Below are 111,081 nucleotides of genomic sequence, written 5' to 3'. Positions count from 1 at the left end.
CCCCATTCGTGTCGCATGAATGCGTTCATGTTCGGTGGAATTGTCCTTCGGCAGTCGATCGGCCTGGCGCGTGTTTGGCCAGGAAGTGCGGAGTGTCGCTTGGCAATTCGATTGTCCAGACTTCTTTTCCTGCCACCTTCCGATCGCAACTGCGCTTCGCCGATCAAGCGAAATCCCCTGCTCGTTTCCACGGGTCGGCATTAGCTTCATCCGCAGTGTTGCCGACCGTCTTGTGTCGGGTTCCGTCCAGGTCGACGGACAGGTTCGCTATGCGAGTGCCGGTCGGGAGCGGCGTGTTGCCGTTCGCGCTCGCCGCGAACACGAAGGCTCGATTGGATTGGAATATGCTGTTGCCAGAGACTGCAAAGGCGGTGGTGAAGACAGAGCCATTGAGGAAAACCCTGACTTCGCGCTCAGCCTGGTCCACATCAAATTCTACCGTGTGCCACGTGTTTGGAGTGAAGAGACCCGCTGGCACAACTTCGAAGTTCGTGAGCATCTTGGCTCCCGTCCCATCCTCAATCGTGGCTTTGAGCGAGCCATCGGGCTGCAAGGTGAGGTCGCATCCGGTGCTGACCTGAGCAAAGAGCTTGACCCCTTGTGCGAAATCAAAAGGAACATTGAACTGACCGCGAGCTGTGATCCTCGATGTGCCAGCCGGCACGTTCGCTGGATCCTGAAAGTATCCGACAGGATCTCCTTGAGTCAGAAACTCGGTCGGGACCGAGGCAGACGTGATGCTTACACCCTGTGTGAAGCCATTGATGGCGATCGAGGCTGTGGCCGTCTCTCCTTCCAGTGCAGCGCTTCGACGGCGCACCTGAATGAACTGATCCGGCTCGATTGTGCCATTACTGTCGGTCCAAGCCTGAACCTCGGTTGTGCCGTCGCTTGAAACGGAACGCCATTCTGTTCCGCTGGCTGGAACCACGCTTTGCGATGCGAGGCGATTTAATATCTTGCGCAAGGGAAGTACGATGAGGCTATCGGCCGGCTGGTTTTCGAGAGCATTCCAGTGCGCTCCGCTCGGCAAGCTTTCCCACCTGATTACGGCAGCATGGTCGCTCGTGGTCCAGTCGACCGCTCCACCAGTGGCGATTGCTCCAAGCCCTTCTCCCTCTGCGGCGGAGACCATAGCAGCCTCGATCTCTGCTCGTTCATAGGCCAAGGGCAAGTTATCAAGGTTCGGGAACACGGCGTCGCGCAACTGAGCGTCGGATAGCGTGAAGTTGCTCTGGCTTTGCCAGTCAGCATCGGTGACCCGCAGCTCACTCGCGATGCATTTGGCGACATAGACTGTACCGTCGCCATCATGATCGATGGAGATGAAGGGAAGATCGGAGCTGGGGTTAGATGCGTCGATTGCCGTTACGCCGTAAACGAAAGCATCGCGGACCTTGAAGTTGGTTCCCTCCTCGCCGAGCGAGAGGGCACGACCGGAACCGCCGATTTGCATCGTCGAGATGAAGAATAGGTTCGTGAAGCTCGGGTCGAAATCGTTGTCAGACACGAAGATGCCCTGGCTCCGGATGCCTTGGCGGCGCGGCGTAAGGCGGATGCGATTTCCAGCGTAGAAGACGGGCCCCACGGTGCCAGATGCGCTGTTTTCGAACATCTGGAACTGGTCGCCATGCGGGTCACGGGCATCGCCGTCCAATTCTTCTGCAATGCCAGTCCGGGCGAAGGGCAGGCTTTCGATGTTTCGCAAAATGTGGATCGGGACACCTGGCTCCGGAGCGAGCGCGATGATGTCCTGATAAATGCGATCGAAATCACAATCCATCATGATGCAGCCCGCCGTTGGTCTAAGGCCCTTTGCTGCATTGCTCAAGTCCCTGAACAGGCAATTGCGAAACTCGATTTCTTCCAAGACTGCACCGCCCGTCTGGCGCAGTGCATTGGCCAGATATTCCGACAGTCCAATCTCGGTTCGGGCATTTACCTCGCTCGCGCCTGATGGGGCGATGATCGCAAAATGGGTGTCCAGGTCGGGGTCAAGTGAATTGATGCGTATGCGCGCGCCGGGAGCACACTCAATGTCGGCGGTGCTTGCGGTCACGTTGGATGGGCCGACAGCGACATGGACCATTTCGGTGCCTCGATTGAAGAATTCGATCCACCCTGTTGGAGCGCTTGGATCTTTCCATATGAGAGGGTGGGCCGTGTTCTCGGTCGCGGCAGTTGCGACGTTGTCGATCCGCTCATATTCGGGGAGCTCAGCGACGGTATCAAAATCGTTCTGACCTGGACCGTAGCCGTGGCGGAAAGTGGTGCCGTTGAGAAATCGAAGCTTCCCAAACGTGCCGGTCCCCAGCATGAGGCAAGCGCTATGGTCGCTCGGCCATCCCGTCATCTGAAAGTTCAGCGAGGAAAAATCGATCCCGCGTACGGTCCCGTTCAATAGGATTGAGGGAACGCTGGCGGACCCATCGGCGCCTCGTATCACTAGCGGGGCACCAGCAGCCTCGATGTCGAGATCAGATATGATGCGCTGGGTGAAATTGCTTCCGCTCACCTCCACTGTTTTTCCCGCGAGGGTCAGCGCGTCATTTGCGAAAACGGCGTCCCACTCCGCATCTGAAGCCACCACGAAGTCGGCGTTTGTCGGCGGTGGAGGAGGTGGCGGAGGCGGGGGTGTCGGATTTGAGCCGCCACTAAGCTGGACTTGGCCAGCCGCAATCATTCGCGCGAGCATTAGGCGCAGGCCACGATCGACGTGGCAGTCGTACCGGCGGCCCGAACATGGCTGGCTCTTACGTAAATGTATCCCCCCGCCGGAACGTTCTCGAACACCACATCGGTCGCCGCATCCATTGCCCGGAGGGTGACGTTTCCTGCGCTACCTACATAAAGATACTTCGGTACGCTGGCGAGCGGTGTCGTATCGTTTGGAATAACGGGGAAAGCATTCTCGCTTGGGGTGAGGGCGGTTTGGGCGGCGGACTCAAATTCGTCAGACATTGCGAACCTTTCCATTGATCAGAAGTCTGATAGATAACCAAATCGGTTATCTGTAGGAAAGTTGTTTCTTGACTTGCAGTTACGCTCACAGGGATCGCATGTCCCGTGAAGAACGCTCGCACATCTTGGAGTGGAATGACTTCGCTAACGGTGCTAGCCAGTCGCACGAATGGCTTTCGGCGATCTCTTCGTCGTCTAGCTTGTTGTTGGGGTTTGAGGGAAACCGGGGCGGGCTCATCCGCAAAGACGTATGAACAACACTCAAAGAATTCGCCAGCCTTTGCCGGTTCGCCGGCCAACAGCTTTTTCGCAGAAGCCGGATCGCAGCAGCGTCGTCAGGGTCGGGCTGGCAACGGTGCTCCTCTATCTCATTCTCGTACCTCAGCAATTCAACATCACACTAGGCAGCTTTTACCTTTCGCCATACCGGATATTCCTGCTCGGTGCGACGATCTACCTTCTGACCAGTGCCCTCAGTAAGAGCCTGCGCTTTGTTTGGCCGGACCTGTTTTTGATCCTTTCCATCATCTGGATCACTCTTGCCTCCTACATGACCAGTGGCCAGCTCACGACCGCGATGGTTCAGGGCGGCTCCCACCTTGTTGACATCGGTCTGGCTTATTTTCTTGCGAGGGCGACAATTCAAACCCCGACCGATCTCCGACGGTTCCTGATCCTTGCAGCACCAGGTGTCGCGTTTACGGGCGTTATGGTTTTTGCAGAGGCTGTTAGTCACCAATATATCGTACAGTCTCTTGCCTCTGCGGTAACGGGTAATCCGGGCCCGGCGCGCGCCGACGTGCGGCTAGGCTTCATGCGAGGTATGGCGTCATTCCCTCATCCGATCCTTGCAGGCATTTTTCTCGCCAGCTTTGTACCGATTTACATGCTCTCCGGCCTTCGCGGCCTGCCAAGATTCATCGGCTGGGCTGGATCGATGTTCGCAGCATTCACGATGAGTTCTGCTGCCCTTCTGGGCCTCGTTGTCGGGCTCGCAATGTACGCATATGATTGGCTGACGGAACGGTTTTACAATCTCACTTGGCGATTGTTTTTGTCCTTCGCCGGACTTGCTTACGTGGTCATCGAGTTCTCGAGCAATACGGGCTTCTACGGCCTGCTTGTTCGCTATGCATCGTTGAATTCGGTGTCAGCGTACAACCGTGTTCTCATCTGGAAATACGGATCTCAGAACGTTGCCGAGAATCCGTGGTTTGGAATCGGTTACGCGGATTGGGATCGACCCGACTGGATGCACTCTGATTCGTTCGACTGGTTCTGGCTCATTGTGGCGCTGCGCTTCGGCATTCCTGCAACCGTGTTTATTCTTGCGGCAGCAATCATGGCGATCGGGATGATTGCTTGGAAATCACGGCAGATGGCCCCAGCAGACTCCCGCTTGCTGCGTGGCGTCGCAATCTCTCTCGGCGTGTTTTCGCTCGGATTGAATTCGGTTTCGCTCTGGCTGACCACTCTTGCATGGTTTTTTATGCTGGTCGGGATCGCGGTCTCGTTGGGGACCTACGCTCCGCAACAGGCTCGGCCAGCCGGACGCCGTGTCATGGTCTGGAAGCCGCATCCGGCAGGAGGCGCGCCGACTGGACAAGGGCCCCCTGTGCGAGCCTAGTGTGTGACCGTCGGGAGTGTGGCGGTCAGTTCACATTCTCTCGAGTTTGAGCGAGAAGACCTTTGATGGGGTGATAGCCATGCCGCCAAAGCGAGGGCCGCAGCGCAATAGAGCGGTGACTTGTCCCGACGAGGCGATAGTGAGATTTCCAACTGCCAATGAGCAGACCGACAAGGTAACGTTGCCAGGCACCTGCCCAAAGCAAAAGAAACGCGAGCAACTGGTGCATCTTGCTCCAGTGCAACCGCGCAAACTGCATGGTACCTGCAGCACGGTAGAGCAGGCGAGTTTCAGACAGAGGCTCGCCATGGCCGAGGTCGTGATAGCCGCGAGCCTTGCCTATCCGCCAGAAGCTGTAGCCCTTCTGCCCGAGACGATAGAACAGGTCGACTTCCTCGCTGTAGAGGAAGTAGCTTGCATCAAGCCCGCCGACTTCGTCCCAAGCACTGCGCGAGAACATCACGAAGCTGCCGCTGAGAACGTCGACGCGGGCATCTCGCGTAAAATCTTGGTGGATCGCAACTGCAGCGCTTGACCGCCCGACGACGCGGCTTGCCATTTCACCAAGCGACGGCAAGCAAACGGTGTTGCTGAGATCAGGCTGACCGTCTCGGTTCAGGGTAACTCCTCCCCAAGCCGCCGCCTCATGATGCTCCTTTGCGCCATGCATTAGCGCATCAAGCGCCTCGGCCTCGAGTTCGGCATCGGGATTGAGGAGCAGCAAATATTCCCCGTCAGCATGCGCAGCGAGCAAGTTGTTTCCTGCGGCGAACCCCACATTGCCTTGGCTGGGAACGATCTGCACCCAGGGAAAATCGTCGGCCACGCGTGCTTCTGTCGATCCGTCACCATTGTCCACGAACAGGACTTCAAAGCTGTGATTACGGCAAGCCGGTGCAATTGACCGGAGGCAGGCGTCGATCACGTCTGCAGAATTGTACGCAACCACCAGAACGCTGATTGTTGGCTTCTCGCCTACTGATGTTGAAGCAAAAGTACTCGCCATGAGCTGGGCCCTCAGGCTTGCCTGGACGTAAGATCGCGGGTCCACATGGCTCCGCGGCCGCGCCACGCGTTGAGCCGTGCTTCCAATCGCGCGAGCACTTTCATCGCATAAAATACGATGAGGTTGATTGGTGACGCACCTGAACGAAGCGCCACGCTCAGCCCCTGCTGACCTGCGAGATTGGTCATATGTGGGCTTGGATACTTTTGGCGAACCTCACGATTGCCCAATTGCCGACGCGCCTCGACTTTGATCTGCTGCGTCGCCGTCCGGGGAGGGCGGACGATAGAGTACACAGGGGTGCCGTCAGAAGTTTCGGAAACCATGCGCTTGGCATCATCGGCAAAGCGTGTGTGGATCCAGATGTCGTCGCCGATGATCGAGGGAAACTCGCCGATCTGATCAATGGCTTCTCTGGAGAGACCATAGCAGCCGGCCCCGCCCTTACCTGCTTTAGCGTAAGGTTGCTCGGCCCATGCGCGATAATACGCTCGCACAAACCAATTACACCGGTCGAGGTTTAACCTGATCGCAGGCGCTGCGGTCATCACGCCGGGCTTATCTAGGGCTTCGGCCAAAGCCGCCAAAGACACAAACCTGCACTCGACATCCGCATCGAGAATGATCGCTGGCGCATGCTTGGCGATACGAAGGGCGGCGTTTATCGCGCCTGTCTTTGAGCCTTCCGAAAGGTCTAAAATTTGCGCTTCCGGAGCACTCTCGCGCGCGATTGCCACCGTGTCATCGGTGCAGCCATTTGCGGCGACGATGATCTCCATCTTGTCGCGGCGTGCCATGCCGTCAATCGCCGTGGCAAGACAGCGCGCGATCACGGTCTCTTCGTTATGTGCTGGAATGATCAGCGTGAAGGGCCTGACTTGGGTCACGGCGTCAATCTTCCAAGACCTCTGGCGCTAGAACATCGCCGGGATGAGAACCGTCGGGCTCGCCGAACCGAAACCACAACCAGCCGCGTTCTATTTGTCCGATCCGTACTCGTAATAGTTGTACTGATATCCGTAACCTTGTCCCGCCTCGAGGGCGCGGTACTTGGTAAGGATCAGGCCGAGCACATTCGCACCAGCCGAGCGCAGACGTTTCACAGCATTGCGAGCTTGTGCAAACGGTACCTTGTTTGCTTCAAGCACGAAGATAGTGCCGTCGACGTTGCGCGACAGTGTCGGTGCGTCCGCCAGCCCCAGAACCGGGCAGGAATCGAACAGGACGAGCGAATATTCGTGGCGCACCTTCTCGATGAACTTGATCATTTCATCCGAAGAAAGGATCTCGGCCGGATTGGGCGGAATCGCGCCGATCGGGAGAACTTCGAGATTGTCGTGAACACCTTTCACGACAGTTTCCTCAAGCGTGGCATGACCCATCAGCACTTCGACAAGACCGACCTTGGGCCGCTCAAGTTCAAGCAGGGTCGCCACCGAAGGACGACGAAGGTCGGCGTCGATCAGCAGTGTTCGGCGGCCTGAGCGTGCGAACAACTCGGCGAGCACAACCGCAGTGGTCGACTTGCCCTCGGACTCGTGCGTCGAGGTTAGCTGCAAAACGTTCCGACTGCGCGGCAGCGAGAACTCGATCGCCGCTTTGATCGAGGCATATGCCTCCATCAGCGAGGTAAAGTTGTTCGAGCTCTCTGAATCGATGTCGCGCTCGTCGACGTGGGGCGTGTGTCCGATCAGAGGCAGATCGATCTTCTGCTCGACCTCATCGAGCGAGCGGACCCGGTCATCGAACATCTCGCGAAGCACTGCTAGGCCGGCAGCAAGCCCGATACCCAGAACGAGAGAGAGGCCAAGGTTCTGGATCAGGCTTGGCGCATAAGGGCGGCCCGGAACCAGAGCACTTTCAATCTTGGTCATGGTGCCGCTGTTGACCGTTGCTGCGCTGCTGATCTGGTTGAAGCGGGCAAGCAGCGACTGAAGCTGTTCACGCAGCGCATTCGCTTCACGTTCGAGCGCGCCCAATTGGACCATCTCGTCTTGCTCTGCCATCGAGTTGCTCGAGAGCGATCCGAGCTCAGCCTGGAGCGCCTGCTCCTGGTTGCGAGCCACGATATAGGCATTGCGAACAGTCGATTTGATATCGGCGCTGCTGCGCTCGATCTGCGCATCGAGTATTTCGATCTGCGCGATCAGGTTCTGAATCTGTGGGAATTCGTCGCTGTAGCGCTGACGCAATTCGGCCAACTCAGCAAGCTTGCCGGTTCGGTTCGTGATCAGCCCCTGAAGGACAGGGTTGTTCTGTACCTCGGGAAGCTGCGCTGCTGGCAGGTTCTCCATCGAGCGCCATTTTTGCTCGGCAGCGATACGTGCCGCGCGTGCATCGGCGAAGCGCTGATTGATGCTCGCAAGGTTTGCGTTGGTCAGCGTCGAGTTGGATTGAGTAAGCCCATCGGCCGAAGTGACCGGCTGGACTACGATTCCGGTGTTGCGCGCGTACGTGTTGGCATTGCGCTCGGCTTCCTCCAGCCGGCCGCGCACGATTTCGATCTGGTCGCGCAGATACTCAATCGCGTATTCATTGCCTTCGATGGTCTCGCGGGTCTCGGAAGAAATGAACGCGTCTGCGTAGGCGTTAGCCATCTCGGCAGCGAGAGCGGGGTTGTCGGAGCGGAAACCGATCGGGATAACCCAACTGGTAGCCGGAATTTCGGACGTTACGCCCCTTACCAAGATCGACGTCGCCATCGCTTCCTTGGCTTCGAGCCATTGCTCATCGGTCATGTCCGGTGAGCGGCGCTGGTCGATATCCTGGCCTAGCAGGTCGTACCTCTCGCCGAGATTTCGTTCCTGAACGACCACTTCGGCAATGCTGCGGCTCTTGATGAGCTCGACCTGGGTCGCGAGGAACTCGCCAACCTGGTTGCTTGCAATGCCTTGCTCGACGTCCTGGCCTTCGAGAATGAATGCTCCGTAAGGCTCAACACTGACCTTGGCAGTCGCCTGATACATCGGTGTCGACAGCAGCGTCATGATCAACCCAACGGTTAGGGCCGTCAGGATCACGCCCGCAAGGAGCCACCGCTGCCGGAACAGGATGCCGCGTACGGTCGCCAGGCTAATAAGCTGCTGGCGCGGCTCAGCCGGGACCATCTGATGTTCAGGCAGATAGGTCTCAAGCCAAGTGCCACGGCCATCCGGTTCGGACGGGTCGATAATAGAGCGGTCGTTCATTTCTTACATCAATTACCGGACTGCAGCGACACCGAAGACGCCAAATGCCGGCAGTGCCTGCAACAGGTTTTGATAGAAAACAGACAGGCCATTGGTGCCCATCACCACGCGGTCACCCGGCTGAAGCACCGGGTCAAGCATCGTGCCTTGGCTCACCTGCTCGTAGTCGAATTTGGCAATCATTATGCCTTCCGGGCTCTCACGGAAAACCGCGACTTGTTCCCTCTTTGCGACGTTGGTCGGACCCTTGGCCATCGCAATCGCAGCGGAAAGACGCGCGCCGGGCTGGAAGGCGAATACGCCGGGCTCTTCGACAGCGCCTTCGACAGTGACAAGGTGCGATGCGTATTCAGCGATGTTGACGCTGACCATCGGTGAGCGAAGTCCCGCCGCGAGAAGCCGGCGCGAAACATCTTCTTCGAATTGCTTGGCAGTCATGCCGGCTGCCGGGATAGTGCCGAGCATCGGCAGCGATACCGCACCATCAACGCCAAGGCGCACATTCTCAATCGACAGATCTGGTTCACGGAAGACGTTCACCGAAATCTTGTCAGAGGGGCGCAGCATGTAAGTGGTCGCCCGAGTGTATGAGTAACCAGCCTGGCCAAGGTCGGCGCGGGCCTGCGTCGAAGCCGGGCCAATGATTGGCTCAGGCGTCGATGCACAACCGGCAAGAGCAACCGAAGCCAAAAGGGTGGCGGCTCCGAGGCGTTTGCTGAATGATTTTTGCAAAGTCACAAATTCCCCCTAACTAAGGTCTTCCCCTTAGACCGCGCCCTTGGGATGTGCAACCGCTTTGCCGCGAGGAGAAGGTGGTGATCCGCAAGCCTAATGTCCCGAAACGAGACTGCCAGAAGCCCCCCAGACACCCGGTCAAGTATTGGAAAATTAAGCGTCAAGTCAGGACGACCTTTGGCAGCTCGAGGCCATGGCGCGCTTGCGCATCGAAACGTAGCCATTATCGCGTGGAGTAATTCAAAGAGCTTCGCGAGATCGGAACATGAATGTCACGCTACGTATGACTACGAAGGCATGGAACCAGGCTGCGAGCTATGCCTGAAACGCCTTCGATCCTGAGCATGCTTGCCGCCTGCCTGTATGCAGTTGTCATCACAGCTTCTCTTCTTGCCTTCATCGAAGCGCGCAAGGCACGCCAGAGACCGCTTCACGGCCAAATCTGGATTGCTATCGCAGTGATCTTTACATTGCTCATCGCCTCGCGCCTGCTTCTGATCGAAGACGCCGTAAGAGCCGATTTGCGTGAAGCTTTGCGAGCCAGCCAAATCTTTGCTGCGAGGCGCGAGATGCAAGGTCCGTTTGTCGCGGGAGCGCTTTTGCTTTGCTTGGCGGTGGGCTTCGGCGGCGCCTATTTCACAATGCGCAAGATTATTGGACGTCGCGATCGCGCGGTAGCTATCGCAGCTGCGAGTTGTGCAGTCATGTTGGTCATCGTCGCAATGCGCATTATCTCGCTGCATGCGATGGATTCTCTGCTCTATGGCCCGCTCAAGCTGAATTGGGTGGGGGACTTGGGGGCCAGCGCAGCGATCATTGGCGCTGCGAGCTTCTATGTTTTGCTCTTACGCGGCCGGATTGCGCCAAAGGCGCGCTAGCCAAGTGCGTGGCTGTGCGCGATGATGTCGGCAATCCTCTTGCTGGCAAGGCCGTCACCGTAAGGATTGTGCGCTTGGGCCATTGCTTTGTACCGCTCTTCGTCGTCGAGCAGGGCTGAAGCTTCCGCTACGATGCGCTGCGAGTTGGCGCCAACGAGTTTTGCGGTTCCTGCGGCAACGCCCTCGGGGCGCTCAGTCGTGTCACGCATCACGAGGACCGGCTTGCCGAGACTGGGAGCTTCCTCCTGAATTCCCCCGGAATCGGTCAGGACAATCTCGCTCAATTCCATCATCGCGACAAAGTTTGGGTAATCGAGCGGGTCAATCAAAGCGATATTTGGTTTGTCGCCAAGGCTCGTTTTCATGACGTCGGCCACTTGGGGGTTCGGGTGGACTGGATAGATGATCGCGACGTCGCCGCGTGACGACAGCTGCGTCAACGCTTCTGCTATCTGCTTCATTCCGTCGCCAAAATTCTCGCGTCGGTGAGCGGTGACGCAGACGATCCGGCGGCCCTCGAACCGGCCGGCGAGGTGCCCGACTATCGGGGCGAGGGCAGGGTTGGCTTTCACTTTCGCCCTGGTTTCCAGCAGCGCGTCGATCACTGTGTTGCCGGTCACGTGAATTGCGCTCTCGTCCACGTTCTCTGCGCGTAGCGCGTCAGCCGCAGAAGTGGTGGGAGCGAAATGCAGATCAGCCACTGCGCCTGTTACCTTGCGGTTCACTTCCTCGGGCCAGGGCGAATAAATGTCGCCGCTGCGAAGCCCTGCCTCGACATGACCGACCGGTATTCGGCGAAAGTAGCAGGCAAGCGTCGCCATCATCGTGGTCAGGGTGTCGCCATGCACGAGCACCCGGTCGGGCTGCGCAGAATCGAGCGCTTCCCCGAAACGCGTGATGATCCGCGAGGATAGGGCATCCAGGCTCTGGCCGGGCTGCATCAGATCGAGGTCGATATCTGGCGTTATGCCAGCAAGGTCGAGAACCTGATCGAGCATTTCGCGATGCTGAGCGGTGACAGCGACCTGCACATCGAAATCGCCAGACGCGCGAAGAGCCGCCACAACGGGAAACATCTTGATGGCTTCAGGACGTGTCCCAAAGGTCACAAGAATGCGCGGTTTCCCGCCTGAGTGGTTCATTTTTTGAGCATTCCGCGCGTGTCGAACACCAACTTGCCCGCAAGGTCGGCGGGGAGCAAGTGTTTGAAAGCAGTGTGATCGACAAGCACGACGATGACTTCTGCGGTCGCCAGCGCCTCGTCAAGTTTCACCAACTGCGCTCCTGTACCGGCGAAGCCCTTGGGCAATTCGTCCGCGAAAGGCTCGACTACCATAATGCGCTGACCCCTGGTTTTGGCGAGGCTGAGAGCGATTTCGAGAGCAGGGCTCTCACGGAAATCGTCGATATCGGGCTTGAAAGCCAGACCAAGCAGGGCGACCTTTCCGCCGGGGACGGCATCGAGCAAGGCGCGAACGCGGCGCTCGGTGTAGGTCGCCTTGAAATCGTTTACCTCGCGTGCAGTGCGGATAAGCCGCGCTGCCTTCGGAGAACTCGAGACAAGAAACCAGGGGTCCACGGCAATGCAATGTCCGCCGACGCCCGGACCGGGTTGCAGGATGTTGACCCGCGGGTGGCGGTTTGCAAGCGAGATTACGTCCCAGACATCCACGCCCAGATCATCGGCGATGACGCTGAGCTCGTTTGCAAAGGCAATGTTGACATCGCGGTAGCTGTTCTCGGTAAGTTTGACCGTCTCGGCAACGCGGACATTGGTAGTAAGACAATCACCTTCGACGAAACTTGAATAGAGTGCAGCAGCACGCTCAGCGCAGTAAGGGGTGATGCCGCCGATCACGCGGTCATTCTGCACGAGCTCACGCACGATTTTTCCCGGAAGAACGCGTTCGGGGCAATATGCGAGTGCAATATCGCCGCCCTGCTGAGATCCGTAGACCGGGACCTGTAGATCTGGACGCATCTCCGCGATGATCTGTCCTACCCTTTCGGTGGTTCCAACCGGCGAGGTGCTCTCGACGATGACGCACGCGCCCGGCAGGATCTTGGGTGCGATCGCACGGGCTGCAGCCTCGACATAGCTGATGTCGGGCGTTTTCTCGTCCGTAAGCGGGGTGGGTACTGCGATCATATAAAAATGCGCGGTCGGCACCTGGGTCGAAGCTGTGAGACGCTCGGATTCCGTGGCCTCGCGCACCAACCGGTCTAGGTCGCGCTCCTCGATATGAACGCGGCCCGCGTTGACAGTTTCGACAACCTTTTCAGAGACATCGACGCCGCAGACGTTCCAGCCATGGCTTGCCAGAACCGCCGCGGTAGGCAGGCCGATATAGCCCAGTCCGACAACAACGACCTGGTGGTCGGGAGCAGGCTGGATTGCCGCATCGGGGCCGATGGCACTGGCCGTGTCGAAAGGGGCGTTCATGAGTGTCGTTTTCCTCGCGGCGAATTCGCGCGAGAACCATGGACGCAAATGGGTAAATATCGCGTTAGGCTTGACCGTCTGAGCGCAGGGGCGCGCGGAAGTTGTGGCTTAGATGTTGCCGGTTTCTATAAAACTCACGATGGCTGACTGAAGCTGCGCCTTCGTCGGAGACAGGGCCGCACGAGTGCTTGCCAATTCGAGGCCTTCTGCAATCCGACCCGCGAGCTCCTGCTGCTCGAACGCGATGAGTACTCCGGGGCGGCCCTCCAGATTGCGCACGGTTGCGACCTGGTGATCGTTGCGATGCTCGCCGAAGTCATATCGCCGCGGGAACAGGACGATCGGGGTCGAGAGCCTCTGCGCGGTCAGAACAGTGCCGATTCCAGCGTGGCTGACGATAACGCGGCTCTGCTTGACCAGCTCCTCAAACTCAGACGGCGCGATTTTCTCGCGCGCTTCCATATTGGCGGGCTGATAAGAGCTGCGCCCGGTCTGCGCGATGACCGGCATGTCGAGGCTCGGCGCAAGTTCGTCCATGGCTTCGATCAGCCGGTCGAAGCCAAGCTGCATGCCGACTGTCACCAAAATCACAGCACGGCTCCGCGATACTTGACGCTGTCGCCGTCAGCGAGGTGCTTCCACTGGGTGATGCATTCGTGCGCAGTGCGCTTTGAGAGCTTGCCGCACATGGAAAGCTGCTCGGCGTTGGCGACGCTGTCGATCCAGAGGGTGCGAGCGCCCGTCAGCCGGCCTGCCAGAAGGCAGAAATAGCCCGGCGCTGCGCCTGTCGAGAGGATCACGTCGGGGCGGTGCTTGAGAACGACCCATAACGCCTTAAAGGCACACAGAACCGACTGAACCGGCTTGTTTTGGTTGCAGTCGGGCAGGGTCTCAACGGCCTCGATACCATGCTGTTTTGCGACCGCCGGATCGGTTGTCGCAAAGCGCAGGTCGTATGCCTCAAGGCAATCGCGCAGAAGCATCAATTGCTCCCAGTGGCCTCCACCCGAAGCTGCCGCCAACACCTTCACCCCGGACTTTGTCACTGTGTCTGAGTGTCCCTTGCGACCACTGATCCCTGCCGCGCTCCTATGGCGCGGTCTTGCTCTTGGCAAGGTGACGCGGCAAGGAAGCCGCCGAGAGATTTTGGGAGACTTTTAGAATGAGCAACGCCGCCGGACCGCTGGTTGGACTGAAAGTGATCGAGTTTGCCGGGATCGGGCCAGGGCCGCATGTCGCCATGCTGCTGGCTGACCTCGGAGCCGAAGTGGTGCGGATCGATCGGCCCGGCGCGATGAGCCTCAACCCGATTGTCGAGCGTGCGCGCAACCGCGTGACCGTCGATCTCAAGACCGATGAGGGCAAGGCGTTTTGCCGCGACGCGGCGAGCAAGGCCGATGTGCTGATCGAGGGCCTGCGACCTGGCGTGATGGAGCGGCTGGGGCTTGGGCCTGACGAGCTGCTCGCCGACAATCCGCGACTTGTCTATGCGCGCATGACCGGCTGGGGGCAGGACGGACCGCTTGCGAGCGCTGCCGGACACGACATCAACTACATCGCGATCACCGGTGCGCTCGATGCGATTGGCGAGAACGGCAAGCCGCCTGTTCCGCCGCAGAACCTCGTCGGCGATTTCGGCGGCGGCTCGATGTATTGCGCCTTCGGGATCATGGCTGCGCTTTACGAGCGAGAGCGGTCGGGCAAGGGCCAAGTTGTCGATGCCGCTATCGTCGATGGCGTCACCAGCCTCATGAGTTTCTTCTTCGGGCAGGCAAAGGGCGCGGTGCGCACGACCGAGCGTGGCAAGGGCTTGTTGAGCGGTGCGGCGCATTTCTACCAGTGCTATGAATGCGCTGATGGGAAGGAAATCTCGCTCGGTTCGATCGAGCCGCAGTTCTACGCCGAGATGCTGACCCGTGCCGGCGCTCCGCAGGAACTGGCGCAGGGCCAGATGGACCCGTCCAACTGGGACGAGTATGCAGACAAGCTTGCCGCCCTGTTCAAGACCAAGACGCAGGCCGAATGGAACGAGCTGCTCGAGGGCACCGATGCCTGTTACGGGCCGGTTGTCGGCCTCGATGAGGTACGCGAGCATCCGCATATGAAGGCACGTGAGGCTTACGTCGAGCATGACGGAGACTGGCATCCAGCCCCCGCACCGCGTTTTGATCGAACTCCGGGCGCAGTTCGGTCGAGCGCTGATGACGGTGCTGAGGTCGTTGCTCGCTGGACGAAGGGATAAACCTCAAGATGGCAGGCAAATTCTTCGACGAATGGCAGGTCGGCGATGAGCTCGAACATGACATTCGTCGCACCGTGACCGAGGCCGACAATCTGCTCTTCTCGACCATGACTCACAATCCGCAGCCGCTGCACCTCGATGTCGAGGCCGCCAAGGCGAGCGGCTTTGGTCAGATCCTAGTCAATTCGACCTTCACCTTTTCGCTGCTTGTCGGGCTTTCGGTAGGCGATACGACGCTTGGCACGCTGGTTGCCAATCTCGGCTTCGACAAGGTGGTGACGCCGAACCCCGTCTTCATCGGCGACACGCTTCGTGCGCGAAGTTCGGTCAAAGAGCTGCGCGAGAGTAAATCGCGTCCGAACGCCGGAATCGTGACCTTCACGCACGAGCTTTTGAATCAGCGCGACGAGATTGTTTGCCGCTGCGAACGCTCTGCTTTGTTGCAGAAGAAGCAATAAATTTGGAAACCTCTTGCATGGCCTGTGTGTTGAGAAAGCATCATGGCCACGCAGGACTCCAAGAACCCGAACTCGATCGCCGACGTCGTCGATGGTCTGGATGAACTCGCCAACAGCGAGGACGAGGTCAAGATCGCCGATGTGCTCGACAAGTTCGGTGCGCGCAGTTTTGCGCCTGTGATGCTGGTGCTTGCGCTGCTCGAAATCAGCCCGGTCGGCGTCATTCCCGGCGTGCCGAGCTTCCTGGCGATTTGTGTCGCACTGATCGCTGTGCAAATGCTCGTCGGCCGAAACCACATCTGGGTCCCGAGCTGGATTGCTGAACGCTCGGTTTCATCGGCCAAGATGGACAAGGCGACGACCAAGCTCGAAGGCCCGGCCGAAAAGCTCGATGGCGTTGCAAAAGAGCGGCTTGAGATCCTTGCGCAAGGGCCTGCGCTGAAGGTTGCCGCAGCCATCATTATCCTACTGTGTCTAATGGTCCCGCCACTGGAAGTTCTCCCTTGGGCAAGCGCCGGGCCGATGTTGGCGATCAGCATTATCTGTCTGGCAATTATGGTGAGGGATGGCCTCGCTATGCTTGTTGCCTGGATTCTCGCCTTCGGTGCTGTTGGCGGATTGGCTGCATGGTACCTTGGCTCTGATGCGGCGGGCAGCGGTTTCTTGCCGTTCTGAGCAAGGCGTCGCAAACTTGACGGGCGGCTTGCCCCGTGTGCACATTACCGATCGGTAGACGCATGCGGGGAGGGAGCCATGCGAAGCAACGTAATCCGGCTTTGGGCAACAAGCGCTGTCGTAATGGCGCTGGTTGGCTGCAGCAGCGAACCGGAGCTTGATCCGGCACAGACCGGCACGGGCGAAGACACGATTGAGCTCGCCGAATTTCCTGATCGTCCATATTGGGGCGATACACACCTCCATACGGACAATTCGGTCGATGCATTCGGCTTCGGTGTGCGCCTCGGCCCTGAAGCGGCACTTCGCTTCGCAAGGGGCGAGACTGTCACCGCCACGACCGGTTCGGAAGCCCGTCTGGCACGTCCGCTCGATTTCCTCGTCATTTCGGATCACTCCGACGCGCTCGGGGCGACGCGCCGACTTTATGACGCGCCGCGCTGGTATGTGAACTGGGTGATCCGCGACGAGACCGTACTTCGCTGGTACGACATGATGCACGAAAGCCCCGAGCAATCGCAGCTTGCCGTGGCTGAACTCATAACCGCCGCCGCAAACAACGAAATCCCTGAGGCGTTCGCTGACCCCGAAAGGGCGCGCGAAGGTGCAGAGGATATCTGGAACACACAGCTTGGCCTGCTCGACCGCTATAACGAGCCGGGCGTGTTCACAGCTCTTGCAGGGTTCGAGTGGACGCTCATGCCCGACGGCAACAACCTGCACCGCGTCGTGATGTTTCGCGACGGCAGCGACAGGACGAGCCAGACGCTTCCGTTCCCCGGGCTCAACACGACGGCGGAGGAATTGTGGGACTACATGGCAGCCTATGAGGAGCGGACAGGTGGGCGCGTGCTCGCGATCCCGCACAATTCGAACCTTTCGAACGGCATGATGTTCGAGGCGACGACAACTGATGGTTCTCCAATGACTGCCGAATACGCAGCAATGCGTGCGCGGATGGAGCCGGTGATCGAAGTTACGCAGATCAAGGGTGACAGCGAAACGCACCCGTTCCTTTCGCCCAATGACGAGATGGCTGGCTTCGGGGTGAAGGGCTGGGAACTTGGCAATCTGCCGCTTACCCAGCGTTCCACGCCTGACATGTATGAAGGGTCCTATGCCCGCTCGGCGCTGCTGCGCGGGCTCTCGCTCGAAGCGCAACTTGGCGTGAACCCCTATGCTTTTGGGATGATCGGAGCGACCGACAGTCACACCGCCTTCGCCACGGGTGATGAGGATAATTTCTACGGCAAGCACACGGGCAACGAGCCCGCGAATGAGAGCCGCGCCCTCGAACCACAGAACCTCGGCACGCGCGAGGGCCGTTATGGCTGGCATTATCTTGCAGGCGGATACGCCGCCGCATGGGCGCGCGGGAACACGCGTGCGGAGATTTTCGACGCCTTTGCCCGGCGCGAAGTCTACGCGACTACCGGGCCGCGCATGACCGTGCGCGTCTTCGGTGGATTTGATTTCACTGAGGAGGACTGGGACGGCGACTGGGTGCGCGCGGGGTACACCCGAGGCGTTCCGATGGGCGGCGATCTGGAGGATCGAGGCACGGCGCCAAGTTTCCTTATCAGCGCGATGAAGGATCCCGACGGCGCGAACCTCGACCGGGTGCAAGTCGTGAAAGGCTGGCTCGATGCGTCAGGCACTTCTCAGGAGCAGGTGTACAACGTCGTGTGGAGCGACATGGAAACGCGCCGCCGAACCGGCGATAGTCTGGACCCAGTGGGTGATACGGTCGATCGCGAGACAGCGACCTACTCCAACGATATCGGCGCAAGCGAGCTGCGCGCCACCTGGACCGATCCCGACTACAGCGCGGGGCACAGAGCGTTCTACTACGTACGCGTGATCGAAATCCCTACGCCGCGCTGGACCTTGTTCGATGCGGTGCGCTTCGGGATTACGCTTCCGCCGGATGCGATGGAGGATGCGGTCGCGCAGGAGCGCGCCTACACCTCGCCGATCTGGCTGCGACCTGCTGCGTCGGAGGCGCAATGACGCTTCCCGGCTGGGCGCGCGAGCCGCTGGTCCATTTCATCGCGCTCGGCGCTATCGTCTATGTTGCGCTCACCTGGGGCGGCACGCCGGTCGATCCTGCATCGCGCGTGATCACCGTCGGGCCGGAGCAACAGGCGCAATTGTCGCTCGGGTTCGAAAGGATGATGGGCCGTGCGCCCACCGACGCCGAGCTTGACGCGGCGATTGATCGCTATGTGCGCGACGAAGTCCTTTATCGCGAAGCCTTGAGGCTCGGGCTGGACCAAGGCGATGCCGTGGTGCGGCAGCGGATGGTTTCGAAGATGGACATGTCGGCGAGCCTTGCTGCCGAGCTTGCTGATCCCGATGACACGGTGCTGAGGGCGTACTTTGAAGCGAATGCCGCCAATTACGCGGGCGAACCCAGCCTCACATTCGAACAGGCGCTCTTCGCCGACGAGGATGAGGCTCGATTGGCGCGTGAGACGGGCGCCGTACAAGGCACCGCCACTAGTCTGCCGAAAGCCATCAACGCCATGGGCGCTTCGGAAGTGCAGGCCCGCTTCGGCGAACAGTTTGCCCGCAATCTTGCCGAGCTTGAGCCGCGCGATGAGTGGCAAGGCCCGGTCCCATCCGGCTTCGGGTGGCATCTGGTTCGTTTGACACAGCGGACTGCCAAGGACCCTTCGTTTGACGCGGTGCGCGAGGAGGTCGAAAACGACTGGCGAAGCGCCGAAACCGCCGCTCGCAAGGACCGCGCATTCGAGGTCCTGCGCAGCGCCTACCGGATAGAGATCGACAGGTGATCCGCCTCGCGCTGCTGCTCCTGTTTGCGCTCATCGCCGCGCCGGCGTCCGCTGACGAATTGCGCCCGGCGGTGATCGAGATGACCGAGCGCGCACCGGGCGAATGGGCGCTTGAATGGAAGCTGCCTGTCTCGGCGACGCGAGCCATGAATGCAGCTCCCGTAGGCGAGCCAGTGATCCCCGAAAGCTGCGAGATGATCGGTGAACCTGTTCAGCGCGCCGCCGTGCTGGCGCTCTTGGGCCGCGCGGATTTGCGCTGCGAGGGATCTCTTGCGGACGAAAAGTTCGGCCTCACCGAACTGCTGGGCAACGCAGATGCCATTGCGCGGGTTGAGCCGCTCTATCGCCCCGTCCAGACCTTTCGCCTCACGTCGGACAATCCCACCGCGACAATCATGGCCAAGTCGGACCGCTGGCAGGTCCTTCGCGACTATTTCATCATCGGTGCCGAGCATATCCTTTTCGGCTGGGACCACCTATTGTTCGTAGTCGCGCTTGTCCTGCTGGTCCGCGCTCCGTGGCCGGTGGTCAAAGCTGCAACCGCATTCACGGTCGCGCATTCGATCACGCTGGTCGCTACCACGCTTGGCTATACCGGCCTTCCAAGTCGCCCGGTCGAGGCGCTTATCGCGCTTTCCATCGTGTTTCTGGCGGTCGAGGTCGCTCTCGTGCTTCGAGAGCCTGATCGCATGACCATCACCCGGCGCTATCCGTGGGCGGTGGCTTTTGCTTTCGGCCTCTTCCACGGGTTCGGCTTTGCAGGAGCCTTGGCTGACATCGGCCTTCCGCAGGGGGAAATTGCGACCGCCCTCTTGGCCTTCAATATCGGCGTGGAAGCGGGCCAACTGCTGGTGATCGCGCTCCTGATTGCCTTCTTGGCAGCGCTATCTCGCGGCGCACCGCGGATCGAAACGCCCGCCATCCGGATTGCGACCTACGTGATCGGGATCACAGGGAGCTTTTGGCTGATCGAGCGGGTGGTGGGTTAGCTGGCTGCCTCAGGCTCAATCACGCGGTCACCGCCGAGCGCCTGCCACAACAGGATGCGAGCGCGTTCCGCGCGGCCCAAAGCCGCAGCTGCTCGCTCACCGCTTGCATCGGCGGCGCGACGTGCTTCGAGGACTTCGAGGAAACTCGCCAGCCCTGCACGGTAGCGATCGTTCGCGAGGCTTGCCGCACGTTGCAATTCGTCGCGCTCCTGCACCGCAAGCGTCGCTTCCGCATCGCTTGCCGCGATCAGGCCATAAGCCGCCTCGGCATCGCCCAGAGCCTGAAACACCGCGCCGCGATAGGCCTGGAATGCAGCGCGCTTGTTGGCCGCTGCACCGTCGATCTCAGCTTCGATCCGTCCGAAGTCGAGGAGGGGCGCGGCTACGCCTGCGGTGAGTGTGCCCACGATCGAGTCCTCGCTGAAGAAGTCGCCAGCGTTGAAGGCGAGGAGTCCGATTACGGCTGAGAGAGAAAGACGAGGGAAACGCGCTCTCGCAGCCGCGGCAAGGTCAGCATCGCTCGCCGCAAGCTCTGCGGCGGCAGCGACAACATCTGGGCGGTTCGCAAGAAGTTCGGAAGGAAGGGCAGCAGGGGGCGCTTGCGCAGACAGGTCCGGGCCTCCAAGCGCCAGAGCGCTGCTTACGTCAGCAGCGGAGGATCCGGTCAGCGTGATAAGGCGTCCGACAATCCGCACGCGTTCGCTTTGCAGCGCCGCAAGTCGCGATCGCGAGGCGCTTGCCGCCGCTTCGGCACGCACACGGTCAAAGCCGGGCGCGATACCCGCTTCTTCGCGGGTGCGAGCAAGCGAGGCGAGCTGCGTCGCGGCGGCCACGTCGCTCTCGATCGACTGACGACGCGCCTCGAGCACACGCCAGTCGGTCACGCTGCCTGCGATCTCTGCGAGTAAAGCAATACGGACGGCCGCGGCAGAGGCGCTCGCTGCATCAATCCGCGCAATAGCTGCACGTTCTTGTGCGCGAAGTCGACCAAACAGGTCGGCGTCCCAGGTCGCGGTCAGGTTGGCGGCGTAGGAGACCTGTTCGGTGTCGATTTGCTGCGCGAACGGATTGTCCGAGCCGAACTGGTTGGGGTTGATCCGGTTGCCCGTGACATTGCCGTCCACACCGACATTCGGCAGACGTTCTGCCCCTGCGCGGCGCGCACCTGCACGCGCGGCATCGACCCGCGCCAGCGCTTCGGCAAGGCTGGGGCCTCTCTCGATAGCCGCCTGCGAGAGCGCTGCAAAAGCAGGGTCTTCGTTCGGAAGGAGCGATGCGAGACCTGCCTGTGATGCTCCGTCGGGGGAGTAGAAGAATTCCGCTGGCAGTTCAGGTGTCGGAGTCGCGATTTCAGGCGCTGGACCAGCAACGCAGGCAGCCAGAGGTGCTGCCAATGCAAGCGTCAGCAAACGAGGGGAGAGCGGACGCATGGTCTTACCCTTCCTCGCCCGGCTGGTCGTCATTGGCTGGGATGAAAGCGTCAATCTGTTGTCCAACCCGGAAGGCTTCGGCCTCCGCGCTTTGCGGGAGTGCATAGATCAGCTGAAGCACGCGAACATCGACGCGTTCAGCCGCACTGTTGGTAAGCGAGCGCTTGGGCACGACTTGCGGTTCTGCTCGCACAAACTCGGCCTCGACGCGGATTTGCGCGGCACCGCGCGGAGAGACCACAGCAGGCGCGCCAAGCTTTACGCGCACGGCCTCGTTCTCGTCGATGTCGACGCGGATGTGCAGAGGGTTCGTCTCGCCCATCTGGATGAAAGGCTCGGCATTGCCGCCGCCCTGTGTTGCGACGAACTCGCCCGGACGAATGTTCACGGCGAGAATTTCGCCAGCAATCGGCGCGCGCACGGTCAGGCGGCCAAGCTCGGTGCGGGCGGTGGAAGCGCGGGCCTGCGCCTGGTCGAGCCGGGCGCGGGCGAGTTGCAGGCGGTTTCCTGCGGCGGCTGCTTCACCTTCGACGCGGATCACCTCGCTGCGGCTGACCGCAGCGGGATCGTCGAGGCTTTCATAAAGGGCAAGCTGCTCGCGCGCGATCCGGCGGGCGGTTTCGGCCTCACCGATAGCGGCGCGGGCTTCACGAATGGCGGCTTCAGCTTCGCGAAGGTTTGCGCGAACGGCGCGGTCGTCGACGAGGAACAGCGGCTGGCCTTTCTCGACGCGCTCTCCCGGGGTGACGCGCAGATCGGTGACAAGGCCCGACAGAGCCGAGCCGATATTGATGACCTCGCTCGCCGGTTCGACGATGCCTGCCCCCGCCACCCGAGCGCTATTGGCAAGCTCTCCGGTTGCCTTGGGAGGTTCGTTCGCAGGGTCTTCGAGTTCGCGATCGGGTAGGTTGGTCCAGATATAAATCGCGGCGAAGATTATCCCTACGACGGCGATCACCGGCAGGATCTGGCGCGAGAAACTGATGTTGGAGGGGAGCAGGGCCATAATGTCCTCAGTGGTCTTCCGGCATTTCTGTGCCGTCATGGGTGACGCGGCCGTCCTCGAGCACGAGGATGCGGTCGGCGAGATCGAAAATTCGGTTGTCGTGGGTAACGATGATGCAAGCGCGATCGGGTGCGACGGCGACTTCGTGCAGCAGGTCCATGACCCGTCGACCGGAAGAGGCGTCGAGCGCAGCGGTAGGCTCGTCGCAAACCACGAGGCGCGGTTCGTGAACCAGCGCGCGGGCGATGGCGACGCGCTGTTGCTGGCCGCCCGAGAGCTGGTTGGGCAGCTTGTTCGCCTGATCGCCGATATTGAGCTTTTCGAGAAGGACTGTGGCTTTTTCGCGCGCTTCCTCGATCCCCATGCCCTTGGCGATCAGTGGGACGGCAGCGTTCGCAGCAGCGTCGATTGACGGGATCAGGTTGTACTGCTGGAAAATGAATCCGATGTTCTGCAGGCGGAAGTTGACCAGCTCTGCGTCCGACAGTTTGTAGATGTCGGTTCCGAAGACCTTCACCTCGCCTTCAGTCGGCCACAGAATGCCGCACATGATCGAGATCAGCGTGGTCTTGCCCGAGCCGCTTTCACCTACGACATAAGTCATTTCGCCTGGCTTGATGTCGGTGTCGATGCCGTGAAGCACACGGATCGTGGACTGACCCGCTTCGAAATCGCGCACGATGCCACGCGCGCAAATTGCAGCTTCGGGAGGGCAGCCGCCAATTGCGGATGTGTCCATGGGCTTACCGTTGACGTCGTTCATGCTTGCGAGCCCCTCGTCACCGGAAGACCGAAGCGGGTTCGGTGTTGAGAACGCTGCGCAGCGCGAGCCAACCGGTGATCGCAAGGATCACGATGACAGCGCCAAGGCTGATGAGCGGAATTTGCCAAGGGATGTAGAAGCCCTTGAAGAACGGATTACCGCTGAAGCTCCACAGAAACACAGCCGTTCCCACGACGCCAAGCGCGTAGCCGACCGCTCCGACAAGGCCTGCCTGCACTCCGACCATGCGAACAATCTTGGAGTTGGTCACGCCGATCGCCTTCAATGCGCCGAACTGCTTGATGTTGTCGCGGATGAAGAGGCTGAACGTAAGGCCCACGATGGCGACGCCGACGACAAAGCCGAGGATCACGGTGATGCCAAAGTTTGTCGGGATACCAGTGTTCTGGATGATGAAATCGACGCCTGCCCGAGCGAAGTCGTCGCGGGTTTCCGCCTTCAGGCCGGTCTGCTCCTCGATCCTCGCCGCGACCTCTTCAGCGGTGAGGCCTTCGCTCACACCCGCAAGGACGAAACTCAGACGATTCCTGGTGCCGGGGACGTAGTTCAAAGCCTGGCTGTACTTAGTGTAGAGAACCGCGGTGCTGGTGAATGCGGGAATTGTATCCGCCACGCCTCGAATGACTGCGCGCTGGTCGTTGAGCTCGAGGCGCTCACCGAGCGGGTTCACGCCTGCTCCGAACATGTTTACTACGCCGCCATCGTCGATAATGACCGAGTCGGGCTGTGACAGCACTTCCTTCGAACCTTCGAACAGATTCTTGGGGAGGCCGATCAGGGTCGCATCGTCGACGCCGATGATTGCCACCTGCTCAAGGTCGCCTTCCCGCGTGCGGACCGAGGCGACGGACCTAAGGTGCGGGACGGCCCATTCGACGCCGGGCACGGAGCGAACTTCGTCCAGCGCGGTCGAGGGCATCGCATAATTGACATCGGTCGTCCGGCTAACCGGGTCCATGACCCAAACCTGCGCTTCGGGCGAATTGTAAACGCCGCTCGCGCCGCGTTCGATCAGGTTGACGAAAATAGTCAGCTGCTGGGTGATCAGCAGCGTCGAAAAAGCGATGCCGAACAAAAGCCCGTAGAACTTTTGCGCGTCGCCAGTCAGCATTCGAATCGCGATCCAGAGCATAGATCAAACGGGGCCTTTGAGGGGGAGGGGAGAGGGTGGCCGAGTGGGGGACTTGATTAAACGAGAGGAAAGAACGATATTGAACGATGTCGTTCAAATGAACGCTACCGTTCAGTTTGTCAACACGCATTTTGAAATCAGAGAATTCTCCGCATTGAGCACTCAAGTTAAAGAGAAGAAGCGGCCTGGCCGGCCATCCGATATCGCCAAACGAGAGGCGATCGTCGAAGCAGCATCCAAGCGCTTCTTCGGAGACGGCTTCGCCGCCACATCGATCGAGCAAGTCGCTGCGGATGCCGGCGTCTCGAAAGTGACGATCTACAACCATTTCAGCGACAAGCGCGGCCTGTTCGCAGCCGCAGTCGAGTGCGAATGCGAAAAGATGCGCGACTACTTTAGCCTCGAAGCGATGCCCACCGGACCGATCCGCGAGCGTTTATCCATAATCGCTCAGGCCATGTTTGAGTTCCTGTCTCGGCCTGAAATGATCCAGTTCGAACGTCGAATTGCAGCCGAAACCGAGCATGAACCAGCTATCGGGGAAGCCTTCCTAAAGGCCGGGCCATGGCGGATGAAAGCGGCCTTCAGTGCGTGGCTTGCACATGCAGCTGCGAACGGTGAACTCGACATCGCAGACCCGATGCTTGCGGCCGAGCAATTCGTCTCGATGTCAAAGGGAATGGGAGATCTTGAGCGCCGTTTTGGGGCCATTCCAAGCAAGGAAGAGAACGCTGCCCGCATTTCGGGCGCAGTCGATGTGTTCCTTGCTGCATACGCGCCGCGATGAATGGCGTAGCTTCGAAGGTAACCATTATCTTGCCATTCATAGGACCTCACCTACATATTTGGTCTGAGAAAGGACTCCCCTTGCCATGAGCGAACAGAACGACCCCAACCAGCAGCCTCCCGAAGGCCAGAACCCATGGGTCAAGCAATTGATGATTTGGGGCGGCATCTTCATGGCGCTGCTGCTCGTCGTGTCGATGTTCAGCGGCGCCGGGCAGACGCAAGGAACCGCGATCCGCTATTCGGAATTTCGCGACCAGGTGACTGCTGGCGCTGTGCAGGAAGTCCAGCTTGGCGATGAGCTCATCACTGGAACCCTCAAGAATGGCGAGACGTTCTCGACCCTGCCGGTCCCGAACGACACCGAGATCACGCAGCTGCTAGAAGCGAACGACGTCGACTTCACCGGCAAGCAGCGCGATGAGCCTAATGTACTCCTTTACATCCTGATCCAGTCGCTGCCGTTTATACTGATCCTCGGCATCGCGTTTTTCGCACTTCGCCAGGTTCAGAAAGGCGGCGGTGGCGGCGCGATGGGCTTCGGCAAGTCGAAAGCCAAGATGCTCACCGAACGTCAGGGCCGAGTGACCTTTGAAGATGTTGCCGGCATCGACGAGGCGCGCGAAGAGCTGGAAGAAGTGGTCGAGTTCCTTAAGGACCCGCAGCGCTTCTCGAAGCTTGGTGGCCAGATCCCGAAGGGCGCTCTGCTGGTTGGCTCGCCCGGTACCGGTAAGACGCTACTTGCCCGTGCGATTGCCGGCGAAGCCGGTGTGCCGTTCTTCACCATCTCTGGTTCGGACTTCGTCGAGATGTTCGTCGGCGTCGGTGCAAGCCGTGTGCGCGACATGTTCGAGCAAGCCAAAAAGAACGCGCCTTGCATCGTGTTCATCGACGAGATCGACGCCGTTGGCCGTTCACGTGGTCATGGCCTCGGAAACTCAAACGACGAGCGCGAGCAGACGCTGAACCAGCTGCTCGTCGAAATGGACGGCTTTGAAGCAAACGAGGGTATCATTATCGTCGCGGCGACCAACCGTCCCGACGTGCTTGATCCCGCGCTGCTGCGTCCGGGCCGGTTCGACCGCCAGGTCGTGGTGCCGATCCCTGACATCGATGGGCGCGAAAAGATCCTCGGCGTTCACATGAAGAAGGTGCCGCTGGCACCCGACGTGAACCCGCGCACCATCGCGCGCGGCACCCCGGGCTTCTCGGGCGCTGACCTCGCGAACCTCGTCAATGAGGCTGCGCTTCTTGCTGCTCGCCGTAACAAGCGCCTTGTCGCCATGCAGGAATTCGAGGACGCCAAGGACAAGGTCATGATGGGCGCAGAACGCCGCTCGATGGTCATGACCGAGGACGAGAAAAAGATGACCGCCTATCACGAGGCAGGCCACGCGCTCGTCTCGCTGAACGAGCCGGCATCCGACCCGATCCACAAGGCTACGATCATTCCACGCGGCCGTGCGCTGGGTATGGTCATGCGCTTGCCCGAGCGTGACAGCTATTCCTATCACCGCGACAAGATGCACGCGAACCTGGCTGTTGCCATGGGTGGCCGTGTTGCCGAGGAAATCATCTTCGGCCACAACAAGGTCTCAAGCGGCGCATCGGGTGACATTCAGTACGCCACCGACCTTGCGAAGAACATGGTCACCAAGTGGGGCATGTCCGACAAGCTAGGCCCGCTGCAATATGAACAGCAGCAGGAAGGCTATCTCGGCATGGGCCAGTCGGCTCGCACAATGGCGGGCGCGGAAACCAACAAGCTGATCGACGCCGAGATCAAGGAACTGGTCGAAGGCGGCCTCAAGCGTGCCACCGACATCCTCACCGAACAGGAGGACAAGCTCCACCTGCTCGCACAGGCGCTGCTCGAATACGAGACGCTGACCGGCGAAGAGATCGACGCGCTGATGAAGGACGGCAAGATCGACCGCCCTGACGAGCCGCGTGGCCCTGCCGCGATCAAGCCGGCCCAAGGGTCCGCCATTCCCAAGGCGGGCAAGCGCTTCGGTGGCTCGAAGGGTGATGAGGCCCCGCAAGGCGCCTAACTACGAGACTGTGGATGAAGACTGGGGCGCTGCCGGACTATCCGGCGGCGCCCTTTTCACATCTGCCTCAGAACGCGCCGAGCATAATTAGCGTCTGGATGAAAAGCCCGATCACCACCCAGATGAAGATGCTGAGCACCATAAGGCGCCAGAACGATGAGAAGCGACCGATCTCGTAAGTATGGCGCAGGTGCTTGTAGAGGTGAATGGGCGGAATGATCATCCCTGCCAGAAAGAGTGCAGGCAACGGCACGCCTGCTGCGCCGAGAACCGACAACGCGATGAACATCAGTGACATGAAGCTGAGCGAATAGGTGATGAAGATCGCGTGATCGTAAGCGTGGAAGCGTCGCTTCCAGGCAAAGATCAGCCACACGAACGGGATCGATAGCGGGATTAGCAGCCAGCTGAATTTGTAGGCGTTCGCCTGTAATTTGTAGAGCATGAGACCCGGGTTCTCCTGCCACTTCTTGGCTAGGCCTTCGTCGAGCCAGTCTATCCCGGTCTCGCCCATAGACATGCGGGCGCTGCCGTCGGAGTCGATCGGTATGATCCGCGTGCCATCGGGCTGCACCTCGATTTGAGGCTGCTCGGCGTCGACAAATGGCAGCTCGGAAATCTGACCAAGGCTTTCGAGGTCTTCCAGCGCCGCGTCCCTACGGGCCTCGAGATTCGCTCTGTCACCCTCGTCCAGTGTATCGGAAGCAAGTTCTGCCTCGATTTCGCGAAGCGTGCGCTCGTTATTGTCGATCGCGCTGTTCAGCGAGGATTCGACCTGCTCCATCCCAATCTGGTCATCGAACGTTGTCGGCGTAGAGATGCCGATGATCTGGAAGATCGCGAACATCGAAAAGACACTGAACAGGAACATCGACATCGGGCTGACAAACTGCGCGCGCTCTCCCTCGATGTAGCGACGCGTCAGCTTGCCCGGTTTGAACGTCAGCAGCGGCAACGTCTTCCACAGCTTGCCGTCAAGATGCAGGACCCCGTGCACAAGATCGTGCGCAATGGCAGACAGTGTCCTGTGAATATGCGTTTTCTGACCGCATTCGGGGCAGAAACTGCCAGGGGCGATCGAGCCGCAATTGGGACATGTTTCTTCTTGGGAAGTCGTCATGGAAGGATCGTATTCGGCCTTGCCACGGGCAGGCTCTACGGCCCGGCCTGCGAGCGCGCCTTCGATGGCGCCGCCAATCCCCTCTGCAATATCGCTCATCGCGCACCACCCCTGACTGTGCTGCGCTGCACTATAATCGAGGAAGCGCCTTTGCCAAATCGTAAGGCGTATTAGCCCTTCGCGAGCTTCCGCTCGATCGCGGTCCACAGTTGGGCAAAGGCACGCGCCGCTGGCGAACGCGGTGCGAAGGCACCGACCGGCTTGCGCTCCACCGCGCACTGCTCGATCGCGCTGGCCAGTGGGACAACGGGCCATTTGGGATTGGCAGCACGCGCTTCCTTGTGAAGCGTGCGGCGCATGTCGATCATCGACATCACCGGCAAAATCGGTGGGTGCCCCTTACCCGAACCGCGCACTTCTTCGACCACTTGGTCGAGCGCTCGTGCCGAGAGAGGGGAGGGAGGCAGGGGGACGATCACGATATCGGCCGCGCGCATGACCTGAGCGCTCACTTCGCTCATGACGGGCGGGCAGTCGAAGATGATGCGATCATAGTCCTTGCGCAGTCCTTCGGCGAGTTTCGCAAGCCGCTTCTTCTTGCCGATCCGGTCAAATTGCCGATCGAGCGTACGGATGCTTTCGTCAGCAGGCAGAAGATGGAGATTGGCGTATTCGGTCTTGCGGATCAACTTGTTCGCTTTGCGATCCAGATCGAACACGCTTTCAGCCGTGCTCTTTTTCTTGGGATCAACGCCCAACAGAAAGCCCGAGCCATTCGACGCGTCGAGGTCCCAAAGGAGCGTTTCTCGCCGCGAGATGTTCGCTGCACACCAGGCCAGATTGACTGCAAAGGTCGTCTTTCCGACCCCGCCTTTGACACTGTAAATTGCTATGGAAGCCATGGCTGCGCTTTCAATTCCCCCGAGTGTGACGGTTCGATTACATGATATGCTGTTACCCCCGGTCAAGGCAATGACAAGGCCCGCAGGGCCTTGTCGCAATCGTGTCATCGCACGCTGGTCCCTTCTCCTTATCACCCACACACGAAAAAGGCCGCCAAACTGGCGGCCTTTTCATTTCGGGACATTTTGGCCCCGTGAATGAGCGGTGCCCTTATCCGTCGTAGTCGGCACCGATCGAGGTTGACCGGGTCGGAGCGCTTGCCGTGATACGCAAAGCTTCCGCCGACTGGCTGAGCGAACCGATTTCATCGGCGTCGTCTTCGTCGTCCGGCAGGATCTTCTGCAGGCCGGTAACGAGCGATTCGTGCAGTTCCTTGGGCTTGATAGTCTGCTCGGCAATCTCGCGCAGCGCGACGACCGGGTTCTTGTCACGGTCGCGGTCCAGCGTCAGCTCGCTGCCGCCCGAGATTTCGCGCGCACGCTGTGCTGCAAGCAGAACGAGGTCGAAGCGGTTGGGAACCTTGTCGACGCAATCTTCAACGGTAACGCGTGCCATCTGAGCGGGCCTTTATCCAAAAGCAGGTTGTCTGAAAGAGCGCTGCACCTAGGCATCGCGGGGCCAAGAGTCAAGATTTTGCAACTCATGGCGCACTCGGGCGTTGGATGGTTATGGCGCGAGAAAATCCCCCCGATCCGCTCGACAAAGAATGCGTTGATTACTGCGACCCCGATCCGTTCGAGGTGTCTGCGCAGGGGCACGATTTCACCTTCTATCCTCGGGGCAAGGATCGGCTGAAGAATCTGCTCGATCTGATCGCCAACGCCCGCGAGACGCTCGACGTATTTTACTACATGTTTCAGGATGATGTCTCGGGGACCAAGGTCCGCGACGCACTGGCCGAAGCGTCTGGGCGCGGGGTGAAGGTCGCTCTCATCGTCGACGATTTCGGTTCCGACGCGCCGCCATCCTTTTTCGAGCCCATCGTCGAAGCTGGCGGCGATTTCGCGATCTTCTCAGCTGACTGGAACGTGCGATATCTCGTTCGAAACCACCAGAAGTTCGCGATTGCCGATAATGCGCGAGTGATGACCGGAGGTTCGAACGTTTCCGACCATTACTTCGCGGTCCCCGCCGACAATGGTTGGTGCGATCTTGGCGTCCTGATCGAAGGGCCACTCGCGGAGCAGTTTACCAAGTGGTTCAAGCTACTCAAGGACTGGACCGAAAGCGATGGTTCGCAGTTTCGCCGGGTCCGCAAAATGATCCGCGACTGGGACCCCGGTGATGGCAGTGTGCAATTGCTCGTGGGTGGGCCGCTGATCCGGCGCTCCCACTGGTCCTACGCCTTCAAAAAGGATCTGCGCAAAGCGAGCCGTCTCGATCTCGTAACCGCCTACTTCGGCCCTCCTCGCAGCTTCCGCAGGGCTATCGCCAAGGTCGCCAAACGCGGAAAGGCGCGCCTGATCACCGCTGGCAAGTCGGACCTTGAGGGCACAATTGCGGTCGCTCGCCTTTTCTACAAGCGGCTACTGAAGGCGGGCGCTTCGATCTTCGAATTCCAGCCGTGCAAGCTGCACATGAAGCTGCTCGTGGTCGACGACAAAAGCTACTTCGGAAGCGCGAACCTCGACCGCCGATCCGTTCGCATAAACATCGAGCTGATGATTAGGGTGGAAGACGAGGCACTTGCTCAAAGGCTGCGCGAATTCATCGACGGGCTGCAAGAGGCTACGATTCTTGCCGACAAGCAATGGTATCGTGAAAACTCCAGCTTGCTGGAGCGCGTGCGCTGGCGCCTGTACCATTGGCTGAGCCTCGTCGATTATCGCGCGGGCCGAATGGCCGCATCGACCTAGCCGTCGATCCCGTAGCTCGAATAGTCGCGCATATTGGGTGAGGTGAACTTGGTGATCTCGCTCTGGAAGTGCAGCGGGACGTTGCCGGTCGAGCCGTGGCGCTGCTTGGCGACGATCAAGGTCGCCTTGTTCTTCACTTCGAGATACTCCGCTTCCCACTGCGCGTATTTATCCTGCACTTCAGGCGAAGATGAGCCATCGGGATTGGGCATGTCGGGACGCACGGCTTCCTTGTAGTAATCCGCCCGATAGATGAACCACACCATGTCCGCGTCCTGCTCGATCGAGCCGGATTCGCGCAGATCGGAAAGCATCGGCTTCTTGTCGTCGCGCTGCTCAACCGCACGGCTTAGCTGCGATAGCGCGATCACCGGCACAGACAACTCCTTGGCGAGTGTCTTCAGGCCGCGGCTGATTTCGGAGATTTCGTTGACGCGATTGTCGTTTGCCCGGCCAGAGCCTTGCAGAAGCTGAAGGTAATCGACCACGATCAGCCCGATATCGTGTCGCCGCTTGAGTCGGCGCGCACGGGTGCGAAGACCTCCGATGGTGAGCGCCGGGGTATCGTCGATGTAGAGCGGCAGCTCGGCAAGGCGCTGACTGGCAAAGGACAGCTTCTGGAAATCGTCGCGCGTCAGCGTACCTGAGCGCAGCGCTTCGGAGGAAACCTCGGACTGCTCTGCAAGGATACGCGTTGCCAACTGGTCTGCGCTCATTTCCAGGCTGAAGAAAGCGGTTGGAGCACCGTAATTGTGCTCGCCCCCATCGCGCTGCCAGTTGAGATGTTCTTCGGCGCAATTGAAGGCGATGTTGGTCGCAAGCGAGGTCTTCCCCATACCCGGACGCCCTGCGAGGATGATAAGGTCGGAATCGTGTAGGCCGGCAGTTTTCTGGTCGATCGTCTCAAGACCAGTGGTCTTGCCCGACAGGCCGCCGCCCGAATTCATCGCGGCCTCGACCATCTTGATCGCTGTCAGCGAGGCATCGCGGAAGGTGGATGCCTCGTTGCCGGTCGCAGCGCCTTCAGCAACGCGGAACAGGTCTGCTTCGGCCTGACTGATCCGGTCCATCGGATCGGTTTCTTCCGATGTGTCCAGCGCGCCTTCGACGAGCCCGCGTCCAACACTCACCAGTTCACGAAGAAGCGCGAGGTCATAAATCTGCTGAGCCAGTTCACGCGGAGCGAGAAGGCCCGAGCCGTTCGCTGTCAGCTGTGCAAGGTATTTGGGTCCGCCCAACTCTTTCAAAGCTTCGTCCGCCTCAAAATGCGGGCGCAGGGTTACCGGCGAGGCCGTGGCATTGCGCTCGATCATTTTCAGGATTCGATCGAAAATCCGTTCATGCAGCGGCTCGAAAAAATGATCTGGTCGGATCGGGGTCTGCAATTCCTCGAGAACCCGGTTGTCGATCAGCACCGCGCCCAGAAACGCCGCCTCCGCTTCGAGGTTCGAAGGGAGCTTGCGCACGCCATCAGCGCCATCATTCTGGTCGTTCACGGGTCGGATCGGTTCGGGATTTGCCATCGGCATAGAATCCGCGAAGTAGCCGCCAACTGCAAGAGCGATGAGCGGCGAATTATTTTCGCAGATGCCTCTTGCCTTGTGGATAGCGGGGATTCGCAAAAGGAAGTCTTGAAGTGTGACCCTCGCATCTGCGAAAGCAAGCCGGATGTCCGTCCTGCCATCCGATTCCGCGAATTCTCATCGCATCGCCCACATCGCTCTCGATGAAGAGACGATCCTGTGGCGCAATGCCGATGTCGAACAGGAACGGCGCGTGGCGATTTACGATCTGATCGAGGAAAACACCTTCAAGCCGGTCCGCAGCGCAGAGCGCGGAGCAAAGGGGCCCTATCGCCTCAGCCTCGCGGTGCGCGACGGTCGGTTGGCGATGGACATTGCGGACGAGGAAGAAAATCCGCTCGAGACGCTGCTCATAGGCCTTGCCCGTTTCCGCCGTCCGATCCGGGAGTATTTCGCGATCTGCGACAGCTATTACCAGGCGATACGCAAGGCGACGCCGGCCGAGATCGAGACGATCGACATGGCTCGGCGCGGCATTCACAACAGTGCGGCAGAGCTTCTGGTCGAGCGGCTTGAAGGCAAGGTCGAAACCGATTTTGCAACCGCGCGGCGGCTTTTCACGCTCATCTGCGTCCTTCACATCAAGGGCTGACGGATGGCGCGCAGGGCAAAGACGCGCGGCTCTCTGGGCCGGTGGATGTTCCGGCTGTTGGCGCTCGGCGTGCTGGTTGGCGTTGGTTTCGCGGCTTGGCTTTGGTGGGACATGCGCAGCTGGCGGCCCGATGTGGCGCTTTATCCCGAACAGGGCGCTGTTGTCGCCAGCGGTACTTCAGGCACTCGGTTTCAAACTCTCAAGGCGATTGGCGCGGACTTCGTCTATCTCGAGCTTGCCGACGCGGTCGGTGTGCCGGACCCCGGCTTCGCTTCGCGGCTGTCGCGAGCGCGCAGCTCAGGGCTCAAGGTGGGTATCGTGCAGCCTTTCGACCCATGTCTGCGCGCCGATGAACAGTCTTCGCGCTACACCCGTATGGTGCCGCGTGATGGCGAACTGCTTCCTCCCGCAATCGCGCTCACTCGCACGGCAAGCGGTTGCGAGCCTGCTGTCAGCGACGCTGCGGTTGAAAGCGAGCTTATGACCTTGGTCAATCAGATTGAGATGCATGCGGGCAAGCCCGTCATTCTGAAACTTAGCCGCCAGTTCGAAGCGCGTCATAGGACGGCTCGCTCTACCGAGCGCGACCTGTGGTTGATGCGCGACCGTGCGCGGCCAGACTATGCCGGACGACCGTGGCTGCTATGGAGTGCAAACAGTCAATTGGTTAGCGAGGCATCGACGGATGCAATCGAGTGGGTGGTGGTGCAAAGATGAATGACGACGCGCTGATCGCAGCTGCCAGGGAAGCGGCCACCAGGGCATATGCGCCGTACTCCGAATACGAAGTGGGGGCCGCCCTGCTGTTCGATGACGGCGCCGTGATAACCGGCTCTAACGTCGAGAATGCGAGCTACGGTCTTGCGCTATGTGCCGAGACGAATGCCGTTTCCAAGGCGCTCAACGACGGGCGGCGCGGCGGGCTTGTCAGGGTCGCTGTCGTAGGGCCTCTCGACAAGGGCGACGGCGCGCCAATCACGCCATGCGGGCGCTGCCGCCAGGTCCTTAATGAAATCGCTCAGCTGGGCGATACCAACCCGGATATTCTGTGCGTCGGCAATGACGAAGTACGCCGCGTGAAGCTATCCGAGCTTCTCCCGCATGCCTTCGGCCCGGCAAATCTCGTCTAGTTACCGAGCAAGTCTCCGAGTCCTCCGAGCGGATTGGAGCGGAATTCGCGCTCTTCACTTCCAATATACGCGAAGATTCCGTCCAGACCTTGGTCGGTGACCGAGCGGTTGATGCGCTCCCGGTTTAATCCGGCATCGCGAATGAAGCTGTGGTCTTCGGCAAGTTTGTCAAACTGGCCATAGACACCTGCCTTTTCGAGCGCGCTGTCCACAAGCGGCTCCAGGCGCGAATGAAGGCGATCGTTCGAGGACTGACGCAGATATTGCGTGCCTCCATCGCTTTCACGGATGATCCCGGGTGCGTCACTAAACGACAGATTGTCGATCGCATCGCGGAAGATCGGCTTTGCTTCGCCTGCGGCGACCCCTGCCGCATCGTTGATTGAGCGGGTGACACCGCCCAGCACGCCAAGCCTGTTGCCTGCGTTAAGGAGCGATCCCATCAGCCCACCTGCGCGCCCGCCCAGATTGCCGACAATCGGAAGGCCGATACGAATGCTCTCGTCGTCGTAGAACGCGCCGGGCTGAGACAGCTTGTCGAGTGCGTTGTCTGTTGCGCGCCCCAGAATGGAAGAAAGGCCAAGACCTTGCGCGCGAAGCGGGTAAGGCGTGAGCGCCAGCATTGCGAAGGCGCCGGTGCCGGCGAGCAACTGGCGGCGATCAATGATGCGGTTCAATCTCTTTCTCCCTTAAGATCGCTTTTGAGCTTAGCACATTCCGACCGGCAGCGGTTTGAAATTGTGGGCGCTTGGCACCAACGGCCTTGCGAGGCGTTGGTAACCAGAAGCTACCGGAGAGCGCGTATTTTTGTAGAGCCACCCATTGCCGATGCCCTCATTCGCGGCGCTATCCTTGCTGTTCTTGCGCTGGGCTGGATGAATCTGCTCATCCGGCTGAATGGACTTCGTACGCTGTCGAAGATGACGAACTTCGACTTCGTGACCACCGTTGCCTTCGGTTCGCTTCTCGCGGGTGCAGGGCAGGCGAGCGAATGGACGGCATTCCTGCAGGCAATCGCAGCCATGCTCGGCCTGATTCTTGCGCAAGCCGCGACGTCCTTCCTGCGCCGCCGATCGGAGACCGCAGCCGACATGATTGGCAATCAGCCCTGCCTAATCATGCGCGACGGAGAATTCGACGAAGGGGCCCTCAAAGCGAACCACATTCGGCGCGAGGACATGATCGCCAAGCTGCGCGAGGCGAATGTCCTCCAGCTGTCCGAAGTCCGCGCCGCTATCCTCGAGACGACCGGCGATGTGTCGGTACTTCACGGGAACGCGGAACTCGATGAAGTTCTGCTGGAGGACGTGCGGGGAACTTAGTCCTCGCTGGTTTCAATCCACTCCAGCAGCGCTGCAAGGCAGTCGCGGGCGAGCAGTTTGCAACGCTCGGGTGACCAGCCTTGCTCGGGCTCGGGGAAGTCCGCGAGATCCTTGTAAGGCATCTCCAGCGTCATCGCACAGGCGCCGTAGCGCTCGGCCACCTGATTGGTCGAGATTGCGAGATTGGCCTTGCCGGCCGCTGCCTTCGGATAGCCGAGCTCAGTCTGGAAATCGGGAGTCCGGCGGTCGAGTATGCGCTGGTAGCGATAGAATTGTTTACCCAGTTCGTCGGTCCAGCTCGGGATGCCTTCGAAACCGGCTAGAAAGACCGCAGGAATGGCTTCGTCTCCGTGGACGTCCATCGCGTAATCGACACCGGTCTCATCCATCTTCGCCCGGATTGCGAGCACTTCGGGCGATTTCTCGGCGCTGGGCTTGGCCCACTCGCGATTGAGGTTCGTGCCGACAGCGTTGGTGCGCAGATGGCCGCGGCGCGATCCGTCCGGGTTGCAATTCGGCACGACATGAATCCGCGCATGCTTTCGCAGCCCGCGCGCTACCGGGTCGGTCGGATCGGTCAGGCATTCGAGTGCGCCTTCCATCCACCACTCGGCCTGTGTTTCACCGGGGTGCTGGCGCGCGTATAGCCACACCTGTTTCTCCCCATCGCCCATCTGCAGCATGTCGAGCGGCTGCCCGTCGAGCGTGGTGGTGAGGCGAACGAGGTCGACCCCCTCGCACGCGGCCGCTTCGGCGACGAGGTCGTGGTGACGCTCCATCGAGTAAGGCGCGAAATATGCAAACCAGCTGAGGTTGGAGGCAGGGACGTAGCGAATGGTAAGCGTGCCATGGTCCTCATTCTTGTCAAAAGTGCTGGCCGCGCGGGTCCAGTATTCGCGGTCTTCGGAAACGCATGCGTCGTAATTGGGCCAGCCACCCGGGTAGGCGCTGCCGTTGAGGCCGGTGATCTTGAGCGTCACTTCCTCGCCCGCTGTGCCAGTCACACGGAAGTAAAACCACTGCGCGAATTCGGACATGTGGTCCTTCTTGATGGCGAGCTTTGCGCTTGCTCCGTCGATCGACAGCACTTCGATATTGCCGCTGTCGAAAGCGGCATCGATTGCGATATTAGTCATGAATGCCCCTGATTGTTGCCGAGCGAGCCTTAGCGCAGTTCGTCGACGTCTATGGATACGGTTTCGCCATTGCCACCGGGAAAGTCCTTGAACAAGGCGGCAGTGAGCGTACGCGCGCTCGCATCCACATCGGCATAAGGCGATTTGATGGAAATGGGCTGCTGAGCGCGGCCTTCCCAAAGGCTTTCTCCGCCAGGTCCGGAAATGCGGACAGAAAGTTCAGTGACGACCCTCGGCCCGCGATCGCCTCCACCCAGATTGATGCCGACACCAACACCGACGCCGCTTCCGAAGCTACCGGTTCCGCCGCCCACGCCGACACTGACCGGTCCTCCTCGATCGGCAGCTTCGATTGGATTGCGCGATGTCCGGATTGTCGCGATTTGCCCAGCTGAAGCGGTATCCATGACCACTGTGTAGCCCAGCGCCTCGAGCTCGCTTGAAACTGCGGAGGCAAAGGCGTCCCGTGCGCCTGTATTTCGCAACTCGTCCGGGAATTCGAGGGTGATCGTGCCCTGTCCCAACATTGCAGGCTGCTCGGAGACGAAGCGGGTCACCTCTACCGGGCCGGTGTAGGTCCCGGCACAGGCGCTGAGCGTGCCAGCGAGCGCAAGAACAAGGGCAGGGCGAACAATACGGGGCAGAGCCATCATGAGCTGTTTCCTCTGTAAACTGGCGCATGTTAGGGGCACGCACATGAATAGAAACGAAAACGTGACGGATCGTGTTCCCGTCTTGGTGACGGGAGGTGCTGGCTACATAGGCAGCCATGCGGTTCTTGCGCTGAAAGACGCCGGATGGCCCGTCGCGGTTATCGATAACCTGACGACCGGTTTTCGGTTCGCCGTTCCCGATGGTGTTGCCTTCTATGAGGGCGATATCGAGGACGCCGAACTGCTCGGACGCATTTTCGAAGAGCAAGGCACGAGGGCAATCATGCATTTCGCCGGTTCGATCATCGTGCCCGAAAGCGTCGAGGACCCACTCAAATATTATCACAACAACACAGCTAAAAGCCGCACGCTGATCGAGGCTGCGGTTAAGGCCGGTGTACCGCATTTCATTTTCTCGTCCACGGCCGCGACCTACGGTGTGCCCGAAGTCTCGCCCGTGCGCGAAGATACGCCGCAAAGTCCGATCAATCCTTATGGTTGGTCGAAGCTGATGACCGAGCAGATGCTGACCGATACCGCCTCTGCCCACACACTCAACTTCTGTGCGCTGCGATATTTCAATGTGGCGGGGGCTGATCCTAAAGCGCGCACCGGTCAGTCGACGGCGGGCGCGACGCATTTGATCAAAGTCGCGGTCGAAGCGGCGCTCGGCAAGCGTGACGGGGTCGCTGTCTTCGGCACCGATTTCGATACGCCCGATGGAACAGGCGTTCGTGACTACATTCACGTCAGCGATCTGGCTGCGGCACATGTGCTCGCCCTCGAGGCACTGATGGCCCAGCCCGAGCGGTCGCTGAAGATGAACTGCGGTTATGGTCGAGGTTTTTCTGTGCTCGAAGTTCTCGATGCGGTCGATCGCGTGACGAACATGACAATTGACCGCCGCATGGAAGGCCGCCGCGCGGGCGATCCGGCGTCGCTTATCTCCGATCCATCACGCATTCGAGCGAACCTGCCGTGGCAGCCGGAGCATGATGACCTCGACACGATCATCGCCCACGCGCTCGCATGGGAGAGGAAATTGTCTCAATTGCGCGGCGAAGGTTGACGAATCACAGGGGCACGGGTAGTGGCGCGCCTTGAATTTCCGGCATCGGAGACCATCTCCGGTGCCTGTTTTATTACCGGGAAGCCGAAAATGAAAATCCGCAACAGCCTCAAGTCGCTGAAGAACCGCCACCGCGATTGCCGCGTTATTCGCCGTCGTGGTCGCACTTATGTCATCAACAAGACCAATCGCCGCTTCAAGGCCCGTCAGGGCTAAGCCAGACGATTGGCCGACTGCCCATAGCAGGCGGTCGAAGAAACGCAGCGGCCCGCCTCCAGACCGGAGAGCGGGCCGCAGCCGTTTGTAGGCTCCGATAAGACGAGGCATCAGACTTGAGCGCAGACAATCAGGGCAAGGTGGTCGTGTTCGACATCGGCCGCGTGCTGTTCCACTGGCAACTTCGCAACCTGTTCGAAAAGCTGATCCACGACAAGGATGAGCTTGACTGGTTCCTTGCCAATGTCGTGACCGAAGAATGGCACTTCCAGCACGATCGCGGCGTGCCTCTTGGTGAGATGCTGCCGGCGCGCATGGCTGAATATCCCGATCAGGCGCTGCGCATCGCTGCCTATGCTGCGCGTTTCAATGAAAGCGCTCCTGATGCGGTCGAGGGCGTGCACGCGATTGTCAGGCGCCTGCATTCGGCTGGCGTACCGCTATACAGCCTTACCAATTTCGGCGTGGAGCTGTTCTCCCAGTTCCGCCGTGAACACGACATTTTCGAGCTGTTCGAAGATATCGTCGTCTCGGGCGAAGAGCGGATCGCCAAGCCGGATCACCGCATCTACGAGATCACTGAGCAGCGCGCCGGGCGGGTTGGCGATGCTCTCTTTTTCACTGATGACAACCCGGCCAATGTCGAAGCTGCGAAGGATCGCGGCTGGGACGCGCATGTCTTTACCGATGCGGTCGCGCTCGAACAGCAGCTGGCCAGCGCCGGCTTCCTGTAGTCAAAACGAAAAAGCCCCGGCGAAGCTGTTGGGGGAGCTTCGCCGGGGTCTTGAGTTTTCCGACCTGAGGTTTGGAGTTGGGTCGGATTGAGATCTACGGGCCGCGAGGGGAGGACACCTCACACAGAGGTTAAAAGCGGCCCGGCGATCTGGGATCGGTGTTCGCCAGGATTAGTTGCCGTTGCAGCGAGCAAGCTTTGCTTCGTCGAGATCTTCGCCTTCAACCTTGAAGGTGGTGATTTCGCCGAATTCGCGAGCGAGGCCGCGGCAGATGCGCGACGGGCGCGAGGTGCCCTTGTTCGCAACGCAAGTGTTGCCTTCGCAGATCCATGCAACGCCGCCAGCAACAGCGCGGTCGTCATCAGCTGGCTGGGCGAGGGTGGCGGTGTAGTAGGCGCCGCCCTGTGCAGCGACGGGGGTGGCGGTCGCCATGCCGAAGGTCATCGAAGTGTAAGCGATGGCCGAAGCGAGGACAGCGATGCGGCTTGCGCGGGGTAGAGAGAGGTTCATCACATTATTCCTTTTCAGTAGTGGGGACCTGAAATAGTATTTGTTGCGGTGCACAGTTTCGATTCGAAACCAGTTGCGATTCACTACCTATGCGATTAGGTTTCAGGTTGCAACTAGAAACTTAAATTATTTTCGGCACCGGTTTTCCACGCTCCCTGAGCGGCAAATCGCTCCGGATTTTGCCATCAGCGCAATTCGCGCTAGATAGGTTGCTGGGAAAGGACTGATATGGGCAATATTAGAGAACCACTGCGCGAGCTGATCGAATGCGGTCTGCCGCAAGCGCTTGAAGTGATGGGGGAACGCTGGTCCTTCATGATCCTGCGGGCGAGCTTCAATGGGCTCAAGCATTTCGAGGAGTTTCTCAGCGAACTCGGCATTGCGCGCAACATTCTCTCCAACCGCCTGGCCAAGTTGGTCGACCACGGCATCCTTAAGCGTGAACCGTGTGCAGACGACCGTCGCAAGATCGAATATCGCCTGACCGAGAAGGGTTTCGACCTGCTGCCGGCCATGATCGCGCTGCGTCAGTGGGGGCAGAAGTATGGCTCAGAGCTCGTGACCGAAGACCCCGTGCTGGTCGATGAGAAGGACCGCCTGCCGATCGGGCCGGTCTCTATCCTCGCGCATGACGGGCGTGTGCTGACGCACGAAGATTTGTGGCTGACGCGCCGCGAAGACCTTGGCAAGCGCGCCGATGGTTCAACCGCGACGCCGGGTGCGGGCACCGTTCCTGGCGATGTTGTCGACATCGATGCAGCACGGAAAGCCGCCGCTGGCTAATTCCGGCGGGCCGTCGCTAACACCAGATGGCCGCTATATCATCGTGCGCGGACAGCTTTGGCGCGCGGCCAATCCCCACTTGTCGGAAGACGAGCGCGAGCGTCTGGTCGCGTCACTAATGGATGCGCGCCGCGAAGTCGGCGCTGCCAAGCGGTCCGGCGATGCCGAAGCGGAAAAGGCAGCGCGCGCCAAGGTCCACGAAGCGAAACTGGCACTGGGAGAGCGCGGCCCCGTCTGGTGGGACGATGGCGCTCCTGACGAAAATCGAAGAATGGTGAGGAATTCGAGCTACGCCGACTGGTGGGCACGAGCAGGTATCTGTAGCGAAGAGTGAGAACGCTACGCTTCCTGAGAACCAAGTGACCCCCACCGCCCCTGACGATATCCTGAAAGACGTGTTCGGCTATTCCGGCTTTCGCGGAAAGCAGGAGGCGGTCATCACGCGCATCCTTGGCGGAGAGCACACGCTCGCGCTGATGCCGACGGGCGCGGGCAAGTCACTCTGCTACCAGATCCCGGCGCTTGCCCGCGAAGGCACGGCCATCGTCATTTCCCCGCTCATCGCGCTGATGCACGACCAAATCCGCTCGGCCCGCTCGGTTGGCATTCGCGCCGCGTCGTTGACCTCAGCTGATGCGGACAGGGCAGAAACGGCTCAGGCGATGCGCGAAGGCGAGCTCGACCTCCTCTATGTCGCGCCTGAAAGGGTAAACACGCCGGGTTTCCAGTCGCTTCTGACGGCTGCCAACATCTCGCTCTTCGCAATCGACGAGGCGCATTGCGTGTCGGAATGGGGGCACGATTTCCGGCCCGATTACCGCGAGCTTCGCGGGATGCTTGACCATTTCGATCATGTGCCGCGCCTTGCTTTGACTGCGACCGCAGACGAAGTCACCCGCGCCGATATCCTGAAACAGCTCGGCATTCCTGATGCCGGGCTCATCAAGGCGGGCTTCGACCGGCCGAATATCCAGTACGCGATCCAGCCGCGACAGGGCGCGCCCAAGCAGATTGCCGACTTTATTGCGCGCACTCCGGGTGCCGGGATCATCTACGGGACCAGCCGCAAAGGGTGCGAGGACCTTGCCGCCAAGCTTGAGCAAACCGGGCGCCCGGTCGGTGTGTATCACGCCGGTCTCCCGCCCGAAGAGCGCGCGGCCACGCAGGCGCGTTTCGTCGAATCGGAAGACATGGTGATGGTCGCGACCATTGCGTTCGGCATGGGGATCGACAAACCAGACGTCCGTTTCGTCGTCCATGCAGGCCTGCCTAAGTCGATTGAGGCCTACTACCAGGAAACGGGCCGCGCAGGCCGCGACGGCGATCCGGCAGAGGCGCTAATGCTGTGGTCGGCGAGCGATTTTGCCAAGGCGCGCCAGTGGCTCGGTGATGTAGGCGAAGCGCGCCTGCAATCCGAACGCGCGCGCCTCAATTCGCTCGCAGGGCTGGTCGAAGCCGCGCAGTGCCGTCGCCAGATCCTGCTGAAGCATTTCGGCGAGGACCTGCCCGAGCCTTGCGGCAATTGCGACAATTGCCTCAACCCACCCAAGGTCCTCGATGTGACGACAACCGCGCAAAAGCTTCTGAGCGCGGTGTATCGCACCGGGCAAAGCTTCGGGATCGGCCATGTAGAGCGAGTCCTGCTCGGGCGCGAAGATGAGCGCGTCATGCAACGCGGCCATGACCAGCTCTCCGTTTTCGGTATCCTCGATACATCCGAAGCGCCCCTGCTGCGCGCCGTGATGCGCAACCTCACCGCGCGCGACATGCTCACGACGACCGAGCATGGAGGCCTCGCGCTTGGTCCGGCGGCCCGTGAGGTGCTCAAGGGAGAGCAGGCCGTGATGATGGCCGAACCACCCGCAAAAAGATCGCGCCGTGGACGCGGCAGCGCCGTCCCCAATCCGATCGGCGACCCGCTCTTCGACGCGCTGCGTGCGCGCCGCGCCTCGCTGGCGAAGGAAAACGGGGTTCCCGCCTACATCATCTTTCACGACAGCGTGCTGCGCGCGATGGCTGCGGATCGCCCGGGCACTCTCGCGCAATTGGGCGACATCCAAGGGGTGGGCGCGAGAAAGCTCGACACCTGGGGCGGAGCCTTTCTCGAGGTCGTGCGAGAGTTCGAGGCGAGCTGACCTCAGGCCGGCGCGGGCGCATTACCGCGATAGCTGACCGCCAGCTTGTCCGCCATGTCTTTGGTCAGCAGCGCTGCTACCGCATTGCCGAGTGCAGGATACTTCTCACCCAAGGCACGAAGCTCCCGCACGTCCCATTCGACAAGCCGTGCCCCCTGCTTAGCCCAGACATCGGCGGTCGCTGCACTATCGCGCACATAGGCGATCTCGCCGATGAAATGGCCTTCGGGGAGCGCGAAGGTCTGTGCCTGCTTTCCAACCGCGGCTTCGCCGTCGACGATGTAGTAAAGCCGATCGGTGGGCTGCCCTTCGCGGGTAAGGGCGCGCGGTTCTGTGTCTTCCTGCGCGCTCCAACGACCGATGCGCATCAGGCGGCGAAATTGCCCTGGTGTGAGCGAGCCGAGCATTGAAAACAGGTGCCTCTCGTCCGCGCTCAGCCGAAAGGTCGTGCGGTCCATCAGTACCTGGCTGAGCACCCACAGATTAACGCCGATCATCAGGAAGCCAGTCAGCACCGCATCCCACAGCGGCGGGTCCGGCACGAGCCAATAGTAGAAATTGAAGACGGCGCTTGAGACGATGATCATCACGCGCAGCTTCAGCTCGTCACGAATGAAATAGCCGATCAGCAGAAGCGCCGTGCCGACATGGATCAACCAGGCGGGGTCGAACAGGGTCATTGTGTGCATCCCTCCCATTGCATCGGGACGTGACACTATGTGCAGCGAAGTGGCTTAGCCTTCAACCGCTTCAAGAAGTTCGAGCGATTCCTCGGTGGACGGCATCGCATCATCGGGGCGGAAAGAGGTGTTGAGCTTCTTCGCCAGATCCCTGGTGAGCAGCGCATTGAGCGCGTTCCCGAGGTTGGGGTATTTGCGGCTCAGCATTCGCAGCGCATCGGCATCCCACTCGACATAGCGCACGCCTTCTGGCGCAACCGATGTGGTGGTGGTCTTGCGATTGAGGACGTAGCCGACTTCGCCGACGAAATTGTCTTCGGGAAGGCGGAAGCGCCGGCCGTGTTTTTCGACCGAGATGATGCCCTCGAAAACATAGAAGAGCGCATTGGAAGGCTCGTCATCGCGCGTTAGCAGGGTGCCATCCGGATCGTCGGCCCGGCGCCATTGCGCGATCTTGAGCACGCGCCGGAATTGCCCGGGAGTGAGCGTTTCGAATGCGTCGAACAGCCGCTTTTCATCTTCGCTCAGGCTCAGGGTAGTGCGCTCGAGAGCTATCTGCCCAAGGACCCAGAAATTGATCGCGACGAATAGAAAGCTCGTGATGATCGGGTCCCACAAGGGGCCCGTAGGCAGCGACCAATAATAGGCGATGTAGACGAAGGTGGAGACGACGATCAGAACGCGCAGCTTCAGCTCGTCGCGAATGCCATAGGCGATGAGCAGCAGCGCCGCGCCGAGATAGATCAACCATTGGGGATCGAACACGTCCATATCTGCGGCCTTTGCCGCCGGGTCGACGAAATGTCACGCCGTGTGTTGCGCTATCGCCCGATCGTCTGCCGATAGGAAAGTGCCTCGGCGATATGGACCCGCCCTACCTGCTCTGCACCAGAGAGGTCTGCGATGGTGCGAGCGACCCGGAGCATGCGCGTATAGCTGCGCGCCGAGAGCCGTAATTTTTCTGCCGCCCGCATCAACAATGCACGGCCTTCGTCATCGGGAGAGGCGTGGGCTTCCAGAGAGTCACCTTCCAGCTCTGAATTTGAGCGAACCCCGCGCGCCTGTGACTGCCTTCGCGCGTGAGCGACACGGCGGGCCACGTCTTCGCTACCCTCGGTTGGCGGAGGCAAGGCCATGTCCATTGCGCTCACTGCGGCGACTTCGACATGAAGGTCTATCCGGTCGAGCAGCGGTCCGGATAGTCGCCCCTGATAGTCGCCGACGCAGCGCGGATAGCGATTGCAGTTCTGCGCCGGATCGCCCGCATAACCGCAGCGGCACGGGTTCATCGCGGCGATTAGCTGTACCTGCGCGGGGAAGGTCACATGCGCATTCGCACGCGCGACATCGACCTGTCCTGTCTCGAGCGGCTGGCGCAGCGAATCGAGGACGGGGCGCTGGAATTCGGGAAGCTCGTCGAGGAACAGCACGCCCAGATGCGCCAAGCTCACTTCGCCCGGGCGCACCTTCAGGCCGCCGCCTGTTAGCGCCGCCATGCTCGCCGAATGGTGCGGCGCACGAAAAGGGCGCGAACGACTGATACGGCCCGCTTCGAGCAATCCCGCAACCGATTGCACCATCGACACTTCGAGCGCTTCGGAGGGCGACAGTTCGGGCAGGATGCCGGGAAGGCATGAGGCAAGCAGGCTTTTGCCCGATCCGGGCGGTCCGATCATCAAGAGGTTGTGCCCTCCCGCTGCCGCAATTTCGAGCGCGCGCTTGGCGGTCTCCTGACCCTTTACTTGTTTGAGGTCGGTGACAGCGGGGGCCTCTTCCACCTCTCCCCGCTCCGGCTCTGCGAGCACCTGTGTGCCCTTCAGGTGGCCGAGCAACGAGGAAAGGTCGCGCGGTGCGAGCACCGGAACGCCGCTCGCCCACTTGGCTTCCGCGCCTTGGCTTACTGGGCAGATCAACCCGCACTCCTCGCTGCTCGCATGAAGCGCTGCGATCAGGACGCCGGGTGATGCTACCACGCGCCCATCGAGAGAAAGCTCGCCAACCGCGATCCAGTCACCCAGTTGCTCGGCATCCGTCACGCCCATCGCCGCCAGCAGCGCGAGCGCGATGGGGAGGTCGAAATGCGAGCCATCTTTGGGAAGATCAGCAGGCGAGAGATTGATTGTGATCCGCTTGGGCGGCATCGCGAGGCCCATCGCCGATAGCGCTGCCTGTACCCGTTCACGGCTTTCGCTCACCGCCTTGTCAGGCAGACCGACAATGGAAAAGCGCGGAAGGCCCGGAGCCACCTGGCACTGGACTTCGACCTTGCGGGCTTCAAGCCCGAGATAAGCAACGGTTTGGACAAGCGCGACCACGAACGACCCCCAGTTTCCACGGTGCACCTCGGCCTCTTTTGGATGGCTTGTATAGCTTTGTCGAGAGGCTTGCTCCGGTTAATACCTGTAAGTCTGGCGTGCTTACACGACCGACCCCGCAAACGGGATTACCAATTCTAAACAGAAACTTGCAGTGGCCCTAGGTTTCACTGCGAAAGGTCTTCGCAAGCATAAACCTTGGCACTTCCTGAACCTCGGCAAAGTTATGCCATAGAGCATGAAACGGATTGCCTTCCTGCTCGCCGCACTCCAGCTCGCCTTTGCCGGTGCATTCTTCGCATCGCCTGCATCGGCGCAGCATTCCGCTTCGATGCATCTCGGCAGCGCTCGCACTGTTATGACCGAGAGCTGGATCGAGGAGTGGGACCCGATCGCTCGCCGCTGGGTGAGGGTCGAGGCTGGCAACGGCCAAATCGACACCGCGTCAATGCCCACGATCACCACTACGATCATGAATGGGGAAAGGGTCGCTGAAACTCGTTCCGCTGCGCGCTATGCCCTGCCTGCTGTGCCGAGTAGCTCGCCGCGTATGCTCGCGCAGTATGGTCCTTTCGTCGTGACCAGCCAGACGCGGGTCAAAATGGTCGGCTCGACTGACAGTTCCACACCGCGATATTTTGACGCGATGATGCGCGATTTTCCGCAGCTCGATACGCTCGAGATGGTCGAGGCGCCTGGCACAACGAATGACATTGCGAATCTCGCGGTTGGCCGCCGTATTCGCGCTGCGGGCCTCTCGACCTATGTGCCGCGTGGTGGGTCTGTTCGGTCAGGAGCAGTCGAGCTGTTTCTTGCAGGCGTTACGCGCCGGGTTGATGATGGAGCCCAGTTCGCGGTTCATTCCTGGCTCGACAATCACGGTCGCGAAGCGGACGACTTCGCCGCCAGTGACCCTGCGCACAGGCTCTATCTCGATTACTACGTCGAAATGGGCATGAGCGAGCGACGAGCGCACGAATTCTACGCCATGACCAATTCGGTTCCGCATCGCACAGCGCTGTGGCTTGTCGCTGACGACATGCGCTTCTGGTTGCGGCCTGAACAGCCACCACAGCCGCAGATTGCATATCTCGACGTGACGGCTATCGACATGGGGCTCATCCAGAAGGCGAAATTCGCATTGGCGCGAATCGATACGCGCCTTGACTCTCTTCGCGCTTTCCCATAGGCGCGCGCCTTCAGTTTTGGCTGGTTCAAAAACCGGCCGCATTTTGGACGCCGCAAGCCGTGGATGGTCACACCGCCCGTAAGCAGCTTCCAGCCAGTTATTCGAGGACGATATGAAGCGGACTTTCCAGCCCAGCAATCTCGTGCGTGCCCGTCGGCACGGTTTCTTCGCGCGCAAGGCAACCCCGGGCGGCCGCAAGGTCATCCGCGCACGCCGCAAGCGCGGTCGCAAGAAGCTCAGCGCTTAATCTTTTCGGCGCCCTAAGGCGCCGGGCGCGGGCCATCCGGCCCACTTGGCCATCGCCGCATGAGCGGCGGCGCACAGTCGCGCTTGCGGGCTCCCGTCGGGAGCCCGTTTGCATTCCTGCCAATCTGTTCGGCTGGTCTGATCAGCATGGTATAGGTCAACTTTAATGCCGACCGTTCTTACAAAACGCACCGATTTTCTTGCGGCGAACAAGGGGCTGCGAAACGCACGGCCCGGTTTCGTTTTGCTGACCCGTCCCAATGATGGCGAAGGGGTGCGCTACGGCATCACGGTCACGAAAAAGATCGGCAACGCCGTGGTGCGCAACCGGATGAAGCGGCGCTTTCGCGAGCTTCTTCGCGCGGCGCTTCCTGAAGGCGGCCTCGCGAATCACGACCATGTTCTTATCGGCCGCTCCGGCGGGGTTGAGCGCGATTATTCGACGATGGCGGAGGAGCTTCACGCAGCCCTTGCCCGGGCAAAGGAGGGTAATGGCGATACCGGACGAGGCCGCCGCCCGAGGCGGGGGAACAAGCGCAAATGAAGCATGTGCTTATCTTCATTGCACGTTTCTGGCAGCTAGGCCCGTCGCGGATATTGCCGCCCACTTGCCGTTATTCGCCGTCATGCAGCCAGTACGCGATTGAGGCTTTGCGCAAATATGGCGCTCTCAAGGGTGGATGGCTTGCCGCAAAGCGGCTAGGGCGCTGCCATCCATGGGGAGGGCACGGCCACGATCCGGTTCCTTGAAGGGCTGGAAATACGAGCTGTCATACCCACATAACACACTTCAAATGGTTTCTCGCTAGGGCATAATCTTGGACAACCAGCGTAATATCCTGCTCGCCGTCGTGCTTTCGGGCCTGCTCATTCTCAGTTGGGATATGGGCATGCGGTACTTCTACCCTCAATCCGATGTGCCCGCTCCCAGTGAAGTCATGTCGGGTGCTGCAAGCGATCCTGCTGATGCGGACACGGTCACCAGTTCGACCGATGGTCCAGCTGGAGATCTGGGCGAAGCGGCTGCCGAGGTCGGACCTGTCGATCTCGGGACTGCGCTTGCGAGCGAGAACCGCGTCATCATCGATGCGCCGCGCGTCGCCGGATCGATCAATCTGGTCGGCGCGCGCGTCGATGATCTTGTGCTCAAGGACTACGACGAAACCACGCAGGAAGGCAGCGATCCCGTGCGCATCCTTGCGCCCGACCGGACGGACGAACAGCATTATGCCGAGTTTGGTTTTGTCGTCGGCGGCCAGCGCATGTCGAGCCGCGCGATCTGGGAGGCCGATGGCGAGCGTCTGACGCCTGAAACACCGGTTACTCTGTCGCGCACAGACGAGAACGGCATTACCTACCGCGTCGCATTTTCGATCGATGACAATTACATGGTCTCGGCACAGCAGACGGTGGAAAATGGGTCGGAGAATGCGGCGATCGTCCAGCCTTTTGCCCTGATCAAGCGTACCAGCGAAACCGCATCGCCTGACCAGTTCATTGCCCATGCCGGCCCGACCGGTGTGTTTGGCGGCTCGCTATACGATCCCAATTCCTACGAGGAACTGGCTGAGCTTGGCCGCGACAACCCGGCAGGTGCTGTGTCGTGGTTGGGCTTCACCGACAATTACTGGGCAAGCGCGCTCATCCCCGGCGAGGGCGAAGCCGACAGCGCCGGGTGGCGTTCGCTGGGCGACCAGCTTTTCCGCGCCGATCTGATCTACGATGCTCAGACCGTTCCAGCGGGCGGATCGCTGACGCGGGGCACGCAGCTTTTTGCAGGCGCCAAGGAAAGCGCGATCCTCGACCAGTACGAAGACGCCGGCATCACCTATTTCGGCAAGGCGATCAGCTGGGGCTGGTTTGAATGGTTCGAAAAGCCGCTTCTGTGGCTGCTTCGCACGCTCAATGGCCTTGTCGGCAATTTCGGTGTTGCGATCATCCTTCTGACCGTGATCATCCGCGGCCTGCTGTTCCCGATTGCGCAGAAGCAGTTCGCTTCGATGGCGCAGATGAAGGCCGTCCAGCCCAAGATGAAAGCCATCCAGGAGCGCTACAAGGACGACAAGCAGACCCAGCAGCAAAAGATCATGGAGCTTTACAAGGAGGAGAAGGTCAATCCGCTCGCGGGCTGTCTGCCGCTCCTCATCCAGATCCCGATCTTTTTCGCGCTCTACAAGGTGCTCTACCTCGCGATCGAGATGCGGCACGAGCCGTTCCTCTACATGAGCGACCTTTCCGCGCCCGATCCTGCGAAGATCCTCAACCTGTTCGGCCTCTTGCCGTATGATGTCCCCGGCTTCCTCGGCATCGGTATCCTTGCCGTGCTTCTGGGTGTGACGATGTGGCTGACCTTCAAGCTCAATCCGAGCGCGATGGACCCCGTGCAGCAGCAGATCTTCAACCTGATGCCGTGGTTCCTGATGTTCGTGATGGCGCCGTTTGCAGCGGGCCTTCTTATCTACTGGGTCACCTCGAACGTCCTCACGCTCGCGCAGCAAAGCTATCTCTATTCGCGCCACCCGCAATTGAAGGCGGCGGCAGAGAAAGAGAAAGCCGAGATGGCGAAAAAGAAGGCCCGCGAGGACGCGGAAAAGAGCAAGGCTTGAGCCCTAACATGACTCCGGAAGAACAGGAGCGCGAGCTCCAGCGCCGCGAACGCGCAGCCTCGCGCCTGTTTTCGGGCCGGGTCGACTTCCTGCTGTCCGCGCCGCAGCTGAAGTTCCTTCCTGACCCCATCTGCCCGGAGGTCGCCTTTTGTGGGCGGTCAAACGTCGGCAAGAGTTCCCTTCTGAACGCGCTCACGGGCCGGAAGGCGATCGCGCGCGCATCGGTGACGCCGGGTCGCACGCAGGAACTCAACTTTTTCGATGTGGGCGGAGAGCCGGGCGGCAAGCCGCTGTTCCGCCTGGTCGACATGCCCGGCTACGGCTTTGCTAAAGCACCGGTCAAAGTGGTCGAGCGCTGGAAAAACCTCGTCAAAAGCTACCTGCGCGGTCGTCCTGTGCTCGCGCGCAATCTCGTCCTCGTCGATAGCCGCCACGGCCTCAAAGACGTCGACCGCGAGATGATGAAGATGCTCGATGAAGCAGCGGTTGGATATCGTATCGTTCTGACCAAGACGGACAAGATCAAGGCGAGCGAGTTGGAGCGAGTGGCGAACAAAGTCGCCGACGAAGCGCGCAAGCACGTTGCCGCTTATCCCGAACTCCACCTCACCAGCAGCGAAAAGGGCATGGGCATCGAGGCGCTCAGGGCCGCCGTTGTTGCCGACGCGCTGGGTGAGAGCTGGTTCGACGCTGGTTGATCGACGCTCGACGAACTGTGCGAAAGCGCCAATTCCAGCGCTTTACCTTTCCTGCAAAAGCTAACACAGTGGCGCGCTAAACAAAGCGCCCCCCGCATCTGCCGACCGGAGAAAACCGGCGCGCTCGCCGGGCCGGTGCAGGGAGAGGGATTTACATGGCGCAAGCGACTGTGGCGGCGCAGCCGACGGCTCACTCGGGATCTGACGGTTTCGGGACGCCGGGCTACCGGGCTTACGTGCTGACTGCACTTCTGGTCGTCTACATCTTCAATTTCATCGATCGCACGATCGTCAACATCCTGACCGAACCGATCAAGCTCACCTTCGGGCTTGAAGACTGGCAGATGGGCCTGCTGGGCGGACCTGCGTTTGCGTTTCTCTATACGTTTCTCGGCATCCCTATTGCGCGTGCGGCGGAACGCTACAATCGCGTAGTGATCATCGCAGCGGCAGTCGCGATCTGGAGCCTGTTTACAGCGCTATGCGGTTTCGCAGCATCGTTCCTGATGCTGTTCCTGTTCCGCGTCGGCGTCAGTATCGGCGAGGCAGGGTGCACCCCTCCCGCGCAATCGCTGATCGCGGACTATTTCAAGCCATCGAGCCGCGCGACAGCCGTGTCGGTCTATGCTCTGGGCGTGCCGCTTGGCGGGATGCTGGCATCGCTGTTCGGCGGACAACTTGCAGGGCTTGATGGCGCGGCGTTCGGCGTCTGGATCAATTCAATCGGAATTGGCGGACTGTTCGGCGACCTCGACTGGAGCACGGTCGAGGGCTGGCGGATTGCTTTCGTTGTTGTCGGCTTGCCGGGATTGCTGGTCGCGCTCGTCGTGTGGCGCAGCATCACCGAGCCACCGCGTGGCTACACCGATCCCGCAGCCTTGCAGGGTCTTGAAAAAGCGAGCTTTGGCGAAGCGCTCAAGGTGCTGGTCAAAAAGCCCGCTTATGTTCACGTCGTGATCGGGGCGACCATCGCTTCGTTTGTCGGATATGGTGTCGCACAGTTCACGACCAGCTTCCTCATCCGAACGCATGGTCTCACAATCCAGGACGCATCGCTGTTGTTCGGTATCATCCTTGGCCTGATGGCGGCGATTGGAGTTTTCGGGTCGGGCTGGCTCTCTGACAAGATGGCCTCGCGTTATCCCAATGCGCTTTCATGGCTTCCTGCCGTGGGGATGGGGCTGTCGGTCCCCCTCTATGCGTTTGGCTATCTGATGGACAATCTATGGCTTGCGATGCCAGCACTCATGGCGGCGGCGACACTCCACTATGCGTATCTTGGACCCATGTACGCGGTCTCGGGCGGCGTCGCTGACAGTCGGATGCGCGCTACAGCCGTGGCCATCACGCTCTTCGTCGTGAACCTCGTTGGATACGGGCTTGGGCCGCTCTTGATCGGCATCCTGTCGACCGTGCTTAAGACAATGTTCCTCGATGGCTACGGGCTGGCTCTCACGCTTGAAGCATGCAAGCCGCTGATCGCGCTGGCGCCCGAAGCGCGTGCTGCGCTTTCGGCTGGCGAAGTAGAGGCGCTCTCGGCTTGCACAACAAGCGAGGCGCAGGGGCTGCAATGGTCGATCGTGATCTTCGTTTGCCTCTATGGCTGGGCAGCGCTCCACTACCTCCTCGCCGGGCGCACGCTTCAAGAAGATATGGTGGCGCGCGGCGGCTAGGTCGCGAACAGCTGATCCGGCTCGGCAAACGCCTTGAATTCAAGCGCATTGCCGGCCGGATCGCGCAGGAACATCGTGGCCTGTTCGCCCGGTTGCCCGCGAAAGCGTACCGTCGGCTCGATTACGAAATCGGTGTCGGCGGCGCGCAGGCGCTCTGCCAGCGCTTCCCACTGCTCCATTTCAAGCACCAATCCGAAATGCGGGACCGGCACGCCGTGCCCATCGACATGGTTGCTTGCACGGTCGCCTGAGCCACCGGGCGCGAGGTGCGCGACGATCTGATGCCCGTGAAAATCGAAGTCGATCCACTCGTCCGAGGACCGTCCTTCGCTGCATCCCAGCGTCTCGCGATAGAAATCGCGCGCTGCGCCAAGATCATCGACCGGGAACGCGAGGTGGAACGGGGGCAGGCTCATCGTGACGATTCTCCAATTCTGGCCCCTCGTAACCCGTTCAGCCTCGACAGCGAAACCATGAATATCTACGGACGAACCGAATGGACGGGGCTGGTGCCCCCGGGTGGAGCAGCCATGAAACTCATCATCGGAAACAAGAACTATTCAAGCTGGTCGCTTCGCGGCTGGCTCGCGGCCAAGCAATCGGGACTGAGTTTTGAGGAAATCACCGTCCCGATCCTTGGCGAGCATTGGCAGGAAGAGAAGCAATCGGATGATTTCCAGCCCTCCAGCGGCAAGGTCCCGATCCTGTGGGACGGCGACAATGTCATCTGGGACAGCCTGGCGATCATGGAGTACCTTTCCGACAAGGTCGGGCGCGACCGCTTCTGGCCCAAGGACGAGGCCGCGCGCGGGATGGCGCGTTCGATGGTTGCCGAAATGCATTCTTCCTATGCCTCGCTGCGCAGCGAGATGCCGATGAATGTGCGCCGGCGGATCAAGCTTGAAAATGTATCAGACCAGACCAAAAGCGAAGTCGTACGCATCCTTCAGCTCTGGGCCGAGGTGCGGGCTCGCCACGGTAGCGCAGGGCCGTTCCTGTTCGGCACCTTCGGGGCAGCCGATGTCTTTTACGCGCCAATCGTATCGCGCTTTGTTACCTACGGGATTGGCGTGCCAGGCTTCGCGCAAAGCTATATGGAAGCGATCTGGGAGCATGACTGGATGCAGACATGGGTCAGCGCTTCGGAAGATGAACAATGGGTAATCGAACAGTACGAGACCGTGGGATGAGACACGCAATCTTTGCGCTTTGCGCAATTGCCTTACTGCTGCCGACCCCGGCGAGCGCATGGGGCTTTTACGCGCACCGCAAGACCGCCGAAATTGCCGAGGCCAATATCTCGCCAGCTTCGCGCGCCAAGCTGCGCGCGCTGTTTGAAGCCGAGGAACTGATTGGCACGCCCGAATGCGATCTTGAGAACCTTCGCGATGCGAGCGTGTGGCCCGATTGCATTCGCCGAGACCGATCGCGCTGGGGCTACACAGCTGCCTGGCATTACCGGACCGCGCCGATTTGCGAGGCATTCAACCCGCGCGCCAATTGTCCCGGCGGCGCCTGTGTCACGGGCCAGATCGAGCGTGCGCACCGCGTGCTCGCCGATGAGAGCTTGCCTGCCAATGTCAGGCTCGAAGCGCTTGCCTTCATGGTGCACTTCGCAGGCGATGTGCATATGCCGCTTCACTCGGGCGACAAAAGCGACCGAGGGGGCAATGATCGCGAGACCGATTACGGCATTGTTCCAAGCCTCAACCTCCACTGGATCTGGGACGGACCCCTTGCAGAACGTGCAATCAGCGACCCTGCCGATCCCGTCGTGCGCCGCTACAGCGTAGCCGAGCGCGCTGAGCTTGGCGGCGGCAATCCTGATGAGTGGGGACGCGAAAGCTGGGAGATCTCACGCGGCTTCGTCTACCCGACCGCTTTCGACACCGGCGATGTGTGCGGCACAGAACTGCCTATGAAGACCGCGCTCACTCAGGAAGACATCGTGCGCGGCGTTCCCATCGCCAAGCGCCGCGTTCAGCAGGCGGGCATTCGTATCGCGCAGCTTATCGAAAGCGCGCTCGAGCCCGGCCCGCTGCCCGAGCCTGAGCGCCGCTAGGCAAACGCTTTCCAGGCGAACCACGTCGCCACGCCGAGCATCAGCAATGCGAGGATGCGGCTCACATGCCTTGCGCGCGCATGCGACTGGAGCAGCGGGCGAATGCGCTCGGCCCCGAAAACAAGCGCTAGGTGGACCGCAGTCGCGACCGCGACGCTGAGCGTGGCCATTATAAGGCCTTGCGCATAGCTTGGCCTGCCTCCCGCGATGAATTGCGGCATGACCGTGATGAAGAACAGCGTCGCCTTGGGGTTGAGCAGGTTGATCCCGAACCCGGCGAGAGCATTGCGCTGGACTTCATTACGAGGTGTTGCCGCGTGCGAACTCTCACCAGCATCGCGCCACGCCTGCCATGCGAGCCAAGCCATCATTGCTGCACCCGCAAGCGAAATGCCTTTCGCGATTGCGTCGCTCTGGCTGAGGATGAAGCTTGCTGCGAGCACGCTCAGCGCCGCATTGCTAGCAAGCCCGAGGGCGATGCCGGTCGTTGCGGCCAGCCCCGATCGCTTCCCTTCCGCTAGCGTCAGCGCCACCAGCCAACCCATGTTGGGGCCGGGGGTCAGCTCGATCAGGAGCACGGCAAGGGCAAAGCCGATCAGGTCCATGAGCGAAGCGGTTCAGGGCGCCCGATCAAGGGGTTCGCCGCGTCTCGTAGCGAGAGCCGTCCTTGCGCGCATATCCATCGGCGTCGAACACCATGTCGATATCGGGATATTCGCCCGAATCCGCATCTGCGTCGCCTGCCGAAACGGCGATGAAGAAACAGGAGGTGTCGCTGCGATTGTGCAGGCGGTGTCCGTTCTCGACCCCGGCTGCCCATGCGATCACGTCGCCAGCCTTCACCACCGTCTCGCCCTCGTCCTCGATCAGCACCGCTTCGCCTGACAGCACAACGACAAGCTCATCCTCTACCCGGTGCCAGTGCCGCTGCGAAGAGTATGCGCCGGGCTTTAGTTCGACATGGCTCGCGCCCATCTGTGTCAGCCCGGCAACCGGCGCGAGCCTGCGATACCAGCGCCCCTCGACATCCGCGTCGAAGGGCGGGGGATAGCCGGTCGCGTTGGTCTGTTGGATCGCATCAAGATCAAGCTTGGGCATTGGGCGCTTCTCCTGCTAGCGAGGGCACTATGAGTGATGCCCTCGATTACGCCAAGCGGCTCATTGCCGAGCCCAGCGTTACCCCCGCCACCGGTTCTGTCTTCGACGCGATGGAGCAAATGCTCGCGCCGCTGGGCTTTGCGGTCCACCGGTTCAAACGCGGCGATGGCGAGGAAGGCAGCGACGAGGCACCTGTCGAAAATCTCTTCGCGATCCGCAAAGGGCCCGAGGGCAGCCAGCATTTCGCTTTTGCAGGGCACCTCGACGTGGTCCCGCCGGGCGATGGCTGGGCCTCGGACCCTTTCGAACCGACAGAGCGCGGCGAGCTGCTTTATGGACGCGGCGCGGTGGACATGAAGAGCTCGATCGCCTGTATGGTCGCAGCTGTCGCAGATGTCCCGAAAGACGCGGGCACGATCAGCTTCATCATCACCGGCGATGAGGAAGGCCCGGCTCTGCACGGCACGAGGGCGCTGATCGACTACATGAATGAGCAGGGCATCAAGCCCGACTTGTGCCTTGTCGGCGAACCCACCAGCGTCGATCGGCTGGGCGACATGATGAAGATCGGACGGCGCGGTTCGGTCAATATCTGGCTGACGGTCGAGGGCATGCAGGGCCACGTCGCCTATCCGCACCTTGCCGATAACCCCAACCCAAAGCTGGTAGCGATGCTCGCCGAGCTCGACGCGCTCACGCTCGATACCGGGACCGACTGGTTCCAGCCTTCAAACCTCGAGATCACCGATATCGAAGTCGGCAACCGCGCTCACAATGTCATCCCTGCCACCGCCAAGGCGCGCATTTCGATCCGCTTCAACGATCTGCATTCCGGCGCAAGCCTGTCGGAGCGCGTCGCCGCTATCGCTGAAAAGCACGGCGGGCGCGCTCTGCCGATCATTTCGGGCGAACCCTTCCTGACCGAGCCCGGCGCATTTTCGAATATGCTCGCCGAGGCGATCGAGGCTGAAACCGGCACGCGGCCCGACCAATCGACCACCGGAGGCACGTCCGATGCGCGGTTCCTGCGCGCCGTGTGCCCGGTGATCGAGTTCGGCCTGTGCAACGCAACCATGCACAAGCGTGACGAGGCTGTGGCCATACCCGACCTCGATACGCTAACCCGCATCTACACACGCGCGGCGCTGGGGGCGCTGGCGCTGAAAACAGAACACGAAGGGGCGTGAGTTTCCGATGAAAGCCTGGTTTGCAATTCCGCTGTGGCAGCGGGTTATTGGTGCGCTCGTGCTTGGGATCGCGATTGGCTATCCGTGGGGTCAGGTAGGCAGCATCGGCGGACTGGAGCCGACCGACATCAAGATTATCGGTGACATCTTCATCGCCTTCATCAAGATGCTGGTCGTTCCGTTGATCTTCTTCAGCCTTGTCGCGGGCGTCGCCAGTATCGGAGACCTGCGCAAGCTAGGAAGCGTGGGATGGCGTGCGCTATTGATCTTTGTGGTCACAGGTCAGATGGCAGTGTGGCTTGGCCTTGCGATTGGCACATTTGCCCAACCCGGTGGCGGGATCAATGGCAGTTCGATGCAGCTCGACGCCGATAAACTTGCGGAAGCGCAGGAGCGGCAAGAAAGCGCCAAGTCGTTCTCAGAGATGATCCTCGAGGTCGTTCCATCGAGCCCTGTTCAGGTCATGGCAGACGTCAATGTCCTTCCACTCATTGTATTCTCGCTTCTTATCGGCATTGGCATCCTCATGGCGAAGGAAGACGGTGAGCCGGTGCTCAAGATCTTCGAAAGCGGGTCAATCGTGATGCAGAGGGTCACGATGATCGTGATGGAGTTGACCCCGTTCGGTGTCTTTGCGCTGATGGCATGGGTCGCGGGCACACTGGGGCTCGAAGCGCTGCAGGCGCTCGGCATCCTCGTGTTCCTGAACTATCTCGGTTGCTTCCTGATCATTGGCTTAATCTATGCGGGGATGATCAAGTTCATCGCGAAACTGCCAGTGATCGATTTCTTTCGCGGCATCGTTGACGCGATCGCGGTGAGTTATTCGACCGCAAGTTCGAACGCGACGCTGCCCGTTACGTTGCGCTGCACCCAGCGCAACTTGGGGGTCTCGAACTCGGTGTCGAGTTTCGTCGTGTCGCTCGGAGCGACGATCAACATGAATGGCACCGCGATGTATCTCGGACTTGCGACCCTTTTCGGAGCGCAGGCCTTTGGTGTCGATCTTACATGGGGCGATTACATCACGATTTCGATCCTCGGCACTTTGGGAGCCATCGGCGCAGCGGGCATTCCGGGCGCTGGCCTGATCATGATGGTGCTGGTCTTCGGCGCGGTCGGTGTGCCGCTTGAGACTATCGCGCTGGTAGCAGGCATCGACCGGATCATGGACATGATGAGGACCACAACGAATGTCAGCGGCGACGCGGCCGTGGCGACGACCGTGGCAAGCCTGACCGGCGAACTGGATCGGGCCGAGCTGATTTCGGCGGATGATGTTTAAGGTCCTCGGGGCTGCCTCGATAATTGGCCTGCTCAGCTGCTCTCCAGCAGCTGATCCAGATCCAGACCCTGAGGCGTCGGCTGACGCTGCACTTCTCCGCGAAACATTGCCAGGAGTGACCGACAGATGTGTTGAACTATTTTTGTCGGGGGGACCTAATGCGTTTCCAAGCGATGTCCGTGAATGCTTTCCAATGGACAAGGCACGACGATGGGAAGGCCTTTGGCTCGATGAGTTCGAAGGGTCGCGTTTCTGCGCAGCGCCAGCAGATGATTGCACGTACCACAGCGCAGGAGAGCGAGTTTGGTTGACCTTCGCAGAGGAAATCAGAGCGACAGAGCGACCTGCTTTCGACGGCAAAATCAGGCTCTATCAGATCGAGTTTATCGGTCGTCAAACCTCTGAACCCGGCCATTTCGGACACGCGGGCACGTCAGACAGAAAGATCGTTGTAGAAGAACTGCTCAAGCTTGAACTTGTGTCAAGGAACTAGCCATCACCGCCCCTTCGGCTTCTCCAGCACCTTCTTCCTGAAGCTGCACAGATCGACCACCGGACACCGCCAGCACTCGGGCGTCCTTGCCTTGCAGACATAGCGCCCGTGCAGGATCAGCCAGTGATGCGCGTGCAGGCGGAAGGGTTGGGGTACGCGTTTTTCGAGCTTCGCTTCGACCTGCTCGGGCGTCTTCCCCTTGGCGAGGCCTGTGCGGTTGCCAACCCGCAGGATGTGGGTGTCGACCGCGAAGGTCTCTTGCTTGAACCAGCAATTGAGCACCACGTTCGCAGTCTTGCGACCCACGCCGGGTAGCCGCACGAGGTCCTCGCGCGTGTCGGGAACCTCTCCGCCATATTCGTCGATCAGCAGTTGCGAGAGCGCGATCACGTTCTTCGCCTTGGAGTTGAACAGGCCGATCGTCTTGATGTGCTCGATCAGCCCATCGAGCCCCAGATCGAGCATCTGCTGCGGCGTCTCAACCCTCGCAAACAGAGCCCGCGTCGCCTTGTTGACGCCAACGTCGGTCGCTTGCGCAGACAGGGCAACTGCCACGACCAGCTGATAGGCGTTGCCGTATTCGAGCTCGGTTTCGGGTTCGGGATTGTCTTCGGCCAGACGGCGGAAGAACTCGAAAATCTGGTCTTTGGTCATACCCGTGGGGTCACTCGGTCTCGCTCGCGTCCATATTGTCAGCCTTCCATTCCATTGCCGCACGCACGCGGTTCTGGACCGTGGGGTGAGTGTAGAAAATGGCCTCTTCAAGATCGCCCGCCAGCGGATAGCGATATTCAGCGGTCTTGATGAGCGCCATCGAGAGCGCATCGGGCAGGTTCACGGTCCGCAGCGAATAGGCATCCGCCTCGCGCTCACCGATGCGGGTCATGGTGTTTATGACCGGTTGGCCGAGCGTGAAGAACAGTCCCATGATGAAAAGCAGCACCGGGATCCCGCGCACGTCAGACAGCTCCGCCGAACTGCCGAACTTGCGCGCAAACCAGTCATAGCTCTTCGCGGTGAGGAAGAAGACCAGCACCGCCATCACGCTCAGGACGAAGATCGAGCGCCAGACATGGCCGAGCACGTAATGCCCGATCTCGTGGCCGGTCACCGCCTTCACCTCGTCGAGCGAAGCCTCACCCATCGCCACATCCGAGATCGCGATGCGCGCCGAGCCGCCGATCCCTGAAACATTGGCGGTGAAGTTGTTCGACTGGCGCGAGCCGTCATACATAAAGATGCGGTCGGGCGAGATGTCGGCTTCTGCGCCAAGCGCCAACACGGCATCGCGCACTTCGCCTTCGGGGATCGGCTCGAACTCGTTGAAGAGCGGCTCAATCAGCGGCGGCAGGAAGGCGAGCGCCAGCGCGGTGAAGGCCGCGACAAGACCGCCCGACCACAGCCACCAGAGCCTTCCCGTCTTTCGGATCAGCGCATAGACCCCGATGAAAAGCAGCGAGAGCAGGATGCTCGAAATCACCATTCCGAGCGCGCCCTGCGCGAGAAAATCGCCGAGCGGTTGGCTGGTGCGATCATAGGCGCTTTCGCGGTACCAATCGGTGTAGATCGAATAGGGCAGGGACAGCAGCCCGCTGACCACTCCGAAAACAAAAGCGACGACGAAGACCCGCAGGTTCTGCCACTTCTCGCTGACCTTCGAGAACACCCAGTCGAGCACGCCGCTTTTTATGACCAGCCACGTGACCAGCGCGCTCACGACAAGCCCGGCGAGGATCAGCCAGTGATTGCTGGTTGTGTAGGCGCGGGCAAGCTCCAGCTCTTCGGCTGAAAGCGTGCTCATGAGGTCGCGCGTGGCGGCCTCGGGATCGAATGTCATGATGTGTTTCCCCTCACTCGTGCCGGTGCGGATTAAAGCCCCAGCACGTCCTCCATCGAATAGCGGCCCGGTTCCTTGCCCATCAGCCATTCGGCCCCGCGCACTGCGCCGCGCGCAAAGATCATGCGGTTTTCAGCCGAGTGGGAGAGGGTCAGGCGTTCCTCGTTACCGGCAAAGATAACGCTGTGCTCGCCTGCGACCGTGCCGCCGCGCAGAGTGGCGAAGCCGATATGCCCTTCACCGCGCTCGCCGGTATAGCCGTGGCGCCCGCTTTCCATGTTGTCGGACAGGTCGATCCCGCGTGCCTCGGCGGCGGCTTCACCCAGCAGCTTGGCCGTGCCCGATGGCGCATCGACCTTTGCGCGGTGGTGCATTTCGAGCACCTCGATATCCCAATCATCACCAAGTCGTGACGCCGCCTCACGGACCAGCGCCGATAGCAAGGTCACGCCAAGCGAGGTGTTGCCGGTCTGAAGCACGGGGATCGCCTTGGCGGCTTCATCGATCGCAGAGAAGTGCGAAGGCTCAAGCCCTGTTGTCCCGATCAGGATCGGTACGCCCGCGCTCGTCGCTGCCTTGAGGTTGGCTGCGAGTGCATCGGGAGCCGAGAAGTCGACGATAACGTCGCACTTTGCGACCAGCTTGCCAGGCTCTCCGCCAAGATCGACGCCTACGCACAGATTGTGCCCCGCCTGCTTGATCGCGTCAGCCAGCGCCTGGCCCATGCGGCCTTTGTGTCCGATCACTGCGAAGTCTGCCATCGATCCGTCCTCGTATGCGTGCGCTTTGGCCTCGCTAGGGGGAGGGGGACCGTCAGCTGCCAGGCATATGTTCCAGCAGGCGGCGCGCTCCGGCGAGGCTCAGGTGATTATCGTCGTAATAGAGCGGCCTTCCGCCCGCAAGAATGACCGTCCGCTCGCCTTTGATGAAAATGTCGCGCGTGTCGATGATCGTCACGCCGCGCGCCCGCCATTCGGGGTATCGCTGCGTGAAATAGCCGATCCTTCTGAGGAAGCGTGCGGCCGAGGTGGTGTCAGCCTCTTCACCGTGCAGGGCTAGCAGGCGGGGCACCGCGACCGGCTGAGTGGGGACAGGGCCGACGAGTACGACCTCGCGTCCGAGAGCCTGAATCGCGGTGATCGTTTTGTCGATCAGCTTGTCGACGCCTGCACTTCGATAGGGGCCTTGCTCCCAGTATCCGGCGAGATAGACGGTCTGCAACGAGGGCGTTGCCGCGATTTCTTCAAGCACGTTTTGATTGAAAGCGATGCAGCGAGGATCGCGCGCGGGATCGTAGCCGATTGCAGGCGGGCACGATCCGCGCGTTCGCTGGACCAGCGCCTCTCCGCGCGCGGAGGCTTGTTCTCCGAGGACATAGGCAATCTCGACACCGTGGCTGTCTCCCCAGAGCATGGCGGTGGGCGCGTCGCTTCCAGACCCGAGGGTGCAGGCCGGTGAATGGTCGCCGACACGGTCTGCAATGCACTCGCTGCGCAGCGGGCTGTGATCCTCACTTGCTTTTGCATAGCGCAAGGTGCCGGGCTCGAAGCGGCTCTCCCAACCGCCCTGGAACATCAAAATTAGCGCCGCTGCGGCAGCAAGACCCATCCCGCCAAGGCTCCAGCGCCAGATCCGAGGTGTGGGGAAGCGTGCCTTGCTGCGGAAGGGCTGCTCGATGAAACGCCAGCTTGCCCATGCGATTGCGAGCGATACCGCGATCAGTCCAAGCGAATCCACGAGGGTCAGCTTGTCGCTCAGAATATAGCGCCAGAATACGATCAGCGGCCAATGCCACAGATAGAGTGAATAGCTGATCAGCCCGATTGCGACGGGCTCCTTGAGGGACAGCAGCCGCCCTGCCGACGTACCCGGCGCACAATGGATCAGCGCCACCGCAGCGAGGACCGGGGCAAGGGCCGTAATGCCCGGAAAGACGGTGGCCTTGTCATAGGTGACGACCGCGAAGGCGATGAGGGCGAGCGCGCCGGCGCACAGAGCTTCGGCAACCCACTGGCGCTTGACCTGAGGGACGATGCCCAGAGCCAGCAGCGACCCTGCCAGCAATTCCCACGCCCGCGTCGGCAGCATGTAGAACGCAAACCCATCGCTGTCGGCCTGCTTCGCGACTGCCCAGACGAAGCTGGCGAGCGTTGCCAACACCAGCAAGGCGACACGCCTTTTAGGCATGAAGCGTGCGATCAGCAGCAGGCCGATGGGCACCGCGATGTAGAACTGCTCCTCGACACCCAGCGACCAGGTGTGAAGCAGCGGCGTGACCTCGGCATCGGCCTGAAAGTAACCGGTTTCGGTAAACAGCCAGACATTCGCCATGAACAACACTGCGGCAAGCGCAGAAGGGCCTACGCTTTCGAGGTCGCTCGGCAGGAATAGCCAGCTCGCGCCGATCAGCACGAAAGCGATCATCGCTAGGAGAGCGGGCAGGATCCGCCGCGCCCGGCGTTCGTAGAAGTCGAGGATCGAGAAGGTGTCGGCGTCGATCTCTCGCACTATGATCCCGGTAATCAGGAAGCCCGAGATCACGAAGAATATGTCGACCCCGATGTAGCCGCCTGAAAAGCCGGGAAGTCCTGCATGGTACAGCAGCACCGGCAACACGGCGAGCGCGCGCAGCCCGTCAATGTCCGGGCGATAGTGAGGGGGCAAAGTTGTCGCCATGCTGGCCTTGCGTGGTAAGCCGATTTGGTAAACATTCCGGCCACATGTCAGAAACTCCAAGCTCCATCGTAATCCTGACCGGCGCAGGCATTTCCGCCGAAAGTGGGATCGACACGTTCCGTTCCGAAGGAGGGTTGTGGGAGCAGCACCGCATCGAAGACGTGGCAACGCCCGAAGGATTTGCTCGCAATCCCGATCTCGTACTCGGTTTTTACGATGCGCGGCGCGAGGCGTTGGGCAGTGTCAAACCGAACCCCGCGCACCATGCGCTCGCGCGGCTGGAGGCGGAGTTTGCTGGCGACTTGCTGCTGGTTACACAGAACGTCGATGACCTGCATGAACGCGGTGGATCGGCCCGCGTCCTTCACATGCATGGCGAGTTAAAAAGCGCGCTTTGCCAGTCTTGCGAGACCCGCGCGCGCTGGGATGCGCCGATGTCAGCCAAAGACGGACAGCGCCCGGCATGCCCGGTCTGCCAGGCTCCGACCTTGCGACCCGACGTCGTGTGGTTTGGTGAGATGCCCTATCAGATGGAGCGGATCTATTCGGCGCTCGCCACCTGCGACCTGTTCGTCAGTATCGGGACCAGCGGCGCGGTCCACCCCGCGGCGGGCTTCGTGCAGGAGGCACGCGCATACGGCGCCGACACGCTCGAGCTCAATCTCGAGCCAAGCGAGGGCAGCCACTTCTTCGCCACTTCGCGCCACGGCCCTGCCGGACAATTGGTCCCGCAATGGGTCGACGAAGTGCTAGGATGATTGGGTGATGCTTCGCTTCGAGAAGCGAATCGAGACTTTGAGGGAGACAAACAATGGCAACAGCGCACCAACAGCCCCCGCAGGGCACGATGGCCATCGCGCAGAACTTCGACATTCCCGACCCCACGAAGGTCGACCGCCTCGAAGGCCAGGTCTCGGATGCCGAGTGGCAATTGCGCTACGAGCTTGCGGCGACCTATCGCCTTTGCGCTCTCTACGGATGGACCGACCTTGTCTTCACGCACATCTCTGCGCGGCTGCCTGACGAGAACGGCGAAGAGCGCTTCTTAATCAATCCCTATGGCGTGATGTTCGAAGAGATGACGGCATCCTCGCTGGTCAAGATCGACATGAACGGCGTGCCGCAGCAGGAAACGCCCTATTTCACCAATCCGGCAGGTTTCACGATCCACAGCGCGGTGCACTCTGCGCGCGAGGATGCGGGCTGCGTGATCCACGTGCACACGCCCTATGGGGTTGCCGTGTCGGTCCAGAAGGAAGGGCTGAGGCGTTACACCCAGTTCGCGATGCAGGTGCATGATGATCTCGCCTATCACGATTACGAGGGCATCGCGCTCGACCTCGACGAACGCGAGCGGCTTGTGGCCGACATCGGCGACAAGAACCTGCTGATGCTGCGCAATCACGGCACGCTGACGATTGGCCACAACTGCGCGCTCGCCTTCCTGCGGATGTATCTGCTCGAAAACAGCTGCAAGACGCAGATCCTGGCGCAGGCGGTGGGAAGCGATGCCGGGCTGGTGGAGGAAAGCGAAGCGATGGCGGCGCGCGTGTTCGAACAGGCCAAGCCCGCTTTCACGCCGGGCATGGGCGATAACCTCGTGTGGCCGGGCCTGCTGCGAAAGCTCGAGCGCCAGAATCCGGGCCACGACCACTAGGAAGGTTGACTTCAGGGGCAAACACGAAAAAGGCCGCGCTGGTGAGCGCGGCCTTTTTTCTTGCGTGTCGTCCAATTTATGCAGGCTGGCGCGACGGTGTGCCGTGGCTCGCGGAGGTCTGCTGAACTGGATCGTTTTTCGCGAGGCTCTGCTTGACCGCGATTTTGTCTTCGGGACGCACTTCCCTGTCGTCGGGAAGCTCCTTCTTCATCTTGCGGTACTGGCTGAGGGCAAACGTGCCAACTGCGCCAAGGGTGAAAAGCGATAGGACTGCGCCTGTCATGATAGTATTCCTTTCGTGTTTGTCTGACTTACAAACAAGCAAGGCCAAACGTTCCGAGAATACGCTGCGCACCGGGCCTTAACCACTTCGCGCTAAGCATGTGCCCATGTCGATAAGGACGATCATCCTGTTGGGCGTGTTCGGCGCGCCCTATGCCTATCTCGCCTGGTACTGGGCCGAGTGCTTCAGCACGCGCTGCCTGATCGATGGCGACATGATCTTTGCCACGATGATTGCTGCTGTGGCGTTGCCGGTGCTCCTTATCATCTTCGGCGGGGCGCTCGCTTTTTGCGGTGCGCGCAAGGTCAGCGAAGGGGTCAAGGGCCGCAACACCGCGAGTGTGGCGAGCGGAGGGATCGGCGCATCGATCGGATACAAGATGCTGGCTGCCGGAATTCCGGGCGTTCTCGTGATCCTCTATTTTGTCCTCGACACACCCGAGCCGGGTCGCGACCGGTTAGGCAGGATTTGCGAGAAAACACGATCGGGCGAGGTCTGTCGCCCAGATCCTGACGCCGACCGCCCATCAATGATCGAGCAGTTGAACCAGCGAAAGCAGCGCGGCTGGTAGCACGCCTAACCGCAGGCCTTGCAGGCGAGGTCCTTGGCGATGTTGAGCGTGCGAAGGCCCGGCTTCAGGCCATCGAGGATATGCAGCTTGCCCCACATCGGATTGCCGAGCCGGCTCACGCCTTCCAGCAGCACCCGAACCGACTGCATCGCCGCGAAGCTTCCGGCCCATCCTGCCATGGCGCCGAGCATGCCATCCTCTGCGCAGGTGTCGCAGTCCTCGGCGTCGAAAGCATCGCCGACGAAGCAGCGGTAGCAGGGCTGATCGGGCAAGTGCCCTGCAAAGGCACCGACCTGACCCTGAAAGCGCCCGACCGCAGCTGACAGGAGCGGCACGCCTGCCTTCACACAGGCATCCGATACCGCGAGCCGCGTCGCGAAATTGTCCGTTCCGTCGAGCACCAGATCGACCCCGTCCAGCAGGGCAGCAGCGTTGTCCGCGCTCACCCGGCTGTCGCTGAGGGTCACATCCAGGGCATCGTCGAAATTCGCCAGCCAGCGCCGCGCGCTGGTCGCCTTGCCGTGGCCGACATCGCGCTGCGTGAAAATGGTCTGGCGCTGGAGGTTGGAAACATCGACCGCATCATCGTCCACCAGCGTGAAGCGGCCAATGCCGGCGCCCGCCAGATATTGCAGCGCGGGCGAGCCGATCCCGCCAAGGCCGATCACCGCGACATGCTTTTGAGACAGGGCCACCTGACCCGCTCCGCCGATCTCGGGAAGCACGATGTGGCGCGCAAAACGGTCCAGCCTTGCAGGTGATAAGCTCATGGACAGCCTGTTGGCAGGCTGTGGAGCGCATGTGAATAGGTTGCGCACAAGTCTGTGGGCAGCCGATGGGATAAGGCTGTGGTCAAGCTGTTGGCCGAGGCTGGTCTGGCGGTGCACATGCCGTTGACCGGGAGTGCACCGCCAGTGGAATTGAGATCAGCTTTCCAGCTGCCTCAACAAGCTGCGGACATCGCCATCCATGTCGGCATCGCGCTGACGCAGATCTTCGATCAGGCGCACGGCGTGGATGACGGTAGAGTGGTCACGGCCACCGAATTTGCGGCCGATTTCCGGGTAGGAACGCGGGGTCAGCACCTTCGAGAGGTACATCGCCACCTGACGCGGGCGAACCACGGCGCGCGCACGGCGCTTCGAACTCATCTCGCTGCGGTCGATCCGGTAGAACTGGCAGACCGTGCGCTGAATCTCGTCGATCGTGATCCGGCGGCGGTTCGCTGACAGGATATCGGTCAGCTGTTCTTCCGCGAGTTGCAGCGAAACTTCCTGACCCGTCAGCTGAGCGTAAGCGATCAGCTTGTTGAGACCGCCGACCAGCTCGCGAACATTGCGCGTGATCGTGCGGGCGAGGAAGTCGATCACGTCTTCTGGAACGCTGAGCGGCGCAAAACGCGACAGCTTCGATTCAAGGATCTTCTTGCGAAGCTCGATATCGGCCGCCTGAATGTCGGCGACGAGCCCCATCGAAAGGCGCGACAGAAGCCGCGGTTCGACACCGTCCAATGCCTGCGGTGCGCGGTCGGCTGCAAAGACAAGTCGCTTGCCCTCGGCGAGCAGAGCATCGATCGTGTAAAGCAACTCTTCCTGAGCCGAAGCTTTGCCGATGATGAACTGGATGTCGTCCACCAGCAGCAGGTCGAAGCTGCGCAGGCGCGCCTTGAACTCGATCATCTGGTTGGCTTTGAGAGCCTGCACGAACTCGACCATGAACCGCTCTGCCGAGCAGTAGAAAATGCGAGCGCGCGGGTGAGCCTGCAGGAAGGCGTGGCCGATTGCGTGCAGCAGGTGCGTCTTGCCCTGACCAGTCGCGGCCTTGAGGTAGAGCGGCGAAAATTGCGGCTGTTCGGTCGCGGCCATGCGCTGTGCTGCATTGCAGGCGAGCACATTGGCTTCGCCGGTGACGAATGCCTGGAAGGTGAGCGAAGGGTCGAGACCGACGCTCGAGGTAAAGCCTGCATCGCCGATCGTGCCCGCGGCAACCGCAATCGCGCTCGCGCCGTCATTGGCCGGACGGCGGCCATCGTCGATACGCAGTTCAGGCAGCTGGCGGCGACCCGGGTGAACTTGGATGTTCACGTTGCGCACGTCGCCGCGCACGATCTTCCACGCGAGCTGAAGGCGGTCGTGAAAACGATCCTTCACCCAGTTGGCTGAGAATTCGGTTGGGAGAAACAGGTCAAGCGTGCCCGTTTCCTTGTTGATCGAACCAACCTGGATCGGCTTGATCCACTGACTGTGCAATTGGTGGCCGAGGTCCTTTCGCAGTCCCTGACTGATATCAGCCCAGTCAGCTGCGAGATTTACGGCTTCGGCATCTTCCATCAAATCATCATCCGCGCTGCGACGCGTTGTCCGCGTCTTGTCCATCTTGTGCACCATTGAAACCCCACTACTCTCCCGTACCCGGAACCGCTGTCCGAGGTGCGACTTCAAACATTTGACAGGCAATAACGTCCCTGACCGGAAAATGGTGTTTTTCCGGGATCCCCCGTCAGCTAAACTATGTGGCACCCGGTCTGTCCCGCTCCGGGTGAGAGACGAATAAAGAACTGTTGGGCGCTGAGAGCAAGCGGGGAATTGCAATAAAATCGAAATATATTTGTTGACTCGGCGCAACCCCGCAGGCGTACGTACAAGTCACTGATTTACATAGATTTTCGATTTCTGAGGCCGCGAATCGTTGAGTTTCCTGACATTCTCGGCGGCCTGCCCTGTCACATTGGTCACAAAAGAAAAGGGCCGTCCCAATCGGCACGACCCTTATCCACATTCCTTAAGTCCAAACGCGTAACCGGCGGCTCACGGAGAGGCCGAATCGCGCTTGCGAAACTGACTTAGAGAGCGGCGACTCGCTTCGTCAGGCGCGACATCTTCCGCGCGACGGTGTTCTTGTGCATCACGCCGCGTGCGACACCGCGAGCCAGTTCAGGCTGAGCAGCCTTGAGAGCTGCTGCTGCTGCATCCTTGTCGCCAGCTTCGCAGGCCGCTTCGACCTTCTTCACGTGGCTACGAATGCGGCTCATGCGCGCGCCGTTCACTTCGGCACGGCGGTTGTTGCGACGAATGCGCTTACGGGCTTGCGGCGAATTGGCCATATGTCTGTCTGTCTCGCGTTTTGTGCAGGCCGCAGCTTTGCGACCGGAAATAGTCTGGTCTGTTCGAAAAATCGGCGATTCACCGCCGGAAAGCGGCGCACATAGTCGGCAAGGGGCGAATCGTCAAGGAAACTGTGGGTTTCTCGTTGCGGTACACGGGTCGTTGCCGAAACAGGCTCAGCGCTGGCACTTCGCGCAGTACCAGGTGCTGCGCCCGCCTTGCGCGATCCGGCGAATCTTTCCACCATCTTCGCGCCTGCACAGTTCGCCCGTGCGTCCATAGACATCAAAGCGCGTTGCGAAATAGCCAAGCTCACCATCAGGTGCAGCGTAGTCCCTCAGAGATGAGCCACCATCTTTGATGGATGCCGTAAGAACGTCTCGGATCGCGGGGACAAGCCGGGCAAGCTGAGGCCGCGTTACCTTCCCACCTGCCTTGAGCGGATGAATTCCCGACCGCCAAAGCGCCTCACACACATATATATTGCCGAGCCCTGCTACGATGCGTTGATCCAGCAGGCACAGCTTGATGCTCTGGGACTTGCCCTTCAGCGCCGACTTGAGCTTTTCGGACGTAAAGTCCGGGCCGAGCGGTTCGGGGCCCATCGCTGCGAATTGCGGCCAAGTGTCGAGCGCGTCGGTCTGCTCCAAATCAACCGAGCCGAACCTTCGCGGATCACACAGAGCGAAACGGTGACCGGCGGCTTCCATCAGGAGGTGGTCGTGCCTGTCGGCTTCTTCCGGGTCGATCCGCCATCGCCCGCTCATGCCCAAGTGAAAGATCATGGTCGCACCGCGATCGAGGTGGATGAGGCCGTATTTGGCGCGGCGCGACAGGCCCGTGACCGTCGCACCGGTCATCACTTGCACGAGTTCAGGCGGGAATGGGCGGCGCAAATCGGGGCGATTCAGCGTCACTCGTTCGATCCGTTCGCCATCAAGGAAACGGGCAAGGCCGCGCACGGTGGTTTCGACTTCGGGTAATTCGGGCATTTGGACCCCACTAACACCCTTTGCGCATCCCGCAATTCCCTCTAGGGCACCTCGCATGAGCGAGAACATCAACGACCACGCGAACGATGCGGGAAGCGAAACCGTCTCCTTCGGCTATGAGAATGTAAGTCCGGAAGAAAAGACACGGCGCGTGGGCGAGGTCTTCACCAGTGTCGCGAAGAAATACGACATCATGAACGACGCGATGTCGATCGGGATGCATCGCGGCTGGAAGGACCGTTTCGTCAAGCGAGTGAAGCCGCAGCCGGGCGAATCGATTCTCGACATGGCAGGCGGCACGGGCGACATCGCCTTTCGCATGGCCGATCGCGGCGCGAACATCACCGTTGCCGACATCAATCAGGACATGCTCGACGTGGGTGCGGAGCGCGCGATGGAGCGCGCCGAAAGCGCCGAAACGGGCAGCCTCGTCTTTACCTGTCAGAATGCGGAAGAGGTCAGCTTCGCCTCGGGCAGCTTCGATGCCTACACCATCGTCTTCGGCATTAGGAACGTCACCTACAAGGTCAAGGCGCTTGCCGAGGCTTACCGCGTGCTGCGTCCCGGTGGACGGTTCTACTGCATGGAATTCTCGACCACCGAATGGTCGGGCTTCAAGGAAGTCTACGATGTCTATTCCGATTTGCTGCTCCCGCGCATGGGGCAGATGATCGCAGGCGACGCGGACTCCTATCGCTATCTCGTCGAATCGATCCGCAAGTTCCCCAAGATGGCCGAGTTCGAGAACATGATTCGCGCAGCGGGCTTCACCAACACCAAGGTCGAAAGCATCCTGGGCGGTGCGGTCGCGATCCATTCGGGCTGGAAAATCTAAGAGCGCATGACAACGCCTGCCACGCATCTTTTCCGCCTTGCGCGATGGGGCATCACGCTCGCACGCCGCCGTGCGCTTGTCGGGGTCGAGGACGATCCCAACGCGCCGTCCACGGTGCGCAGGCTTGCACGGATCGCTCGGCTTGCGACGCTGACCGGCAAACGTGGGACCCGCGACTATGCGGGAGCCTTTCGCGCCATCGGGCCTGCGGCAATCAAGCTCGGTCAGTCGCTTGCGACCCGGCCTGATCTCGTTGGCGAAGAGGCCGCGCACAATCTGCTGAGCCTGCAGGACAGCCTGCCGCCGGTGCCTTTCTCAAAAATCGAAGAGCAGATCGCCGCGACATTCGAGCAGCCGCTCGACGCGCTGTTCGCGGATATCGACCCGGTGCCGGTTGGCGCTGCCTCTATCGCGCAGGTTCACCGTGCCACCACCATCGACGGGCGCAAGGTCGCAGTCAAAGTGCTGCGTCCGGGCATCCGCGAGAAGTTTGCGCGCGACATCCAGACCTACGAATGGGCCGCTGCCCATGTCGAGGCGATGGGCGGAGAGGCCGCACGCCTCCGCCCCCGGCTGACCATCGCAAATTTCAAGCGCTGGACCAATTCCGAACTCGACCTCCGCCGCGAAGCCGCCTCGGCCTCCGAACTTGCCGAGGAGATGGCGGGCGTCGGCGGTTATCGCATCCCCGCTATCGACTGGGACAGGACCAATGGCCGGGTGCTGACCATCGAGTGGGTCGAAGGCATCAAGATTTCCAAGCGCGATGAATTGCTCGCAGCGGGACACGATCTTGAGGCGCTCGCTGAAAAGCTCGTCATCAGCTTTCTTACCCAGGCGATCAGCGCCGGATTCTTCCACGCCGACATGCACCAGGGGAACCTGTTCGTCGAAGAAGACGGCACAATCGTTGCCATCGACTTCGGCATCATGGGTCGGATCGACCGCCGCGCGCGCCAGTGGCTTGCCGAAATCCTCTATGGCCTCACGACCGGCAATTATCAGCGCGTCGCCGAAATCCACTTCGAAGCGCAATATGTGCCGAGCTATCACTCGGTCGGCGAGTTCGCGACGGCGCTTCGTGCGGTGGGCGAGCCGATGCGTGGCAAGCCGGTAAAGGAATTGAGCGTAGGCCAGATGCTCGACGGGCTGTTCGCAATCACCCGCGATTTCGACATGCAGACCCAGCCGCACCTGCTGCTGCTGCAAAAGACCATGGTGATGGTCGAAGGGATCGCGACGCAGCTCAATCCCGACATCAATATGTGGGACACCGCCGCCCCTTACGTGCGCAGCTGGATCCGCGACGAGCTCGGGCCGGAAGCGGCGGTTGCAGACCGGATCAAGGAAGACACCGAAACGCTGTTCCGCCTGCCTGGCCTGATCCGCCGGCTGGAAGAGAAGTTCCCGCCCAAGGGCGGCGCACCCGAACCTCCACCGCTTCCAGAAATCCGCCTGATGACCGACCGGAAGGAACGCTCAGGCGGAGGCCTGCTCGGCTACTTCGTTGCAGTGCTGGCGGGGGCAGGCGCTGTATACGGCGCGATGCTCGCCGGGCTGCTCTAGCCTCTGGCGGTCTTCGGCAGAATTCGCGCGCCGACGATGCCGAAAATGCCGAGCAACGCCTCGACCACCATCGGCAGGATATAACCCTCAAATGCGCCATAAGCGCCAAGCGCGACGAGCCGCGTTGCCAGGGTGACGAACATCAAAGCCGCACCAATGATCAGGGGATCGCTGCGATTGGCCCACGCGCCCCAGATGAAACACGCGCCCGACACTCCGAAAAAGGCGGTCATGTCGGCGCGTATCGACGTGAGGCCATGCGCGCCTTCAACATCGATCCCGAAATCCGCAGCCGAGCTCACTGGATCGGTGAAGAAGCCGAACCCCATGAATACCAGCAGTCCCCCGCCGAGCGTCAAAAGCATCTTGAGCGCTAAAATCATCTGTAAACCCCCTTCAACGCAGCGCCCGGACCGGCACGATTGCCGTCAATTTGCTGCTCGGCTCTAAGTGCAATTTTAACCATCCTATCGCAAGGAGTCTGCTGGACTTGGCGCGGCTTGATATGACCGCTAGACGGAAACTGACAGACCAAGAACGTGGAGGAAGACCGGGTAGTGAGCGAGGCTGGGCCAAAGATCCTGCTTGTGGTTGGCGGCGGTATCGCGGCCTACAAATCGTGCGAGCTCGTCCGGCTCATCCGCAAGGGCGGGGGCGATGTCACCTGCGTCGTGACCAAGGGCGGGCAGCAATTCGTGACCCCCATGTCGCTTGCCGCGCTCTCCGAAAACCAGGTCTACACATCACTCTTCGATCTCAAGAACGAGGTCGAGATGGGGCATATCGAACTCTCGCGTGAGGCCGACATGATCGTCGTCTGCCCCGCGACCGCCGACCTGATGGCGAAGATGGCAGCAGGCATCGCCGATGACTTGGCCACGACGCTCATCCTTGCGACCAACAAGCCGGTGATGGCGGTTCCCGCGATGAACGTGAAGATGTGGGAGCATGCCTCCACACAGCGCAACGTCGAATCGCTGAAAGAAGCGGGCGTGACCGTCATCCACCCGGATGAAGGCGCGATGGCCTGCGGCGAGTTCGGCTATGGTCGCTTGCCCGAACCGCACGCCATCTGGCGCGAAATCGCCGCGCAATTCGGGATCGAGGTCGAGGAAGAAGCGCCTGCGCCGGTCGCGGCCAACGATGCGCCTGCTGAAGAGCTCGAGGTCGAAGCGCTCGAACCCGAGGACGATACCGGATCGACGCTCGGTGGCGGGCTTGGCGGACTGCTTTCCAAGATCATCAATCGATCGACCGAGAAACGCAGCGCCGAAGAGATCGAGGCCGAACTCGATGCGCTGGGCGAGGAGGAGCTGCCCGAAGACGTCGAAATCGAGGACGAGGACATCGAGTTCAATCCCGACCTCGAGGGCTCGCCGCTGGCGACCAAGGGCAAGGGCAAGGCTGCGCCGCCCATCGATCCCGACGCCATCAACCACGAGGTCGATGAGCGCCGTCTTGCGCCTGAAGAGGTTGAGGAGCCCGAAGAAGAAAAGCCCGCTCCCAAGAAGGTCGCCGCCAAGAAGGCCGCGCCCGAGAAGGCAGCGACTATCGAGGCCGACGAGGAAGAGGTCGCGGGAAGCTTCGACGTCGATGCCTCCTACCGCCCGCTCGATGGCCGCCACGTGCTGGTGACCGCAGGGCCGACCTGGGAATCGATCGATCCTGTGCGCTACATCGCCAACCGGTCGAGCGGGAAGCAGGGCTTTGCCATCGCCGCCGCGGCCGCTGCTCTGGGTGCAGACGTGACACTGGTCGCAGGCCCGGTTGCGCTCAAGACCCCGGCGGGTGTGAAGCGGATCGATGTTGAAAGCGCCGAAGAAATGTCGACTGCAGTCAAGCGGGCGCTGCCTGCCGATGTCGCAGTCATGGTTGCAGCGGTCGCCGACTGGCGGCCCAAGGAATATCGCGACGAAAAGATCAAGAAGCGCGGCTCAGCTCCGCCAGCTCTCATGCTGACCGAGAATCCTGACATCCTCACCAATCTCGCAGGCGCATCGAACCGTCCTGAACTCGTGGTCGGCTTTGCCGCCGAAACGGACGACGTGCTCGCCAATGCCAAGCAGAAGCGCAAGCGCAAGGCGTGCGACTGGATCGTTGCGAACGATGTCTCTGGCGACGTGATGGGGGGAGACGACAACCTCGTCCACATCGTCAGCGCAGACGGCGTCGAAAAACTCGACAAGATGCCCAAGGGCGAAGTCGCAATGGCGCTGGTTGAGCGGATCGCTGCCACCCTGAAGGCCGAAGCCGCAGAATGACGAGCTCAGTTCAGGTCGAAGTAAAGCGCCTCCCACATGGCGAGGGCCTCTCGCTGCCGGCCTACGCTACCGACGGCAGCGCCGGCATGGATATCGTCAGCGCCGAGGACGTGACCATCGCGCCGGGAGCGCGTCACGCGGTCGCCACCGGGCTTTCTGTTGCGATCCCGCAAGGGTTCGAGATTCAGGTGCGTCCGCGCTCAGGTCTCGCGTTCAAGCACGGGATCACCGTTCCCAACACGCCGGGCACAATCGATTCCGATTATCGCGGCGAATTGAAGGTCCTGCTGATCAATCACGGGAGCGAGGATTTTGCGATCGCGCGCGGCGACCGGGTCGCGCAGCTGGTTCTCGCCCCGGTGGTCCAGGCCGCATGGTCCGAAGTCGACGAACTCGACGCGACCCAGCGCGGCGAGGGCGGTTTCGGCTCGACCGGCGGACACGCCAAGCTCTAGAAAACTTGACCCGTAAGGTGATGCGCGGCATTTGCGCCTCACGTCCACACAGGGATTTTATGTTCGAGATTGTGACCTGCTGAACCGGTTTCGCGCGTTGATTGCGCGCCGGAAACCGATTGCCCCGCCTCCGGCCCGATGCGCCGGAAGAGCGGCTCTCAGCATACCCAATCGGGACAATTTCATTGAACATTTCCAAACACGAGCAGCGCGTGCTGCACGTCCTCGCGCAGGGCGGATTGATCCGCTTTGAGCGCGACCATCGCGGAAAAGTGACAGGCGTTGACTGCTACAACCGCGACGGCTTTCGCCTCGCCGATTGCAGCTTGCCTGTCTTCGAGCGGCTTCGAAAACGTCGGCTCATCCGCAGCCGCAGCGGCAAACCATACCGCATCACGCGCGAAGGGCTGCTCGCGGTGCGTGCTCAGCTCGACAACCGATGAGCCTCGCGCGCTTTGCAGACATGAAAAAGGGCGGCGCTGATCCCTTGCGCCGCCCTTTCTTCCCGTCCGTGGGCATTCCCAGTTAGCCCATGGCGGTTGTTATCGTGCCGGTCTGACCGTCTTACCATCTTCCTTGATCGTAATGCGAAGAGTTTCACCATTGCTTCCAGGGAAGTCGGTGAAAATCGCGTCGACGAGGTTCGGGACCAGTGACTGCAGGCGATTCGAACGCGAAACAGCTTGTGCGGAACCTTCGAAAAGGCGCTCGCCCGTTGCGGTGTTGTCGATCTTCAGATCGATGTCCGAGGTGTAGACGGTGTAGCTGCGAACCTGCGGTCCGGCGAGGAACGGATCGTAGAAGCCGAACGCATAGGCGCGGCGGAAACCGAAGCCGCCAAAGCCGCCCCACGGTCCGAAGAACGGGTCGCCGGCAAGGCCGTTGCTGCGGATGCGTTCGCGGCCATTATCAACCCCGTAATCGAAGCGAACCAACAGGTTAGCGCTTTCCGGAGTTGCCGCGCGGTTATAGCCAAGCTCTGCCATTTCGGCAGCGACCATGTCGGCATAAAGCGCGAATTCCAGCCCGCCTGCGAGCGTGGGATCTTCGGCCACGACGGCAAAGGTCTGACCCTGCGGAGCGGGCAGTTGCGCCTGGAAGCGCGAGACGTCAGCCTTGAATGATGGAGCACATGCGGCGAGCGTTGCTGTCGCAATTCCTGCCAGAGCAAGGCGGGAGAGGCGACTGAAACGGTTCGAACGCGATGACATAGCAATACGGTTCATGACATATCCTTCAGTGTTTCGCCAGTGCGACCCAAATGCAGGACGCACCGGCAGGTGTGCCAGTGACCGTGCGCCATTCCCTACAATGCGTGTCGAGGCTGAACGCGGGCGCTTGTGCGCGGCCCTGCTGTCAGCCTTTCTACGACCCCTTAATGATGACCCTATCGATCAGGCGATCACTGTTGCGGCGCACAATAACCTGTTGTGCTGAACCGAAATTGAACGTTTTGCTTGGCCACCTGGCTTAGGCCAATGAGCGCCAATCAGCTGTGCGCTCAGCCGCGCACCAGACCCAGCGCCTTGTAGGCGGCATTGAGCGTCGGTAGCCCGTGCTCGCGTGCCTGCGCCGCGCCGCGCGCAAGAATGGCGTCTAGCGCTTCCTGATCGTCCTTGAGCTCCATGAAGCGCGCATTGATCGGGCGCAGGGTTTCCACGAGCACTTCGCCCAGCGCAGGCTTGAACGCGCCAAAACCCTGTCCGCCATGTTCGGCGAGGACGTCCGCGGTGCTCTTACCGGTCAGAGCGGCGTAGATTCCCACGAGGTTCTTTGCCTCGGCGCGGTCCTCGAGGCCCTTTTCTTCCGATGGAAGGGGCTCGGGGTCGGTTTTGGCCTTCTTGACCTTTTTCATCACCGTGTCGGGATCGTCGGTAAGGCTGATGCGGCTCATGTCCGACGGGTCCGACTTGCTCATCTTCGCGGTGCCGTCACGCAGGCTCATGATGCGAGCGGCGGCTGGCGGGATGTAAGGCTCGGGCAGCGTGAAGAGCGGTGCGTCCTCTGAGCAGAAGTCATTGTTGAACTTTTGCGCGATGTCGCGGGCAAGTTCGAGATGCTGCTTTTGATCCTCGCCCACAGGAACGTGCGTCGCCTGATAGAGCAGTACGTCTGCGGCCTGCAGGACGGGGTAGGTGAAGAGCGCAACCGACTGGCCCTCGCGGTTCTTGCCCGCCTTGTCCTTCCACTGCGTCATGCGGTTGAGCCAGCCCATCCGGGCCGTTCCGTTTAAAAGCCATTGCAGCTCTGCGTGAGCGGGAACCTGCGCCTGGTTGAACAGGATCGTCTTGGATGGATCGACCCCGCAGGCCACCAGCGTCGCCACCATTTCGCGGGTGTTCTTTGTCAGCTCGGCCGGGTCATGCGGCTGAGAAAGCGCGTGCAGGTCGGCGAGGAAGATGAAGCACTCGCCACCAGCGGCATGCGCCTCGTCCTGCAGCTTCACGTAATTGACGATCGCGCCAAGATAGTTGCCGAGATGCGGTTTACCGGTGGGCTGGATGCCAGAGACGACACGCATGGGTTTCACTTTGCTTTCTTGGTTAGAGCCGCGATGCGCTGCCGGTCGATGGCGCCGGTGGCGAAAGCGAGGCCGAAATAGACAATGGCAGCAGCCGCGACGAGCGCCGCGAGCGCGCCCAGCCGGGCGAAGAGCCCTGCCGAATACCAGTCCGTTAGCAGGTCATTCGTGTAGAACAAGGCCGCGCCCATGGCGGCGGCGGCGGCCACCTGCCGCGCGATGCGAAGAAGCAGCACGCCCGGAATGCGATAATGCCCGCGCGCAGCCAGCACGATGAGCAGGAAGGCAACGTTGATCCAAGCGCCGATCACGCTGGCGAAGGCCACCCCGACGACGCCATAGGTGTCGAGAACGAGGATGCAGGTCGTTATGAACACGCCCAGCGAAATAAAGGCTGCGACCACCGGCGTCTTGGTATCGGCGCGGGCGTAGAAGTTGGGTACCAGCACCTTCACCAGCACATAGGCGGGAAGGCCGAGCACGAGCGCTGCGAGAACTTCTCCAGTCGCGCTCGCATCGGCGAGATCGAAGCGGCCTCCCTGGAAGATCATCGTCACGAAGGCTTCCGCACAGATCGCCAGTGCGACCGCTGCCGGGATCGTCAGCAACATCGAAAGCTCAATCGCGTCCGACTGGATGCGGTCCGCGCCTTCTTTGTTTTCGCCGCCCACGAATTTCGAAAGCGTCGGCAGGATCGCGGTCGAAAGCGCAATGCCGATAATACCGAGCGGCAATTGGTTCAGGCGGTCGGCATAGTTCATGTAGCTGACCGAGCCGTCCTCAAGCTGGTTGAGGAAGTAGAGCTGGACCAGCGTGTTGATCTGATACGCGCCGCCGCCAATCGCCGCGGGAAGAGCAATGATGCCGAGGCGCTTCACTTCAGGCGTGATGCGCGGCCACAGCAGCTTGGGCCTGAAGCCCTCGACGCGCGTCCAGTAGTAGAGCCACGCAAGCTGCATCACCCCCGCGCCCGTCACCGCCCACGCGATGCCGTAGGCGATCTGCTCGACGCTCGCCCCGGTGTTGTCGGCAAACCATTCGCCCGTAAGCAGCGCCGCGATCAGGACGATGTTGAGGATGATCGGAAAGCTTGCTCCGGGCGCAAAACGCGAGACGCTGTTCAGCATACCTGTAAACAACGTCACGAGGCTGACGAGGATGATGTAAGGGAACATGATCCGCGCGAAATCGACAGCAAGCGGATAGGTCTGCGGATCGACCGGCTTCTCGCTCAGGAGCCAGATTACCCCCGGCATCGCGATCTCGAAAACCGCGACCAGAGCGATCAGCACGGGGAGGAAAACGCTCAGCACATCGGCGCTGAACGAGCGGGCTTCCTCCAGCCCTTTTTCCGAGTCGTCATGACCGTGCAGCCGCTTAGAGAACATCGGCACGAAGGCGGCCGAGAACGCACCCTCGGCGAACAGGCGGCGAAAGACATTGGGGATGATGAATGCCTGAAACCACGCATCGGTCACCGCATTGGCGCCAAGGACGCGCGAGAAGATCATCTCGCGCGCCATTCCGGCAATGCGGCTGAGCATAGTCAGGGACCCGATGGTCCCGACATTTTTGAGCAGGCTCATCCCTAAAGGCCCGCGTTCAGATCCAGCTTACGCGTCGCCCGAAGGAGCCGGCGGGGTGTCGCCACCTGCGCCCGCTTCCTGCTGGCGGCGTGCCTGAAGCTGCTGAATGTAAAGGCCGTTGAAGTCGATCGGATCGACGTTCAATGGCGGGAAGCCTGCATCGCGAACGGCGTCCGAAACAACGCGGCGTGCGAAGGGAAACAGGATGCGCGGTGCTTCGGCGAAGAGGAAAGCGTGCGCCTGCTCATCGGGAATGTTGCGCAGGCCGACGAGGCCGCAATAGGAAAGCTCGACGATGTAGGCCGGGCCCTTGTCGGTGGTGGCGGTGACGTTGATCTTCAATTCGACCTCGGTGACCTGCTCGCCCTTGGGCTGAGCGCCGATGTTGAACTGCACGTCGACCTTGGGCTGGTCGGTCCACTGGAAGACTTCGGGCGCATTCGGGTTTTCGACCGACATGTCCTTCACATACTGGGTGATGATCCCGGCTGCCGGCTGGTTGTCAGCGCCGTTTGCGCCTGCGCCCGGATTGTTGAGGTCGGTGAGAATGTCGCCTTCTTCGGCCATGGTCATAAGTCTTTCGTGTGGTGGTCTGATATTGCCCCGCGCGGCCAGCTGACCCAGCCTGTGCGATGCGTTGATCTCGTCAAGGGCGCGCGCCTAGCAGGGGCGGGTGATAGAGGCAATGGGCAGCCGCTCAGGCGAAGGTCTCTCGGCAAGCGGCTCAATATTGCGCCATCACGGCACCACTTCGCGCCGAACTGCATCCGATTTGACGTTGGCGAATTGAATTTGATGCCTATTTATGGGACGAGACGCATCTGGCTGGAACAGTCGCCGTAACTATGTATTGTTAGGGTGACGCTGTCGGTAAGATAGCTGTCTGGACAAGATCAGGTGTGTCGCCCCACGCCGAAAGGGTATCAAGGTACTAACGTGATTCTAGAAATCGTCATCCTCGCCATGATTGCAGCCTTCCTGGGGCTTAGGCTTTATTCCGTGCTCGGCCGGCGTGCAGAGCATGAAGAGGAATCGGTACCCCAGCGTTTCGATGCCGGCGACAAGCCTCAGGCACAGCCGCCGATCGCCGGTCAGCCCGCGCAACCCGCTCCGCAGCGCTCCATTGAACTCGAAGGCGTCATGCCTGCGGTCGAACGCGGCGTGCGCGAAATCGCCAGTGCCGACCGTTCGTTCGACATTGGCCAGTTCATGGACGGCGCGAAGGGCGCTTACGAGATGGTCCTCGAAGGGTTCTGGGAAGGCGACAAGGATACCCTGCGCGAACTGTGCGATGACGATGTCTATGCCGGTTTCTCCGCTGCGATCGACGCGCGCGAGGAGGCTGGGCACACGCTCGACAACAAGCTGATCCGTATCGAAGAGACGCGAATCCACTCGGCTTCGATGGACGGTCGCATGGCCCGCATCGCGGTGCTGTTCGTCGCCGACATCGCTGCGGTGACGCGCGACAAGGATGGTGTCGTGGTCGCTGGTTCGCTCGACGATGCAATCGAAAGCCGCGACGTGTGGACCTTCTCGCGCAATATCGGCTCGCGCGATCCCAACTGGGTTCTCGACGAAACCGACGAAGGCTGATCCTTCGTGTGGGGCGGGCGCGCGTCTGATGCCGGGGTGATCTGGCTCGGCGGGCCCGACACCAAAGCTCGCAGTTTCAAATCGGTCGGCGCAGGGCTTGGCACTGCGCTCACCGCGCTTGTCCTGCTCACCGCCTGCATCCGCCTCGTTCCTGAAAGCAATCCGCCGCGCCCCGTGGTGACAACGCCGCCGCCAGCCGCAGCCGCCGCCAGCGCCGCGCTCGCCGGAGTCGTGCGCGGGCCAAGCGTCGGCGCGCTTCGTCTAAACCGCGAGGATGCCGGGACTGCGCTTGCAAGCTACATCGAAAGCTGCCCGCAATTGCTCGCGCGCGAAGATCGCAGCGGTCTTGCCTATGGCGCAGACTGGCGCCCATCGTGCGAAGCCGCGGTGGGCTGGCCGGTCAGCGATGCGCCGCGCTTTTTCCAGCAGCACTTCGAAACCGCGCGTATCGGCGACGGCAGCGCGTTCGCGACCGGCTATTTCGAGCCGGAAATTCTCGGCAGCCGAACCCGCCGTCCCGGATATGACGTGCCCGTTTATGCGATGCCCGACGACCTGGTGCGCGCATGGCCCGCCGACACGCCCGCATCCGAGCGAGAGGGACGCGCGCCGCTTGGCCGCTATGACAGCGATGGTAATTTCGTGCCCTATTACGAACGGGCCGAGATTGAGGACGGCGCGCTCGAAGGCCGCGTTCCGGTAATCGGCTGGGCAGCGGACCCGGTCGAGTTCTTCTTCCTGCAAATTCAGGGCTCGGGCCGCCTGCGCTTGCCCGACGGCGAAGTCATTCGCATCGGTTATGCCGGACAGAACGGGCGCGGCTACACCGGCATTGGCGGCGTGATGCGCGAGCGCGGGCTGCTGGGTGACGGGCCGGGCCAATATCCCGGATCGATGCAAGGGATCATGGCCTATATCCGCGAAAATCCGCGTGAGGGCCGCGAGCTCATGCGCCTCAACAAGAGCTGGATTTTCTTCCGCGAGTTGCGCGGCGACGGGCCTCTCGGCGCTCTCGGCGTCCCTGTCCGGCGCGAGGCTTCGGTCGCAGCGGACCCCGCCTTCGTCCCGCTAGGCGCTCCGGTATGGCTCGACCTCGACCGTGACGTCGCGGACGGGCTCTGGATCGCGCAGGACACGGGCGGCGCAATCAAGGGCGCAAACCGCTTCGATACTTTCTGGGGTGCAGGCGCCGATGCGCGCGAAATCGCGGGCGGGATGAGCGCGCGCGGGTCCGCGCTCCTGCTGCTGCCCAAGGGCACTGTCGCACGCCTCAACGACCAGCAATGAGCATCCCGCGCGGCCTTTCGGAAGCGGAGCAGACCGCATGGGCGAGGCTTGCGCAAAGCGTGACACCGATGGCGGGCAAGCGCGTGCCGCCGCAACCTGCTTCCGACACGACGGCGACTAAGGCGGTCAAACCCGCCGCTCCAAAGCCGAAGCCTGTCAAAGCCCGGCCCGCTCCGACGACCCAAGCGCGGCGTCAGCCTGCTCCTGCACCTCCGCGCCGGATCAAGCCCGATCCGGGGCTCGATTCGCATTGGAACCGCAAGCTCAAGGCGGGCCAGATCGCGCCCGACTACACGCTCGATCTGCACGGGCACTCGCTTGATTCTGCCTATGGCCGGATCATGGACGGGATCGACCAGGCGCGTAGCATGGGAGCGCGGGTGGTGCTGGTGATCGCGGGGCGGGAACGGCCTGCTGACCCTGCTGACCGGGCGACCAAGCGCGGGGCGATCCGGGCCAAACTGCTCGACTGGCTTGCCGCAAGCCGTCATGCCGATGCCATCGCTGCGGTCCGGCGCGCCCATATCCGCCATGGAGGCGAGGGCGCGCTTTATCTGGTGCTTAAACGCCAGCGCTGAATGCGTCTCACCAGAACAGCATCACGTTCATCAGGCGGCCCGGAATGACGAAGCTGAAGATGCCGGGGATCATCAAAGCGCCAAGGAACAAGCTGACGATCTCCGCCTTGTGTGCCTTGATGTCGCCAGCGCGCGCGGTCTTCACGATCAGCCATGATGCGCGGTAGGTGAAAGGCACGAAGATGTGGATCCACGACAGCGCCATGCCGTCATGGATGAACAGGGTCGAGGTTGCCGTAGTCACCATCAATGCCACCCAAAGCTTGCCCAACTGCTTGTGCATCGGCGTGCCCTTGCGCGCCACCAGCAGGTAAAGGCCTAGCGGGACGCACGGAATGACGGTCGCGACATGGAACATGACCGCGATGTTTCCGAGATGCGGCAGGTCCGGCGTGAAACCGAGCAGCGCACGGGCGATGGCGAGAATGCAGATAGCGGTCATCAGCGTTCCCGACACAAGAACCAGAGCGCGTGTCACAGGGCCCAGGTCCATCGTGCCAGCAGGCTCGTTGTAACGCTTAAGGGCGGCGAAGGGGTTTGAAGTGATGGCGGCGGTCATGGCTGTTTCTCCGTTTCGGTAAGCTGTTGCAGCCAAACTGCCGCCTGCCCGTTCACCAGCAATCGCCCCTTCGCGGATCGGCGCACAGCTTCGTCAAATGGCGCGCAAAAGCCCCGGAAACCCGCCATTTGCCACTTTACGAAGCGCGAACGGGCAGGCATTTCTGGCTCATGGGAAACGCTTCAAGCGAACAGTCGATGGGCACGGGCATGGGCAAAGGCAGGCTGTTTCTGCGCAAGACCCTGTCCGACCTCGCGATCATGGCGGTGATCGGCGTTTTCCTTGCCGTGATCGGTCCCTTCGGTTCGATTGAGCAGCCGCTCGCGGTGCGGCTCATCTCATGGCTTGCCTTCGCCTTCGCCGGTTATGCGATCTATTCACCGATGGGCGTCTTCGTGGACCGCGCGCACGAGGCGCTCGACCTGCCGGTTGCGCCCCTGTGGTTCGTCGGAGTGCTGGTGGCGACGGTGCCGATGACCGCGCTCGTCTATATCGTGCAGTACATGCCCGACTGGCCAACGATGCCGCCGCTAGAGGAGGCGTTGACCACGTACTTCTATGTGTTCGTGATCGGCGGGGCGGTGACGCTGCTTTTCAACGTGCTCGGCGCGCGCGGCAATGATGCCCCGCCGGAACCCGAGGATCGGATCGAGGATGTCGTGGTCGACGGCAGCGCGGAGGTGCAGTCCGCTCAAAGCGAAGTCAGCCGGGCCGAAAACCCGCTGCTCGACCAGTTGCCCGCAGAACTCGGCAGCGACGTGATCGCGCTCGAGATGGAGGACCACTATGTTCGCGTCCACACGCCGCTCGGCTCTGAGCTAGTGCTGATGCGGCTGCGCGATGCAATGGTGCATGTCTCGCAGATCGAAGGGCGGCAGGTGCACCGCAGCTGGTGGGTCGCGCGCCTCGCAGTCGAAGACGTGAAGCGCGAGGGACGCAATGTGCGCCTGGTGCTCGAAAGCGGGATCGAAGCGCCCGTTGCCCGCGCGCAGGTCAGCGAATTGAAGGCCGCCGGCTGGATCTAGCTGCGCGCTGGCCTCAGCATCGGTGTCATCACCGGCGAAGAACCATGCTGGATCTCGCCAATGGCTTCGAAACCGTGGCGCTCATAAAGCGAGATGTTCCTCGGGTTCGAGGATTCCAGATAAGCGGGCATTGCGCTTTCATCGACCACCGCGAGCGCATGCTTCATCAGCGCCGCACCCAGCCCCTGTCCGGTTGCAAAGGGATCGGCTGCGATCATCGGCAGATACCAGCACGGTTCCGTGGGATGATAGTCCTCCATCTGCGCCATGAAGGTGCCGATTTCCTCCATCCGTTCAGGCGCGACGCTTTGCGCCGCGAGCATTTGCATGCGCTCGCCATCAGGCTCGACCTCGGGCGGGAGCCAGAGGGCCGCTGCACGCCCGCATTGGGTCTGGTAGACCGTCCCTTGCGCAAAGCCGTTTCCGCCAAAGGCATCGACGAATTGCGGCTGGATTTCGAGATAGGTCGCAGGATCGGGCCAAACCCAGCGCGCCACCGGATCGGTCGCAAAGCCGAGCGTGATGGTCTTGAGGACCGCATCGCGCCGATCCTCTCCCGCTGCGACGACTGATACTGGCTGCATTCGCTCCTCCCGTCCGCCACTCCCGTCTGGGCGTGTGCTGCGCCAGCAATAACGCCGCGCCCCCATACAAGAAAGGCCCCCGGTCTTCCTTTCCTTGAGGGAGGAAAGCCGGGGGCCTCTTGCGACCCTGACCAAGTGTGCAATCGCGGTCAGGGTGGGGGGCTCGTTGAACCGCTCGATCAGATGTCAAAGCGGCCTGCGTTCATGACCTTGGTCCATGCGGCGACGAAGTCGTGCACGAACTTCTCTTCCGCGCCGCTCTCGGCATAGACTTCGGCCTGGGCGCGAAGCTGCGAGTTGGAGCCGAAGATGAGGTCGGTGCGCGTGGCACGGTACTTCTCTTCGCCCGATGCGCGGTCGGAGCCGACATATTCCTCATCACCCGAACCATCGACCGGAGCCCACTTGGTGCCCATGTCGAGGAGGTTGGTGAAGAAGTCGGGGGTCAGCTGTCCGACGCGGTCGGTGAAGACGCCGTGCTTGCGGTTGCCGCTGTTCGCGCCGAGCACGCGCATCCCGCCGACCAGTACGGTCGTTTCGGGGATCGACAGGCCCAGAAGGTGCGCCTTGTCGATCAGCATGTCCTCGGTTTTCACATTGGCCTTGGTCTTGAGGTAGTTGCGGAAACCATCGGCGAACGGCTCTAGCGGCTCGAAGCTTTCGGCATCGGTATGCTCGTCGCCTGCATCGCCGCGGCCACCCGTGAATGGCACGCTGACGTCGAAGCCTGCATCCTTGGCAGCCTTCTCAACCGCTGCCGTCCCTGCAAGCACGATCGCGTCGGCCATGCTCATCGAACCGCGATGCTCGTCAATCTTTGCAAGCACTTTGGCCAGCTCATCGGGATCGTTCGCGGCCCAGCCGTTCTGCGGGGCAAGGCGCACGCGCGCTCCGTTCGATCCGCCGCGATGGTCGGACTTGCGATAGGTCGAGGCCGAGGCCCACGCCGCTTTCACCAGTTCGCTGACCGTCAGGCCCGATCCGAGGATCGCATCCTTGAAGGCCGAGACATCGGCGTCTGAAGGCGCGGTGCCAGCGGGAACAGGATCCTGCCAGATCAGGTCTTCTGCGGGGACTTCAGGACCCTGATAGCGGACCTTGGGGCCCATATCGCGGTGGCACAGTTTGAACCATGCACGGGCAAAGGCGTCGTCGAGCTGCTCGGGGTTCGCGTGGAAGCGCTCGGAAATCTTGCGATATTCCGGGTCCATCTTCAGCGCCATGTCAGCGGTGGTCATGATGGTTGGCACTTTCTTCGACGGATCGCGCGCATCGGGAGCCATGTCTTCCGGGTCAGGGTTGATCGGCGTCCACTGCTGCGCGCCAGCCGGGCTGTGCGTGAGTTCGAAGTCGTACTTGAATAGCAGGCGGAAATAGTCGTGGCTCCACGAGGTCGGGTTGTTCGACCACGAACCCTCGATCCCCGAGGTCGTGATGTGGCCTTTGCCGATCTCTTCGGCGTCATGCAGCCAGCCAAAGCCCTGATGCTCGAGATGCATGCCTTCGGGCGCTTCACCGAACGTGTCTGCGGGCTGAGCGCCGTGGGCCTTTCCGAATGCGTGGCCGCCTGCGGTGAGAGCGACGGTTTCCTCGTCGTTCATCGCCATGCGGGCGAAGGTTTCACGCATGTCGCGCGCGCTTTCGAGTGGGTCGGGATTGCCGCCCGGGCCTTCGGGATTGACGTAGATGAGGCCCATCTGGATCGCGGCGAGCGGGTTTTCGAGCGCCCTGCCTTCATCGGGGATGATGCGCGTTTCTGCGCCGGTATCGACCCATTTCTCTTCGGTGCCCCAATAGACCATTTCGGGCTCGAACACGTCGGCGCGGCCACCGCCGAAACCGAAGACCGGACCGCCCATGCTCTCGATCGCGACATTGCCCGCGAGGATGTAGAGGTCGGCCCAGCTGATGCCCTTGCCGTATTTCTGCTTGATCGGCCAAAGCAGGCGGCGGGCCTTATCGAGGTTGCCGTTGTCCGGCCAGCTGTTGAGCGGGGCAAAACGCTGCTGGCCCGAGCCTGCACCGCCGCGACCGTCGCCGGTTCGGTAGGTGCCTGCCGCGTGCCAGGCCATGCGGATGAAGAACGGGCCGTAGTGACCATAATCAGCCGGCCACCAATCCTGGCTGTCGGTCATCAGCGCGGTCAGATCATCCTTGAGCGCCTGATAGTCGATCGCATTGAAGGCGCTCGCATAGTCGAAGTCCTCGCCATAGGGGTTGGCGGACTTGCCTTCTTCGGTCAGCAGGTCGAGCTGAGTTGTCTCGGGCCACCAGTCCATATTGGTCCGGCCCAGCAGCGTGCGGGTTCCGCCATCGCCGTGGAACGGGCAGCCACTCATTTCACCAGTCTTCGCGTCCATGAAATCTCTCCTCTCACGTGGTCCCCTGTTTGGGACTCGGAATATCCGATTGGGATGACAGGAGGATGATGGAGGGGCTTTGATCAGTCCAATCGATTAAAGTGCGAAGATTGATTGGATTTTGCGATTGCAGCCTTGGTTGGTCTTCGACCGGATAGGCGACAAGGTAGCAAGCTTGAGCTGGATCGACACCAAAGGTGTCGCAAGGGCGACCGCCCGCCCGCAGCGGGGCCGCAGCGCAGCGGAGGGCGTCTAGCGAGGACGCTCGCCCGGATGGGCGAGCGCAAAGCCAATTACGCAGCCTGTGCGATTTCGTCGACCGGCTCGTTGCGGATGAGGTAGTCGAATGCGCCGAGGCCTGCGGTTGCGCCGGTGCCCATCGCGACGACGATCTGCTTGTCCTTCACCGTGGTCGCATCGCCTGCGGCATAGATGCCGGGCAGGTTGGTTGCGCCGTGGTCGTCGACAATGATCTCGCCGAATTTCGACAATTCGAGGCCGGTGTCGGCAAGCCATTCGGTGTTGGGCACAAGGCCGATCTGGACGAACACGCCTTCGAGATCGATCCGGCGCTCATCGCCGCTCTCGCGGTCCTTGAGCACGAGGCCGTTCACCCTTGCGCCGTCGCCGGTGATCTCGGTCGTCTGGCCGCTGGTGATGATCTCGACATTGTCCATGCTGCGCAGCTTTCGCTGGAGCACTTCGTCAGCGCGCAGCTTTGCGTCGAATTCGATCAGCGTCACGTGGCCGACGATCTTGGCGAGGTCGATGGCTGCTTCGACACCCGAGTTGCCGCCGCCGATCACCGCGATGCGCTTGCCCTTGAACAGCGGGCCGTCACAGTGCGGGCAGTAGGCAACGCCCTTGTTGCGGTATTCGGCTTCACCCGGAACGCCGAGATTGCGCCAGCGCGCGCCGGTTGAGAGGATGAGCGAGCGCGACTTCAGCACCGCGCCATTCGCCAGTGTCACTTCATGCATGCCGCCAGCTTCCTTGGCCGGACGAAGCTCGGTTGCGCGGGCGAGGTCCATCATGTCGATTTCGTTCTCCGCGACCTGCTTCTTCAGGTCGTCGGAAAGCTTGGGGCCTTCGGTGTAGGATGTGCCTGGCAGGTTCTCGATGCCGAGCGTGTCCTGCAACTGGCCGCCAAAGCGTTCTGCCGCGATGCCGGTGCGGAAACCCTTGCGCGCGGTGTAGATCGCCGAAGCCGCACCTGCGGGCCCGCCACCGATAACGAGCACTTCAAACGGGTCCTTGGCCGAAAGCTTCTCGGCTGCCTTCTCGTCGGCGCCGCTGTCGAGCTTGGAGAGGATCTCTGCGAGCTCCATCTTGCCGTTGTAGAAGCTCTCACCGTTGAGGAAGGTCGCAGGAACCGCGAGCACGCCGCGTTCTTCGACTTCGTCCTGAAAGGTTCCGCCTTCGATGAGCGTCGCTGTGATGTGCGTGTTCTCAAGCGCCATCAGCGTCAGAGCCTGCACCACGTCGGGGCAGTTGTGGCATGAGAGCGAGAAGAACATCTCGAACTCATAATCGCCTTCGAGCGCGCGGACCTGTTCGATCAGGTCGGCGTCGACTTTCGGCGGGTGACCGCCAGCCCAAAGCAGCGCGAGCACCAGCGAGGTAAATTCATGGCCCATCGGAAGGCCTGCAAAGCGTACCCACTTGTTCGCATCCGAGGCACGGCGGATGATGAAGCTTGGCTTCCTTTCATGCGTGCCGTCGAACGAAGCGGTGACCATCTCGTGCAACTCGGCAATCTCGGTCAGCAATTCGCGGGTCTGCGCGGACTTCTCGCCATCGTCCAATGATGCGACGAGTTCGATCGGCTCGCGAAGATTGGCGAGATATTGCTTGAGCTGGATTTGCATGTTTGCGTCGAGCATGGGCGTACACCTTTGCCTGAGAAAACGTGGGGCTCCGGCGCGAGGCGCGCCGAATGCGAAAATGTGAGAAAAAAAGCCCGGAGCCTGACTTTGGGGGGGGAGGGGGAGGGTCAGGCCCCGGGCTTCAAACGACCCGGTATAAGGCCGGGTAAAGGTGGGCGGCGCGGCGAGAGAGGGAGGGGAGAGGAGCCGCGCGCGCCCTATCTGTGTTATCTAAACTCAGATCTTGCCAACTAGATCCAGAGAAGGTGCAAGAGTTTCGCTTCCTTCTTCCCATGCGGCCGGGCAAACCTGTCCGGGATTGTCGCGAACATACTGAGCAGCCTTGATCTTGCGGGTCAGTTCGTTGGCATTGCGGCCGACGCCTTCGCAGGTGATTTCCATGATCTGAATCACGCCGTCGGGGTCGACAACGAAGGTTGCACGATCGGCAAGGCCGACGCCTTCACGCAGCACGCCGAAGTTGTTCGAAAGGACATGCATCTGGTCGCCGAGGAACGGGAACTTGAGCTTGCCGATCTTCTCCGAGGTGTCGTGCCATGCCTTGTGGCTGAAGTGCGTGTCGGTCGAAACCGCGAACACTTCGACGCCCATCGACTGGAGCATTTCGTACTTTTCGCCGAGGTCTTCGAGCTCGGTCGGGCAGACGAAGGTCCAGTCAGCAGGATAGAAGAAGAAAACCGACCACTTGCCTTCGAGATCCTTCTCCGAAACTTCATAGAAGTCTTCGCCAGCCTTGAAGGCCGTTGCGGTGAAAGGTTTGATGGTCGAACCAATGATACCCATGGGTGTGTTTCCTCGTTGAGTTGGAAGTTAAATGAAGAGGTCGGAAATTTGTTCCCGGCTCAAATAGGGATTGATGCGCTGCACAAAAATTGATTGTTGCGATTGCGAAGATCGGGATTTTCAATCACGAATTCGGGAACCATCGAAACACACGATAAAAGCGTGCTACACCCTTCCCCGTACAGGCATAGGCTAGGGGAGAGAGACGATGGCAACTCCGGAAGAAATGGCTGCGAGCATGATTGCCAACATGCCGGAAAAGACCGGCAAGCCGCTTGAAGAGTGGCTCGGCATCGTGGCGAAATCAGGTCTCGACAAGCACGGCAAGATCGTAGCCATGCTTAAAAGCGATCACGCGATGACGCATGGTTTTGCCAACCTCGTCGCAGCCAAGGCGCTTGCCAGCGATGAAGAGGTCGACCTCGTCGCCTCGCAATATTCGGGCGCAAAGGCAGATCTGAAGCCGATCCACGATGCGATCATGGACTTTGCCAAAGGCCTTGGCAGCGATGTCGAGGTCGCGCCCAAAAAGGCCAGCGTGTCGCTGCGCCGCAAGAAGCAATTTGCGCTGATCACCCCTGCGACCAAGACACGCGTCGATCTTGGGCTCGCTCTCAAGGGCGACGAACCTGCCGGGCGGCTGGAAAAAGGCGATGCGATGTGCAGCCACCGCGTCAGGCTTACCAGCGCGGGCGAGTTCGACGACGAGGTGAAGGGCTGGATGAAGGAAGCCTACACCCGCGCAGGCTGATCTATTCGGACTTGCGCGCGTAGGTGGCATCGGGCGCGAGCACTTCGATGCTGTCGCGGTCATATTGCGCAAGCACCTCTTCCCAACCCCATCGCGGTTGCCAGCCAAGCTCGCGCTGCGCAGCGCTCGCATCGTAAACGCGGTCGATGGTGCGAGGCAGCGTCCAGCCCCGGCGATCAAATGCTTCGGCAAGAGCAGGGGCGCGCTGGCGGATCACCTCGGGCGCATTGCTGGCAAGGCTTTGGCAATCCTCTTTGGCGAAAGGCGTCGCACCGGACAGGATGAAGCGTTCAAAGGCGGCGCCCTCGTGAGACAGCGCGAGCGCATGGCCGGTCCCGACATCGCGCGCATCGACCCCGCGATGCAGACGGTACAGCGCCATTGCGGGGGCAGGCTCGGGGAAACAGCGCGACATCCGCATCACCCGCACCGGCATGGCCGGGGTGGCGGATTCCTCAAGAAGCTTCTCCGCTGCAAACTTGGTGCGGTGGTAGATGCTTTTGGGTTGCGGCTCGGTTGTTTCGTCCACCCACGTGCATTCTCTCGGCGCGATGGCGTGGCCGTAAAGCGCCGTCGTGCTGGTATAGATGAAACGCTTTACGCCGCTTGCCGCTGCCATATCGAAGAGGGTGCGCGTGCCCTCGACGTTAATGCGCTCGAACTCGGCCTCGCTCCACACACCGACATGCGGAGCGTGCGGCCCGGCAGTGTGGATCACCGCATCTGCCCCTTCGAGCGCGGGTGCGATCACGTCGGGGTCGGCGCAATCGCCGATGATATGCGTGGTCGAAAAGACGTTGCGGTCGATCCCGACCACCTCGTGCTCGCGGGCCAGTGCACCGAAGATCGCGCGGCCGATGCGGCCTGATGATCCGGTGAGGACGATCTTCATAGCGCAGTCACCCCACTTCAGTGCGCATAGTAACGCTCGAACAGGTCGGGAAGCGTCTTGGCGGTGCGCGCGATAATGTCGGAGGCGGATTGCGAGCGGCCAAGCACCGATTGGCCGCGCACCAGCGCCATTACCGCTCCCGCGAGTGCTTGCGGGTCGGCGTCATCGGTCAGCGCGCCTTGTTCCTTCCAGCGCTCAAACGCGGCAACCAGCGCGCTGTATTGCACGCCGATGAGCGCGCTCATCTTTTCACCGATTGCAGTGTCAGCGCGGTTGGCAAGTTCCTGCTGCCCTCCGGCGACGAAGCATCCTGCCGGCTGACCTGCGTCCTCAAGCACGGCAAGTTGCGCTGCGAAGAAGTCGCTCAAGGCCGCGCGCGGGTCATCGTTATCGAGCGCGGCAAGGAGGCGGCGCGACACCACCAGATCGTAGCGGTCGGCGGCGAGTTCGAACATCGCGTCCTTGTTCCCGAATGCGTTGTAGAGGCTCTGCCGCTTGAGCCCGGTCGCCGCTTCAAGCGTCTGGATCGAAGTCGCCTCATATCCATGCTCCCAGAAGGCCCGCATGATGCTGTCGATGACCTCACCTTTGTCAAAACTCGCTGAGCGCACTTTTTTGACCTTTCGTTCAAATTAGTTCTTGACTGCTCGTTCAAGGATACCTAGCTGAACTTTACCAATCAGTCAAGAAAAGGAGTTAGGACAATGTCAGATACACACACAAACGCCCGCCTCGCCGGGAAGAAAGCCGTTATCACTGGCGGCACCACCGGTCTCGGCCTCGCTTCGGCCAAGCGCTATCTTGAGGAAGGGGCCGAAGTCATCATCACCGGTCGCAAGCAGAAAGGGATCGACGCAGCGCTCGCCGAATTGGGCGCGGGCGCGCACGGCTTCGTCGCCGATTCCACCTCGATCAGCGATCTTCAGGCGCTCGCTGATTTCGCCAAGGACACGTTCGGCGAAGTCGATATCCTCTTCGCCAACGCCGGAAACGGCATGTTCGCACCGATCGACCAGGTCGACGAAGAGCTCTACGCCCGCCAGTTCGACCTCAACGTGAAGGGCGCCTTCTTCACGGTGCAGGCCTTCCTCCCGGTCCTGTCGGGCAACAGCTCTGTCATTATCACCAGCTCGGCCGTCCACGCCAAGGGTGCGCCCGGCGGCACGCTCTATTTCGCCAGCAAGGCCGCGGTTCGCAGCTTCGCTCGCACGATGGCAGCAGAGCTTGGCGGGCGCGGTGTCCGGGTCAACACGCTGTCACCCGGCATCGTGCCGACCAATTTCTTCGAGAACTCGAACGCCCCGACTGAGCTATATCACGACTTCGAAGCCATGGCCGGGCAGGGCGCGCCGCTTGGCCGCGCGGGCAAGCCTGTCGAGATTGCAGAAGTGGCGGTCTTCCTGGCCTCAGACGAAGCCAGCTTTGTCACCGCAGCCGACTATGTTGCCGATGGTGGCTGGATGAACGTCTGATCCGCCAGATCAAAGTCGGGAAAGAAGCGCGGTGGGCCAAGCGGGCTGCCGCGCCCTTTCATTGCGCCGCCGCGATCCGCTTGGCCTCGCGGAAACTCACCAGCCGCCGCCGCTCTTCGTCCCACAGAGTGAGCAGGAATAGGCGCGGCGTCTGGCGAAGGGTTATGCGGTTGACCTCGGCAAGCTCGGGATAGGCCTTGAGCACATCGGGCAGGCGGTAGAACGGGATCCGGCTCATCAGATGGTGCACGTGGTGGATACCGATATTGCCGGTGAACCAGTGCAGCCATCCGGGCAGGTGGAGATAGGAACTCCCCGCGAGCGCATAGGCGTGAAACTCCCAGTCCTCGCGATTGTCCCATGCGGCCTCTTCGAACTGGTGCTGCACATAGAACAGCCATACTCCGATGGAAGCGGCGGTGACCAGCACGGGCACGAACACCAGCGCAGTGGTGGCGATACCGAAGGCAAAAGCGAGGCCGACAAGGATCGCGGCGGTCACGGCATTGGTCGCAAGCGCGCTCACCCAATAGATCGCGCCTGCTTTCATCAACCCGATGGGCAGCCGGTGGCGCAACAGGAACAGGTAGGCAGGCCCAAATCCCAGCAGGAAGACCGGGTGTCGGTACAGCCGATAAAAGCCGCGCGCGATCCGCCCCTTCTGCATGTATTCGTTGACCGTAAGCGTATCGACATCGCCAAACCCGCGCGCATCGAGATTTCCCGTGCTCGCATGGTGCAACGCGTGGCTGCGGCGCCAGCAATCGTAGGGCGTCAGCGTGAACACCCCGATCCCGCGCCCGACCCAATTGTTGCTCCCACGCTTCCGGAAAAACGCCTCATGCCCGCAATCGTGCTGGATGATGAACAGCCGCAGCAGAAACAGCCCGGCGACCGGTGTGAGGAGCAGCGCGATGTAATACCCCGCCTCCACCGCGAACAGCATAGCCGCAAACGTCGCGGCAAACGGGATGAAGGTGACCGCCAGTTCCCACCCGCTGCGGCTGGCACGCGGAGTGCGAAAGCGGGCGAGGGTGCGGGCGATGGCCCGCGGATTGTCAGTATCTATGCGATTGTCGCGATCCGGCATGGCGATCGTTTTTCTCCTGCGCGGCCAAGGGAAGCCGCGTCCGCTGTGTCCATCGCCCTGCAAGGCGCTCGCGTCAACATGCGCCGGTGTGATGACACGATTGTGAAGCCTTGCAAGCGAGCCGGTTAGCATCAAGGTAACCGGTGCACGCTAAAACCCTTGCGGCACAATCATTTGCGCGAAGGGGAACGCGATGTCTGCTGCGGATGCTAATCTGGACATGGAAGAATTGCGTCGTCGCGCATGGGAAACCACCGTGCCTGCCAATGGCGACTACCAGGCCCAAGCTGATGAACGGCTCGACTGGCTTGGACAGGCTTCGCCCGAAGAATGGCACCGCTTCGCGACCGGTTTCAACTGGAGCGACGACATCGCGCCGCTTTACTGGATCGCGCGCCACGAGCAGTGCGAAATGGCGACCGCGCTTCACGTTTTCTGGCACGCCTGCCCCGAATGGGAGCTGATGAAGCTTGCGGGCAATGAACCGATTTACGAGCGCGACGAAGCGATGATGGTCGAATACATCGCCAAGCGGATCGCGGCCAAGGGCTACAAGCGCAGAAAGATCGCCTGGGACGCAGAGCCCATGCACAAGCGCGATTTCGAAGACATGAAGGGGTTTGTCTCCAAGATCGACGACCCGCCATGGAGGCCTCACCGCGACATGATCAAACCGATCTGGGGCAAGGAAGTGATGGATGGCCCCGAAGCGTGGGAAGAGCGCCCCGAAAACGTGCGCACCGGCTTCTGGCTCGACCTGCCCAAGTCCAACATCGTCACGTGGGACATGCGCGAGGCGCGCGACGAGATGCGCCCAACATTCTTCAACCTTTTCGCGATTGGCGGCCTGATCGCTGCAAGCTTCGAATTCGTGAACGATCCGGCCAAGTGGTGGCTCCACTTAGTTGGCGCGATTGTCATGATCGGCTGGTGGAGCTGGGGCATCAGCAATTCGACCTCGACGGTGCGCAGCCTCATGCGCTCCGAGATGAAAACCGTACCGACACAGCAGATGGCCATCATCTATCTGGCGCTGATCGCGCTCGGAGTGCTGTGGCTTAAAGCTTACTTCGGGCTCAGCGCGCTATTTGCCGAGGCGAAAGACACGAGCTTCGAAGCCCGCGCGATCAAGGCCGCAATATGCGCCGTTTGGATAGCGCCGTTCTGGTTCGGCCTCAGATGGTTGTCGGAGCAGTATACCTACCGCGTCCTGTTTCGCTGAGGGTCTTTGAAGCCTACCCAACCTGAGCGGGTTGTTCCCCGCGCTATAGGTCATCCAACCTGAGCGCGGTGCATCAGCTTTGCGTCGGCCAGGACCAGCGCCATCATCGCCTCAACCACGGGCGTTCCGCGGATGCCGACGCAGGGGTCGTGGCGGCCCTTGGTGCGGACCTTGGTGGCTTCTCCGTCAGACGTAATCGAGTCCACCGGCGTCAGGATCGAGGAGGTCGGCTTGAACGCCACGCGGCAGACCACCGGCTGGCCGGTCGAGATGCCGCCCGCCGTGCCGCCCGCATGGTTGCTTGCGAAGACCGGCTTGCCGTCCTCGCCCGGGCTCATCGGGTCGGCGTTCTGCTCGCCAGTGAGGCGCGCTGCTTCGAAGCCGTCGCCGATCTCGACACCCTTGGTCGCGTTGATGCTCATCATCGCGGCGGCAAGCTCGCTGTCGAGCTTGGCATAGACCGGCGCGCCCCAGCCGGCCGGGACACCCTCAGCCACGCACTCGACCACCGCGCCAAGCGATGATCCGTTCTTACGGGCAAGGTCGACCAGTTCCTCCCAGCGTTTCGCGGCCCAGCTGTCGGGGCAGAAGAACGGGTTCTGGTCGATGATGGCGTAGTTGATCGCGTCGCGCTCGATCCGGTCGCCGCCAAGCTCGCACACGAAGCCGGTGATCTTGACCTCGGGAATGATGAGCCGAGCGACCGCGCCTGCTGCCACACGCGCAGCGGTCTCGCGCGCGCTTGAGCGCCCGCCGCCGCGATAGTCGCGGATGCCGTATTTTGCGTCATAGGTGTAATCGGCATGTCCGGGTCGATAGGCCTGCGCGATCTCCGAATAGTCCTTCGAACGCTGGTCCGTGTTCTCGATCATCAGGTGGATCGGCGTGCCGGTCGTCACCTGGTCGCCTTCGGAGGTCGTGAACACACCCGAAAGGATGCGCACCGCGTCGGCTTCCTTGCGCTGGGTGGTGAACTTGTTCTGTCCCGGCTTGCGCGCATCCATGAAGGGCTGGATATCGGTTTCGCGCAAGGGAATGCCCGGCGGGCACCCGTCCAGCACCACGCCAAGGCCGGGGCCGTGGCTTTCCCCCCATGTCGTGAATCGCAGGGACCGTCCGAAAGTGTTGAAGCTCATGGCTCCAAGCCTTTAGCGAAAGCGGCGGCGGTGTCGAGAATTCAGCCGATTTCCTACACGCAGGCGCGACGATATGGTGTGAGATCATGATGAACGGATGAGACCTCGGCGGTGCGCGAAATGCTGGCAAAAATCGGAAAGTCACACATCCTACAGCGAATTTTTCGAATTATCGCTTTGGAACAGAGGCTTGCGAGCCCGAGCGACTTTTCCAAACCATACCCATGCGCGTTCCACCCTCTGCTGGCGATAAGCGCGGTGCAGGGGTGGTGTTGCGAAGCGCCTTGGGCCAAGAACAAACCATGATTGCAAAGCTATCAGGACGCCTCGACGAGATCGGCGAGGATTGGGCGATCGTCGATGTGCAGGGCGTGGGTTACCTCGTTCATTGCTCGGCCCGAACGCTCAGCGCGCTGGGCGAAAAGGGCGAGGCGTGCACCGTCCACACCGACCTTCAGGTGAGCGAGAACGACATGCGCCTCCTGGGCTTTGCGGAAAGCGCCGAGCGCGACTGGTTCCGCCTGCTGACACAGGTTCAGGGCGTAGGGTCGAAGGTCGGCCTTGCGATCCTGTCTGCCCTATCGACCGGCGAATTGCGCGATGCCTGCGCCGCGGGAGACGCGGCCAGCGTGGCGCGAGCGAACGGTGTGGGGCCGAAGCTGGCCGGGCGGATCGTCAACGAGCTTAAAGACAAGGTCGGCGCGCTGCCCGGCGGCGGAATGGCCGGAGTGCCCATGGGCGCCGCAGCCCCCGCAGGCTCTGCCAGCGCCGATGCGGTGAGCGCGCTCGAGAACCTCGGCTTCAAGCCCGCCATCGCCGCGCAGGCCGTTGCCCGCGCCACTGCCGAATTGGGCGAGGATGCGCCCGAAGGCGACCTCATCCGCGTTGCTCTCAAGAAGGCTGCATCATGAAACACGCTCTCGCCCTTGCTCTTGCAACGCTCATCGCAAGTCCCCTCTCTGCCCAACAGGCGAGCCGGGAGGCCTTCGCGACCGGCCCCGTGTTCGATGAATTCGGCCCGCACGCGCCCGTCCCTGACGTCGAACCGATCCCCAGCTTCTCGCGCTTCGAGATCGCCTTCGACGTTGCCACCGCTGCCGAGGACGGCGCGCGTAATCGCGGGTTCGAGAGTGCTGCCCGCTTCATGAACATGCACGTCGCAGCCGGAGTGCCTGAGGACCGCATCAAGCTCGTGGTGGTAGTCCATGGCCTAGCGGCAGGCGACTTGGTCAGCGGCGAGGGCAACACCTCCGAGCCGATGATCCGCGCGATGCTCGATCGCGGCATTCGCTTCATCCTGTGCGGGCAGAGCGCAGCAGCTCGCGGCGTCAATCCTGACGAGCTGATCGAGGGCGTCGAGATGCAGCTCTCCGCCATGACCGCCCACGCGCTGCTCCAGCAGCAGGGTTATACGGTGAACCCGTTTTGAGCGATCTCGACCCTCCTATCCACTCCGGCGAGAACCAGCCCGGCGATCCGGACACGGCTCTGCGGCCAAAGCGGCTTGCGGAGTTCATCGGTCAGGAGGCGGCGAAGGACAACCTGCGCGTCTTCATCGATTCAGCGCGCGCGCGGGGGGAGGCGATGGATCACACGCTGTTCCACGGGCCTCCGGGCCTTGGCAAAACGACGCTCGCGCAGATCGTCGCGGGTGAGCTTGGCGTGGGGTTTCGGGCAACGTCCGGACCGGTGATCGCCAAGGCGGGCGATCTGGCTGCGTTGCTCACCAATCTCGAACCGCATGACGTGCTCTTCATCGACGAGATCCACCGCCTCAATCCGGTGGTCGAGGAAGTGCTCTACCCCGCGATGGAGGACCGCGCGCTCGACATCATCATCGGCGAAGGGCCTTCGGCGCGGAGCGTGCGGATCGACCTGCCGCCCTTCACGCTGGTCGGGGCGACGACGCGGCAGGGTCTGCTGACGACCCCCTTGCGTGACCGGTTCGGTATTCCGGTGCGCCTGCAATTCTACACCCATGACGAGCTTGACCAGGTGGTAACGCGCGGCGCGCGACTGCTCGGCCTCGACATCGAAGCGTCGGGCGCGCGCGAGATCGCGCGGCGCTCGCGCGGGACGCCGCGTGTGGCGGGCCGCCTGCTGCGGCGCGTGCGTGACTTCGCGCAGGTCGCAGGCCAGGTCACCGTGACCCGCGCGATGGCGGATGATGCGCTGACCCGGCTCGAGATCGACCGGCTTGGTCTCGACGCGATGGATCGCCGCTACCTCACCATGATCGCGGAGACCTACAAGGGCGGGCCGGTCGGGGTAGCGGCGATATCGGCGGGCCTGTCCGAACAGCGGGACACGGTCGAGGAGGTGATCGAGCCCTACCTCATCCAGCTTGGCCTGATCGCCCGAACCGAACGCGGGCGCATGCTTAACGATGCCGGCTGGGAGCATCTCGGAGTCGCAAAACCGGTGTCGCGTGGCGGCGCTCAGCCCTCGATGTTCGACGAGAACGACTAACACAGCCGCCGTTTTCGGTGTCAAAACGGGACAGCACCCCCGAAAAGCGCCCGATTCCGGTGTTCCGGCGCCGCTAACACGCGCCAAACATGGTTAACCGCATTGCCGTGATCCGGTCTCCGATCCCATGACAGTATTGGATTTGGTGAAGGTGCGGGTGGGCCGCATCCAGCCAGGGCAGGCAAACAAGGTTCGGTTCTATGTCGATCAAACTGGCAACAGCGAAACTCGCAGCGACCGCTGCAGGCATCGCCCTTCTGCAGGGCGGGGCAGTGCGCGTCGCGGAGCCGATGAACACCGATCAGCCGCGCTTCACGACCGACGCCGACGGCAAGCTGGTCGAAACGCAGCCAATCGCGGTGAAGGGCCAGCCTGAACCGATCTACGTCAAGGACCAGCCGCGCGTTCGCGAGCTTCCGCCGCTTCCCGAGCCTGATCGTCGTCGCCGCATCGTTGAGCGCACGATCGAATGCCAGCCGATTCCCGGCGGCTTCGGCGCAGCCGGTGCTGGCGCTGTGGCTTACAACGACGCGGGGCTGCCCGCAGGCGCCACAAGCGCCTACATCGACGCGGCTGAATGCCCGCCGATTGCGCAGGTCGCCTATGCACCCGCTCCGCTTCCTCCGCTTCCGCCCATCACCGGTGGCGGCGGCGGCTTTGGCGGTCCGGTCTTCGGCGGCTTCGGTGGAGGCTTTGGCGGCGGTTTCGGAGGCGGCTTCATTGGCGGCTTCTTTGGTGGCGGCGGTTCGTCATCGGGCGATCTCGGCGTCTCGACCACGACCACCACTTCGGGCGGGGATTTCAGCTCGACCACCAGCGGCGGCAGCTTCAGCTCCTCGACGAGCGGCGGCTCCAGCTCCACCTCGAGCGGTGGCAGCGGCGGCTCTTCGGGTGACATCAATATCGACATCGACGTCGATGCCTCGACATCCTCGGGCACGATCTCCTCGACCACCACGTCGGGCAGCGTGACGTCGACCTCCTCGACCGGCTCGATCAGTTCGTCGACCGGCGCAGTGTCCTCGAGCACCGGCGCAGTCTCGTCGAGCACCGGCGGCGTGTCGACCTCCACTGGCGGTGTTTCGACTTCGACTGGCGGAGTATCGAGCTCGACCGGCGCGGTATCGACATCGTCGGGCAACGTCTCAAGCTCCTCAGGCAATGTCTCGAGTTCGTCCGGGAACGTCTCCAGCTCCTCAGGCAACGTTTCGAGTTCCTCGGGCAATGTGAGCAGCTCGTCTGGCAACGTGTCGTCGAGTTCGTCGTCGAGCAGCTCGTCATCGAGCAGCTCTTCGTCCTCCTCATCGTCATCGTCCTCGGGCGGCAATAACGGATCGAGCGGGGGCTCGTCCGGAGGTTCGGGCTCGTCGAGCTCTTCGGGTTCGTCATCGTCCGGTTCCTCATCGTCATCTTCAGGCGGTAGCGGCGGTTCGTCGGGCGGCTCCGGTTCGTCCTCGTCCTCATCGTCGAGCAGCTCTTCAAGCTCGTCGTCCTCGTCGGGCGGCAGCTCGGGTGGTATGACCAGCGGCGGCAGCAACGGTGGCAGCGGCAGTTCGTCGAGCTCATCCTCGTCGTCGAGTTCTTCGTCTTCGAGCTCGTCCTCGGGCGGAGCAACCAGCGGCGGTAGCTCAGGGAACATGACCAGCTCCACGAGCTCGTCCTCGTCCTCGAGCAGTTCCTCCTCTTCGTCTTCGTCGGGCGGTAGCTCGGGCGGCATGACCAGCACCGGCGGGTCGAGCGGTCAACCTGGCACCACGACCGGCGGTTCGTCGGGTGGATCGGGTTCGTCGAGCAGTTCTTCGAGTTCCTCGTCGTCCTCCAGCAGCTCGTCCTCGTCGGGCGGTTCTTCGGGCGGCAGCAATGGCGGCTCGTCCAGCTCCTCGTCGTCGGGTTCGAGCTCGGGCAGCTCCAGCTCCTCTGGCGGAAGCACGTCGAGCTTCGGTGGTTCGTCTTCGTCCAGCTCGTCAGGTTCTTCGTCGAGCAGCAGTTCGGGTGGCAGCACCTCGAGCTTCGGCGGAAGCAGCAGCAGTTCGTCGTCGAGCTCCAGCTCCAGCTCGTCGTCCTCGTCGAGCAGCGGTGGCACCGAAGTGCCTGCACCGCCGATGATGATCCTGTTCGGCCTCGCCGCCGCAGCGATCCTGGGACGCAAGAAGTTCAAGGTCGAAAAAGCAGACGCGTAACTCGCGCGCTCAAAGCTGACCTGGAAAAACTAAGGGCGGCACCCCCCCACGGGATTGCCGCCCTTTTGCTGTCCGATTGGTGAGCCCGCGCGACTAAGGCATTTCGACCGCCTCGCCCGCTTCCTGCCAAGCAAGGATGCCTCCACCCAGATGCGCCGCGGGCTTGCCGGTGTGAGCGGTCAGCTTCTCACCTGCGATGCCCGAACGTCGGCCCGAGCGGCAATAGAGCACCACTTCGCGGCCATCGCTGAGGTCTAGGCTTGCCGGGTCGAAATCGACGAGAGCCACATGCTCCGCGCCCGGGATGATCCCCTGCGCGACCTCTTCCGAAGTGCGCACGTCGATCAGGCGGATGTCGCCAGCGTCGAGCTTTGCGCGAAGCTCCTCGACCGAAAGGTCCACCACGCTCGCCTCCTCGGCTATGGCAGGGATGGCTTCCTTCGCCATCGCCAGCTCATAGCCGAAAGGCGGAGCCGAATCGCGCCCTTCATCCTTGTCCTTGCTCGGCGCGCAGGCCGCGAGGGCGAGAACGGTTAGCGAGGACAGGACAAGGCGCGGTTCGATCATGATTGCTCCTTAGGCGGCGAGCTTGCGCAGCACGTAGTGGAGGATGCCGCCGTTGCGATAATACTCCATCTCGTTCGCCGTATCGATACGGCAAAGCGCGTTGAAGGTGAAGGTCGTGCCGTTGCCGCGTGTGGCTTCGATTTCGATCGTCTGGCCCGGCGTGAGGTCGGCAAGTCCCTTGATCGAGAAGGTGCAGTCCGCATCGAGCTCAAGCGTCTCGCGCGTGGTGCCCTCTTCGAACTGCAGCGGCAGGACGCCCATGCCGACGAGGTTGGAGCGGTGAATACGCTCGAAGCTTTCGACGATGACCGCGCGCACGCCCAGAAGGATCGTGCCCTTCGCCGCCCAGTCGCGCGAGGAGCCGGTGCCGTATTCCTTGCCGCCGACCACGATCAGCTGCGTGCCGTCCGCCTTGTGCTTCATCGCGGCGTCGTAGATCGGCATCTGCTCGCCATTATAGGTGGTCACGCCGCCTTCGACGCCTGGGACCATCTCGTTCTTGATGCGGATGTTGGCAAAGGTGCCGCGCATCATCACGTCGTGGTTGCCGCGGCGCGAGCCGTAGGAGTTGAAGTCCTTCTTCTGCACCTGGTTCGACTTGAGATACTCACCGGCAGGCGAGTCCTCCTTGATCGCGCCAGCAGGCGAAATGTGGTCGGTGGTGACGCTGTCGCCGAGGATCGCGAGCGGCTTTGCATCGACGATGTCGGTGATCGGAGCCGGCGTCATGTCCATGCCTTCGAAGTAGGGCGGGTTGGCGACATAAGTCGAACCCGCGCGCCACTGATAGGTGTCAGAGGGCTCAACCGTGATCGCCTGCCAGTGCTCGTCGCCGTCATAGACGTTGGCGTATCGCTTCACGAACATCGAACGATCGATGTTGGCAGCGCGGTGTTCTGCGATCTCGGCATTGGTCGGCCACAGGTCGGCGAGCATGACGTCGTTGCCGTCCTGATCCTGACCGAGCGGCGTGGTGGTGATGTCCTCGGTGACGGTGCCCTTGAGCGCGTATGCGACCACCAGCGGCGGCGATGCGAGGAAGTTGGCGCGCACGTCAGGCGACACGCGGCCTTCGAAGTTGCGATTGCCCGAAAGCACACTGGCCGCGACGATGTCGTTGCCATTGATGGCGGCGCTAATCGGCGGCGCGAGCGGGCCGCTATTGCCGATGCAGGTGGTGCAGCCATAGCCGACAAGGTCAAAGCCGATCGCGTCGAGATCGTCTTGCAGGCCCGACTTTTCGAGGTAATCGGTCACAACCTGCGATCCCGGTGCGAGGCTGGTCTTCACCCAGGGCTTGGGCTTCATGCCGCGCTCATTCGCCTTCTTCGCGACGAGACCGGCAGCAATCAGCACGTCGGGGTTCGATGTGTTGGTGCAGCTGGTGATGGCGGCGATCACGACGTCGCCGTCGCCGATGTCGTGGTCCTTGCCATCGACGCCGGTACGGTGTGGCGCATCCTTGCCATAGACCGTCTTGAGGTCGCCGTTGAACAGTTCGTCTACCTCGGGAAGGATCACGCGGTCCTGCGGGCGCTTGGGCCCGGCAAGGCTCGGGACGACCGAGGAGACATCAAGTTCGAGGGTCTTGGTGAAGACCGGCTCATTCGCCGGATCGAACCACATGCCCTGTTCCTTGGAATAGGCTTCGACAAGCGCGATCTCTTCTTCGCTGCGGCCGGTGAGGCGCAGGTACTCGATGGTCTTGGCATCGATGCCGAAGAAGCCGCAGGTCGCGCCATATTCAGGAGCCATGTTGGCGATGGTTGCGCGGTCGGCGAGGGTGAGGTTGGCAACGCCTTCGCCATAGAATTCGACGAAGCGGCCAACCACGCCCACTTCGCGCAGCATCTGCACGCAGGTGAGCACGAGGTCGGTTGCGGTCACGCCTTCGGCCATCTTTCCGGTCAGCTTGAAGCCGACGACTTCGGGGATCAGCATCGAGATCGGCTGGCCGAGCATCGCAGCCTCGGCTTCGATCCCGCCAACGCCCCAGCCAAGAACGCCAAGGCCGTTGATCATCGTTGTGTGGCTGTCGGTTCCGACGCAGGTGTCGGGATAGGCGACCATTTCGCCGTTCTCGTCAACGCTCGACCAGATGCCCTTGGCGATGTGCTCGAGGTTCACCTGGTGGCAGATGCCGGTGCCCGGAGGGACCGCGGAGAAGTTTTCGAAGCTCTTCGAGCCCCACTTGAGGAAGTCATAACGTTCTGCATTGCGCTCATATTCGAGCGCCATGTTGGCTTCCATCGCCTTGGGGTGGCCGAACTCGTCGACCATGACCGAGTGGTCGATGACGAGGTTCACGGGAACCTGCGGATTGATCTTCTGGGTGTCGCCGCCGAGCTCCTTGATCGCATCGCGCATGGCGGCAAGGTCGACGACGCAAGGGACGCCGGTGAAGTCCTGGAGCAGAACGCGCGCCGGGCGGTACTGGATTTCGCTGCCGGTCTTGGGATCGTTCTGCCAGTCGACGATCGCCTGGATGTGATCGCGGCCCACGGTGAAGCCTTCGTCCTCGAAGCGAAGGAGGTTTTCCAGCAGGACTTTCATCGAGGTCGGGAGCTTCGACACATCGCCAAGCTGCTCGGCCGCTTTGGCGAGCGAATAGTAAGCGTAGCTCTTGCCGTTCACATCGAGAGTGGAACGCGTCGAAAGGGTGTCCTTGCCGGTGGCTGTCATGGGGTTATCGATCCTTTGTAGGGGCCCGCCAATGTGATCCCACTTGCGGGCGGAAAATCTGTCGCTGCAACTGCTAGAGAGAAGGGGCTAGGTCAAGGGCAAGCGCCCGATTTGCGACCTTTTGCTAGTCGATTTGGCCCACTTGCGCGCTCAGGCCGGTTCAGGCTGCCTCTCGCGGCCCTTTCGCGTCGCGAGCCAGCACCCGGTCACGATCAGCGCCGTGCCCGCCAAGGTCGGGATCGTGACCGCCTCACGGAAAAAGACCCAGCCAAGTACGCTCGCCCACAAAAAGCCCGAATATTCGATCGGAACCAGCGCCTGCGCTTCGGCGCGAGCATAGGCCCAAGCAAATGCCATGGCGCCGCAAACGGTGAGAACTCCGGCAAGAACCAGCGGGAGGATCGCTTCGGTTGCAACCGGCGTTGCGAGGAAGGGGGCGCCCAGCAACAGGACAACTCCGCCGACCCCGCTATGGAATGTCGCAATCTCTACCGGCCCGGCCATCTGCGACTGTCTGCGAATTACGATGAAGTTGTAAGAGTAGAGCAGGGCCGACACGAGCAGCGAGGCGAGGCCAAGCGCTGCGTCATTGTCGAAACTGTCCTGCCCGATCTTGCCGCTGATGATGACGATCGTTCCTGCGAAGCCGAGCAGGCTTGCGAAGATCGCCTTGGGCTGGATCACTTCGCCCAGCAAAATGCGCGCAAGATAGAGCGCGATCAGCGGAGCGATGAAGCTAATTGCAATAGATTCGGCGAGCGGAAGCTTGGTCAGGGCATAGAAGAAGGTCAGCGCCATGAAAGCCGAGATGATCCCGCGCTCGAGATGCAGTTTGAGCGTTGCCCATTTCGGCCAGCCCGTGCGCTGCCACAGCCAGAACGGCGCGATGATCGCTGCCCCGATGAGTGAGCGCAAAATGGTCGCGGTGTAGGTTCCGGTCGTGAGAGCGGCTTCCTTCATGAAAGCGTCCATCGTCGACAGGCACCCCACGCCCAAGGCCGCGACAGCGAAGGGTATCAGCCGGGAGAGGGGGGAGGGCTCGCTCATGGTGGGCTCGCTTTACGGTCAGTGCACGCCCGCGTCACGTGTCTGGCGCTTCACGGCTGTGCACCGATTAAGGTGAGGGCAAGCTGATTTGCTTGATAGCGCCTGCGAAACCGGAGTATATTTGGCTTCGAGACGCATCGCCGCCCGGTCGTGAGGCGGCTTTGTGCAAAGGGATGATACACATGCGTAATTGGGTCAGCAGCTTGGCAACCGGTGTCGCGGGTGCGGCACTTCTGGCTAGCGGAGCGCTCGCGCAAGACGAAACTGCGCCGATTGAGGAAGCGCCTTCTCAGGCCGAAACACCCGCCGATGCGAGCTTCGACGAAGCCTTTCCGCGCATGGTTTCCGAGCCGCTGGTGCAGGGCGACCTTGCACCTCCAGGACCGCTGGTTCAGGAATGGGAGGTTAGCCACGTCGACGCTCTGATCGGTGTGATCGAAGGGATCGAAGCCGAAGGTCTCAATCCTGCCGACTACAACCTGACCGAGCTCAAGACGCTCGCCGCACAAGGCCGCTCCGAAGTGCTCGATGCGACGGCTTCGAAGAGCTTCGTCTGGCTGGTCGAGGATCTGCGCGATGGCCGCACTCCGATGTCGGCGCGTGTGCAGTGGTTCGTCGTCGATCCCGACCGCGACACGTATCGCACCGGCGATCTGCTGACCAAGGCTCTCGAAACGGGCGATGTCGCGGGCGTTCTTGCAGAGCTGAACCCTACGCACCCTGACTATGCTCGCCTTCGCGAAGAGCTGGCGGTCACGCCGGCGGAAGAGGCTGAGAAGCGCAAGTTGATCCAAGCGAACATGGATCGCTGGCGCTGGCTCGCGCGCGATCTTGGCACGCAATATCTCATCACCAACGTGCCCGAGTATCAGCTGCGCCTGACCGTGCGCGACCGCATCATCAGCACCTATCGCACGGTGGTCGGCAAGCCGGGTCGCACCGCTACCCCGCAGCTTGCCGAGATGGTGGAGGGCGTGGTGTTCAACCCGACCTGGACCGTGCCGCAATCGATCGTGAAGGGCGAAGGGCTTGGCGAACGCGTGCTCGGCAATCCGGGCTGGGCGCGCGCCAACGGCTACACCGCTACGCGCGGCAGCAATGGCTGGATCACGGTTGTGCAGCAGCCGGGTCCGGGAAATTCGCTTGGCCGCATGAAGCTGGAGATGCCTAACCCGCACGCGATTTTCTTCCACGACACCCCCTCACGGCACCTTTTCGCGAACGCCAACCGCGCCTTGTCGCATGGCTGCATCCGGACAGAGCGCGCGCTTGAACTGGCAATCACCATGGCGATCCTCGGCAAGGGCGCTACCCGCGACGAGGCGGTCGAAATCGCGACCTCGGGCAAGTACACCAAGGTGATGATCGAGAAGCAGCTTCCTGCCTACATCACCTATTTCACCATGGGCGTCGATATCGAGGGCGAGCTTCGCACCTTTGACGATATCTATGGACGCGATGCGCCGGTCCTCGCCAGCCTCGACAAGCCGCGCGAAGCGAACCGTTCGGGCGAGAGCGATGACGAAGTTATCGTGATTGAGAACGATCCGCGCGGCGAGGCCTGAGCGCCCACCACAGTCCCAGCGCCGCGCCCCACGCAAAGGGCGTCGTGAAAGCGTAGTCTGACGCTTGCGAGTACTCGTCCCACATGAACAGCGCGATGCAGGCGATCTGCACCGCGGTGGCAAACCCTAGGCTCACAGCCAGCGAGAGAAGGCTGCCGGGCTTCAAGCGCATGATGAGGAGCGCGCTCGGGATGCCGAAAGCGACTGCGCAAGGGATCACGTAGATCAGGCTGATCCAGCCGAACATGACCGGAGCCAGTGGCACCATCCACCAGTTCTCGAGCAGACCCGGCATGTTGCCTTGAGAAAGGAGCGTCAGCGTCAGGACGCCGCCGCCAATTGCCGCGCCTGCGACCATCGCAAGCCAGAGCGCATAGGCGAGACGGTAGAGTGGTTCCTCGCCGAGGCTAGTAAACACCCGGATTGTACCGCTGGGTCAGGTTCGGCTTGGCAGGTTGCAGCACGGCAAGCTGCTGCTCGCGCGACAGCATCGCGCCGTCTTCCTGAAGGCCGAGGCTGTCGGCGTAGAGCAGGCGTCCGCCCGACAGGTTCATCAGCGCGTAGCGGAAGTCGTCCTGTCCAAAGGCGAAGCAACCGTTGGAACGGCCAAGACGGCCCCAGCGCTCGATATGCGAAGGTTCGGCATAGGCGGCGCGGTGCATCACGATGTAGCGGCGCAGCGCGGCATCGTTCGTTTCGTCGAGCCCGCCGAGCCTCACCGAAGTGCCATAGCGGCCCTGATACCACTCCCAAGTCACGTAAGCGCCCTTGCTCGTCGCGTTGGAACCTTCGACGTTGGAGTAAGTGTTGAGCCAGCCATCATGTTCAGGATCGGAGCCCGCGCCGTGGCTGCAATGGGCTGCGCTCACGTCTTCGCGGTCGAGGTTGACGAAGTAGAAGCGCGGCTTGGCCGAGTGCACGCCGAAATCGGCAATCCCGACGATGTCGCGCCGCCAGATCGCATCGCCTGCACGGTCAAGCTCGCGCTTGGCGATGTCGAACAGGGCGCGGTCGCGCTGGCTGCCAGCGCGCGGCTGGGCGGCGAGTTTCGCGGGCAGACCGGGAACGGCCATGGCGGCACCGGCGGCAAGGCCGGACTTAAGGAGATCGCGGCGGTTCATATCAACACTACTATTACCTCAAATATGAGGTTCCCGTGAATCCCTTTTCTTACGCAGCTTCATGAAGCGCTTTCGCCTTCATTCCAAGCTGGACGATGCCGGGCATGTTCGCCTGGATTGCAGGGGCGACTTTCGACAATGCGGCAAGGCGCGGGTCATTATTCGCGATCATCTCAGCCACCGCCGGCCCGGTCGGATGAAGGCGGCTTTTCGCATTGAAGGCGTTGGTCTTTTCGTTGTTCGAAAGGATCGCGGTGCTCATCAGGTTGGCCATCACCGCATAAGGATAGGTGTCGGTCGTATCGGTTAGCGGAGCCGGCGGGCAGAGCGCATTGCGCTCCTCATCGGTCTCGAAATTGGCTTCGAGGAAGGCTGCGAGCGAGGCGCTGTACGGCACGAACGGCGTCTGCGCCAATTGCAGCGTGATGGTGTCGCCATCGAAGAACGGGCGGGTGTTGGCGCGCTGTTCGAAGGGGACGGCGCTGGCGGTGCAATTGATGAAGAGCGTGTTTTCCGGAAGCTCAACCCGCTCGTCCCCGAACAGCATCGCCTCCGGCTCGAGCGCGGTAACGCGGCGGCCGCGATGCACGTTCGTGATCTGGCGCAGCAGCGCGACTTCTGCCTCGGATATGACGGCATAGTGGAACATCTTGGGCGTGACCTCGGGATCGATCCGAAGCATCGTCCCGCGCTCGTCCAGCTTCTCGAACATCTCGTCGCCTGTCTCGGACGACGCCGCGCATTCGGCAAGGTCGACCTGAAAGCGGATGAGGTCCTCGATGTGATGCTTGGCCGGTTGCAGCAGCTTGCGGTTGAACATCCAGCTGTCGCGCGGGCGGACCCAGTCGATCTTGTCCGGAGCAACGCCCGCTTCGAGCAGCCATACGGCGGTGTCCATCGCGGTCTTTCCGCCGCCGATCACGACATAGTGATCGGGAAGGTTCTGAGTATCCTTCCAGAGTGCGGGCAGGTCACCCGGATTGGCAAAGCGCGTCCCCTCGGCGATCTCGAAGCCGGGCTTGTGCGTTGCAGGAACGCTGGTCTTGAACCACGTTGCATCGACCAGCTTGCGGCGCACGTTGAACTGGATCGTCTCGCCCGACAGGATATGCCGCGCCGAATGCACGGCGCCATCCTTGCCGACATATTCGGTGAGCGAGTGGTATGCGACGCGTCCGCTCGGGATCAGGCGCTCGCTCATCAGCTTCGAATAGTAGGCGAGGATCTCCGAATGCTTTGCGAGCGGATACATGCCGGCATTGTGGCCGTGCGTGTCGACCCGGTCGGGGCACAATTCCATCGAGTTGACGCCGTAAGTCGCGCTCGGCTGGTGCAAGGTCACGAAGGAGTAGGCATCGTTCCAGTGCCCGCCTGGGGCCGCGTGCTTATCGATGATGGTGATGTGGCTGTCAGGGTCCTCGTCGATCAGCGTGTCCGCAAAGGCGAGGCCAACGGCTCCGGCTCCAACGATGAGGTAGTCGGTATCCTGGCTGCTCATTCACACTCTCCCTGATGCGCGCTGATCTGCGGCTTGGCTCCATAGCGTATTTTCCTCGGCCATGGCGAGCATCGAGCGCGCATGGCGTGCCGCGACCGCGCGCTGATCTTCGCCGTAGCCACCGCCGAGCGCCGAAGCGACCGCGAGCCCGCGTTGCCGCGCCTCTCGCACGACGAAGCGATCGCGCTGCATAAGCCCTTCATCGGTGAGGGCGAGCCGACCGAGCTTGTCCTCGACATGGGGATCGACGCCTGCCTGGTAGAAGACGAAGTCGGGCGCGAAGCTGTCGATGACGCGTGGCAGGTGCTTGTCGAGCGCTTCCATGTAGCCATCGTCATCGGTCCCGTCGGGTAGACCGATATCGAGAGTAGAACGCGCTTTTCGTACCGGGAAGTTCTTCTCGGCATGGACCGAGAGCGTGAAGACGTCCTCGCGCCCGGCCAACAGACTGGCGGTGCCGTCCCCCTGATGGACGTCGAGATCGACGATCAGAACACGCGCCGCATCGCCTTGTGCGAGCAGGCGGTTGGTGGCGACGGCGAGGTCGTTGAAGACGCAATACCCCGCTCCCGTATCGCCAAGCGCATGATGGCTGCCCGCCGCACTGTTGGCGGCATAGCCGTGCTCCATCGCGAGCTGCGCTGCGAGCCATGTGCCGCCATTCGTGTGCCGCACGCGGTCGCGGATATGCTCCGTTACCGGGAAGCCGATGCGGCGTTCCTTGGCGTGGGGAACCTGCGCGCTGAAGACCTCTTCAACGTATTGGGGATCATGCACCGCCTCGAGCCAGTCGCGCGGCATCGGATCCGGCGCGTGCTCCATGATCGCAGCGCCTGAGCCGCGCAGTTCCTCCATCACGAGGTAGTACTTGTCGAACTTGAATGACCCGCGCGTGGGGCGCGGGGCCATGTAGTCGGCGTGGTGAACGACGTGGAGCATCAGATGACAGCTGTGTGTTCGAGGGCGATCTTGCAACCCAGCGCGATCAGGATCAGCCCTCCGAATACCTCAGCGGGTCGTCCAAAGCGCTCGCCAGCGGCCTTGCCCAATTGCACTGCCGCGAGCGATAGAGCGAGCGTGCACGCGGCGATCAGTGCGACCGTGATCGGCGGGTCGAGCGCAATCTCGGGCAGCGCAACCCCGGCGGCGAGCGCGTCGATCGAGGTGGCGAGCGCTGCTCCGAGAAGCGCGGCAGTTCCGAGGATCGGGCGCGCTTCACCGTCTCCGCCGCCGCGCAGCATCAGCAGCCCGATTGCCACGAGCAATGCGAAGGCTATCCAGTGGAAGACGCTCCCGGCCCATGCCAGCGCCGCCTCTCCGAGCGCCCATCCAAGCGCCGCCATCAGGCCTTGCGCCAAGCCGAAGACCAGCGCGATACGGAGCGTGGGACCCAAGTCGGGACGGAACCGCGCGCCCTGCGCGAGCGCCACCGCGAACGCATCCATCGCCAGCGCGACAGCGAGCAGCAGAGCCTCAATCACGCCCGTGCCGTCTGCTTATCCTGCAAGGCTCGCCAGCTCGTCGTAGATGGCCTCTTCGCTGCGACTTGCCGCATTGCGCCACGTCGTCGCGGTCTCGGCATTCACCAGCGTGCCGTCTGCGGTCAGCACGAGCACGTTGGGCGTGCCGGGCAGGTTGTCGAGGCCAAAGCGCTGCGCGATGTCGAGATTGTGGCCGTCACCTTGCTGAGGCATCCCGATATTGACGAAGACGAGCTCATATTGCTCGTCGACCAGCGCGCCGATCCGCTCGCTTTCGAGCCATCCGGCGAGTGCGCGGCTGTCGTGACACCAGTTGGCGCCCATGACCAGAAGCACGCGCTTGTCAACTTCTGTCGCTCGGGCGAGCGCGGCGTCGACGTCGCCCATCGCATCGCTAGAGACAACGTAGGATCGCGCCTCGGGGTAATCGTGGGCAGCATGACTGC

General features: G+C 61.4%; 113 protein-coding genes (1 of these 113 only partly in view). 51 read left to right on the top strand and 62 right to left on the bottom strand.

Features of this window, described 5'->3' with window-relative positions; all coding sequences use genetic code 11:
- Nucleotides 1–163: 163 nt before the first annotated feature.
- Together NAP1_RS11250 and NAP1_RS11245 are read right to left on the bottom strand one after the other, a co-directional pair.
- Nucleotides 164–2,515: a hypothetical protein gene (locus tag NAP1_RS11250; RefSeq protein WP_156777257.1), complete on the bottom strand. Its 2,352-nt coding sequence runs from the start codon at nt 2,513–2,515 to the stop codon at nt 164–166.
- Between the two features lie 179 nt (nt 2,516–2,694).
- Nucleotides 2,695–2,961, bottom strand: coding sequence for a hypothetical protein (locus NAP1_RS11245; RefSeq protein WP_040464967.1), 267 nt, complete (start codon nt 2,959–2,961; stop codon nt 2,695–2,697).
- A 250-nt stretch (nt 2,962–3,211) separates the two neighbouring features.
- Here NAP1_RS11245 and NAP1_RS11240 point away from each other — a divergent pair, with 250 nt between their 5' ends.
- Nucleotides 3,212–4,588: an O-antigen ligase gene (locus NAP1_RS11240; protein WP_007165416.1), complete on the top strand. Its 1,377-nt coding sequence runs from the start codon at nt 3,212–3,214 to the stop codon at nt 4,586–4,588.
- A gap of 25 nt (nt 4,589–4,613) precedes the next feature.
- Here the strand turns inward: NAP1_RS11240 and NAP1_RS11235 are convergent, their stop codons facing one another.
- From NAP1_RS11235 to NAP1_RS11220, 4 genes are all read right to left on the bottom strand, one after another.
- Nucleotides 4,614–5,594, bottom strand: a complete 981-nt coding sequence (locus NAP1_RS11235; RefSeq protein ID WP_007165415.1) for a glycosyltransferase family 2 protein — start codon at nt 5,592–5,594, stop codon at nt 4,614–4,616.
- A gap of 11 nt (nt 5,595–5,605) precedes the next feature.
- Nucleotides 5,606–6,481 (bottom strand): glycosyltransferase family 2 protein, encoded by an 876-nt coding sequence (locus tag NAP1_RS11230; protein ID WP_007165414.1) that lies wholly within the window; start codon nt 6,479–6,481, stop codon nt 5,606–5,608.
- A gap of 90 nt (nt 6,482–6,571) precedes the next feature.
- Nucleotides 6,572–8,782, bottom strand: a complete 2,211-nt coding sequence (locus tag NAP1_RS11225) for a polysaccharide biosynthesis tyrosine autokinase (RefSeq protein WP_007165413.1) — start codon at nt 8,780–8,782, stop codon at nt 6,572–6,574.
- A 12-nt stretch (nt 8,783–8,794) separates the two neighbouring features.
- Nucleotides 8,795–9,520: a polysaccharide biosynthesis/export family protein gene (locus tag NAP1_RS11220; protein ID WP_241761210.1), complete on the bottom strand. Its 726-nt coding sequence runs from the start codon at nt 9,518–9,520 to the stop codon at nt 8,795–8,797.
- A gap of 314 nt (nt 9,521–9,834) precedes the next feature.
- Here NAP1_RS11220 and NAP1_RS11215 point away from each other — a divergent pair, with 314 nt between their 5' ends.
- A complete protein-coding gene (locus NAP1_RS11215; RefSeq protein WP_007165411.1) occupies nt 9,835–10,395 on the top strand; it encodes a hypothetical protein in 561 nt (186 codons plus the stop codon).
- On the opposite strand, the gene wecB is transcribed toward NAP1_RS11215, so the two are convergent.
- The 4 genes from wecB to NAP1_RS11195 form a co-directional block, all read right to left on the bottom strand.
- Nucleotides 10,392–11,537, bottom strand: coding sequence for a non-hydrolyzing UDP-N-acetylglucosamine 2-epimerase (gene wecB / locus NAP1_RS11210; protein WP_007165410.1), 1,146 nt, complete (start codon nt 11,535–11,537; stop codon nt 10,392–10,394). The genes NAP1_RS11215 and wecB overlap by 4 nt on opposite strands.
- Nucleotides 11,534–12,838 carry a UDP-N-acetyl-D-mannosamine dehydrogenase gene (wecC, locus tag NAP1_RS11205; protein ID WP_007165409.1) on the bottom strand — a complete coding sequence of 435 codons (1,305 nt, stop codon included), beginning with the start codon at nt 12,836–12,838 and terminating at the stop codon, nt 11,534–11,536. The genes wecB and wecC overlap by 4 nt, the downstream gene beginning before the upstream one ends.
- Nucleotides 12,839–12,946: 108 nt before the next feature.
- A complete protein-coding gene (locus tag NAP1_RS11200) occupies nt 12,947–13,429 on the bottom strand; it encodes a glycosyltransferase (RefSeq protein ID WP_007165408.1) in 483 nt (160 codons plus the stop codon).
- Nucleotides 13,426–13,884: a glucuronosyltransferase gene (locus tag NAP1_RS11195; RefSeq protein WP_040464427.1), complete on the bottom strand. Its 459-nt coding sequence runs from the start codon at nt 13,882–13,884 to the stop codon at nt 13,426–13,428. Before NAP1_RS11195 ends, NAP1_RS11200 begins: the two co-directional genes overlap by 4 nt.
- Before the next feature lie 116 nt (nt 13,885–14,000).
- Between NAP1_RS11195 and NAP1_RS11190 the strand changes: the two genes are divergently transcribed.
- From NAP1_RS11190 to NAP1_RS11165, 6 genes are all read left to right on the top strand, one after another.
- Entirely contained in the window at nt 14,001–15,080 is a 1,080-nt protein-coding gene (locus tag NAP1_RS11190) for a CaiB/BaiF CoA-transferase family protein (protein ID WP_007165406.1), read from the top strand.
- An 8-nt stretch (nt 15,081–15,088) separates the two neighbouring features.
- Entirely contained in the window at nt 15,089–15,538 is a 450-nt protein-coding gene (locus NAP1_RS11185; protein WP_007165405.1) for a MaoC family dehydratase, read from the top strand.
- Between the two features lie 42 nt (nt 15,539–15,580).
- The gene (locus NAP1_RS11180) at nt 15,581–16,213 is read left to right on the top strand and encodes an exopolysaccharide biosynthesis protein (protein ID WP_007165404.1); all 633 of its coding nucleotides are present in this window, start codon (nt 15,581–15,583) and stop codon (nt 16,211–16,213) included.
- 78 nt (nt 16,214–16,291) lie between these two features.
- The gene (locus NAP1_RS11175) at nt 16,292–18,223 is read left to right on the top strand and encodes a DUF3604 domain-containing protein (RefSeq protein WP_040464426.1); all 1,932 of its coding nucleotides are present in this window, start codon (nt 16,292–16,294) and stop codon (nt 18,221–18,223) included.
- Complete coding sequence (locus NAP1_RS11170; RefSeq protein WP_007165402.1) at nt 18,220–19,008, top strand: peptidyl-prolyl cis-trans isomerase; 789 nt, start codon at nt 18,220–18,222, stop codon at nt 19,006–19,008. The genes NAP1_RS11175 and NAP1_RS11170 overlap by 4 nt, the downstream gene beginning before the upstream one ends.
- Complete coding sequence (locus NAP1_RS11165; RefSeq protein ID WP_007165401.1) at nt 19,005–19,997, top strand: HupE/UreJ family protein; 993 nt, start codon at nt 19,005–19,007, stop codon at nt 19,995–19,997. The genes NAP1_RS11170 and NAP1_RS11165 overlap by 4 nt, the downstream gene beginning before the upstream one ends.
- Here the strand turns inward: NAP1_RS11165 and NAP1_RS11160 are convergent.
- From NAP1_RS11160 to NAP1_RS11145, 4 genes are read right to left on the bottom strand one after another with little or no spacing between them, the layout of a single operon-like run.
- On the bottom strand, nt 19,994–21,427 hold the full coding sequence (locus NAP1_RS11160; protein WP_040464964.1) for an efflux transporter outer membrane subunit: 1,434 nt from the start codon (nt 21,425–21,427) through the stop codon (nt 19,994–19,996). The two genes, NAP1_RS11165 and NAP1_RS11160, sit on opposite strands and share 4 nt — an antisense overlap.
- Nucleotides 21,428–21,431: 4 nt before the next feature.
- Nucleotides 21,432–22,433, bottom strand: a complete 1,002-nt coding sequence (locus NAP1_RS11155; protein WP_007165399.1) for an efflux RND transporter periplasmic adaptor subunit — start codon at nt 22,431–22,433, stop codon at nt 21,432–21,434.
- Nucleotides 22,434–22,440: 7 nt separating this feature from the next.
- Nucleotides 22,441–23,196 carry an ABC transporter ATP-binding protein gene (locus NAP1_RS11150; RefSeq protein ID WP_007165398.1) on the bottom strand — a complete coding sequence of 252 codons (756 nt, stop codon included), beginning with the start codon at nt 23,194–23,196 and terminating at the stop codon, nt 22,441–22,443.
- Between the two features lie 16 nt (nt 23,197–23,212).
- Nucleotides 23,213–24,328, bottom strand: coding sequence for an ABC transporter permease (locus tag NAP1_RS11145; RefSeq protein ID WP_241761209.1), 1,116 nt, complete (start codon nt 24,326–24,328; stop codon nt 23,213–23,215).
- Nucleotides 24,329–24,503: 175 nt separating this feature from the next.
- On the opposite strand from NAP1_RS11145, the gene NAP1_RS11140 reads away from it, so the two are divergent.
- Nucleotides 24,504–25,136 carry a TetR/AcrR family transcriptional regulator gene (locus NAP1_RS11140; RefSeq protein ID WP_040464962.1) on the top strand — a complete coding sequence of 211 codons (633 nt, stop codon included), beginning with the start codon at nt 24,504–24,506 and terminating at the stop codon, nt 25,134–25,136.
- Nucleotides 25,137–25,221: 85 nt separating this feature from the next.
- Nucleotides 25,222–27,186 (top strand): ATP-dependent zinc metalloprotease FtsH, encoded by a 1,965-nt coding sequence (ftsH, locus tag NAP1_RS11135; protein WP_007165395.1) that lies wholly within the window; start codon nt 25,222–25,224, stop codon nt 27,184–27,186.
- Between the two features lie 67 nt (nt 27,187–27,253).
- On the opposite strand, the gene NAP1_RS11130 is transcribed toward ftsH, so the two are convergent.
- The 3 genes from NAP1_RS11130 to rpoZ form a co-directional block, all read right to left on the bottom strand.
- Nucleotides 27,254–28,405, bottom strand: coding sequence for a DUF3667 domain-containing protein (locus NAP1_RS11130; protein WP_007165394.1), 1,152 nt, complete (start codon nt 28,403–28,405; stop codon nt 27,254–27,256).
- Nucleotides 28,406–28,476: 71 nt separating this feature from the next.
- Complete coding sequence (locus NAP1_RS11125; protein WP_007165393.1) at nt 28,477–29,208, bottom strand: ParA family protein; 732 nt, start codon at nt 29,206–29,208, stop codon at nt 28,477–28,479.
- A 211-nt stretch (nt 29,209–29,419) separates the two neighbouring features.
- Nucleotides 29,420–29,764, bottom strand: a complete 345-nt coding sequence (gene rpoZ / locus NAP1_RS11120; RefSeq protein WP_007165392.1) for a DNA-directed RNA polymerase subunit omega — start codon at nt 29,762–29,764, stop codon at nt 29,420–29,422.
- Nucleotides 29,765–29,877: 113 nt separating this feature from the next.
- Between rpoZ and NAP1_RS11115 the strand changes: the two genes are divergently transcribed.
- Entirely contained in the window at nt 29,878–31,065 is a 1,188-nt protein-coding gene (locus tag NAP1_RS11115) for a phosphatidylserine/phosphatidylglycerophosphate/cardiolipin synthase family protein (RefSeq protein WP_007165391.1), read from the top strand.
- Here NAP1_RS11115 and NAP1_RS11110 read toward each other — a convergent pair.
- On the bottom strand, nt 31,062–32,588 hold the full coding sequence (locus tag NAP1_RS11110) for a replicative DNA helicase (protein ID WP_040464961.1): 1,527 nt from the start codon (nt 32,586–32,588) through the stop codon (nt 31,062–31,064). The genes NAP1_RS11115 and NAP1_RS11110 overlap by 4 nt on opposite strands.
- A gap of 145 nt (nt 32,589–32,733) precedes the next feature.
- Between NAP1_RS11110 and NAP1_RS11105 the strand changes: the two genes are divergently transcribed.
- Genes NAP1_RS11105 through NAP1_RS11095 form a run of 3 tightly spaced genes read left to right on the top strand, consistent with a single transcriptional unit; the run spans nt 32,734 to nt 34,370 of the window.
- On the top strand, nt 32,734–33,240 hold the full coding sequence (locus NAP1_RS11105; RefSeq protein WP_007165389.1) for a UPF0262 family protein: 507 nt from the start codon (nt 32,734–32,736) through the stop codon (nt 33,238–33,240).
- A 3-nt stretch (nt 33,241–33,243) separates the two neighbouring features.
- Nucleotides 33,244–33,957, top strand: a complete 714-nt coding sequence (locus tag NAP1_RS11100; RefSeq protein ID WP_007165388.1) for a glycoside hydrolase family 25 protein — start codon at nt 33,244–33,246, stop codon at nt 33,955–33,957.
- Nucleotides 33,954–34,370: a cytidine deaminase gene (locus NAP1_RS11095; RefSeq protein WP_007165387.1), complete on the top strand. Its 417-nt coding sequence runs from the start codon at nt 33,954–33,956 to the stop codon at nt 34,368–34,370. The genes NAP1_RS11100 and NAP1_RS11095 overlap by 4 nt, the downstream gene beginning before the upstream one ends.
- Here the strand turns inward: NAP1_RS11095 and NAP1_RS11090 are convergent.
- A complete protein-coding gene (locus tag NAP1_RS11090) occupies nt 34,367–35,047 on the bottom strand; it encodes a DUF4197 domain-containing protein (RefSeq protein WP_007165386.1) in 681 nt (226 codons plus the stop codon). The genes NAP1_RS11095 and NAP1_RS11090 overlap by 4 nt on opposite strands.
- A gap of 198 nt (nt 35,048–35,245) precedes the next feature.
- Here NAP1_RS11090 and NAP1_RS11085 point away from each other — a divergent pair, with 198 nt between their 5' ends.
- Nucleotides 35,246–35,692 carry a DUF421 domain-containing protein gene (locus NAP1_RS11085; protein WP_007165385.1) on the top strand — a complete coding sequence of 149 codons (447 nt, stop codon included), beginning with the start codon at nt 35,246–35,248 and terminating at the stop codon, nt 35,690–35,692.
- Here the strand turns inward: NAP1_RS11085 and NAP1_RS11080 are convergent.
- Together NAP1_RS11080 and NAP1_RS11075 are read right to left on the bottom strand one after the other, a co-directional pair.
- On the bottom strand, nt 35,689–36,828 hold the full coding sequence (locus NAP1_RS11080) for a M14-type cytosolic carboxypeptidase (RefSeq protein WP_007165384.1): 1,140 nt from the start codon (nt 36,826–36,828) through the stop codon (nt 35,689–35,691). The genes NAP1_RS11085 and NAP1_RS11080 overlap by 4 nt on opposite strands.
- 29 nt (nt 36,829–36,857) lie before the next feature.
- Complete coding sequence (locus NAP1_RS11075) at nt 36,858–37,481, bottom strand: hypothetical protein (protein ID WP_007165383.1); 624 nt, start codon at nt 37,479–37,481, stop codon at nt 36,858–36,860.
- Nucleotides 37,482–37,524: 43 nt separating this feature from the next.
- On the opposite strand from NAP1_RS11075, the gene galE reads away from it, so the two are divergent.
- The 3 genes from galE (at nt 37,525) to NAP1_RS11060 (ending at nt 39,500) form a co-directional block, all read left to right on the top strand.
- Nucleotides 37,525–38,550 carry a UDP-glucose 4-epimerase GalE gene (galE, locus tag NAP1_RS11070; protein WP_007165382.1) on the top strand — a complete coding sequence of 342 codons (1,026 nt, stop codon included), beginning with the start codon at nt 37,525–37,527 and terminating at the stop codon, nt 38,548–38,550.
- 90 nt (nt 38,551–38,640) lie between these two features.
- Nucleotides 38,641–38,766 (top strand): type B 50S ribosomal protein L36, encoded by a 126-nt coding sequence (gene ykgO, locus NAP1_RS11065; protein ID WP_007165381.1) that lies wholly within the window; start codon nt 38,641–38,643, stop codon nt 38,764–38,766.
- A gap of 116 nt (nt 38,767–38,882) precedes the next feature.
- Complete coding sequence (locus NAP1_RS11060; protein WP_007165380.1) at nt 38,883–39,500, top strand: HAD-IA family hydrolase; 618 nt, start codon at nt 38,883–38,885, stop codon at nt 39,498–39,500.
- Nucleotides 39,501–39,671: 171 nt separating this feature from the next.
- On the opposite strand, the gene NAP1_RS11055 is transcribed toward NAP1_RS11060, so the two are convergent.
- Nucleotides 39,672–40,010 (bottom strand): hypothetical protein, encoded by a 339-nt coding sequence (locus tag NAP1_RS11055; RefSeq protein WP_007165379.1) that lies wholly within the window; start codon nt 40,008–40,010, stop codon nt 39,672–39,674.
- A gap of 228 nt (nt 40,011–40,238) precedes the next feature.
- Between NAP1_RS11055 and NAP1_RS11050 the strand changes: the two genes are divergently transcribed.
- The 3 genes from NAP1_RS11050 to recQ are packed head-to-tail and all read left to right on the top strand — an operon-like array spanning nt 40,239 to nt 42,928.
- Nucleotides 40,239–40,793 carry a helix-turn-helix domain-containing protein gene (locus NAP1_RS11050; RefSeq protein WP_007165378.1) on the top strand — a complete coding sequence of 185 codons (555 nt, stop codon included), beginning with the start codon at nt 40,239–40,241 and terminating at the stop codon, nt 40,791–40,793.
- Nucleotides 40,765–41,127 (top strand): hypothetical protein, encoded by a 363-nt coding sequence (locus NAP1_RS11045; protein ID WP_007165377.1) that lies wholly within the window; start codon nt 40,765–40,767, stop codon nt 41,125–41,127. Before NAP1_RS11050 ends, NAP1_RS11045 begins: the two co-directional genes overlap by 29 nt.
- Nucleotides 41,128–41,152: 25 nt before the next feature.
- Nucleotides 41,153–42,928, top strand: a complete 1,776-nt coding sequence (gene recQ / locus NAP1_RS11040; protein WP_007165376.1) for a DNA helicase RecQ — start codon at nt 41,153–41,155, stop codon at nt 42,926–42,928.
- 2 nt (nt 42,929–42,930) lie between these two features.
- On the opposite strand, the gene NAP1_RS11035 is transcribed toward recQ, so the two are convergent.
- Genes NAP1_RS11035 through NAP1_RS11025 form a run of 3 tightly spaced genes read right to left on the bottom strand, consistent with a single transcriptional unit; the run spans nt 42,931 to nt 45,923 of the window.
- Complete coding sequence (locus NAP1_RS11035) at nt 42,931–43,608, bottom strand: cyclic nucleotide-binding domain-containing protein (RefSeq protein WP_162013482.1); 678 nt, start codon at nt 43,606–43,608, stop codon at nt 42,931–42,933.
- A 54-nt stretch (nt 43,609–43,662) separates the two neighbouring features.
- Nucleotides 43,663–44,379: a Crp/Fnr family transcriptional regulator gene (locus NAP1_RS11030; RefSeq protein ID WP_007165374.1), complete on the bottom strand. Its 717-nt coding sequence runs from the start codon at nt 44,377–44,379 to the stop codon at nt 43,663–43,665.
- A gap of 50 nt (nt 44,380–44,429) precedes the next feature.
- Nucleotides 44,430–45,923, bottom strand: coding sequence for a YifB family Mg chelatase-like AAA ATPase (locus tag NAP1_RS11025; protein ID WP_007165373.1), 1,494 nt, complete (start codon nt 45,921–45,923; stop codon nt 44,430–44,432).
- Between the two features lie 238 nt (nt 45,924–46,161).
- On the opposite strand from NAP1_RS11025, the gene NAP1_RS11020 reads away from it, so the two are divergent.
- The 7 genes from NAP1_RS11020 (at nt 46,162) to NAP1_RS10995 (ending at nt 52,335) form a co-directional block, all read left to right on the top strand.
- Complete coding sequence (locus tag NAP1_RS11020) at nt 46,162–47,112, top strand: hypothetical protein (protein WP_007165372.1); 951 nt, start codon at nt 46,162–46,164, stop codon at nt 47,110–47,112.
- Between the two features lie 112 nt (nt 47,113–47,224).
- Nucleotides 47,225–47,359 (top strand): 50S ribosomal protein L34, encoded by a 135-nt coding sequence (gene rpmH / locus NAP1_RS11015; protein ID WP_007165371.1) that lies wholly within the window; start codon nt 47,225–47,227, stop codon nt 47,357–47,359.
- A 165-nt stretch (nt 47,360–47,524) separates the two neighbouring features.
- Complete coding sequence (gene rnpA, locus NAP1_RS11010; protein ID WP_007165370.1) at nt 47,525–47,902, top strand: ribonuclease P protein component; 378 nt, start codon at nt 47,525–47,527, stop codon at nt 47,900–47,902.
- Complete coding sequence (yidD, locus tag NAP1_RS16330) at nt 47,899–48,108, top strand: membrane protein insertion efficiency factor YidD (protein WP_007165369.1); 210 nt, start codon at nt 47,899–47,901, stop codon at nt 48,106–48,108. The genes rnpA and yidD overlap by 4 nt, the downstream gene beginning before the upstream one ends.
- A 68-nt stretch (nt 48,109–48,176) precedes the next feature.
- A complete protein-coding gene (gene yidC / locus NAP1_RS11005) occupies nt 48,177–49,964 on the top strand; it encodes a membrane protein insertase YidC (RefSeq protein WP_007165368.1) in 1,788 nt (595 codons plus the stop codon).
- Nucleotides 49,965–49,972: 8 nt separating this feature from the next.
- The gene (yihA, locus tag NAP1_RS11000) at nt 49,973–50,662 is read left to right on the top strand and encodes a ribosome biogenesis GTP-binding protein YihA/YsxC (protein WP_007165367.1); all 690 of its coding nucleotides are present in this window, start codon (nt 49,973–49,975) and stop codon (nt 50,660–50,662) included.
- 155 nt (nt 50,663–50,817) lie between these two features.
- Nucleotides 50,818–52,335 (top strand): MFS transporter, encoded by a 1,518-nt coding sequence (locus NAP1_RS10995; RefSeq protein WP_007165366.1) that lies wholly within the window; start codon nt 50,818–50,820, stop codon nt 52,333–52,335.
- Here NAP1_RS10995 and NAP1_RS10990 read toward each other — a convergent pair.
- Complete coding sequence (locus tag NAP1_RS10990) at nt 52,332–52,751, bottom strand: VOC family protein (RefSeq protein ID WP_007165365.1); 420 nt, start codon at nt 52,749–52,751, stop codon at nt 52,332–52,334. The genes NAP1_RS10995 and NAP1_RS10990 overlap by 4 nt on opposite strands.
- Nucleotides 52,752–52,865: 114 nt before the next feature.
- Between NAP1_RS10990 and NAP1_RS10985 the strand changes: the two genes are divergently transcribed.
- Together NAP1_RS10985 and NAP1_RS10980 are read left to right on the top strand one after the other, a co-directional pair.
- On the top strand, nt 52,866–53,525 hold the full coding sequence (locus NAP1_RS10985; protein ID WP_007165364.1) for a glutathione S-transferase family protein: 660 nt from the start codon (nt 52,866–52,868) through the stop codon (nt 53,523–53,525).
- A complete protein-coding gene (locus tag NAP1_RS10980; RefSeq protein ID WP_007165363.1) occupies nt 53,522–54,397 on the top strand; it encodes a S1/P1 nuclease in 876 nt (291 codons plus the stop codon). Before NAP1_RS10985 ends, NAP1_RS10980 begins: the two co-directional genes overlap by 4 nt.
- Here NAP1_RS10980 and NAP1_RS10975 read toward each other — a convergent pair.
- A complete protein-coding gene (locus NAP1_RS10975) occupies nt 54,394–55,002 on the bottom strand; it encodes a LysE family translocator (protein ID WP_007165362.1) in 609 nt (202 codons plus the stop codon). The genes NAP1_RS10980 and NAP1_RS10975 overlap by 4 nt on opposite strands.
- A gap of 25 nt (nt 55,003–55,027) precedes the next feature.
- A complete protein-coding gene (locus NAP1_RS10970; protein ID WP_007165361.1) occupies nt 55,028–55,495 on the bottom strand; it encodes a cupin domain-containing protein in 468 nt (155 codons plus the stop codon).
- A gap of 29 nt (nt 55,496–55,524) precedes the next feature.
- On the opposite strand from NAP1_RS10970, the gene dapE reads away from it, so the two are divergent.
- Together dapE and NAP1_RS10960 are read left to right on the top strand one after the other, a co-directional pair.
- Entirely contained in the window at nt 55,525–56,682 is a 1,158-nt protein-coding gene (gene dapE, locus NAP1_RS10965; RefSeq protein ID WP_007165360.1) for a succinyl-diaminopimelate desuccinylase, read from the top strand.
- Between the two features lie 7 nt (nt 56,683–56,689).
- Nucleotides 56,690–57,967, top strand: a complete 1,278-nt coding sequence (locus tag NAP1_RS10960; protein ID WP_007165359.1) for a dicarboxylate/amino acid:cation symporter — start codon at nt 56,690–56,692, stop codon at nt 57,965–57,967.
- A 496-nt stretch (nt 57,968–58,463) separates the two neighbouring features.
- On the opposite strand, the gene nth is transcribed toward NAP1_RS10960, so the two are convergent.
- Genes nth through NAP1_RS10935 form a run of 4 tightly spaced genes read right to left on the bottom strand, consistent with a single transcriptional unit; the run spans nt 58,464 to nt 62,973 of the window.
- Nucleotides 58,464–59,114 carry an endonuclease III gene (gene nth, locus NAP1_RS10950; RefSeq protein WP_007165357.1) on the bottom strand — a complete coding sequence of 217 codons (651 nt, stop codon included), beginning with the start codon at nt 59,112–59,114 and terminating at the stop codon, nt 58,464–58,466.
- 10 nt (nt 59,115–59,124) lie between these two features.
- Nucleotides 59,125–60,297, bottom strand: a complete 1,173-nt coding sequence (locus NAP1_RS10945; protein ID WP_007165356.1) for a M48 family metalloprotease — start codon at nt 60,295–60,297, stop codon at nt 59,125–59,127.
- A 32-nt stretch (nt 60,298–60,329) separates the two neighbouring features.
- Nucleotides 60,330–61,058, bottom strand: a complete 729-nt coding sequence (gene dapB, locus NAP1_RS10940) for a 4-hydroxy-tetrahydrodipicolinate reductase (RefSeq protein WP_007165355.1) — start codon at nt 61,056–61,058, stop codon at nt 60,330–60,332.
- A 52-nt stretch (nt 61,059–61,110) separates the two neighbouring features.
- Nucleotides 61,111–62,973 carry an acyltransferase family protein gene (locus NAP1_RS10935; RefSeq protein ID WP_007165354.1) on the bottom strand — a complete coding sequence of 621 codons (1,863 nt, stop codon included), beginning with the start codon at nt 62,971–62,973 and terminating at the stop codon, nt 61,111–61,113.
- A gap of 44 nt (nt 62,974–63,017) precedes the next feature.
- On the opposite strand from NAP1_RS10935, the gene NAP1_RS10930 reads away from it, so the two are divergent.
- Nucleotides 63,018–63,731: an NAD-dependent deacylase gene (locus NAP1_RS10930; protein WP_007165353.1), complete on the top strand. Its 714-nt coding sequence runs from the start codon at nt 63,018–63,020 to the stop codon at nt 63,729–63,731.
- A gap of 53 nt (nt 63,732–63,784) precedes the next feature.
- Nucleotides 63,785–64,630: a class II aldolase/adducin family protein gene (locus NAP1_RS10925; RefSeq protein WP_007165352.1), complete on the top strand. Its 846-nt coding sequence runs from the start codon at nt 63,785–63,787 to the stop codon at nt 64,628–64,630.
- A gap of 76 nt (nt 64,631–64,706) precedes the next feature.
- On the opposite strand, the gene NAP1_RS10920 is transcribed toward NAP1_RS10925, so the two are convergent.
- A complete protein-coding gene (locus NAP1_RS10920; protein WP_007165351.1) occupies nt 64,707–64,913 on the bottom strand; it encodes a hypothetical protein in 207 nt (68 codons plus the stop codon).
- A 106-nt stretch (nt 64,914–65,019) separates the two neighbouring features.
- Between NAP1_RS10920 and NAP1_RS10915 the strand changes: the two genes are divergently transcribed.
- Nucleotides 65,020–65,484: a hypothetical protein gene (locus NAP1_RS10915; RefSeq protein ID WP_007165350.1), complete on the top strand. Its 465-nt coding sequence runs from the start codon at nt 65,020–65,022 to the stop codon at nt 65,482–65,484.
- A gap of 5 nt (nt 65,485–65,489) precedes the next feature.
- Here the strand turns inward: NAP1_RS10915 and NAP1_RS10910 are convergent, their stop codons facing one another.
- The 4 genes from NAP1_RS10910 to mutM form a co-directional block, all read right to left on the bottom strand.
- Nucleotides 65,490–66,254 carry a HesA/MoeB/ThiF family protein gene (locus NAP1_RS10910; protein WP_007165349.1) on the bottom strand — a complete coding sequence of 255 codons (765 nt, stop codon included), beginning with the start codon at nt 66,252–66,254 and terminating at the stop codon, nt 65,490–65,492.
- A gap of 156 nt (nt 66,255–66,410) precedes the next feature.
- Entirely contained in the window at nt 66,411–67,871 is a 1,461-nt protein-coding gene (gene dnaA, locus NAP1_RS10905) for a chromosomal replication initiator protein DnaA (RefSeq protein WP_007165348.1), read from the bottom strand.
- A gap of 455 nt (nt 67,872–68,326) precedes the next feature.
- Nucleotides 68,327–68,587, bottom strand: coding sequence for a 30S ribosomal protein S20 (rpsT, locus tag NAP1_RS10900; protein WP_007165347.1), 261 nt, complete (start codon nt 68,585–68,587; stop codon nt 68,327–68,329).
- A 177-nt stretch (nt 68,588–68,764) separates the two neighbouring features.
- Nucleotides 68,765–69,580: a bifunctional DNA-formamidopyrimidine glycosylase/DNA-(apurinic or apyrimidinic site) lyase gene (mutM, locus tag NAP1_RS10895; protein WP_007165346.1), complete on the bottom strand. Its 816-nt coding sequence runs from the start codon at nt 69,578–69,580 to the stop codon at nt 68,765–68,767.
- A 55-nt stretch (nt 69,581–69,635) separates the two neighbouring features.
- Here mutM and NAP1_RS10890 point away from each other — a divergent pair, with 55 nt between their 5' ends.
- Nucleotides 69,636–70,415, top strand: coding sequence for a class I SAM-dependent methyltransferase (locus NAP1_RS10890; protein ID WP_007165345.1), 780 nt, complete (start codon nt 69,636–69,638; stop codon nt 70,413–70,415).
- Between the two features lie 6 nt (nt 70,416–70,421).
- On the top strand, nt 70,422–71,981 hold the full coding sequence (gene ubiB / locus NAP1_RS10885) for a 2-polyprenylphenol 6-hydroxylase (RefSeq protein WP_007165344.1): 1,560 nt from the start codon (nt 70,422–70,424) through the stop codon (nt 71,979–71,981).
- On the opposite strand, the gene NAP1_RS10880 is transcribed toward ubiB, so the two are convergent.
- On the bottom strand, nt 71,978–72,364 hold the full coding sequence (locus tag NAP1_RS10880; protein ID WP_007165343.1) for a DUF4345 family protein: 387 nt from the start codon (nt 72,362–72,364) through the stop codon (nt 71,978–71,980). The two genes, ubiB and NAP1_RS10880, sit on opposite strands and share 4 nt — an antisense overlap.
- A 174-nt stretch (nt 72,365–72,538) precedes the next feature.
- Between NAP1_RS10880 and NAP1_RS10875 the strand changes: the two genes are divergently transcribed.
- From NAP1_RS10875 to NAP1_RS10865, 3 genes are all read left to right on the top strand, one after another.
- A complete protein-coding gene (locus tag NAP1_RS10875) occupies nt 72,539–74,242 on the top strand; it encodes a phosphopantothenate--cysteine ligase family flavoprotein (RefSeq protein WP_007165342.1) in 1,704 nt (567 codons plus the stop codon).
- On the top strand, nt 74,239–74,697 hold the full coding sequence (dut, locus tag NAP1_RS10870; protein ID WP_007165341.1) for a dUTP diphosphatase: 459 nt from the start codon (nt 74,239–74,241) through the stop codon (nt 74,695–74,697). The genes NAP1_RS10875 and dut overlap by 4 nt, the downstream gene beginning before the upstream one ends.
- 185 nt (nt 74,698–74,882) lie before the next feature.
- Nucleotides 74,883–75,140 carry a YjhX family toxin gene (locus NAP1_RS10865; RefSeq protein ID WP_007165340.1) on the top strand — a complete coding sequence of 86 codons (258 nt, stop codon included), beginning with the start codon at nt 74,883–74,885 and terminating at the stop codon, nt 75,138–75,140.
- 99 nt (nt 75,141–75,239) lie between these two features.
- Here NAP1_RS10865 and NAP1_RS10860 read toward each other — a convergent pair whose 3' ends face one another.
- From NAP1_RS10860 to secB, 4 genes are all read right to left on the bottom strand, one after another.
- Nucleotides 75,240–75,923, bottom strand: coding sequence for a DUF4136 domain-containing protein (locus NAP1_RS10860; RefSeq protein ID WP_007165339.1), 684 nt, complete (start codon nt 75,921–75,923; stop codon nt 75,240–75,242).
- Nucleotides 75,924–76,198: 275 nt separating this feature from the next.
- Nucleotides 76,199–77,218, bottom strand: a complete 1,020-nt coding sequence (gene trpS, locus NAP1_RS10855) for a tryptophan--tRNA ligase (RefSeq protein WP_007165338.1) — start codon at nt 77,216–77,218, stop codon at nt 76,199–76,201.
- Nucleotides 77,219–77,223: 5 nt separating this feature from the next.
- Complete coding sequence (gene murJ, locus NAP1_RS10850; RefSeq protein ID WP_007165337.1) at nt 77,224–78,804, bottom strand: murein biosynthesis integral membrane protein MurJ; 1,581 nt, start codon at nt 78,802–78,804, stop codon at nt 77,224–77,226.
- A gap of 27 nt (nt 78,805–78,831) precedes the next feature.
- Nucleotides 78,832–79,371 (bottom strand): protein-export chaperone SecB, encoded by a 540-nt coding sequence (secB, locus tag NAP1_RS10845; RefSeq protein ID WP_040464952.1) that lies wholly within the window; start codon nt 79,369–79,371, stop codon nt 78,832–78,834.
- Nucleotides 79,372–79,740: 369 nt separating this feature from the next.
- Here secB and NAP1_RS10840 point away from each other — a divergent pair, with 369 nt between their 5' ends.
- The 3 genes from NAP1_RS10840 to NAP1_RS10830 are packed head-to-tail and all read left to right on the top strand — an operon-like array spanning nt 79,741 to nt 82,265.
- Nucleotides 79,741–80,400, top strand: a complete 660-nt coding sequence (locus NAP1_RS10840) for a Tim44/TimA family putative adaptor protein (protein ID WP_007165335.1) — start codon at nt 79,741–79,743, stop codon at nt 80,398–80,400.
- 6 nt (nt 80,401–80,406) lie between these two features.
- Nucleotides 80,407–81,687 (top strand): murein transglycosylase A, encoded by a 1,281-nt coding sequence (locus tag NAP1_RS10835; protein ID WP_371170151.1) that lies wholly within the window; start codon nt 80,407–80,409, stop codon nt 81,685–81,687.
- Complete coding sequence (locus NAP1_RS10830) at nt 81,684–82,265, top strand: Smr/MutS family protein (RefSeq protein WP_007165333.1); 582 nt, start codon at nt 81,684–81,686, stop codon at nt 82,263–82,265. Before NAP1_RS10835 ends, NAP1_RS10830 begins: the two co-directional genes overlap by 4 nt.
- Nucleotides 82,266–82,272: 7 nt before the next feature.
- Here the strand turns inward: NAP1_RS10830 and NAP1_RS10825 are convergent, their stop codons facing one another.
- Complete coding sequence (locus NAP1_RS10825; RefSeq protein WP_007165332.1) at nt 82,273–82,824, bottom strand: DUF2306 domain-containing protein; 552 nt, start codon at nt 82,822–82,824, stop codon at nt 82,273–82,275.
- 170 nt (nt 82,825–82,994) lie between these two features.
- Here NAP1_RS10825 and NAP1_RS10820 point away from each other — a divergent pair, with 170 nt between their 5' ends.
- The gene (locus NAP1_RS10820) at nt 82,995–83,849 is read left to right on the top strand and encodes a LytTR family DNA-binding domain-containing protein (RefSeq protein ID WP_007165330.1); all 855 of its coding nucleotides are present in this window, start codon (nt 82,995–82,997) and stop codon (nt 83,847–83,849) included.
- Here the strand turns inward: NAP1_RS10820 and NAP1_RS10815 are convergent.
- The 4 genes from NAP1_RS10815 to ahpC form a co-directional block, all read right to left on the bottom strand.
- Nucleotides 83,846–84,433: an N-acetyltransferase gene (locus tag NAP1_RS10815; protein ID WP_007165329.1), complete on the bottom strand. Its 588-nt coding sequence runs from the start codon at nt 84,431–84,433 to the stop codon at nt 83,846–83,848. The two genes, NAP1_RS10820 and NAP1_RS10815, sit on opposite strands and share 4 nt — an antisense overlap.
- A 179-nt stretch (nt 84,434–84,612) precedes the next feature.
- Nucleotides 84,613–86,793, bottom strand: coding sequence for a catalase/peroxidase HPI (gene katG / locus NAP1_RS10810; protein WP_007165328.1), 2,181 nt, complete (start codon nt 86,791–86,793; stop codon nt 84,613–84,615).
- 293 nt (nt 86,794–87,086) lie between these two features.
- The gene (gene ahpF, locus NAP1_RS10805; RefSeq protein WP_007165327.1) at nt 87,087–88,676 is read right to left on the bottom strand and encodes an alkyl hydroperoxide reductase subunit F; all 1,590 of its coding nucleotides are present in this window, start codon (nt 88,674–88,676) and stop codon (nt 87,087–87,089) included.
- A 219-nt stretch (nt 88,677–88,895) separates the two neighbouring features.
- A complete protein-coding gene (gene ahpC, locus NAP1_RS10800) occupies nt 88,896–89,462 on the bottom strand; it encodes an alkyl hydroperoxide reductase subunit C (RefSeq protein WP_007165326.1) in 567 nt (188 codons plus the stop codon).
- Nucleotides 89,463–89,670: 208 nt separating this feature from the next.
- On the opposite strand from ahpC, the gene NAP1_RS10795 reads away from it, so the two are divergent.
- A complete protein-coding gene (locus NAP1_RS10795) occupies nt 89,671–90,213 on the top strand; it encodes a DUF4287 domain-containing protein (protein ID WP_007165324.1) in 543 nt (180 codons plus the stop codon).
- 1 nt (nt 90,214) lies between these two features.
- Here NAP1_RS10795 and NAP1_RS10790 read toward each other — a convergent pair whose 3' ends face one another.
- Nucleotides 90,215–91,105, bottom strand: coding sequence for an NAD(P)-dependent oxidoreductase (locus tag NAP1_RS10790; protein WP_007165323.1), 891 nt, complete (start codon nt 91,103–91,105; stop codon nt 90,215–90,217).
- 17 nt (nt 91,106–91,122) lie between these two features.
- Complete coding sequence (locus tag NAP1_RS16000) at nt 91,123–91,716, bottom strand: TetR/AcrR family transcriptional regulator (RefSeq protein ID WP_007165322.1); 594 nt, start codon at nt 91,714–91,716, stop codon at nt 91,123–91,125.
- A gap of 93 nt (nt 91,717–91,809) precedes the next feature.
- Here NAP1_RS16000 and NAP1_RS10780 point away from each other — a divergent pair, with 93 nt between their 5' ends.
- Entirely contained in the window at nt 91,810–92,577 is a 768-nt protein-coding gene (locus tag NAP1_RS10780) for an SDR family oxidoreductase (RefSeq protein WP_007165321.1), read from the top strand.
- A gap of 58 nt (nt 92,578–92,635) precedes the next feature.
- Here the strand turns inward: NAP1_RS10780 and NAP1_RS10775 are convergent, their stop codons facing one another.
- Nucleotides 92,636–93,667: a fatty acid desaturase gene (locus NAP1_RS10775; protein WP_156777252.1), complete on the bottom strand. Its 1,032-nt coding sequence runs from the start codon at nt 93,665–93,667 to the stop codon at nt 92,636–92,638.
- A 193-nt stretch (nt 93,668–93,860) separates the two neighbouring features.
- Between NAP1_RS10775 and NAP1_RS10770 the strand changes: the two genes are divergently transcribed.
- Nucleotides 93,861–94,889: a DUF4274 domain-containing protein gene (locus NAP1_RS10770; RefSeq protein ID WP_007165319.1), complete on the top strand. Its 1,029-nt coding sequence runs from the start codon at nt 93,861–93,863 to the stop codon at nt 94,887–94,889.
- A 50-nt stretch (nt 94,890–94,939) separates the two neighbouring features.
- Here the strand turns inward: NAP1_RS10770 and aroC are convergent, their stop codons facing one another.
- Nucleotides 94,940–96,025 (bottom strand): chorismate synthase, encoded by a 1,086-nt coding sequence (gene aroC / locus NAP1_RS10765; RefSeq protein WP_007165318.1) that lies wholly within the window; start codon nt 96,023–96,025, stop codon nt 94,940–94,942.
- A gap of 302 nt (nt 96,026–96,327) precedes the next feature.
- Between aroC and ruvA the strand changes: the two genes are divergently transcribed.
- The 3 genes from ruvA to ruvB are packed head-to-tail and all read left to right on the top strand — an operon-like array spanning nt 96,328 to nt 98,494.
- Nucleotides 96,328–96,936 carry a Holliday junction branch migration protein RuvA gene (gene ruvA / locus NAP1_RS10760; protein WP_040464949.1) on the top strand — a complete coding sequence of 203 codons (609 nt, stop codon included), beginning with the start codon at nt 96,328–96,330 and terminating at the stop codon, nt 96,934–96,936.
- The gene (locus NAP1_RS10755) at nt 96,933–97,454 is read left to right on the top strand and encodes a DsrE family protein (protein ID WP_007165316.1); all 522 of its coding nucleotides are present in this window, start codon (nt 96,933–96,935) and stop codon (nt 97,452–97,454) included. The genes ruvA and NAP1_RS10755 overlap by 4 nt, the downstream gene beginning before the upstream one ends.
- Nucleotides 97,451–98,494: a Holliday junction branch migration DNA helicase RuvB gene (gene ruvB, locus NAP1_RS10750; RefSeq protein WP_007165315.1), complete on the top strand. Its 1,044-nt coding sequence runs from the start codon at nt 97,451–97,453 to the stop codon at nt 98,492–98,494. The genes NAP1_RS10755 and ruvB overlap by 4 nt, the downstream gene beginning before the upstream one ends.
- A gap of 601 nt (nt 98,495–99,095) precedes the next feature.
- Here the strand turns inward: ruvB and NAP1_RS15995 are convergent.
- The 5 genes from NAP1_RS15995 to NAP1_RS10720 form a co-directional block, all read right to left on the bottom strand.
- Entirely contained in the window at nt 99,096–100,211 is a 1,116-nt protein-coding gene (locus tag NAP1_RS15995; RefSeq protein ID WP_007165314.1) for a hypothetical protein, read from the bottom strand.
- A gap of 24 nt (nt 100,212–100,235) precedes the next feature.
- Entirely contained in the window at nt 100,236–100,577 is a 342-nt protein-coding gene (locus NAP1_RS16325) for a hypothetical protein (RefSeq protein WP_007165313.1), read from the bottom strand.
- Nucleotides 100,578–100,767: 190 nt separating this feature from the next.
- Nucleotides 100,768–101,241, bottom strand: coding sequence for a rhodanese-like domain-containing protein (locus NAP1_RS10730; protein WP_007165311.1), 474 nt, complete (start codon nt 101,239–101,241; stop codon nt 100,768–100,770).
- A gap of 9 nt (nt 101,242–101,250) precedes the next feature.
- Nucleotides 101,251–103,923, bottom strand: coding sequence for an aconitate hydratase AcnA (acnA, locus tag NAP1_RS10725; RefSeq protein ID WP_007165310.1), 2,673 nt, complete (start codon nt 103,921–103,923; stop codon nt 101,251–101,253).
- 150 nt (nt 103,924–104,073) lie between these two features.
- The gene (locus NAP1_RS10720; protein WP_040464421.1) at nt 104,074–104,970 is read right to left on the bottom strand and encodes a DMT family transporter; all 897 of its coding nucleotides are present in this window, start codon (nt 104,968–104,970) and stop codon (nt 104,074–104,076) included.
- Nucleotides 104,971–105,152: 182 nt separating this feature from the next.
- Between NAP1_RS10720 and NAP1_RS10715 the strand changes: the two genes are divergently transcribed.
- Nucleotides 105,153–106,535, top strand: a complete 1,383-nt coding sequence (locus NAP1_RS10715) for a L,D-transpeptidase family protein (RefSeq protein ID WP_007165308.1) — start codon at nt 105,153–105,155, stop codon at nt 106,533–106,535.
- On the opposite strand, the gene NAP1_RS10710 is transcribed toward NAP1_RS10715, so the two are convergent.
- The 6 genes in view from NAP1_RS10710 to NAP1_RS10685 are tightly spaced (at most 49 nt apart) and all read right to left on the bottom strand, a layout consistent with a single transcriptional unit that may run on beyond the window.
- The gene (locus NAP1_RS10710) at nt 106,498–106,953 is read right to left on the bottom strand and encodes a hypothetical protein (RefSeq protein WP_156777250.1); all 456 of its coding nucleotides are present in this window, start codon (nt 106,951–106,953) and stop codon (nt 106,498–106,500) included. The two genes, NAP1_RS10715 and NAP1_RS10710, sit on opposite strands and share 38 nt — an antisense overlap.
- A complete protein-coding gene (locus NAP1_RS10705) occupies nt 106,943–107,656 on the bottom strand; it encodes a murein L,D-transpeptidase catalytic domain-containing protein (protein WP_007165307.1) in 714 nt (237 codons plus the stop codon). Before NAP1_RS10705 ends, NAP1_RS10710 begins: the two co-directional genes overlap by 11 nt.
- A gap of 49 nt (nt 107,657–107,705) precedes the next feature.
- On the bottom strand, nt 107,706–109,154 hold the full coding sequence (locus NAP1_RS10700) for an NAD(P)-binding protein (protein ID WP_007165306.1): 1,449 nt from the start codon (nt 109,152–109,154) through the stop codon (nt 107,706–107,708).
- A complete protein-coding gene (locus tag NAP1_RS10695; RefSeq protein WP_007165305.1) occupies nt 109,155–110,093 on the bottom strand; it encodes a histone deacetylase in 939 nt (312 codons plus the stop codon).
- Nucleotides 110,093–110,635: a manganese efflux pump gene (locus NAP1_RS10690; protein ID WP_007165304.1), complete on the bottom strand. Its 543-nt coding sequence runs from the start codon at nt 110,633–110,635 to the stop codon at nt 110,093–110,095. The genes NAP1_RS10695 and NAP1_RS10690 overlap by 1 nt, the downstream gene beginning before the upstream one ends.
- A gap of 15 nt (nt 110,636–110,650) precedes the next feature.
- On the bottom strand, nt 110,651–111,081 hold the 3' portion of the coding sequence (locus tag NAP1_RS10685) for a thioredoxin family protein (RefSeq protein ID WP_007165303.1). 73 nt of this gene lie beyond the right edge of the window; 431 of the gene's 504 nt are visible here — the last part of the coding sequence; its start codon lies beyond the right edge, outside the window; it ends in the stop codon at nt 110,651–110,653.

The organism is Erythrobacter sp. NAP1 (assembly GCF_000152865.1).
Lineage (GTDB): Bacteria > Pseudomonadota > Alphaproteobacteria > Sphingomonadales > Sphingomonadaceae > Erythrobacter.
Note: the sequence above shows the minus strand (reverse complement) of the source record. Positions and strands in the feature narration are given on the sequence as shown.

Bases quoted from the DNA above. Each gene is read 5' to 3' on its own strand.
- NAP1_RS11105 (WP_007165389.1), top strand. From the start codon at position 32,734: ATGTCCGTCCTGCCATCCGATTCCGCGAATTCTCATCGCATCGCCCAC.
- NAP1_RS11020 (WP_007165372.1), top strand. From the start codon at position 46,162: ATGAAACGGATTGCCTTCCTGCTCGCCGCACTCCAGCTCGCCTTTGCC.
- NAP1_RS10830 (WP_007165333.1), top strand. From the start codon at position 81,684: ATGAGCATCCCGCGCGGCCTTTCGGAAGCGGAGCAGACCGCATGGGCG.
- NAP1_RS15995 (WP_007165314.1), bottom strand. From the start codon at position 100,211: ATGCCGCCCGAGCTACCGCCCGACGAAGACGAAGAGGAGGAACTGCTC.
- NAP1_RS10915 (WP_007165350.1), top strand. From the start codon at position 65,020: ATGTCGATAAGGACGATCATCCTGTTGGGCGTGTTCGGCGCGCCCTAT.
- NAP1_RS10945 (WP_007165356.1), bottom strand. From the start codon at position 60,297: ATGACATTCGATCCCGAGGCCGCCACGCGCGACCTCATGAGCACGCTT.
- nth (WP_007165357.1), bottom strand. From the start codon at position 59,114: ATGACCAAAGACCAGATTTTCGAGTTCTTCCGCCGTCTGGCCGAAGAC.
- dapB (WP_007165355.1), bottom strand. From the start codon at position 61,058: ATGGCAGACTTCGCAGTGATCGGACACAAAGGCCGCATGGGCCAGGCG.
- NAP1_RS10715 (WP_007165308.1), top strand. From the start codon at position 105,153: ATGCGTAATTGGGTCAGCAGCTTGGCAACCGGTGTCGCGGGTGCGGCA.
- NAP1_RS11175 (WP_040464426.1), top strand. From the start codon at position 16,292: ATGCGAAGCAACGTAATCCGGCTTTGGGCAACAAGCGCTGTCGTAATG.
- NAP1_RS10820 (WP_007165330.1), top strand. From the start codon at position 82,995: ATGGGAAACGCTTCAAGCGAACAGTCGATGGGCACGGGCATGGGCAAA.
- NAP1_RS10705 (WP_007165307.1), bottom strand. From the start codon at position 107,656: ATGAACCGCCGCGATCTCCTTAAGTCCGGCCTTGCCGCCGGTGCCGCC.
- NAP1_RS11100 (WP_007165388.1), top strand. From the start codon at position 33,244: ATGGCGCGCAGGGCAAAGACGCGCGGCTCTCTGGGCCGGTGGATGTTC.
- mutM (WP_007165346.1), bottom strand. From the start codon at position 69,580: ATGCCCGAATTACCCGAAGTCGAAACCACCGTGCGCGGCCTTGCCCGT.
- ahpC (WP_007165326.1), bottom strand. From the start codon at position 89,462: ATGGGTATCATTGGTTCGACCATCAAACCTTTCACCGCAACGGCCTTC.
- NAP1_RS11095 (WP_007165387.1), top strand. From the start codon at position 33,954: ATGAATGACGACGCGCTGATCGCAGCTGCCAGGGAAGCGGCCACCAGG.
- NAP1_RS11035 (WP_162013482.1), bottom strand. From the start codon at position 43,608: ATGACCCTGTTCGACCCCGCCTGGTTGATCCATGTCGGCACGGCGCTT.
- NAP1_RS10995 (WP_007165366.1), top strand. From the start codon at position 50,818: ATGGCGCAAGCGACTGTGGCGGCGCAGCCGACGGCTCACTCGGGATCT.
- NAP1_RS11045 (WP_007165377.1), top strand. From the start codon at position 40,765: ATGCAGCACGGAAAGCCGCCGCTGGCTAATTCCGGCGGGCCGTCGCTA.
- NAP1_RS10720 (WP_040464421.1), bottom strand. From the start codon at position 104,970: ATGAGCGAGCCCTCCCCCCTCTCCCGGCTGATACCCTTCGCTGTCGCG.
- NAP1_RS11225 (WP_007165413.1), bottom strand. From the start codon at position 8,782: ATGAACGACCGCTCTATTATCGACCCGTCCGAACCGGATGGCCGTGGC.
- NAP1_RS10700 (WP_007165306.1), bottom strand. From the start codon at position 109,154: ATGAGCAGCCAGGATACCGACTACCTCATCGTTGGAGCCGGAGCCGTT.
- dut (WP_007165341.1), top strand. From the start codon at position 74,239: ATGACGAGCTCAGTTCAGGTCGAAGTAAAGCGCCTCCCACATGGCGAG.
- ahpF (WP_007165327.1), bottom strand. From the start codon at position 88,676: ATGCTCGACGCAAACATGCAAATCCAGCTCAAGCAATATCTCGCCAAT.
- NAP1_RS10935 (WP_007165354.1), bottom strand. From the start codon at position 62,973: ATGGCGACAACTTTGCCCCCTCACTATCGCCCGGACATTGACGGGCTG.
- NAP1_RS11155 (WP_007165399.1), bottom strand. From the start codon at position 22,433: ATGGCCCTGCTCCCCTCCAACATCAGTTTCTCGCGCCAGATCCTGCCG.
- NAP1_RS10695 (WP_007165305.1), bottom strand. From the start codon at position 110,093: ATGCTCCACGTCGTTCACCACGCCGACTACATGGCCCCGCGCCCCACG.
- NAP1_RS10795 (WP_007165324.1), top strand. From the start codon at position 89,671: ATGGCAACTCCGGAAGAAATGGCTGCGAGCATGATTGCCAACATGCCG.
- NAP1_RS10980 (WP_007165363.1), top strand. From the start codon at position 53,522: ATGAGACACGCAATCTTTGCGCTTTGCGCAATTGCCTTACTGCTGCCG.
- NAP1_RS11030 (WP_007165374.1), bottom strand. From the start codon at position 44,379: ATGGACGTGTTCGATCCCCAATGGTTGATCTATCTCGGCGCGGCGCTG.
- NAP1_RS11080 (WP_007165384.1), bottom strand. From the start codon at position 36,828: ATGACTAATATCGCAATCGATGCCGCTTTCGACAGCGGCAATATCGAA.
- rpsT (WP_007165347.1), bottom strand. From the start codon at position 68,587: ATGGCCAATTCGCCGCAAGCCCGTAAGCGCATTCGTCGCAACAACCGC.
- NAP1_RS11245 (WP_040464967.1), bottom strand. From the start codon at position 2,961: ATGTCTGACGAATTTGAGTCCGCCGCCCAAACCGCCCTCACCCCAAGC.
- trpS (WP_007165338.1), bottom strand. From the start codon at position 77,218: ATGCGTGTCGTCTCTGGCATCCAGCCCACCGGTAAACCGCATCTCGGC.
- NAP1_RS11115 (WP_007165391.1), top strand. From the start codon at position 29,878: ATGGCGCGAGAAAATCCCCCCGATCCGCTCGACAAAGAATGCGTTGAT.
- NAP1_RS10975 (WP_007165362.1), bottom strand. From the start codon at position 55,002: ATGGACCTGATCGGCTTTGCCCTTGCCGTGCTCCTGATCGAGCTGACC.
- acnA (WP_007165310.1), bottom strand. From the start codon at position 103,923: ATGACAGCCACCGGCAAGGACACCCTTTCGACGCGTTCCACTCTCGAT.
- NAP1_RS10970 (WP_007165361.1), bottom strand. From the start codon at position 55,495: ATGCCCAAGCTTGATCTTGATGCGATCCAACAGACCAACGCGACCGGC.
- NAP1_RS10930 (WP_007165353.1), top strand. From the start codon at position 63,018: ATGTCAGAAACTCCAAGCTCCATCGTAATCCTGACCGGCGCAGGCATT.
- rpoZ (WP_007165392.1), bottom strand. From the start codon at position 29,764: ATGGCACGCGTTACCGTTGAAGATTGCGTCGACAAGGTTCCCAACCGC.
- NAP1_RS10960 (WP_007165359.1), top strand. From the start codon at position 56,690: ATGAAAGCCTGGTTTGCAATTCCGCTGTGGCAGCGGGTTATTGGTGCG.
- NAP1_RS10890 (WP_007165345.1), top strand. From the start codon at position 69,636: ATGAGCGAGAACATCAACGACCACGCGAACGATGCGGGAAGCGAAACC.
- NAP1_RS11130 (WP_007165394.1), bottom strand. From the start codon at position 28,405: ATGAGCGATATTGCAGAGGGGATTGGCGGCGCCATCGAAGGCGCGCTC.
- NAP1_RS11110 (WP_040464961.1), bottom strand. From the start codon at position 32,588: ATGGCAAATCCCGAACCGATCCGACCCGTGAACGACCAGAATGATGGC.
- NAP1_RS11240 (WP_007165416.1), top strand. From the start codon at position 3,212: ATGAACAACACTCAAAGAATTCGCCAGCCTTTGCCGGTTCGCCGGCCA.
- wecB (WP_007165410.1), bottom strand. From the start codon at position 11,537: ATGAACCACTCAGGCGGGAAACCGCGCATTCTTGTGACCTTTGGGACA.
- katG (WP_007165328.1), bottom strand. From the start codon at position 86,793: ATGGACGCGAAGACTGGTGAAATGAGTGGCTGCCCGTTCCACGGCGAT.
- NAP1_RS10925 (WP_007165352.1), top strand. From the start codon at position 63,785: ATGGCAACAGCGCACCAACAGCCCCCGCAGGGCACGATGGCCATCGCG.
- NAP1_RS10860 (WP_007165339.1), bottom strand. From the start codon at position 75,923: ATGAACCGTATTGCTATGTCATCGCGTTCGAACCGTTTCAGTCGCCTC.
- NAP1_RS11190 (WP_007165406.1), top strand. From the start codon at position 14,001: ATGAGCAACGCCGCCGGACCGCTGGTTGGACTGAAAGTGATCGAGTTT.
- rpmH (WP_007165371.1), top strand. From the start codon at position 47,225: ATGAAGCGGACTTTCCAGCCCAGCAATCTCGTGCGTGCCCGTCGGCAC.
- ruvA (WP_040464949.1), top strand. From the start codon at position 96,328: ATGATTGCAAAGCTATCAGGACGCCTCGACGAGATCGGCGAGGATTGG.
- yidD (WP_007165369.1), top strand. From the start codon at position 47,899: ATGAAGCATGTGCTTATCTTCATTGCACGTTTCTGGCAGCTAGGCCCG.
- yihA (WP_007165367.1), top strand. From the start codon at position 49,973: ATGACTCCGGAAGAACAGGAGCGCGAGCTCCAGCGCCGCGAACGCGCA.
- galE (WP_007165382.1), top strand. From the start codon at position 37,525: ATGAATAGAAACGAAAACGTGACGGATCGTGTTCCCGTCTTGGTGACG.
- NAP1_RS11055 (WP_007165379.1), bottom strand. From the start codon at position 40,010: ATGAACCTCTCTCTACCCCGCGCAAGCCGCATCGCTGTCCTCGCTTCG.
- NAP1_RS11180 (WP_007165404.1), top strand. From the start codon at position 15,581: ATGGCCACGCAGGACTCCAAGAACCCGAACTCGATCGCCGACGTCGTC.
- NAP1_RS11235 (WP_007165415.1), bottom strand. From the start codon at position 5,594: ATGGCGAGTACTTTTGCTTCAACATCAGTAGGCGAGAAGCCAACAATC.
- ftsH (WP_007165395.1), top strand. From the start codon at position 25,222: ATGAGCGAACAGAACGACCCCAACCAGCAGCCTCCCGAAGGCCAGAAC.
- NAP1_RS10920 (WP_007165351.1), bottom strand. From the start codon at position 64,913: ATGACAGGCGCAGTCCTATCGCTTTTCACCCTTGGCGCAGTTGGCACG.
- NAP1_RS11215 (WP_007165411.1), top strand. From the start codon at position 9,835: ATGCCTGAAACGCCTTCGATCCTGAGCATGCTTGCCGCCTGCCTGTAT.
- NAP1_RS11160 (WP_040464964.1), bottom strand. From the start codon at position 21,427: ATGCGTCCGCTCTCCCCTCGTTTGCTGACGCTTGCATTGGCAGCACCT.
- ubiB (WP_007165344.1), top strand. From the start codon at position 70,422: ATGACAACGCCTGCCACGCATCTTTTCCGCCTTGCGCGATGGGGCATC.
- secB (WP_040464952.1), bottom strand. From the start codon at position 79,371: ATGGCCGAAGAAGGCGACATTCTCACCGACCTCAACAATCCGGGCGCA.
- NAP1_RS11185 (WP_007165405.1), top strand. From the start codon at position 15,089: ATGGCAGGCAAATTCTTCGACGAATGGCAGGTCGGCGATGAGCTCGAA.
- NAP1_RS10790 (WP_007165323.1), bottom strand. From the start codon at position 91,105: ATGAAGATCGTCCTCACCGGATCATCAGGCCGCATCGGCCGCGCGATC.
- NAP1_RS10990 (WP_007165365.1), bottom strand. From the start codon at position 52,751: ATGAGCCTGCCCCCGTTCCACCTCGCGTTCCCGGTCGATGATCTTGGC.
- NAP1_RS10880 (WP_007165343.1), bottom strand. From the start codon at position 72,364: ATGATTTTAGCGCTCAAGATGCTTTTGACGCTCGGCGGGGGACTGCTG.
- NAP1_RS11085 (WP_007165385.1), top strand. From the start codon at position 35,246: ATGAATCTGCTCATCCGGCTGAATGGACTTCGTACGCTGTCGAAGATG.
- NAP1_RS11075 (WP_007165383.1), bottom strand. From the start codon at position 37,481: ATGATGGCTCTGCCCCGTATTGTTCGCCCTGCCCTTGTTCTTGCGCTC.
- wecC (WP_007165409.1), bottom strand. From the start codon at position 12,838: ATGAACGCCCCTTTCGACACGGCCAGTGCCATCGGCCCCGATGCGGCA.
- NAP1_RS10815 (WP_007165329.1), bottom strand. From the start codon at position 84,433: ATGCAGCCAGTATCAGTCGTCGCAGCGGGAGAGGATCGGCGCGATGCG.
- NAP1_RS11145 (WP_241761209.1), bottom strand. From the start codon at position 24,328: ATGCTGACTGGCGACGCGCAAAAGTTCTACGGGCTTTTGTTCGGCATC.
- NAP1_RS11050 (WP_007165378.1), top strand. From the start codon at position 40,239: ATGGGCAATATTAGAGAACCACTGCGCGAGCTGATCGAATGCGGTCTG.
- rnpA (WP_007165370.1), top strand. From the start codon at position 47,525: ATGCCGACCGTTCTTACAAAACGCACCGATTTTCTTGCGGCGAACAAG.
- murJ (WP_007165337.1), bottom strand. From the start codon at position 78,804: ATGAGCCTGCTCAAAAATGTCGGGACCATCGGGTCCCTGACTATGCTC.
- NAP1_RS10755 (WP_007165316.1), top strand. From the start codon at position 96,933: ATGAAACACGCTCTCGCCCTTGCTCTTGCAACGCTCATCGCAAGTCCC.
- NAP1_RS11170 (WP_007165402.1), top strand. From the start codon at position 18,220: ATGACGCTTCCCGGCTGGGCGCGCGAGCCGCTGGTCCATTTCATCGCG.
- dapE (WP_007165360.1), top strand. From the start codon at position 55,525: ATGAGTGATGCCCTCGATTACGCCAAGCGGCTCATTGCCGAGCCCAGC.
- ykgO (WP_007165381.1), top strand. From the start codon at position 38,641: ATGAAAATCCGCAACAGCCTCAAGTCGCTGAAGAACCGCCACCGCGAT.
- dnaA (WP_007165348.1), bottom strand. From the start codon at position 67,871: ATGGTGCACAAGATGGACAAGACGCGGACAACGCGTCGCAGCGCGGAT.
- NAP1_RS10910 (WP_007165349.1), bottom strand. From the start codon at position 66,254: ATGAGCTTATCACCTGCAAGGCTGGACCGTTTTGCGCGCCACATCGTG.
- NAP1_RS10775 (WP_156777252.1), bottom strand. From the start codon at position 93,667: ATGCCGGATCGCGACAATCGCATAGATACTGACAATCCGCGGGCCATC.
- NAP1_RS10770 (WP_007165319.1), top strand. From the start codon at position 93,861: ATGTCTGCTGCGGATGCTAATCTGGACATGGAAGAATTGCGTCGTCGC.
- NAP1_RS10730 (WP_007165311.1), bottom strand. From the start codon at position 101,241: ATGATCGAACCGCGCCTTGTCCTGTCCTCGCTAACCGTTCTCGCCCTC.
- NAP1_RS10780 (WP_007165321.1), top strand. From the start codon at position 91,810: ATGTCAGATACACACACAAACGCCCGCCTCGCCGGGAAGAAAGCCGTT.
- NAP1_RS10825 (WP_007165332.1), bottom strand. From the start codon at position 82,824: ATGACCGCCGCCATCACTTCAAACCCCTTCGCCGCCCTTAAGCGTTAC.
- NAP1_RS11150 (WP_007165398.1), bottom strand. From the start codon at position 23,196: ATGAACGACGTCAACGGTAAGCCCATGGACACATCCGCAATTGGCGGC.
- aroC (WP_007165318.1), bottom strand. From the start codon at position 96,025: ATGAGCTTCAACACTTTCGGACGGTCCCTGCGATTCACGACATGGGGG.
- NAP1_RS10985 (WP_007165364.1), top strand. From the start codon at position 52,866: ATGAAACTCATCATCGGAAACAAGAACTATTCAAGCTGGTCGCTTCGC.
- NAP1_RS11125 (WP_007165393.1), bottom strand. From the start codon at position 29,208: ATGGCTTCCATAGCAATTTACAGTGTCAAAGGCGGGGTCGGAAAGACG.